This window comes from Erythrobacter sp. S57(2025), assembly GCF_057365055.1.
This window is the reverse complement of sequence record NZ_CP200299.1, coordinates 3081310-3188279: the sequence shown is the minus strand read 5'-3', so window position 1 is coordinate 3188279 and position 106970 is coordinate 3081310. Positions and strand designations below refer to the sequence as shown.

Sequence of the window (106970 nt, the reverse complement as noted above, 5' to 3'; positions counted from 1 at the left end):
CGTGAAACAGGCCAAAACCAAAAGCGACCAGCCACGGAAAACGTCGCGTTAGAGTTTGCCGGTTCGGATCACGAAGGATCAGCGCAACTTCCATCGCAAGAAAAATGATCGAAAGCGCGATCAAAGCCTCAACCGGACGACCTGGAAGGCCAGAATAGCCGAGCACAGTCGCCACCAAAGTGATCGAATGCGCAATTGTGAAAGCGGTAGCAGCCTTGATCACGGGCCAGGGCGCCCGCACCAACAGCACCAGCGCGATGACAAAAAGCAAGTGATCCCATCCAAACAAGATATGGTCTGCACCGATCACAAAATAGTCGACAAGGACGCTCAGTGCGGACGCTTCAGCCAAGATCACCGCGTTGGGTTTTTCAGATGTGAGACGAAAGCTCTGGACCGGACCATCTCGGGGGATGAACCGCGCAATGGCATCTGATTTTCCGAGCAATTCGCTGAGCCCAAAGTACTGGCCTGCCAAACTTCCATCGCATTGAAGGGTCGCGCGGCCCATCAGTGCCGCCGATTGAATGCGTTGGACGACATCGCCAGCGATTTTGCAGTTTTCGGGTATGACCGGTTCCAATGTTTCGGTTAGCAACCCAGCGCTACCAACCGAAAGTGTGACCTTGTAGTCAAGCGCGAATTCTCCAGGCTCTCCCTCGCGCAACTCGACCAGTGACGGCCGCAATTCATGCGCCACGAGTGGCGTAGCTGCGAGAAGCGCAAGCATAGACACAAGCAAGCGGAGCATATTGTTCACCGTTCGATGTTTATGCGATAGGCGCTGCGCAGCGTTTGATAGGCGCGTTCTTTGCGCTGCATAATCTGATCGCTGCGCCAATCATTCGCCAAAACGCCGCGTAACTCGGCAAAATCAGGTCGCGCAGCATCGCGCTGAGTTAAACGCAAGAGATGCCAACCAAATCCCGATTGTATCGGCCCCTGCCATTCCTCGTTCGCGTCCATTGTTTTGAGTGACTGCGCGAACTGCATGCCAAATCGTGTTTCGACATCTCGCATAGTGCTTGCTTCGACCAGCGCCGGAAGGCTCGTTGATTGGTCCGCTATGTTTCCACTTTGCAAAGCTGATCTTGCGGATGCCTCGCTTGAAAACAATGCCTGCTCAAAACTAACCTTGGCACGCGCTGATCCTTGACCAGCATATCGTTCTTCGTTCGCTTCCAAAAATGCACGTAGTACGGCGTCTGACGGCTCAGCAGTTTCGGCAGCAAGGCTGGCAGAAAGGTCCATCTTGGATACCATACGCCGCCGAACAATCGCATCACCATCATCGAGACCTAACCTCAAAGCCTCACGATAAAGCACTTCCTCACGCACAAAGGCATCTATCGCAGTGTCCAGTTCAGCATCAGTGGGAGAACGCCCCATGGTAAGCGCAAAGCTTTCAGCGATTTGCTCGGCCTCACTCGCGCCAACGTTTATGACGCGCGACGTAGGATCAGGTGGCGAACCGCCCCATGTGAGCGCGATGTATAGAACGAGGCCTAGCCCAGCAAAGTGGACTAACGGCTCGCGCGTCCAATTGGGTAGCTGCATCAGTTGCTCTGTTCAGGCGCTTTGAGCCAAATTGGCGAGGTGTATGCGCGCTCCTGTGCCACCGCATCCGCCATTGCGTCTTCGGTCAAAGTGACGCCAAAACGCACCGCATCATATAGCGTCCAGCGCGGCGTTGGGATCTCTAGAACACGCACATAGTAAAACGCGCGTTGGCCTTGGCTGTAGTCGGGATCGGTCCAAACCGTGCGCAGCTCAATTGCGCCGATTGAGTTGGTATAAGTAGCATCCTCGCGGTTCACGGTGTCGCCTACGAATGGCACTTTGCCAGCAGACCTGCGGCGCGTTTCCATGTCGCTCCACACCACATCATAGACACGCTCTTGCATGGCACCGGAAGGATCAAGCCAGCCCTTGATCACTTGCACTCGATCGAGATTAGCGCCGTCTGAATCTTTCAACGCGCTGATCATGAAGTGAGGGGCATCGCCCTGATCGGTCAGTTCACCGCCCATTGGCACACCGCGCGAATAGCCTTCGCGCACCCAATCGCCGTTCAAATCTAACTCGGTAAAGTCAAAACCACCAAAGACACGGACCGTCATGCGCGGCCCCGTTGTTGCATAGACTTCGCGACGGGCAAAAGCGTCAAAAATCTCCGCTCGCGTATTGCCCCGTGCCCAAGCCGCAGCGTAGCCGCCTGCCAGATAGTGCCAACCGAACCGACCTTCGCGTGTGCCTAGGTTCTGCCCCACGATTGCACGGTCAGTATAGCTTTGCTCGTTCCCGGTATGCTTGCCCCAGAAGTTATCTTCATCACCTGTCGCGAGCGAGGTGTGGCTATCGGTCGACCCAATCATGCCAAAGGCATACGGGTTCACTCCCATTTGCGCCTCAAGCGTAAGGCCGCGCAGCAAAGCCGAACGCGCATAGGACCCTGCATACATCGAAGGATCGGTCTCCTCGCTAAGAGAGAGGTTGCCAAAGTCCCAGCCCTGAACACCAAATCCCGCCATTTCATCATTGGGTGATAGGAACGGGTGCGTCTCGCTATCCCCTTTGATCTGCGTCGCCTCCACGACTGGTTCGGCCCATGCGCGCATTGCGGCATACTCCTCAGTCATTGGCGAGCCATCTTCCATTGTCATCTGGAACATCAACCCATTGGACAAATTGGGATTGTGAGGGATCGCAAGCACACGCCCGCCGGTCTCTTCCTCGTAACCGCGCATATACTCCCATAGCTGTGGCGGAGTTGTGGTGAGACCGGGAAAGGGGACCGTCTGCCTAGTCTTGTCACTGCCATCGCGGAACATCACAACGCGGTGCAAATTGTTGCCATTGGGCATGGCAGTCCACTCGTACCCGGCAAATGCGGTGAACACGCCCGGCTCATTATAGCGGTCGAGAATGCTCAACTGCGTATTCCAGATGTCTTTTGTGGCTTCAGCCGCGGCCTCGGGATCAGCCATGGCCTCGGGCACATTGTCTTCTGCTGCAGCAGTGATCAACTCCCCGATCGCACGGGTCGACTGCTCTGGGCTTTCATGCATCATATCGTACCAACGAAGCACGGTTTCATCGCCGATGACCCAATTCACATACCAACGCGGTGCATCATACAGCCGCCGCGTCGCGCCGAGGGCGTCCGAGTGATCAGCAATCACAAGAAAATCGAGCGGCCGAGCAAGTTTGGTTTGCGCGCCAGTTGTTGCCGTCACTTCTTCGCCGCGCGCGAAGCGCAGGGCCTCTTCCGGTCCCAGTCGCGTGCCAAATCCAAAGGCATCGACCGAATTGTCAGTATGGAGGTGCGTATCCCCCCAATAGGGACGATCAGGAAACTCAGCGAGCTCGATTGTGCCTTCGCCATCACCGGTCTGGGCAGGTTCCAGCGCAGGTTCACTGTTGCAACCAGCCAAAGCCAGCGTTGCCAAGCTCACAGCCGCCAATGCGTTACAAGTGTTGCGCATCGTCTTCCCCTTTTTTCACTATCGGTAAGAAGTGTGCGCCCATGATGCGCGCTTCGTCAAGCAGACTTACGCAAAAGCGCTGACCGTTCGCAGCGGCAAACGACTTCATCACGCTGGTTCAACAACTCGTGAATGAATGTCACGATACCCGCCTCAGGGCGTGACTTGCTCGCTCGCAGGTCTTTCACTTCACTTCGCGCCCGCATCGTGTCGCCAATAAATACAGGGTTAGGTGTGACAACCTTATCGAAGCCGAGATTCGCGACCAATGTGCCCAAAGTGGTGTCACCAACTGACAGCCCCACAAGAAGTGAGAAAGTGAAGGTTGAATTCACCAGAATTTGCCCAAATCCGCTCTCCTTCGCCGCCTCCACATCAAGATGCAGTGGCTGCGGATTATGCGTCATGGTTGAGAAAAGAAGGTTGTCAGTCTCAGTGACTGTCCGACGGATTTCATGCTCGATCGTCTCACCAATCTGCCACTCATCGAAGAATTTACCTGCCACTGATCACTATCCCTTCAGTTGGTCCGCCCACTAGGCATCGCCCCAAGACGCAACAATATCAGCGCCATCGTCAGCGCTGGACCGGACAGCGCCTGGTGTTCGGCTAAAGCGCGGTGCGGGTGCGGTGTGCCATTCGCCTTCATGTTCAATGTAAGCATCGCGCGCCTTCATATGTGGGTGCTCTCGTACCTCATCAACACCAAGGACTGGGGCAAAGCACGCATCGCTGCCTTCTAGCATCTCGACCCATTCTGCTTGGGGCTTGGTCTTGAACAATGCGGCCAGCGCTTCAGCATAGTCATCCCAGTTTGCAGGGTTCATTTGCCCATCTGCCAGCCGCACATCAGCACCCGATTTCTCCAGCAGCTCGGCGTAGAATTGTGGCTCAATCGCGCCGACCGAAACTTCTTTCCCATCAGCACACTCAAAACAGCGATAGAAATGAGCCGCGCCGCTCAACATCCCTTCGCCTCGCTCGGTGGTGAGGTAGGGCACTTTGCGCACGCCAAAGAAGAAGCTCATCAAGCTGGTCGCGCCATCGACTATTGCTGCATCAACCACCTGGCCCTTGCCCGATTGCTGGCGCTCATAGAGCGCAGCCATGATGCCAAATGCGCAATACATCGAGCCACCGCCAAAATCACCTACGAGGTTTTGTGGCGGAACCGCGGGTTGACCAGCCTTTCCAACCGCTGCCAAAGCGCCGGTGATCGCGATATAATTGATATCGTGGCCAGCGACTTGCGCCAAAGGCCCGTCCTGTCCCCAGCCCGTCATTCGGGCGAAAATCAGCCTTGGATTGAGCTTTAGCATAGGTTCTGGGCCAAAGCCCAAACGCTCCATTACGCCGGGTCGGAAGCCTTCGATTAGGACGTCAGCTTTACTAACCGCCTCTCTGCAAAACGCTTTGCCCTCGTCGCTTTTGAGGTCGACTGTTGCACGATGCCGCGCTCGCTCAACAACGGTGTTCGATACTCCTTGTCCAGGCCGGTCAATCCGAACCACTTGCGCACCCAGGTCAGCAAGCAGCATAGCGACGTGAGGCCCTGGCCCAATCCCACTGAATTCCACGACTTTCAAACCAGCCAACGGCCCTTGGAGTTGATCCATCTGTGTTATCCTCCTCTTTCACCTCCTCCTGCCGCCCTCGCCAAAGCCTTGCAAGGCTTCGATACGCATGCATCGCAAAAGAGTGCAAACACGGTCTGAGCCGTTGTGGCCAGCCATCCGCGATTGTGCGTTGCGCCATGACCATCGCGTTGCTAGGCGCGGGGTGGTTAAGCGGCGGCGTGATGGAGGCCGAAAATCTGGATTAGCGATAGGATCAAGCGAGCCTTAAGTTGGCTCATGACTTGCTGCTATTTCCTCGAGTATCAATGATGAACCAACCTGCGCATCATACTTCGCGGATCACTTTTTTTGGCACCAATGTTGATCTGCTTTCTCTTGATGAATTGATCGCGCGAGCTGAAGCATCGATGCAGAGCAAATCGCTCACCCGCCACACCGCGCTAAATGTTGCAAAGCTCATCAATATGCGAACCGATACCGAGCTCGCTAATGATGTGAACACCAGCGATTTAGTCGGGATCGACGGAAAAGGCATCGTTTACGGCCTCAGCCTTTTTGGTCTTTCATCCGCTAAACGGGTGGCAGGAATTGATCTGTTTTACGCGCTCTTGGATCATTGTGCTAAGTCTGGGCGGCGTCCCTTTTTGTTAGGGGCCAAGCAGGCGAATCTAGACCGGGCAATGGACGTCGCAAGATCACGCTACCCTGGGCTTGAATTCGCTGGTTCGCGAAATGGCTATTTTGCCTTCGAAGAGCACCAAGAGGTCGTCAGCGAAATTGCCGCATCCAAGGCTGATTGTCTCTTCGTTGCAATGCCCACCCCGCACAAAGAGCGGTTCCTAAATGCCCATGCAGCGCATCTTGGTGTCCCATTCATCATGGGCGTCGGCGGTTCGGTCGATGTATTGGCGGGCCATGTGTCGCGCGCCCCAAGATGGATGCAAGAAGCCGGACTGGAATGGTTCCATCGTATGATCAAGGAACCTCGTAAGATGATAGGCCGGTACGCTAGGACCAATTCAGCATATGCTGTGCTGCTGTTACGCACTCTGCTATCTGGCAACAATCCGATTGGACGCGCAGACTAATTCACGAACTTAAAAGTACATTGTTCTAAAGGCGGGCTTCAACCCGTTTCATTGAGGCCAAGAGTGACAGAGCAGGAAAAGATTGAAATGGGCGATGCGAAGCTGGCTGTTACAGCGGACATCGCCGTCATTGGCCTTGGGTATATCGGCCTGCCTACGGCGGCCGTCCTTGCCAGCTATGGCTGGAGCGTGTGCGGCGTCGATGTTTCGCCACATGTTGTTGAAACCGTAAATGCGGGCGGCGTTCACATTGAAGAACGCGACCTGGATGGCCTCGTCCACGCTGCGATCAAAGACAAAAAGCTGACTGCATCGCTCGAAGTGCCAGCCGCGCACTACTACATGATTGCCGTGCCGACGCCGCTTGGTGACAAGAACGAGCCTGACATAGGCTACGTCGAAGCCGCCGCGCTGTCGATTGCACCAAAATTGCTACCTGGCGCTTGTATCATCGTCGAAAGCACATCGCCGGTCGGTACAACGGAGCGCGTGGCTGAAATTATTGCAGTAGCGCGTCCTGATCTGAGAATGCCGGTATTCGGCGAAGATCAGAGCGGCGATATCGCTCTTGCCTATTGCCCTGAACGTGTGCTGCCTGGGAAGATCGTCAATGAGCTGGTGCATAATGACCGAGTGATCGGCGGAGTGACACCTTCGTGTGCGAAGGTCGCCGTCAAGCTTTACGAGAGCTTTGTTCAAGGCGCTTGTCTGATCACGAATGCGCGCGTTGCTGAAACCGTAAAACTGGTCGAAAACAGCTTCCGCGATGTGAATATCGCTTTCGCTAACGAGCTTTCGATTATCGCCGATCAGATCGGCGTTGACGTGTGGGACGTCATCAAACTTGCAAACCGCCACCCACGCGTAAACATCCTTCAGCCAGGCCCTGGTGTTGGCGGGCATTGCATTGCTGTTGACCCTTGGTTCTTGGTGGCAGGTGCTCCAGAAGCGGCCCGATTGATTCGAACCGCTCGCCAGGTGAATGATCACAAGGCCGTGCATACCGAAAAGCGCATTCGCTCTCTACTTGATGCAGCCCCTGGAGGGAAAGTTGCGTTGCTCGGCCTCGCATTCAAGCCAGATATCGACGACTTCCGTGAAAGCCCAGCGCTAGAGATTGCCGAGAACCTTGCGCGCGATATCGGCGAGCGCATGCTTATAGTTGAGCCATTTGCTGAAACTTTGCCCGACGGCCTTGAGAGCACTGGAGCTCAATTGGTGCAACTCAGCCCTGCTCTTAGCGAAGCCGAGGTTGTCGTGATCTTGGTCGACCACACTGCCTTCAAAAATCTCTTGGATAAGGATCTGTCAGGAAAAATCGTGTTCGACACACGCGGGATGCTGAAAAAATGAGTGAGAAAAGCATTCGACCGCGGATTATGGTGACGTTTGGTACACGTCCTGAAGCCATCAAAATGTTTCCCGTGGTCGCGGCGCTGCGTCAGGCGGGCCAATGCGATGTGCGAGTGGCAGTGACCGCGCAGCATCGCGAAATGCTTGATCAGGTCATGGACATAGCAGGCATCAAGCCAGACATTGACCTGGATTTGATGCAACCGGGCCAAACGCTCGACGCACTATCTGCACGCATCATTACCAAGTTTGGCGAAGCATTGGACGCAGAAAAGCCCGACCGCGTACTGGTTCACGGGGATACTCTTACGACTATGATGGCTACAATTGCGTGTTACTTTAGGCGCATACCTGTGGGACACGTCGAAGCCGGGCTTAGATCAGGTGACATATATGCTCCTTGGCCAGAGGAGGTGAACCGTAAGGTCACGGGCGCAGTCGCTGACCTGCATTTCGCTCCAACTGAAGACGCTGCCGAAGCGCTACGACGCGAGAATGTGAACGCTGATGCGATTCACGTGACTGGCAATACGGTGATCGATGCTCTCTTGACGGCGCAATCAAGGCTGGAGAGCGATCCCCATCTCGCGCCGATTGTTGCTCCGCTGACGAGGCGCTTTGATGGAAAGCGAATTATGGCTGTCACAGCCCACCGCCGCGAGAACTTTGGCGAAGGCATGCAGCAGATCGCGTCAGCATTGCAGGAGCTGGCCGCGCGCGAAGATGTGGCGATAATCTATCCGATGCACCCAAACCCCAACGTGGCCGAGGTCATGAAACCTGCCCTCGAAAGTATCGAAAACGTGGCCTTGATCGAGCCGCTAGATTACCTGAACTTCGTAGCGATGATGGCTGCATCGGACATCGTACTGACTGACTCGGGCGGAATTCAGGAAGAAGCTCCAAGCCTTGGCAAACCAGTTCTTGTTATGCGCGACACGACTGAACGTCCTGAAGGCGTCACAGCTGGTACGGCGAAGCTGCTAGGAGCGGACAAAACTCGAATCGTCAATGAAGTGACCAAACTGCTTGATGATCCATCAGCTTACGAAGCCATGTCCAAGGCGCATAACCCTTACGGTGATGGCACGGCGGCAGCGCAGATTGCGCAGATTGTTGCTGGAGCACACGCCTAGGTGTTATTCGACCTGCGAGCGCTCTCTTACCACTCTTGCAAAATACAACGCCGCGGCGAGAATTGTCAGAGTGAGGCCGATATCACCAATCCAATTGAGCTTTAGCGGCCCATATAGCAGCAAGTCGGTTACATGGAGCGAGATCAGCCGGAGGACCACGAGGGCCAACATGCAGACACCTGCAAAAAGAGCGACTATCGTTGCGCTTGCGCGTTTTCCGTTAGTGCGCCGTGTCATGCCAAACAGCCAATATGCGGCTCCACATGCAGCCAGCATGATCAATGCACCTGCGATCCATGACTGAACATCGCGCCGCCCACCATATGCGCCCTCGTCGCGCAATGCGGCTCGTAATGCCTCACGCATGATATCCTCTAGGCCAAAAAGGCGATTGGCAATGAGGATTGCAAACGCAACAGACAAGCCAAGCCAAATTCTAGCCTGCCAACGTGGTTGGCGCTCCGAGTTCGCTAAGCGGGCAGCGAAGACACAGCTTAGCAACGTGAGACCGTAGATAGCTGCAGCGCCGTATTTGAGTACGCTGGTGTCGAAAGGCATTTGGTTATCAGCTTTGGTGTCTGGCTTAGTCGTTTAAATGTGTCATGGTGGAACACGGCGGAAAATAGCAAGGCGTTTTTCCCGATCTAATTCTGGTTATGACAATCAACGGTGATTGCAATACTAAGTGATCACGTGAAAATTTCCTCCCAATCCCGGGTAGCGCACGATCTAAATGAGCAACGCCAATGCGTGGCCCTAGTGCGGGCAAGCTTGTTGCGCTGCGGTAGGCAAGCGTCTAAGCACCGTGGGATAGCCATGGAGGGGTAAGTGATTTTGACTAAATCTGCAAAGTTTCGGGCAGGAATCTGCGCAATTGCCGTCGCATCTTTGGGCGCCTGCGCGTCCACTCCAGACCCAGTGATCGGCCGTGCAGTAAGTGCTCCGCGCGCCGACCTGGGTCAGTCTGATTTCAGTGTTTCCCGTTCAACGACTTACTTGCTTAGGGCTTCAGACAGCATTTCAATCAACGTTTTTCGTGAACCCGATTTCTCGCTTGAAAGTGTGCGGGTCGGCGTCGAAGGCAATGTTTCTCTTCCCATGCTCGGTTCAGTACCCGCCGCTGGCATGACAGCTGCTCAGTTCGAACAGGATGTGACGCGCCGTTTGGCAGCAGCAGGACTTCGTACCCCGCTCGTGTCAGTGAATATCACGGAGTATGCTTCGCACCTGGTGACGGTAGAGGGCGCGGTGAAGGATCCAGGTGTTTACGCATTCCAACCTGGTGCGCGGCTCTCAGCAGCAGTCGCCATGGGTGGTGGAACTGAGCGAAGCGCCAAACGCGATCAAATCGCTGTTTTCCGCGAAAGCAGTGGCGGCGTCATGGTCGCTAAATTCGACTACAACCAGATCAGTCAGGGCACCATGCTCGACCCTATCCTTGAGCCAGGCGACCGGGTCGTTGTCGGAACCGATGGAATGTCCGTGTTTTGGCAGGACCTGCTTACCGCGCTGCCAGCGTTTGGTGTCTTTGCGTCAGTCGGCGTCAATGCGCTCGACGATAATTGATAGGCAGCAAACAGCACAATCATGAATGACCGTTCCATCATTGCGACCCCAGACCCCAACGGCCGCGAGGTTTGGGTCGATGGCTATTTGCCCTCGGGCATGGTGGAACAGCAACGCCAATCATCTTCGCAGTTTGATACTATCTGGCTAAGGGGTGCGCTTTTCCGTCAACGCTGGTTGATTGGCGCTACGCTGCTTGCCACCATCTTGCTGGGTCTAGTCATTACGCTGCTCACAACTCCGGTTTATCAGGCGAACGCGACCGTACGGATCCAACCGTGGGGGAATTTCATTGTCGAAGGCCAGGACGTTAGTTCGCCTATCAGTTCGACAAGTGAAATCTCCAACTTCATGGAAACCCTTGGTGCGGTGATCGAGAGCCGCAATCTGGCTGAAGTTGTCGCACAAGATCTCGATTTGGGTGCGCGCAATGCCTTATTGGGGCCAGATGTCGATGCTAGCCGACCGCCTCAGCGGACCGATGAGGAATGGGCACAGGACCGCACAAATATGGCCGTGTCAATTCTGAAAGGAAATGTCTCGGCCACCGTTCCTTTTGATAGTCAGATTATCACGATCAACTATCGGTCTACAGACCCTGTCCTGGCAGCTGAGATTGTGAACGCGTATGCGGATGCTTTCCAGCAATCGGATACGCGGCGTAATGTTGAGAGCAACACATATGCGCGCGAATATCTGCTTGAGCAGATCGCAGAAATTCGCTCGCGCCTGACCGAATCTGAGCGTGCAGCAAACTCCTATGCACGAAGCGCGGGGATTGTAACGCCGCAGACGACAGGTGCCGAAGGCGAAGGCGGCGGCCCAACGATTACAGGCGCCAACCTGTCCAGCATCAACCAAACAGTCGCTCAAGCTCGCGCAGAACGTATCGCGGCAGAGCAGCGCTGGCGTTCAGTATCAAATATGCCGGCGAGCCAGCTCCCTGAGGTCCAAAACAGTCCAGTAGTGCAGGGGCTCATCCAGCAAAAAGCCGAACTACAGGGAGAGCTTACAAACCTTCGCCAACGCTATAACGATCAGTTCCCTGAGATCGTCGATGTTAAGGCTCGTATCGAAGCAATTGACAACCAAGTCGCCCAAACGGGTGAAAACATCAAAGCTAGCATTCGGAGCGAATTTACCATCGCCCGCAACCAAGAGGCCGCGCTTACCAGTGAGCTGAACTCGGTAACGCGGGAGGCGCTTGTCGAGCAGGACGAGACTGTCGAATTCACTGGACTAGAGCGTGAGGCAGAGGCGCTGCGCACACAACTCACTTCGCTGCTTGATCGTTATAACCAGATCAGCACAGCAGCGAATGTAGAGAATGGGGCAATCACCGTTCTCGACCGCGCTATCGTCCCGGGCGCACCAGTTGCTCCTGATCTTGCGCGCAACATGATCTTAGCGCTTGTGATCGGCATCGCCCTTGCGGCCGGCCTTGCCTTAATCCGCGAGATATTTGTCGACCAGTTCCGTCGCTCCGAAGATATTGATGAACGTTTGAATCTGTCGGTATTGGGTGTCACTCCGTTTGTGAAATCAGAAGAGATCGATCGGCAAGAGGCGAACCAGTTCAGCTCTTTGATGGAGGCCTATGCTTCCATTAGGTCAACAATTGACTTTAGCATCCCGCGCGATGGTGCCGTTGTGCAATTGACCAGCAGCCAGGCTTCTGAAGGAAAATCGACTACAGCTCTGATTGTCGCAGAGCTGTTCGCTCGACTGGGACGTCGGACGCTTCTGATCGATGCCGATTTGCGCAAGCCATCGGTCTCCAAGCTGCTTGATATTGATCCCAAAGACGTCGGCATCACCGAAGTTCTGCTAGGGCATGCAACTATGGAAGATGCGACTATCGAAGGGGTCCACGAAAACCTTCGCATCCTTTCGGTAGCCGGTATTCCGCCTAACCCTGTCGAGCTGTTGTCGTCTGGCCGTTTCCGTGACTTCATCGAAGAGCAGAGACAAAACTATTCACTGATACTCATCGACTCACCTCCGGTTCTTGGATTGGCAGATGCTCCAGAAATTGCACAGGTGGTTGATGCTTCCATCTTCGTAATTGAAGCAAATAGGACCAGTATTTCTCAGGCCAAGACCGCACTCAAACGTATGGCCCATGTCGGTGCCAACGTAATTGGATCGATTCTGACTAAATATCGCGCGCTCGAAGCCGGTTCCGACTACGCCTACCAGTATCAATACCAGTATTATCGCTACGGCGACGATCCAAAACAGGATTAGACGGAAGCGGTCATGCAGAATGAAAGCGAGCATAGGCCGCTTGTTCTGCATGTCTCAGGCGATTTTCCAGATCCGATAGCACCGCAGAAAACGCCGGTTATCCAAAGCTTGCTAAGGATGACACAAGATAGATTTGACCACAGCGTTGTATCGATCAACCGGGTTTCACCGACCATCAGGAATGCATTTTGGGAACTCGCCCTGCCTGGTGAATTGCAGACCTCATCAACACTGTTTGAGGACGGTGTAGCGATCACCTATTGCGCACCGCCAATGGGGATAAGGCATCGATCAAAGCTTTTGCAGTTGGGCAATTGGCTTGCGGCGCATGTCTCTACACTTCCGCGCAAACCAGATCTCCTAGTCGGTCACAAACTCACGATCGAAGGTATCGCCGTTCAACACGCATCGCGCGAACTCGGCATCCCCTATGCACTTTCGATTCAAGGAAACACAGACACCAAAATCCTATCCGCTAGGCCTGATCTGCGAAAATCCGTCGCCAGCGTCTTTCACGATGCATCAGTCGTTTTCCCGTTCGCGCCATGGGCATTGCAAGCAACCGAGACCGTATTGGGACACCGTGATCGGCCCACCCATTGCTTGCCTTGCCCAACTGAACTTGATCAGGCGATCGTTCCCAAATCGAGTGCAGGTGGGTTCGTTTCAATCTTCCACTTAACGAACTTTCGGAACAAAAACCTTCACGGCATGAACAGCGCCATACAGCTCCTGCAAAATGCGGGCTCTGAAAGCCAGTTAGTGATCCATGGAGGTGGTACTGCAACTGACATCAAGCAGTGTCAGAAGATCACAGAAGACCACCCCAGTATTCACTTTGCCGGTCCACTTGACCGCGATAATGTTGCGGCTGAACTCAATAAAGCTTGCGCATTCTTGATGCCCTCTCACAGGGAGACCTTCGGGCTGGTCTTTATCGAAGCGCTCTTTGCGGGCACCCCAATCATCTATTCCAAAGGTACCGCCGTTGATGGCTACTTCGATGATATGCCCTTCGCCATTTGCGTGGATCCGCGTAATCCGGCCGACATCTCGCAGGCGATGCAGCACTGCATCGATCACGAAGAAGAATTGAAGTCTGCTCTCGCAAACTGGCAAAAGTCGCAAAATGCAGCCACATTCACGCGTGCATCAATCGCAAATACTTTTGGAAATGGATTGCTTAGCGCAATAGGTTCTGCGTGATTCAGTCAGAGCGATCTCGCTCTAATTCCGCTTGGCGCCTCTTATAGGCTTTGCTGGCCAATGCTGCCGCTTCAGGATCGACTTGTCTAAGGCGGTGCTCATTCTCGTCCGCCTCGAGCAATCTACCGAACTTCTCGACTTCGACACCCTCTTTCACAATACGCGCAGGATTGCCCGCGACTGCACAGTGCGCAGGTACATCCTTCGTCACAACGCTACCCGCGCCAACAATCGCTCCATCGCCGATTGTCACCCCAGGAAGAATGAGACTTTGTCCGCCGATAAAGCAACGCTCGCCAATCCGAGTGTGCAGATAAAGCCCTCTGGTGAAATCGTGGGTCATTATGCGCGCGCCAAAAGCGACATAGCTTTCTGCACCAATGTGAATGCCTGCGCGAAAGGTCGTATCAAGTCTAGCCGACATCGACATCCGCGCCGTGGGATCAATATCCAGGCCCAACACCGCGCGCTGATACCAGTTGCGCAATCCCAAAATGACGTTTCGGATAGTTGATTTCATTCCAGGATTGTTAGCCGGTGTACATTGCATGCGCAATTGCGCGGCAGGGCGTCATCGGCGTGACTTCAGGGCAATCCTGACTTCACTTCTAACTTTGCTAAACCAACTGGGCTTGGTCAGGATCATGTTCTCGAGATGTTTATGAGAAGTATCAGATCGCGGACTAAAGCGCGGAATTGGGTCGTTTGTAGAGATTTTGGGGGAACCATCACTCGAATAGATCGCTACGTGACCAAGCTCCTTCAAACGTTGCAAAGTCCTGCGATCATAGCGACCGAATGGTATGGCAACATCTGGAATTGGGCGATCACACAAGTTGGCGAGCAAGGATTTCGCCTCGGAGATTTCAAAGTCCAGCTCAGCCGCGTCACACTCCGGCCAAGCACGATGCATCATCCCATGCGACCCGATTGTGAACAATGGATCCGCATCGATCTTACTTACCTCTTGCGAAGTGAGGTATCCTTTCTGATCAAGTTTCCCAGCCAATACAAAGAACATTGCACAAAGGTTACGATTGCGTAGCTCTGCGAGCGCAATGTGGTAGTCACTGGAATTACCATCATCAAAGGTAATACCAATCTGATGACTGCTACGCTGAATGATATCGAGAATTGCGCAGAAGTGATCAAACGTCAGCCAGTATGGTTCTTCACCTTCTTCAAAGAGCCTATCAGCCTGGCCGATCCCGTGAAAGTTGATTATCAATCCCACCTCGTTTGCCACCGTTGTCGCCAAGAGTATGCGCGCTCCGCAAGCCTTACGAACGTTCTAATCATTGGACTAGGCGACGCCTCCAAAATTGGTGGGCCAAGATAATGCACACCATTCATTCGTTTCTTAAAACGAAATACTTCCGGATTGTCGTTTTGACTTGCACCGCCGAGATCATAGAATTGCATTCCTTGTTGCTGCGCATATTCGATAGCGGCCCATTGTAAAAGAAACGAAGCCCGCAGGTTTCGGCCTTCTTCATTCACTGCTCCAAGCAGATACACTGCTGTGTCCCCACTATAGGCTCCGATATGCCCGCCAACCAAGGTATCCTTGCGCCATGCTAGATGCACTGCAAATCGTTCAGGCCCACTCGCCTCTGCGACAACATCGGAGAAGAACTCAGCATCTTGCGGCGCCGTAAATCCTTTGGCCGCTGCAAGCTCACTCAAAAGCGGTTGGAACTTGAGAAAGTCTTCGCGGGATTGTGAGCGTTCGACCCTCAATTCGCTGCGCTCCGCCCTGCGCAGGTCACTACGCCATTTGCTGTCCAAGCCAGTCCGTAGTTCCTGCTCACTTCGGCGAATGTCTATGACGAAAGTTTCGTAGCCTGTGCCATCCATTTGCGCATACCCGGCAAGGGCATTCTCCTCTTCCGCAAGGCACAATGGAGGGTTCGTTCTCAAGACTAGAGATTCACGCATTGCCAACTGTGTCCTGAGGGCAGAAAGAACCTGAGGTTTTCTCGCTCTGTGGGCTCCCAGATACACGGGGCCATGCGCTATCATGGCAATACCCAACGGCAAAACCGGCAAGCGCTTTATCCTCACGTTTGCTATGGCCAGTGTCGTAGTATGCTCTCGCACAGCCACGTAGCGACTTTCAGCACCCGCCCTTTGCGCAGCAATTCGTGAGTACACGGGATATTGGCGCCAGCTCCCAGAAGGTTCTCCACTTAGCACCGCGAGTGCTTGCTCCTCACCCATTGGCTCGACACGAAGGTCAGTGGACTTTGCTAAGGGATCTCGCATGGTGGTCTGGATAGCTGCGCTCAAAACAGATTGAAATAGCAACCCGTCTCATTTAACCCGCAAGCGCAGACCTAGCGTAAGCGATAGCCAGAAAAGCCACAATTTATGGCATCCACTGCCCGTTCTTCAAATCAGCCTCCAACCACAATGCTGCGCCTGCAAAACAAGGTGAGTGCTGATGTTTCGGTCGTGATCGTAAGCTACAACACTCGGGAAATGACGCTGGCATGCGTCAATTCGGTGCTCAGAAATCGGGGCGAGCTCGATGTGGAAGTGATTGTGGTCGACAATCAATCGAGCGACGGAAGCAGCGATGCGATCCGCAATGCCTTTCCTGAAGCCATTGTCATTGATAGCCCCGCCAATGGCGGCTTTGCTTATGGCAATGCTATTGGGTTCGAACAGGCAAGCGGGAAATTCATCTTGCTGCTGAATCCCGACACACAGATTTTCAGTGGATGCCTTCAGCAATGCATCTCGTTCATGGAAGAGAATCCAGCGGCTGGCATTATGGGGCCACGAGTTCGGCTGGAAGATGGCACTCAACAATCGAGTATGATGCGTTTTTTAGGGATTCGTCAGTTCTTCTTCCTGATCTTTGTTCCAAGCTCTTTGATAAGAAAAACGCATTGGTTTGGCGACCCCCGCTACGCCCAATTGTCACGCGATCAGGTCAACAGCGTAGACGCTGTCTCAGGCTGCTTCATGTTTGCCCAACGCGACGTGTTGGAGCGCGAAGGTGGGCTCGATACCCGATTTTTCATGTATGGCGAAGAAGCCGAATGGTGTCACAGAATTAAACGAGGTGGGTGGGAGGTTTTCTACAATCCTGCTGTCGAAATATTGCATCATGGTGCAGCCAGCACTGCGCATATGAGCGAGTGGAAGGCTGTCGAAATGACGCGAGGGCACATACTGTATCTGCGAATAACCCGAACTCCAGCGGTGGCCTGGTTGGGCACGCTTTTGATGACGGCTCGCGACCTTCTCCGAGCACCCTATCATTGCGCAGTTGCAATCAGTCGCGGGCTAACTTTGTCGCGCAGTGGGAAGGCATGGCTGGCCAGGTTCAAATTTGAGCTTGGAGCGCTATGGTCACCGCCAACGGGACAAATCGTTACGCTTCCTGACCCAAAGCAATATCGCCAATGAAGAGGTTTGCGATATCGCTGATAAGGGCCGCCGCCCATACGGCTTTGTGGCCACTTGAGCGACTATTGCTGAAGGCTGACAAGCCCGGGCCGCCCCCTGTTTTCATCATTGGAGCGCCGCGATCAGGCACATCGCTCTTGTATGAATTGATGATAACGCGGTTTCGCTTTGCCTATATGTCAAATGCTGCACACCGGTTCTATCGCACGCCATTGGCTGCCAGTCGCGTATTCAAGAGCGCAATATCCAAGTGGCAGGGGGACTTCTCCAGCCGCTTTGGACATATTGAAGGCTGGGGCGCTCCCAACGAGGGGGGGTGGATTTGGCTGAGGTGGCTTGAGGACGGTGACTGGACCGACGGGTCGCAACTCCCCGAAAAGTCTATTCAAGAATTGCGCGATCTGACATCCGCTTTTTCGAGGTTATTCGATGCGCCTTTCCTCAACAAAAATGTGATGCACTCAAATAGGCTGCGCCTTATGCAACGCATTTGGCCAGAAGCGCTTTTTATAGAGGTCCGGCGCGATATACTGGACAATGCTCGATCAATCGTTCGCGCAGAACGAGCTGAAGGTGGACCGGAAAAGCACGGCGACGAATGGTGGTCCGTGCGTCCAAGACTGGCAGTTCAATTTCAAGCCAGCCCCGCAACTGAGCGAGCTGTTGCGCAAGTCATTGGCACTGCGCGTGACATTGCTCAGGATTTATCTTCGGCCGGTGATCCCCGCCTGCTTAGTATCGATTACGCGCGAATATGCTCAGACCCTGAAGGAACACTTCAAGAGATCGCACTGTTCCTGAATGGAAGTGCCTGCCACGTCACCGCTCGCGGAGATGTTCCGGAAAAGTTTCCAATGCGCCCTTCAAAGCCGCTAGACGACGCTGCTGAGACTGACATGAAAAGAGTGCTAGATGAATTGGCTTAAACTGGAGCGAAAAGTCCTCTGAAATGAGAACACTACCAACCAAAGACTTCCGATCAGAGTATCACGATCATGTGCGCACTGATGTTGTACCCTATGTTCCTGACACAGGGGGCAAATTGCTCGATTTTGGCGGCGGTATAGGGGCGACTGCGGCATACATTCGGTCGATTGGTAAAGTGGATTATGTCGGAGTTGCCGACTTGATCGAAAACTCAACGTCGCCAACAAATCTTGATTTTTCCTACCAGGCTAACCTCGAAGATGAAGGTTTGATTGAACAGATAGTTGCGGAGCAGGGCAAATTCAGGATGATACTGGCACTGGACATCCTTGAGCACCTAGTGGATCCTTGGAGCACTGCGAAGAGACTGGCCGATGCAATTGAGGATGGCGGCTATCTGATCGTCAGCCTGCCAAATGTGCGGAACTACAAAGCTTTGATCCCACTTTTGCTTAGGAATCGATGGGACTACCAAGAAGCGGGCATTTTGGATCGAACGCATCTGCGCTTCTTTGTCAGGAGCACGGCCATTGATTTAGTAAAACAGACTGGTCTCGATATCCGGACCATCGCTCCTTCACCATCTGGAGGGAACAAGATCGGGCTTTTCCGCAAGCTCACTTTGGGACTGCTCAATAGCTTTACGGACCGACAATACATAATCGTTGCGCAAAAGATCGCTTAGCATTCGCCTGCTTCGGCGGCGTCCAAGAACTTGGCGATGTCTTCCTGAAGCATCAAAGGAACTGCTTTGCGAACGCGTTCGTCAGACCAGTTCCACCATTGCAAGGCCAACAATCGATCGACGATGTCCGACGAGAAACGTGCCCGAATATGACTTGCGGGCTGACCACCAACGACAGAGTAGGCTGGTACGTCTTTGGTGACTAAGGACCGCGCAGCTACAACGGCGCCATCCCCAATCGTCACACCAGACATAATCATCACTTCTCGCCCAATCCAAACGTCGTTGCCGATTCTAATGTCACCTTTGGAAGAAGGGTGACCTTTGATGTTTGCGAAGGCAGGATCGATTTCGGAAAATGGGTAAGTGGTAACCCAATCCAACCGATGACCTCCGCCTAGCATCAGCTTCACGTCAGCCGCTAGTGAGCAGTACTTACCAATCGAGTAACTTGTGTCATCGCCAAAGCTGACGATTTGCAACCCACCATAACTATGGTCACCAATATTAGCCTTAGGGTAGGCGTCCTTCAAAATTCTGGGCGGAGCCTTTCCCAGCAGTTTTCCCTTGATCTTGCGGATTAGTGAATTTGACATCAGCCCGCGCAACTAGAGATATCTGAGGTTTCTGCCAATACTCATTGGCAGAAACCGGTTTGCCATAGGCTCAAGCTCTGAAGGAATACGATGCGCGAAGATCACCGTGAAAGCAGCCACGGTCGTCAGTGCCACCAGCCACCAAACTATTGAAAATATTGGAATCAGAAGGTTGGCAGCTGCTGCCGAACCAACAAGTACTGCCGAGATGACAAGAATTGGGCTAATAAGCCATGACCCAGATGAGAAACGCTGCAGAATTAGGAAGTCAATCGCTGTTCTAATCGAAAAGACTATTGCAGCCCCGACTAAGCCAATACTAGTGATCACCCAGTACATACCGCTGACGTAGAACGGTAATTGTGCAAGTAAAACAAGTGTTACCACATGTGGCCTGCCAGCCGCCTGTAATCGGCTGTAAGGTATTATACCAAAGGAATTAGCCCAGTAACCTATAAGCAGAATGATCGCGATTGGCCCAGCTTGAATTGCGATATCACCACCGATCCAAAGCGCTAAGAAGGGCTGAATAAGAAATATCGCGCCAATGATTAGCGGTGTCACAAGGACATTGACTACTTTCAGTGAACGATTTGCAAGCTCAGCTCCGCGTTGCTCATTGGCTTCTGCCATTCGCGGAAATAAAGCCATTGCTAGAGATCGTGGCAATAACGAAACACGCTGAACTATCTCAAATGGGACCGTGTAAATTGCGACCGCAGCTGCTGAGATTAGTGCTCCGATAAAGAAGCGGTCGATGACTACTAGCAGCGGACTAACTATGGATACTATCGTTACCCAGCCACCAAATTTAAGGAGCGCAATCCACTCGCTGCGATCAAAGCGCACTCCCGTGCCTCGCAGTAGTCCAACGTGAACCCGCTGCAAGAACACGCCAAGCCCAATTACACGCGCTACAATCGCGGCAATAATCAATCCTTTCAGTTCAGGTCCAATTCCATAGGCGATTGCCAAAGGAAACAACTGAAACAGACATGCACCAATGACTGTAGAGACATTAACATCGAGGAACCTTTTACGACCCTGCAACGCACCCGACGCAACTCCAGTCAGGGTCGCGATCGGTACTGCGACGGCAAGAAAAGGAACCGCGTCCAAGGCCTCGCTGATTAAGGCAGGGTCAGCCTGAAACTGGTTCGCAAAGAAGTAGTACGCGCCAGCGTAAAGTAGCGCTCCTCCAACGATGCCAATGCCGATATTGACTGCCGCTGCAGTCCAAAAGACACGTGCTCGATGTTCTCCACTGCTAGCATGCAGCTTCGCAATTCTCTGAGCCGTCGCGCGCCCTAGCCCAAGGTCGAACAAGCCAAAATAGCCTAGAATCAACCAGGCAATTGCAAGTGCACCGTAACGTTCTGTCCCGATTTGCGCGAGATAGAGCGGGATCGTAACGAGCGCGAGAACCAGCGGCGTGAGAGCCCCAGCTACGTTGTAAATACTGTCCCGACCGACACTCATGAGAATGCCAGAACTATCTGCGGCTCAAAGAAGGCCTGAGGTGCGCAGCAGCATCCTCGCCATGTGTCGCAATTGGCAAACGGACTTTGATTGCTGGCGATGCTGTAGGAGCAATCGCAATCGAAATGGCCACTGCGAAAAGCATGTAGAACCAATAAATCGCACCGCCAAAAAATGCGACTGAGAAGCCCAGCAAAATCACGCTAAAGAGGGTAATTGCCAGACCCACGCGCAATCGCCGCTCCTCTTCGCGTACCTTGGCGGCTGAAGCTGACAGCAACAACACGCCGGCAATGGCGACCACGATCGTCGTGATCGCCGGAACGAGCCCAAATCGCATCGCTAGCAGCAGCCAATGATTGTCGACGCTAGAAGTCAACATCCAAACTGGCCGTTCATACTCTGAAAAGCCGATGCCGAACCACGGGTTTCGCTCCACCGATAATGTTCCATACTCCCAGATGATGCGCCGGAATGCGGATGTCTGCGGATTCAGTGTGAAGCTTGACAGGAAAACAATTAAACCCCGCTCAGTGATGAAATGCAGCACCAGCATCGCGAGCCCCAAGAAGGGTAGGATTATCTTCCACGATAGGAACTCCACCCGGCGCTGAAACCAGTCTACTCCAATAAGCATGGCTCCAATAAGAAGGGCAAGAAATGCTGCTGAGCTTGCTGAAAATACGGCGAAAGCTGAAGCAAGGAGACCCACAAAATATGGCCAACGCCTAATCCCCGACATGAAATATAGCGGCATGAAGCAAGCCAACAGGATCCCGGCAAGAATTGGGTGCGGGAATGGGCCGGTCGCGCGCAAGATACCCAAACGCCGGTCGATAAACACCTCACGAACGCCGACAGCATTGCCGCCTTCATACGCCGATAGATTGCCAAAGATGCTAGCCGCCGCTGGACGCACCAGCGGCCTCGCAGCCAAGACTTCCATCAAAAGTGTCGAGCCGGCCGCCAGCAACCCTGGTGCCGCAAGAATGAGAAAGCGGCGTAGATCCTGAGAATTTCTGAAACAGGTGCGTCCGGCAAGAAATGGCATCAAGACATCGAACGCCAGAATACCGCCGCGTCTGATACCGACTGTCGGTCCATAATAGACCATAAACGCCAGTACCATCCAAAACACACCAAAGAGAAATACAGCATCCGACCATGTCCAGTTGACCTCTCGGCGGATGATCCGAGAGAGTAACCAAGGGCTGATGAGAAAAGCGGCCAGCCGTGTCGGATAGAGATTTTGCTCAGCCAGAACTATTCGAACCTCCGACGGCAAAAGGACCGCATAGAAGAGGATCAAAGCCGGCAAAATGTACATGATCGCGCTTGTGCCAACATCGCTTGGCATGACCCGGACATGGGGCCGCGAGAGACCTGTCGGTGACTGGAGAGACGGTGTTGCCATAGCGGCAGGTATAGGCCGCCTAACCCCGCGTGCAAGAGCAGGGTAATTGCCCATTCAAAACTGAGAGACACTCAAAACCATTTTCCTACAGCACCAAATCTCAATAAGCGAGTTCTTCTTTTGTTCTCAATAAAGGAAAGCTCAATGTTCGAAGATCCATTTGAAAACAGTGCCAACAGTCTCATTGCCCCATCAGCCGATTGTTTTGCGATTGCGCCCAACGATACTCAAGAACTGAGCAAAGCTACCAAAGCAATCTATGTGGGCTCGGGCGGCGACATCGTGGTTCGGCCCATTGGATCGGGGACCGACGTAACCTTTCGTAATGTTATCGGCGGCAGCATCCTCGATGTTCGGGTTCGTGCTGTCCGTGAAACCGGCACAACCGCCTTCGACATCGTCGGAATGGTTTAATGGGGCGCCGCGGACTGGGTCATGGGGTCGCCCGCAAGAGGCCTCAATTGCTAGGTGGCGGCTATGTTGCGCCAGCACTGGCGCAACTTTTACCAGGTGTACTCTGGGACGGAACCGAGGGCAGTGGATTCACCCATGTGCCAACCGATCCCCTGCGCACGACAGCCAAGCCCGCGCTGCGCCTTCTAGAACCACCCAATCAATCCTTTAGTGAAAGTATGGTTGTTGGCGCGCTCGCGTTGGCAAACAATGATGGCACGCTAATCGATGGTATTGAAAAAGTTCGATTCCATTTTGAAGGCAATGCAGTCGATCTATTTGGCCCGTCAATTCGTTCCCTCCAAAGATCTGATGGATCGCGTTATGACTGCCTGGGATATTGGGTTGAATTGCGCAAACCGAGCTATCAAAGCGGTGATGCCGAGCTTTATATTGAGGCGTTCCCAACAGACCTGACAATGCAGCCTCGGGTCATCGGCCCCTACCGCTTCTCACCCGTCGACCAGATGCATGACTACGAGGTGTCAGTCACGCCATCGCAACCGGTCTCGGCGACCAATTACCATACCGTAACGTCGGCGCTTGAGTATTTAAGGGGTGAAGCTGCTCAGCGACCTCGTATCGAGATTACAGAACCGCACCCCAGCGGGTATTACGGTCTGCCTCAATCAGGCATGGCCTATGACGGCGGCAAAGGTCGATGCCTGATCCAAGCCACAGTCCCCGTCATGTTTGGCAACCCAAGCTATTCCAATGATGTCGCCGCGACGATGCGCCCTCGATATGATGGGCTCCACTTCCATGGTGGCAACATCACGTTTGATATGCGCTACGTTTCTCAAATAGTGGACGAACAGCTAGGCGAACTGCCTTGGTTTGACCGTGTAAACTTCACGATCACTGGCAATGGCCGAAGCGAGTATTGGCGCAAAGGCTCTCGCCCGTTGCCATGGATTGCTCGCAACGGCGCTTGGTGGACAGAGTGTTCGTTTAGCAATGTGAAAGAACCTGGAATTTTCTCTCCTCTGGTCCGCGCTTGTGTGATGCAACAAGGTTATGGCGACGTGGCGACCGACGCATTGTGCATTGTTGGCAATCGTGTCGACGATTGGTCGAGTGCTGAGCCTTGGCAACAGGACACCCCTGCGCTCTCTATTGCGGGTCCTGCTGAGGCCACAATCTCAATTTCTGGCGGCAACGATACGAACGGAAGGACTATCACCGCCAGTGTCTCCGCCGTTCCCATCAGCACATTTAATGTTGGCTCAGGTGAAACCTATTTCACAGGTAGTGAAGGGGACGGGTATACCGTCCAAGATGTCGCTGACTGGCTCAATGGATTGACAGATTGGAGCGCAGCTGTCCTCGACAATACACGGCGCGCTTCAGCACTTTCGATAGCTGACCAGAAAGGCGCAGCGGTAACGGACATTGATGTCTCAAGCTCGACCACATTGGTCACATATTTTGACCTCCATACCGACTGGTATTCGCAGAACCAATCTGGCCCGGCCGAGAACGTCATTTCATACGGCAACACAACCACACGATTCAAAGGGCAGAGCATTTTCGTTACCGCTGATGGTGGTGCCCGCGATTTCTTCTTTGTGAATGATGCCTTCGACAACCAGCCCGACCTGAATTTGAGCCAGCTTGAGGGAGCGCATAGCCACGTCGTGATCGCTCATATTTCGTCGACAACCCAAGCAGCTACGCTGCGGGTTCAGTCGGACTATGACCCCGATAGCTATTGCCTAATCGCCAACAACGCGATCGCTGGCATACAATGGTCGAGCTCGGGTTCGCCTGATGCTGATCTGACGATAGCATCGAATATTCTTGATGCAGGTGCGATCATTCCTGCTTTTGCGGACAACACTATCGCAGCAGGGGGCATTGCAAGCAAATATGCGAATGCTATCGCCGGTGACTTTTCAGCGGCTGGGGAGCTTCTCGCCAATCCAACGGCGCCGGTCGTCCCTTTCGACGGTGCAGGAAAAGCACGCGGTGCTTTTGAACCAGTGGGGGCGATTGGTTTAGGCACGGCACGAGCGCCCAGCTATACGGCTCCAACCTTTGTTGCACCTCCAACCCAAGACGGATTGAAATTCGCTTCCGTCCGCTTCCCTCCCGAAAATGGCGAGAACTCTGCTGGGGTTAATGGGGGCTTCGCGATCCCTGGCTCCAATGATCTCTTGCGCAAACAGAGCGCGGGCGACTACCCGATGCTCGCTAATGAAGGAGCGATTGGAATCATCTGGAAGGTCCCACGTGATGTGTACAATGGGCTTCGACGCTCTCCCATAATTCTCGGCACTGATCGCAGCGCCGCGAGCACGTCAGCCGCGAACCAATTGCGACTGAGTTTTGTCACTGGCGCAGACAATTCGAATATCGCCAATATCGGAAAGTTTCGCCTTTTTCTGCAAGGCGCAGCAGAGAATGGCTCGATTGATATCTATTCAAACGCCGTTCCAGAACAGTTCTCGGATTGGCTTATCGTTGCTCCGCGAGTTACCTCCGGTGCGATTTCAGTTGATGTCATTGACCTCGCATCAGGTGCTGTCTTGGCCGGACCCAGTTCGCCACTGCCAGCTTCGTGGAGTGGTCTTGGTACTTTTGCCCGAGACCTTGGCATCGGAATTTTCAGACCGAACCAGTTTCCGCAGGACAATTCTGATCTGTTCGGAAACACTGGCTATGCTCGAGGAGAATGTGGGGGGGTGCTGTTCCTAGATACCCCAGGATCCAACGCCGAGTGGATTGATTTCGCCATCGGGTCAGATCCGTTGGCCATCTGGCCAAACTCTGTGAGAACCTGGTTCCCCTTGGTCACCAACGATGCCCTCGACCTAGCACCTCGAACAAATCTCTCTGAGCAGACAGCCTACACTGCGAACCTTTCACAATTTGGGACTCTACTACCTGGCTCCACAGCCCGCAGGCAGTCCGCGTCCAAGTTTTTGCGCGTGAAGAATGCCAAAGATCCGGCTCTGGTCCCAGTCTATCAGGCTACCATGCAAGGCGATCTTCGCGTCACCTTGTCTATGGCAGGGCAGGTTCCTGGTTCTTCGATCGAAGCGCTGATCCTTGACCAAAACGGCCTCGTGCAGACTAATTGGTCCGTGCTTGGCGTAGCCGTAGACGAAGGAGATGTTGAGGTAGCGATCAGTCTCGCGCCCGGCGTTTATCATGCCCGGTTTAGGGTAGAAGGAAGCGATGAGTGCGAATTGAACTCAGACATTGTCGTTGGACCAGGCATCTTGGTGAATGGTCAAAGCCAATGTGACTTCACGTTCGGCATCGGCCTCGATGAACTTGATGGAGCCTCGTCCGACCTTACTTTCGAACCAACGGTAGGAGAGCGAACATTTGTTGCAGCGCGCAGCCGGGTGGCCACTGCGAGCGTGCAAAAACCCGCTCTATTTCGGGCGTCAGAGAAGCCAGGCATTTTGGGCAATGGTTTCATCGCAGCAGCCAATCGTTTTGCTGAAGATTTGCCCACAAGCTGGCCGATCATTTTGATCGACACCTCCGTTTCGGGGACATCTATCGCCGACACTCTCGCCGACGAACCATCCCCACAGCCCACATCGCCAGACAATCGTGATATGTCAGATGTTTATGCGATTACCGACTTGTTGATGGGCAGAGACGATGAAGATCGAGCGGTCATCACATGTTGGGCGCAATTCTGGCATTCCAGCGGCTCCATTGTCGACTATGCGCCCGCTTTCCTTCCGCCAATGTTGGACGGAACAGCAACGGCGCAAGTGCCCGTGGTTGATGACTATCCCTATTCGGGCAACGCAATTCATCCGATTTTCCCATTCCTTCAATTGGAGCCCAACCGGATTGTCAGCAGTACAGCTACTAGCAACCCTGGAACACAGGAAGACACCCGCCAGGAGCATCTCACACGGCAAAACCTAAGAGACAATGAGGCGACGTATGCATACACGCTCGGTGCGTGTTTGGATGTGCATCGGCTCGAACAGGACGTGTTCACCCACCCCGCCCCTGCTGAGCGTTACGGGTCAGCGTTCGTTGCAGAAACTGTCATGCAATCTGTTAAGCCAATGTTGGGTCTAACTGGCGGCTATGCCGGGCCAGTTGAAGCGGTAAGCGCAGAATTCATTGATACGGATAACAACTCCATTGATGTAACGTTCGGTGGTCCAGATGGTCTGATTCTCGCTGTGCTAAATGGCGGCGCTATTTCAGGGTTCGAAATAGACGATGATCGTTCTGGCTTCACTGCCGCCATTGTGAGTGCCGATGTCGTCCGGCTAACTAAAGACGGTGGTGCCTGGCCAAGCAACGTCCAAGTCGAATTGAAGCCAGGAGGCCCAGGCAATTATGGCGCTGGCCATGACGAAGCTGCCTTTGTCGATGGTGCCTTGATCAACGCTGTGGATGGCTGCCTTGTGCGTGGTACTGGCACCAGCCTTGTAACGAGCGGAGGTGGAACGGGTGGAGTCCCGTCAAGCGGCGATCCGGAAACTGATTTGATTGCAGCGTTAAATGCGGGGGGCGGTCAAAGCTCTTACCACGAATACGCGCTTGCCGGAGGCTCCCCTTGGACATCGCTAGATCGCTCGACAAATGGCAACGATCAGTCACAGTCAATCGGTTTTCGTGCGCCCGGCACAAATGGTGAGTTTGACGGGACCACTGCTGCAGTCCAATCGATTGTTGATGGGACGTTCTGCTTGGTGCTTTCTTTCACCAAGAACGACGCAAGCACTAGAGGCTATTTCCTTGCTATCTCGAGCAATCCTGGGGTTCAGTACTTGCAAGGAAGCAACATTCCACTTGCCTATACAACGAGCGTTAATGGAACTCCGATCACCACCGAAGGAGCCCTCTACACTGCTTTACATCAAGCCGGGCAGGTCGTCGTCGAAATTTCGGGAATAGACAGAAATGGCGATACGATACTGACCGTCGGCCGCAACTCCGCTTCGGCTCAAGGGACGATCCCCAAAGTAGCCGTGCTTGATGAAATTGCCCTTGACAGCGCACTTGCGCAGGCACGACTTGATGCAGCTGCCGCGGTAGTGACTTAGACAAGACTGGCGGCTGCGGCTTGGGCATCAGGCCTTAAGCAGCGGCCGCCACCAATTCTCATTGTCGAGATACCAATGCAAGGTCTGGCGCAGCCCCTCATCAAACCCTCGCTGCGCCGAATATTCAAGCTCTGCGCGGGCTTTGGTTTCATCAATCGCATACCGGCGATCATGCCCTGCCCGATCTTGCACAAAGGTTTTGAGTGTCTCGCTCTTTTTCCCCTTTGCCGCAGGTGCATCGGGGTAGCGATCAACCAACCCATCTACTTCTTCAAACGCCCTATCAACCTCACGGCAGATTGCATCGATCACATCCATGTTGGGAAGCTCTGCGCCCCCACCGATATTATAAGTTTCGCCCGGCTCACCCCGTCCTAAGCAGGCCTCAATTCCGCAGCAGTGATCCTCAACATGCAACCAATCGCGCACATTCATACCATCACCATAAATTGGCAGTGGCTTGCCCGAAAGCGCATTAAGAAAGAACAACGGGATCAATTTTTCGGGATATTGGTAGGGCCCATAATTGTTCGAACAATTAGTAGTCGTCACATTGAGGCCATAGGTATGGTGATAGGCTCTGACGAGATGGTCCGAAGCGGCTTTTGACGCTGAATAAGGCGAATTGGGTGCGTAGGGTGTGGTTTCACTGAAAGCTGGATCAAGCCTGCCCAAAGATCCATACACCTCATCAGTTGAGATGTGATGGAAGCGGTGCTCCTGCTCTTTCTTATCGAGCCAAACTGCTCGCGCCGCCTTTAGTAAGCTGTTTGTCCCTAAGATATTTGTATCAATAAAGGCATCTGGACCGCTGATCGACCGGTCAACATGGCTTTCAGCGGCAAAATGAACAACGGTATGAATCTCGCGTTCACGCAAGAGCTTTTCCACTAAGGCTTGATCACGAATGTCACCTTCAATCAATTCGGCAGCCGGGGCGCTCGCGATAGTAGATCGATTGCCTGCATAGGTCAGAGCATCGAGGACAATGACATGATCATCAGGATGTCTAGCATTCCAGAAATGCACAAAGTTGCCGCCAATAAAACCAGCTCCGCCGGTAATAAGTAAATTAGCCAAGGGCCGCTTCCTCTTTCAGCATTAGACGCAAATTGGTGCGCCAATGAGCTGGCATGTCGCCAAGCTTCTCACGGGTTGCTGAGCAATCCAAAAGCGAGAATGCGGGGCGCTTGGCGGGGGTTGGATAATCTGCGGTTGTGATCGGTTTGATGACAGGGATTTTATCAATCAAGCCCAGTGCATGCGCCTCCTCCGCAATAGCCACGGCGAAATCATACCAGCTAGCAACCCCCGCATCGCTGTGGTGATATGTGCCGCTGGCTTCCGCTTGCACGAGACCCCAGATCACTCTGGCAAGGCCTTTCGCACAGGTCGGAGAACCGATTTGATCCGCCACAATGCCAAGCTCATCGCGTTCTTTCATCAATCGGATGATCGTGCGAACAAAGTTGGCACCACCTGCGGCATACACCCATGAAGTTCGCACCAACAAATCTGACGCGCGCAAGTGATCTTCGCCTTCGGCCTTTGTCCGACCATAGGCGCTTGTGGGAGCACGCTCATCATCAGTGCGGTAAGCACGCGGGGATGCCCCATCAAAGACAAAATCAGTCGAAATATGCACCAGTTTTCCGCCAGACTTCGCCATCGCTTCCGCCATGATTTTGACCGCAACTGAATTTATCGCCCGAGCGATTTCCTCTTCGAATTCAGCCTTGTCGACCGCAGTGTAAGCAGCCGCGTTAATGATGATCTCTGGTGCTTCAACTGCAAGGCGAGCCGTGAGCATTGCGGCGTCGGTGAGATCAACATCATCGACATCGATTGCATTGATTTCCGCAAAGGCTGGCGCGGTTTGCTGCAGTGCTGCACCCAATTGGCCGCCTGCTCCTGTGATCAAGACCCTCATCAGAATGCCAAGACCTCGTTCAAGGAAACACCTTCACCGTCCTTTTCGGAGACTATCGGGGAGGTGGAATCTAGTGGCCAATCCACCCCAATGCTCGGGTCGTCCCATGCCAGCGTTCGCTCGTTGTTGGGGGCGTAGGGCGCGGTGCATTTGTAGATGAAATCGGTATTATCTTCGAGCGTCAGAAAACCATGCGCGAAGCCTTCTGGCACCCAGAACATACGCTTATTTTGCGCAGTAAGTTCAAGACCAACCCACTTGCCAAAGCTTGGTGAGTTCTTGCGCAAATCGACCGCAACATCGAACACCGCACCTTGAGTCACGCGAACCAGCTTGCCTTGTGGTCCGGGATTCTGAAAATGCAGCCCACGCAATACGCCTTTTTGCGAGCGGCTGTGATTATCCTGAACGAAGGTGAGATCGAGTCCAGCCTCAGAAAAAGCGGCAGCGTTCCAGCTTTCCATGAAAAAACCACGGTCGTCCCCGAACACGCGCGGCTCAATAATCAATGGACCAGATATGGCAGTTTCGACCAGCTTCATGAGATCACTGAATTCTCGAGCAAGCCGATCAGATACTCACCGTATCCCGACTTGCGCAGCGGCTCCGCAATACGCGCTAGTTCCGCATCGGAGATAAATCCTTGCCGCCAAGCAATCTCCTCAGGACATGCAATCTTAAGACCCTGGCGTTCTTCAGTGATGCGCACATAGGTAGCAGCGTCTAACAATGAGGCATGTGTACCGGTGTCCAACCATGCGAAGCCTCGCCCCATTATCTCAACCGACAGGGCACCTTCTTCAAGGTAGAGCCGATTGAGGTCCGTTATCTCCAGCTCTCCGCGCGATGATGAACGAAGATCGCGCGCGCGATCCACAACCGTGTCATCGTAAAAATAAAGGCCAGTTACGGCGTAGTTGGACTTCGGCTTGGCTGGTTTCTCTTCGATCGACACCGCAGTGCCGGCTTCATCGAACTCGACAACGCCAAACACCTCAGGATCGGTAACGCGATATGCAAAGATGCTCGCTCCATGGTCTCGCTTACTTGCATTGTTCAGCAGGTCGGGCAAACCGTGACCATAAAAGATGTTGTCACCCAAAATAAGAGCACTTGGACAACCGGCAACGAAATCAGCTCCGATATGAAATGCTTGTGCCAGCCCCTCTGGCTTGGGCTGCTCAGCATAACTCAGATTGACGCCAAAGTCGGAGCCATCGCCCAAAACACGCTGGAACTGCTGCGCGTCTTCTGGCGTCGTGATGACCAAGATGTCCCGGATTCCGGCCAGCATCAAGGTGCTAAGCGGATAGTAGATCATCGGCTTATCAAAGATCGGCATCAGCTGCTTGGACACACCGCGGGTTAGCGGATAAAGCCGCGTACCGGACCCTCCGGCGAGGATGATACCCTTGCGTGGTTGCGCCAATGTCTTGCACCTTTGGTAAGCGCTCTACGGGAAGGAAAATCGCATCGCAGGCGCCATTCTAGGGGTCAACAACTATTCTGACACTCCTCGTGCCAAATTCGCGACAAGCTGGTCAAACAGGCCCAATTGCCTCATTAAGCTAGGCAGACGGTGCCAAGCCCCTTTGAAATCGAACTGCTTAAAGAAAGCGCGACCGAGCCACGGCTGATATCAATGACCGGAACATCCAACATTGACGGTTTTTTGGCTGGCGCTGTGCGTGTGCTCCGTGATGAAGGCGCGGTCGCATGGCCATTTGATAATTCGATTGCTTGGACCGACGTTTGGACCCGCATCGAGCTTCATGGGCTACCGCTAATTCTCCAAAAAGGCGTTCAGCATCTAAAGAATTGGCCCAAAGACCTGCTCAACCGCGTTGCCGAAGAGGCACGCTTGATGGTGCTGTGGGAGGCCACACACAAACAAGTCCTGAACGATCTGCTCGATGCTCTGCAAGAGACCAAAATTGAAAATGTGGTGATGAAGGGGACAGCCCTTGCCTATTCTCTACACGATGATCCAGCGACCAGACGGCGCGGCGATACGGACTTGCTGATCAGGCCGGAAGACAGAGAGCAGGCGCGCTCAATTCTTAAAGAACTCGGCTGGTACCGAAAGCCTGATCCGCATGGATTGAACTTTCAGGAAGGGTGGCTGCATGATGCCGCAGGCTATTTCGCTCACGCGGTGGACCTGCATTGGGAACCTTCAGAGCGTGCCGTATTGCAATCAGTTTTACCATTGGATGCTTTTTTCGATGACAAGCAAGCGCTGCCTGCCTTCCATTCTTCTGCTTTCCGACCAGACTGGGCGTGGATGATAGTCCATGGTGCGATCAATCAGAAATGGCACGAGGTTCACGGTTACGATGCCGAGCATGCAAGGCTTTCTGGCATGCGGCGGCTGATTTGGTCGATTGATTTCGACTTAATGACTTCAGTCATGACTAACTCTGACTGGCTGCAGCTTACCAATCACTGCGACAAAAATGGAGTTGGCCCGTTGGTGGCCGAGGCCCTAAGGGGCGCACAACGCGATCTTGGCACGTCATTGCCAGAAGCCGAAATGGCAACCTTGGAGGGCGGCAGGCTTGATCCAGACATCGTTGCCTATTTTTCTGACCTTGATGGACTTAGTCAGTTTTGGCTAGATCTACGCAAGTCAGATGGTTTCGAGGCAAAAGCCCACTTGCTTGGCTCACGCATGTTCCCGCCAAGGGGGCATCTGCTTGAAAAGTATCCGACCGCCCAAAGATGGCCGACAATTGCGCTCCAGGGACGGATGATCCTGGAGACAACAGGCCGAATCTTGCGAAGGACGGTTACGAAATGAGCTGGAGATTCTGGGCTGAATGGGCGAAGCGCTTTCGCTGGCAACTCCTACTAATTGGCGGGCTAACTGGCCTCAGCTCCTTCGCGACCCTTGCTGTCCCTTGGCTCGCCGCCCAGCTCTTGGGCGGACTAGTATCGAAAGGATCGGGTGGCGCCTTCACCCCGGAAATCGGACAAACAATTTCGCTCCTAGTGCTGGCCTTACTGCTCTTGACGATCCTCAATATCGCGGCGGCCATCCTGTCTGAGCGTGCATCACTTCGCATTTTGACCGAGTTGCGAAAACGCATCTACAATCACGTTCAATTGATGCGGTTGAGCTTTCACGATGCATCAAAGAATGGCGATATACTCGCGCTCACTTCTTACGAAGTCGGAAGTCTCAGCGACTTTCTCGCGAGCACGATCGCAAATGCACCAGCGATGATTATGACAGTGATAGGCGCGGTCATTATCCTGTTTTGGATCGACCCGGTGATGGCCATAGTCATTCCGATTGTGATCCCGTTTTTTACCATCATGGCACGGATAGCAGGCAGGCGACTGCGGCTATTGTCTGGAGAGGTTCGTGCGGCTGAAGCCAACCTAACTACGATCGCCGAGCGTGATTTGGAATTACTCCCTGCCATCAAGGCTTTTGCTGTTGAAGACTACCACCGAACCAATTTTGCCAATGCGGCAGAGACTTCTCTCAGACTGGGCGCACGACTAGCCCAGCTTAACGCGTTTGTGGGGCCCACTATGGCCTTCGTAGCGGCAATCGCGGCCATCGCAGTTCTGGTTTTTGGTAGCGAAGCTTTGAGCAGCGGGGAGCGCACCGTTGCAGAGCTTTTCGCATTCTTACTTTACGCCGCACTCCTTACTCGGCCTGTTGGAAGTCTGGCGGCGATGTATGGCTCATATCAAATGGCCCGCGGAACGGTAGCCCGCCTAGAGAACGTGCTGGCACTTGAGCCTGAGCAAGGCCACGCCACTGGAAAAGCCCTGAAAAGAGCGAAGGGGGAGATCGCGATCCAAGATCTTTGCTTTAGCTACGCCGGGCGAAATCAGATTTTCAATGGATTGAGCACGGAAATTCGCGCCGGTGAGATTGTTGCCCTTACGGGTGGAAACGGCGTTGGCAAATCAACGCTAGTTCGCCTTCTACTGCGGTTTTACGAACCACAGTCGGGCACCATCAGTTTAGACCAAACCAACATCTCGGACTTAAACATCCAAGATTTGCGCCAGCAGTTCGGTTACGTGCCCCAGCGTCCATTGTTGTTCAATGGCACTATTGCCGACAACATCGCTTTTGGGCAGCCGGCCGACGATTCGCCGGACGCCGTCAGGAATGCGGCGCGGCTGGCTCAAGCCTACGAGTTCATTGATGCGCTTCCAGAAGGCGTCGAAACGGAAATTGGCGATCATGGAATCCGCCTATCGGGGGGACAACGCCAACGCCTTGCACTTGCCCGCGCGCTTTACCGAGCCCCTCCAATTTACATATTGGATGAGGCAACCAGCATGTATGATTTGGAAAGCGAAGCGGCCTTTGTCGAAAGCTGCGTTTCAACACTGAAAGGTCACACTGTGATAATCATTACGCACCGCTCGGCGAGCATGGCTCTGGCTGATCGCGTGCTAGAACTAGACGAGAATGGGCTGACCGAAGTCAGTCGACAGGCAGGCTAGGCGACCTCTTTCTCAACCAGTTCTTGTTCCTGAAGCTGTGCTGCCAAGGCAAGCAAGTCTTGCTCGATCCGTTCGCGCGGCGCATCAAACTCAGCTTCGATACAATCGCAGATTTCAGTTAGGCTTAGTGGCTGTTCCGAAAGCAATTCCCAAACCCGTCCGCCAACCGGATCAAGTCCGAAATACTGTCCGCTTGCCAGATCGAGCAATACCACTTCCCCGCCCACTTCACGGGCGACAACATCACTGGAAACCGAATAGCGTTCGTCGAGATTCATGCTTTTCCCCGTTGTCACTTTTCAATCCGCTCGGCTACCGCAAAGTGTCTCAATCACGGCGTCGCGCACTCGCGGCAATTCCGCGTAGTCCCGCGTAAAGTCAAGCGAGTAACATTCGATGTCTTGCGACAAATCAGCAAGTCGCGCGAAGTGACTTTGAAGGCGCTCCCTGTCCTCAACATCTAAGATGAAAGCATGCGGCATAAGTGCACTCAGTGCCTCTTGAAGAGAGTGTTGCCGGATTGAGAGCGGTGCGGCGTGATCGGTCCCAAGCAAGTAGATTTGTCGCAAGGGCGCTGGCTGATCGGCGAAGGGTAAGGAGCTTGCTGCCTCCACATCTTGTTTCAAGTCTGTATCTTCGATTGAAGCATCTTGCCCGAACAAAAACTGCGCGCTGTCTGCAAACAGCCTCAACTTTGAACGTTTGGGCTGAAGCCAATATTGCCCGTCCTTTAGCTTCAGATCGATCACGTCTTCAGTCAGAAAGGGGTAACCAGCTTTTGCGAATGATCCTGCAAGTGTTGTTTTGCCACCGCGCGATAAACCTAAGAACGCGACCGCGTTTCGCGCCACCCTGTCGAATGCATCAGGGATGAGAACCGCGCTGCCGTGGAGGAAAAGTCCCCCACAATGATTGCCCAGAATTGGTTCGATAGCGTTGTGATAAAGGTTTGTGATCGTTGCTTCGTCACATTCTTCCGTTGGCCATCCACGAACCTCGAACGTATCGTCTGCACTATTGGGCGTCAGCGAGAAATCGCCTTGAGCAGGAAAACGGATGAGGAAAGCCGCGTCTGATCGATGGAATTCGGCCATGCAGATGCCTTCTGGCGAAACCCACCTATCATAAGGTTCGGTTTGTAAAGGGCGCTGGGCCCGTGCACATTCAGGTAGCCATTCCATCGTCAAAATGACTTAGCGGCAAGTAAGAGGTAGAACCAAGCGTAGACCGGACATCACCGGTTATAATTCAATATGTGGGCGCTGAGAAAGATCGAGAAAGTGTTTGTCATGACCATCATGGTAAACTTGCGTCGATCACAATGGTGGAGTTCGCGAATCATTTTTTCCTTCGATCGACTGATTCGTAGGCTAACAAACGGACCCGTTTGTTAGCCCTTGGACGATGTCAGTCGAGGCAAGAAATCACCAGGCAGAAATCTCTCAATCTCATGTGCTCAGGCCACAACGATGGGCCGACGCGTTGCGCTTCGTCCTGCGTTTGTATCCGCGAGCCACGGCCATATTGGGACCCGGCCTTAGCGGTCTACTGTTTGCGATTTTGAACGCAGATCCTGCGAATAAGGCTTTTGCCTTAAAGGCTTGGACGGAAAACGAAAAAGGCACCCAGTGGGTGCCTTTGCCGATCACACTTACCGCCCGAGCAAGAGCGAAACGCGACTAATCAGAAACGTGAGTTGTTAACCGCACCATCACGGAAACGCGTTCCGCTTCCGCCGGTAAGATTGCGTACTGAACCAAAGACAGTAAGCTTCGGAGCTTCATATTTCGCTTTTTTGTTCTCGTTGACCATCTTCATATCCTGTCCGGTTGCACCCCCAGTGGCAGGGTTAATTTCTCACGAGTGATACAAAAATGCTGCGGTTGCGTAAAGGCCCCAAATTTCCCACGCCCAATAGTCGCCTTCTGGCGTGTTAAAATCGATGTCTAAAAGCCAAGAGAGTTCGTTAACGTCGCACACGTCTCTTAACCGATCTGCACCATATCGTCTTACATAGTCGGCGAATTGCAAATCGATCTTACTGTTGGTGAAATTGGCTTTGCTAGTTCGGTTCAACACGACATCAGGGAGAATGTCTGACATCGCCAACCTGTGCACGTACTTGGTGGTCGCCCCTCTCCGCTTAATATCTGTGGGAGTGCGGAGCGAGAATTCGATGAACTTTCGTGCAAGCATTGGGTGCCGCGATTCCACCCCAATCTGGGCTCTTTGCCGCCGCATCAATGAATAAGAGAGATCACCAAACGGCGACATCGCCAGATTGTGCTTAGCCCAATCAATGGCTTTGCTCGGAAGCTGATCTTCATAAGCCTCCTCAGCCCGGGCAATGCTCTCGCGCAATTCGGGCGTTAGCCAGCGCATGGATGGATCACTTGTGCGGCTCTTAGCTCGCATCCTCGCGCGAATGCGTTTCCGGAGGGATTCCGGAGTTAGCTCCCCAATTACTTGTCGGCTGGCGTCATTGAGCGCGCGAAACCACCCGGAACTTGCGGCATCTGACCGCAATGCGCGTAAAAACCTGGCAGTATCTGCTTCGACCAAATACTCGCGGTAGTCCAGAATATTGCCGGTTAGCCACTCATCCCCACCAACACCATTGATTATGACCCTCCCGCCATCGGAAACCACGCGCTGTTCCATCCCCAACATCATTGCACCGTTTGATGGGATGGCTAGGTCATGATGAAAGACTGCATCCCTCTCATACCAATCAATATCGGGATCAAAGAGTGGCACTTCGACCAACTCGCGATCAACATGCGCGGCAGCTGCGCGCGCATATGGAAGCTCGAATGCATTCCCCCCTTCTTCCGCAGCCAGTGAATATCCCTCAAAACCTGGCGCAAGCCATCCGCCTTGCTTCTCCAACTGATCGGCAACCAGAAAAAGGGCGGAAGAATCAAGCCCGCCGCTTACAGCGACACCAACTTGACGATGCGATCTAGAAGTTCGTTTGACGCAGTCGAAGAGCAGTTCGCGATAGTGTTCAGCGTATTCGTTGTCAGAATTGTAGCGGATCGAAATTTCGGTTGGCGGCGTCCAGTACCTGTCGGTTGCTATTCGTTGACCGTCGAAGCGGAGCGTGTGCGCACGTATTATCCGCTTCACTTCTTTCCATGGCGTTTCCTCGCGCAGAAACCAGCGATTGGTCATGATTTGGGCAAGATAGTCGTGATTGGGCGTCAAAGGCGCTTTTGCAAGCGAAGCCAGAGTTCGAAAATCCGATGCAAGGACCAATCGCCTATTGTCGACGATGTAATAGAGCGGAAGAAATCCCATGTGGTCGCGCGCAGCAAAGAGCGTGCCGCCATTCAAGTCGGCTACGATAAGCGAAAACTCGCCTTCCAAACGGCTTGCGCATGAATGGCCCCATGCCTGGTAGGCGCGCATTGCAATCTCGGCATCAGATCGATTCCGCAGCGCAAAGCCTTTGGCGACCAGATCAACAGTAACTTCATCTGGGTTGAGCAGATATCCATCGAAGACAATTGCGAACTGCTCGCTTTCGCATTGCAATGGTTGCATTACTTCTGTTGATTCAGCGTTGGTGTGCTGAATAGCGGCCACCAGTCCCATAGGCCCAGACTGCCAGCCTCCTGACTGGTCGTGTGGAATGGCCGCCAGAGAACTGCGCATCGTTTCGACCTGATCAGCACGCACTCCGTCAAGGGCAAAGATGGCTCCGATCGCTGACACTTTAGAGCTCCGACCTCATTTGGACCGCCACATAGAGAAGCGCTGAATGGCTTAAATGGCACGATTGGCATAGCGCGCAAGACTATGGCATGGCTGGTCGAATAAGCGGATCATGAGTGCAGCGCAATCACGAGCGACCCCAGCGCCCGGAGAAAGACCGGCGCTCGGTGATGTCATCTGGCTAACGCGCTATTGTGCACGCGGATTGATCGAACTTGTTGCTGCACGGGTGGGTTTTGCTCAATTCGATGTCAGAGAAATTCCTGAGCGCAATGCGCAATCAAGAGCGCATGCCAACGACAGCGCTCAGATCGATGGACGGACCATTGAGCGCATCTCCTATGTGCTACCACGCCTGTCAGATAGGCTGCCCTGGCGCAGCGACTGTTTAATCCAAGCAATAGCGGCGCAAAACTGGATCAGCGCATTGGGCGCTGCCAGCGAAATCCAGATCGGTGTCGAAAACCCCCCAGATAAAGAGTTCAGCGCGCATGCCTGGTTAACCTATCAAGGGGCAATCGTTACCGGCGGTGATATCGAACAGTACGATGTGATTTTGTCCGATTCGTCGCATGATCAGGATTTTCGCTGATCGTTAACGGACCAAAACGACCATTTGTATCGATACGGGCTTGGATCCCTGAACGCAGGCCGTTTCTAAGCAGTGCATTTACCGTCCTGAGCAACCCTATGGTTGTCAAACGCGCTGCACTGCACTAGTGATGCTTACGTAAGCGATTCACAGAGGACGTATTTTCCGATGTTAAAGACAACAACACGCCTGATGGTTGCGACATCCGCAGCAAGCATGGCGTTTGCGCCTATTGCAGCACAGGCCAACACCCGCGCGGGTGACAGTGCGCCTGTATATGTGACCTCGAACGCTCAACCTGGACTCGCTCGCTCTGCTGAAGGCGAAGACCTTCGCGGGAAACCAGGCATTTTGATTGCTCTTCTGGCCGCTGCAGTTGCGATTGCAGGTATCGTCGTAATGGCAGACAACGAAGACGATGATATTTCGCCAGGCGCTTAAGCTAAGCCAAGTCCAACCTATCCAAACGGATCGGTAGAGAAATAAGCGCGCGACTTTGTCGGGCGCTTTTTCTTTGTGTAGTGCACAGCTGAGCGTTCGCCGAGGCTGAAAGAATGGCAAAATTTTTGCAAGCATCTGCCCAAATCAATTCCCAAGCGCAAACCGCATACCAGCCAGATCATAAATCGGTTTGGGGGTCACTCGCCATCGTTTTGATCGCGGCTTTCGCGCTTGGCGGCGGGGGATCCAAATACGGTCTTTCGAATTTTGCAGTTCAAGTAACAGCGCTCGCTGCTTTGTCGCTCAATGGGCCGGCGTTTTTCGGTTTCTGGAAAACAGCCCCCAGCGCCTTGAAGTTTCTCATCCTAGCCACCTTAGCGCTGCCATCCTTTTATATCATTCCATTGCCCTCGGGCATTTGGGCAGAGCTCCCTGGCCGTGAGTTAATGGTGCAGTCTTTCGATTTGATCGGAGGACAAGAATGGGCAACTGTCAGTGTTGACCCCATCCGAACTGCTCTCGCCCTCACGGCATTGATTTTGCCACTAGCCGTGCTGACGATTGGCTGGAGGGCGCCTCGTGATCGCCTTGTCCTAGTCGGCTGGCTTACCGTTGGGCTAGGCTTGTTGCATTTCCTGATCGGCATCCCACAAGTTCTATCGACCGGCCAGGATTGGCTACTCTACCCTGAAAACAGGATGCCTGGAGTCTTGTTTGGGGCTTTTGCCAATCGCAATTCGGGGGGCCTGTTCCTAGTCTCAGTATTGGCATTGGTTACCGTTCTCCCAGCACCGGCGCGCTTCGCTCACATTGCACTTCCCGCCCGCGTCACGATCTGCGCGCTACTGGTTGTCGCCATAGTTCTAACACGCTCTCGGACGGCGCTTGTATTGGCCGCTCTTCCGCTTGCATTTGGCTTTGTTCGTGCGGTTTCTTGGCAGTTTAAGCGATCGAAAAATGGTGCGATAAGCGGAGCACGTACCAAATGGCTGGCCTTCGCCCCTGCCGCCCTTTTGATCGCTTTGGTCGGAGGCACGCTTGTAATCGCGCCGGGTCGCGTCAACGACGTGCTCGAGCGGTTTAATCAAACAGAAGATGCGCGAGCCTACGTCTGGGAAGACGCCGCGTATTCGGCGCAGCGCTATTGGCCAATTGGCGCGGGCACAGGCACGTTCGACGATGTGTTCCAGATCGACGAATCGCTCGAAAACATGACTTTGCGGCGCGCGGGCCGCGCGCATAATGACTACATTGAAGTTGCTATCGAAACAGGGTTGCCGGGCCTAGTTCTGATCGCAAACTGGCTGTTGCTTGTCGTGTGGCTGTCATGGCGAGCACGGCATTCACCGCAAAGATGGATCGCTTGGAGCGGCGCGATTGTCCTTCTTATTATCGCACTACAATCAATCACCGATTATCCGCTGCGGAACCTCACGATGCTAACTGTAGGCGGCTACGCATTGCTCATCCTTGTGCGATTTGGAGCACCACCAATAGCACCGACGAAGCAAGAGGTGCTGGTATGATTAAGACGATCGCTTGGTGGACCAGCCTTGTTCTCGTCGCCTCTGTTACCTTCGGGTTGCAACTCGACCGGCAAGTGCAGCGCACACCTGCGCTGGCTGAGCGTGTGCCCGAACCCTTCCGTTCCTCCGCCCAATTGCCGGTGGCTGCTTATGCGCTTGCAGGAGACAATCCTGATTATTCCTTGCAAGAAGCTGAAAGACTGGTGCGCAGACGGCCACTTCCCGCTGAGCACTTAAGGGTTTTAGCGCAAGCTCAGGTTGCTGCGGGCTTATTCGATGAAGGAACTCTCTCTATCCAGTATGCCGCCCAACGGGGCTGGCGGGATCCATTGGCGCAAGAAGCGATGTTGCGACTGGCCATTGATGCTGGAGATTCAGCAGAGGCCGCGCGCCGATATGCCGCTTTATTTCTTCGCCGCGACACACAAGACGCCTTGCTTGAAGAACTGGGTCCACCCGTACTCTCAGAAGCTGGAGGTCTTGGCCGTCAAACGTTGGCAACCATCGTCGGTGGAGGTGAGCGCTGGCACAATCAGTTTCTCAATCGCGGGGCACGGGTGATGGCACCGGATGCCTTTGTCGAGATCATCCGTGAGACCGTTGGATCGGGTACGTTATATGATTGCGAAATCTTGGAACGAGTAAGTACGGTGGTCACGGTGCGTGATGAGGTTGCAGGTCATGAGCTGGACGTCATTGCTGCTCAGCAATGCGGACCTAACGCCCCTTAAACTGCGGCGAGCGCTTCTCAAGGATAGCGTTTACCGCCTCCTGGTGGTCTTCCATCTGCTGAAGGACGCCCTGTGCAGTCGCCGCTTTGGCAAGGCTATCTTCTAATCCCATACGCTGAGCTGAGAGCATGATTTCCTTGCCCTTGCGCAAAGTGAAGGGAGGATTTGAAACCACCTTGGCTGCTAGCGTTCGAGCTGCATCCATCAAAGCTTCGGGTTCAACAACCTGACTGACCAGCCCCCATTCTTGCGCCTTATGCGCGTCGATAGCCTCAGCGGTGTAAAGCATCTCAGCTGCCCTAGCATAACCGATGATGCGCGGCAGAAACCAAGCACCACCATCGCCGGGAATGATCCCAACTTTGAGAAAGCTCTCGGCAAAAACAGCCTTGGTCGATGCGATGCGCATGTCGCACATGGTCGCCAAGTCATTGCCAGCGCCAATGGCGGGCCCGTTGACCGCAGCGATCACGGGGACCGTCAGCCTCTCCATCATCAAGGGGATACGTTGGATGCCTGTCTTGTACCAGTCCTCGATTTGAAGCGGGCTCATGGCTTTTTCAGCGGTCATTGCACCGATGTCTCGTAGATTACCGCCAGAGGAAAAGGCTTTGCCCGCGCCGGTCAGAATGACGCAACTGATAGAACGATCTTGCTCTGCTTGCGCCATCGCATCGAGCAGCCCATCGACCACCTCGTCCGACAGAGCATTGCGCGTTTCATCGCGATTGAACGTGACAGTGGCCACGCTATCTTCACGCTCAAATAAGACGGGATCAACCATGCTCTATGTCTCCTAAATCGCTCTGCTGATATGGGGCCAAAGGCGCGGTTCGTCCTCAGATAGGACGGAGTGCCCTAACCTCGTAGCCCACTCAGCCTCGGCTCCAAATTCATCTTGCCATTGCCACAGTCGCCGGGTGTAACGGCCAAGTGCATATTCGCGCGTAAACCCCATCGCTCCATGCGCCTGATGCGCGGCAGCGGCTACGCGCGCAGCTGCTTCTCCGCAGCGAATTTTAGCAATCGCGATTTCGGAGATTGCTTGCTCCCCAATGTGATCGTCTATGCGAACGGCATCGCTAGCGAGCTCGACTGCTGCAATCGAGGCTGCCGTTTCGCAAGCAATGTCAGATAGGTGATGCTGCACCGCCTGAAACCTTGCCAGAGGACGGCCAAATTGTTCGCGTTCTTGCGTATAGTTCAGCGTTAGATTGAGCACCGATTGCATAGCACTTGCCATCTGCGCCGCACGAACCATCGCGGCTAGAGCCTGCATGGCTACAGGTGTCAGCCAATGGGGAGCCGCCGCCCGAAGTACGGGTTCTGGCCACGGTTTCGCTGGTAGCCCAGCCCCGTCCTCGGCCTTCGGCACTGGGCTTATCTCACTTTGCGACAGATCGTGGAACGACAGCCAACCATCGTTTAGCAAGATGGCTCCATCTAGTTGCAGGGCATGGGACAAAGGCGCCGAATTGTCGTTGGGATCGGCCAAGCCAATTCGCCCTTTGGGCGGCTCAAGACCGGCAGACGAAAGTAAGCCATTAGCAAGGATTGTGTCGGCAAGAGGAATTGACGCAGCACAAGAGCCAGCCAGTTGGGCGACCCCGCAAACTTCTGCGAGGTTAGCGCCGAAACCGCCATTTGCTTCTGATGCGCAGAGCAGGGGAAACCCGTTTTCCTCAACGGTCACCCACAATTCGTCAGCCTCTTCGCCTTGTCCGTTGGCAGCATCAATTTCGTCCAGTGGAGCAGCTGCAAAAATCCGCTCGAGGCTGTCCGCGATCAGGCTTAAGTCGCCTCCCTCCATCACCGCATCCCCATTTCACGCGCGATAATACCGCGCAGAACTTCCGTAGTGCCACCGCGCAAAGTGTTGGAAGGCAGGTGCAAAATCGCTTCACGTAGCAATAGCTGCAAACCTTCAGGCCAGTCACGTTTGGGGATGTCAGATAGCATCGTGCGAACACGCGCGACGATATCGTTTTCGAGCCGATTGCCCATTTCCTTTACCACTGCAGCGGCCGATGCCGGCGAATCGCCTTGGTCGAGCATCTGCGCGACACCCATCGACATCCGGCGAAGGACGCGCAAGTTGGCTAGGATTGAGCCAATTTCTAAGGCCCGGCGATTGTCCGCCTGTGCCGCAATTAGTGGAAGCGCTTTTTCAAGCACCACAAGCGTCGTCAAAAAGCGTTCAGGACCTGACCGCTCCAGCGCCAGCTCTCCCATACATTGCGCCCAGCCGTTGCCCTCAAATCCTAACAAGGCGTCTTCGGGTAGTTCAACATTCTCAAAAAGGGTTTCGTTAAAATGAGGCGTGCCACCCAGGTCTTTGATGCCCGATATCTCAATGCCGGGTAGACTCAGATCAACCAGAAATTGCGATAAGCCCACTTGCCGGTTGCGGCCTTCTGCTGGCGAAGTTCGGGCAAGGACGATCATGTAATGGGAGAAATGAGCGCCCGTGGACCAAATCTTTCGACCTGACAGCAACCATCCTGCATCCGTCCTTACCGCAGAAGTTTGAATTGCGGCTAGGTCGGAGCCTGCTTGCGGCTCACTCATTCCGATCGCGGTAAAGCATTCGCCTGCGGCAATGCGCGGCAAGATCGTTTGCTTTTGCTCTTCCGTTCCAAAGGCAAGGATATGGCTTCCTGTCTGCCGATCGGCAACCCAATGGGCGGCAACCGGCGCACCAGCAACCAGCATTTCCTCAGTCACTACAAACCTGTGATGGTTGGGGCGACCTTGCCCGCCATAGCGTTCAGGCCAAGTCATCCCAAGCCAGCCTTGCGCACCCATTTTTCGGCTGAATTCGGGGTCAGCGCGAGAAACCCAACAGTCAGCTGCCGGTGTAAACCCGCCATCGCGACATTGTGTCAGAAGAAAAGACCGAACCTCTTTGCGCAACGTGGCCGCAGCGCTGTCAAACTCAAGCCGCGGAAATTGAAACATCTGCACTTGCTTTGATCCCACGAATGACAGCTTCAATCCGTCCTTCATGCCACGCTGGCTGCAAAATACCAGCGTGTCTTAGTCTTACTAATGGACAGATGTTGAAGCCCAACGAGGTGACAGGCAATTCGCAGCCCGCCAACCGCCACCAAATAGGGGTTCACGGGCTAGCCGTTGGCGGCCAATTCAAACGAGCCAGAGACGCCGCGAGCCTTCAAGACAGCCTGAACAATCTCAGATGGCGTAGATGGTTTGGGCAGGAAGACGGCTTCTGGCACAATTTGTGAGTGCCCCAAATTGGCGTGGCCTGAGTGAATAACAACAGGCACACCCTGCTCAATCAGCCTCCCTGCAAGAGGCAAAGAGTCCCCGTCCATCAGTCGAATATCCAGAATTGCTGCATCGTATTCGCCATGATCGATCAAGGTCGTCGCATCAGCGATGGTTGCTGCCATCTCAACGCGTTTCGCCCCAGCTTCGCGCATGATGGCTTCTAGGTTTATTGCGAGAAGAAATTCGTTCTCGACCACAAGAACGCACAATCCCTCTAAGTATTGACTCATTTCCATATAGCATCACTCATTCACACTGATAGCGAACTGAATATCTGCACCATTTTCAGTAAACAAACGTTGGAACTTGCCGCGCAATTGGCGGACACCCGTTTCGATGAGCATACTCCCAAAGCCAGAATGCGAATTGGGCGGATTGAAAGCGGAGCATCGTTCAATCCAATGAAGCTCGACTTTGTTGTCATCATCAAACCGCCAACGAATTGACAACTCGCCGTTAGCGTCGCTGAATGCACCATGTTTCATGGTGTTGGTCGTTAGCTCATGGACTATCAGTGTCAGAGTATTCACCGCTTCGGGATCGACCAAAACATCTGGTCCCTGGATGCTCAGTTTTTGCGCTGATCGATGCGGCTCCAAAACCGAAAGCAGCAGCTCCTTTAGATCAATGCCAGCGGATGCTTTCTCTTTGCGTGCAAGATCATAAACGCGACTGAGCGATACGATCCTTTCAACGAGCTCGTTTGCAACTTTGCGCGTTTCCTCGTGCTCTTTGGGTACCGCCTGAACCAGTCCGCTTATAACCGCAAAAAGGTTCTTGATCCGATGGCTCATCTCATCAAGCAGCAGTCCTTGCTGTTTTTCAGCGGTTACATCTAGTGTTGGGCCTACAACCTTCCGGCGCCCATCCAGCGCCGTGTAGGGCAATCCCCGCGTTCGTACCCATCTGCAGTCGCCACCGGGCTCGTCCACCCTGAAATCGAGTTCATACTCTTCATCTTGTTCGATCGCGCGGCGCAGGCTTTCTTCGAACAATGGAGCATCTTCGGGTGCAAAGCTTTCAGACAAAGTTGCAAGCGGTATGGTACCGGCCTGATCGATAGCCAAATGCTCAGCTAGGACATGATCAACGGTCACCAGCTCGCGTTCAACATCAACCTCCGCGATGCCCATGCGCGCCGCTCGCATAGCCAATGACCTGCGAGTGGATTCAAGCTCGAGTGCGCGTTGCAGCGTCATCAGCTCTGTCACATCGATACCAAGACCGACGACCCGCCTTTTGCCATCTGCTGACAAATATGGCCTAGCATGAACTTGCACCCATCTTGGCTCCGCTCCGTCAACCGAGATGCGCGCTTGGTAAGCATAACCCGTATTGGCCTGGAGCGCTTCGTCCCGCACTTTCACAAACTCGGTTGCATCACCGGGTTGCAAGTTCTGAAAGAAAGCATCGCGATGATAGATGCCAGCATTTGGCAACCCGGCCAATTCGGCAGCTACAGTATCGACCTCCATCTGTCCGGTTTCTAGGTCTGTGTCCCAAGAACCCATTCGCGCCGCTTGCATCGCCAGCTTCAACTTCTCTCCTTGCGCAGAGAGATTGTGGCGAAGCTCAACCTCCTGAGAAATATTGATCAATGTGACTGAAACGCCTTCCACAGCGCCGTCGCTAAAGAAATAGGGTGTAATGCGTAAGAAGAACGATTGGCCGCCTTGATTGTGTTCGATGGTGGCAGAAAACGAATTGCCAGTGTCCATCACCTTGCGGGCATGCTTCATCAAATCAAGATCGCCGATGGGAAGTTTGAACTCGCCCAGGATGCGCCCCTCGTCTGAACGCATGAATGGCACCAGTCTTCTGGCAGCATCAGTTGCGTGGCGAATTCGAAGCTCGCGATCCAAGACAATCATGGAAAGATCGGAAGACTGCAGGAAATTATCGAGATCGGCATTCGCAAGTGTCAGTTCATCAATCTTGTTTTTGAGTTCCTCATTGGCGGTTGTCAGCTCTTCGTTGGCCGACTGGAGCTCCTCATTCATCGACATCATTTCTTCGTTCGAACTCTTGAGCTCCTCATTGGCCGTCTCAATCTCCTCGACCTTGACGCTGAGTTGGAGCCGCATCTTCTGAAGTTCGTCTTGTAAAATCGCTATCTGGCGATCTCGCGTAATCGGGCGCACGGCAAATTCATCGACAATGGGCCTGAGGCGATCCTTCGCCAGAAAAACCACCGCAACTGTGTCATCAGGCAGAGGATGAGCAACTATGTCGGCTTTCTGAACGCCGAACTGAGAAGTTACCTCCACATCCTTCATAGCCCGGCGTTCACCACTGGCTCTCGCGTCGTTGAGGAGTGGGGCGATCACATCGATCACACCTTCACGCGCAAGCGTGCTGATGTAATCATCGGCGCCTGGCCGTGACATCATGAAGAGGCTGAGATCGCCAGAGCCATCTAAAACTCGCCCTTCTTGGCACACTCTTACAAACGGTGGGGCATAATGCTCATAAACTGCAGCATTGCTTGAATCCAAACTTTTGCGACGCAGAAGTTCGTCTTTGCGTTCAGGCTTCACATCCCGTCTTGGAATGCTTGGGGAACCGCCCATGGCCAATGGCAGCGTAATTGGGAGGCGCTTAACCTTGTCATTCCGCTGAAAAATTCGAGAGCGCTGCGCAACTCCGATAAACAGTTCACTGCGCTTTGTTACACTTTCGGAAGGTCCCAAAAATAGGAAACCGCCTGGACGCAAACTAGAATGGATTAGAGGCAATACGCCGTCCTGCAATTCGTCTCCCAGATAGATCAGCATATTCCGACAAGAAATGAGATCGATCTTGGAGAAAGGAGGATCTTGGACCATGTTATGGATTGAAAAGCGCACCATCTCGCGCAGACCCGAAGCAATTTCGAACCGGTCGCCCTGTTCGACAGTGTATGCCTTGCGATAGGGCTCGGGTATCTCACCCATTGCTGAGAGAGGATAAGAGCCTCTGCGGCCCTGCTCAATCATAAGCTCATCAATGTCCGTCGCGAAGATCTGGATTGACGGTCGGCAAGCGAGTTCGAGACAGGCGTGATCGAGTAGCATGGCGAGCGTGTAGGCCTCTTGCCCACTCGAACAGCCCGGGACCCAAACGCGGACAACATCAGTCGATTTTCGACCTTGGATGAGTGGCACCATGACCTCCTGGCGCAAGAGCTCAAAGTGCTCTTCGTCGCGAAAGAAGGACGTGACATTTATTAGAAAATCTTGCGCAAGAGCGGCCTGCTCTTCTGCATCTTGCGCCAGCTTAATGACGTATTTTCCGACATCGCCAATCTCGTGCAATTGTAGACGTCGGCTAAGCCGCCGGAGCAAAGTCGAGCGTTTATATCCTGAGAAATCGATGCCAACGCCCGCTTTCAGAATATTCAATATATCGCGCAACACCCTTTCCGCAGCGATCTGATTTTCTGGGAAAGATGACTTGTCCGCCCCATTAAAGAAACTCTTGATCCGCGTGACAATATCAGTGGCAGGCAAGGTGAAATCGACAAGCTTGGTACTGATTGCAGAAATGGGCATGCCATCGTAGCGCGCCTCTACGGGAGACTGGACAACGCTAATACCGCCGGCTTCTTTCACTTGCCGGAGGCCCGCTGTGCCATCGCCCCCCGTCCCTGAAAGCACCACACATGCCGCCATTTCGCCTTGCACTTGAGCTAGCGATGTGAAGAAGCTGTCGATTGGCCTTCGCAACCCGCGTGGCTCACTGAACTTGTCCAGTCGGAAATGCTTTCCGTCAATCCTCAAATCAGATCCTGGTGGGATTACATGCAAGCAATCCGGCTCGATGTGGTCTCCGTCGGTGATCTGGCGGACGTTCACCTTCGTCTTATTAGACAAGAGCTCAGCCATCATGCTTTCGTGACAGGGGTCCAAATGCATCACGAGAACGTAGGCTATGCCGGTTTCGCCATCGATATTGGCAAACATCGCGGTGACTGCCTCAAGTCCGCCCGCTGACGCCCCAATTCCCACGACTGGATAGTCCAATTGCGCGCGTTGTTCAGCCACTTGAACTGAATTCTCGTTCACGAGCCACCTTCACGTAAATATGCGTCAAATAACCGATCAGTATCAGTGCGATATTATCGGAGAGGCGGTGTTGCCTCTTCTTTCTGAATACATAAGCGCGTTTGTATTCGTAGCGTTGATGGCTCCATTTTGAACGTTCTAAGATCGTCAGATCCAACATGACTTTTCAATACCATGCAACTTTCGCGCACCGGATATACGCAGCAAGTCCCTCTTGCTCAGCGGCGCGCTTTGGAGCATGGCGCTTGCAACAAAACCCCGTTTCAGTGCGCTCAAAAGGGATCTGAGCCATGCCTAATGCCTCTCCACTTTCCGATGCTTTGGTCACCGTCTTTGGCGGGGGTGGCTTTGTTGGCAATTACGTTGTGCAAAGCCTGTTGTCGCGCGGGGCTCGGGTGCGCATCGCAAGCCGCAACCCTGAAAAGGGCTACTCGCTGCAACCGCTCGCGGACCTTGGCCAATTGCAGTTCGCACGGTGTGACATCACTAAGGATGAGAGCCTTGCTGCTTCGCTTCATGGAGCGACCCATGTCGTCAATCTTGTCGGCGCGTTTGCTGGTGACTTGGCCGAACTGATGGGAGATGCGCCCGGGCGCATGGCTGCAATGGCGAAAGCGAACGGGGTTCAGGGATTCGTCCATTTCAGCGCTATTGGCGCGGATGCGAACTCCAGCACCGGTTACGCCAGTGGTAAAGCATTGGGCGAAACCCGTGTCCTTGAAGCGTTTCCCAACGCCACCATCCTGCGTCCTTCGATTGTGTTTGGCAAAGACGATGGCTTCATCAACATGTTCGCAGGGTTGATCGAGATGATGCCGGTGCTTCCCGTCTTTGGACCGGAGGCCAAGCTGCAGCTGGTCTATGTTGACGATGTGGCAGAAGCGGTTGCGGTCGCTCTCGAAGACCCTGCCGCCCATGGCGGAAAGACCTTTGAGCTTGGCGGGCCCGAGCAGCTTTCCATGATGGAGATCAATGAGCGCATTGCGGCTGCGCAAGGTCGCAAGCGCCGCTTCATCGCTATGCCCGATGGCCTGTCTGGTCTCTTCGCAGCCCTTCCCGGCACACCCATGAGCCGCGACCAGTGGGCGCTGCTTCAACCCGGCAGTCTGGTGAGCGAGGGCGCCAACACGCTTGCAGACCTTGGCATCGAAGCGCGGCCTTTGGGGCTTTACATCGACAAGTGGATGACGCGGTATCGCAAGTTTGGCCGCTTTGGCCTCTCGAACGAGCGGGCCAAGCAGCGCAATAACGCTTCCTGAAGGCTCAACTGTACGGGCAATCCTACAAAGACATGGACCGCATGTTACACGGTGCTGAGGGTAAAAACGCGTTCTCACCAAGCAGAGCACAAAGCGCTGAGTTCACAGGGATTTTCCCGACAGATTGAGCGGCAATTGAACCATCAGCACGCGGTATCAAATGCGTATCCAGTAGGAAAATGCGTTTCGCGTGTCCGGCCTAGAGGTTTTCCTCATATAGCGTGAGCAAATCGGCATAGGCCTGCTCAGCTGCCTCGCGCTCATAGGCGGGACTGTCTGACACGGTCCATCCGTGATCGCCTGCATAGACTTCGACCTTCGCCGCCCTTCCCGCTGCGTCAGCTGCATTCGCAAAGGCAACCTTGTCGTCGGGCGCGTCGGCATCGTCATCCTGTGCGACCGCGATCAAGTAAGCGGCCTCTGCCTCATCCAAGACCTTATGCGGGCTCTTGTCATAGTCTTCGCGCACTAACCCGCCGCCATGAAAGCTTGCCGCTGCCTTGATCCGAGAGGGCACCGCAGCGCTGCTCCAGACGGTGAAGGGTCCGCCCATACAGTATCCTTGCGTGCCGATCCCGCGGCTTGTGTCGACCGCGTCTTGCGCATCAAGCCATTCGACCGCAGCGCTTGCATCGCGCCCGATGGAATCAGCGTCGAGCTTTTCGCGCCACGGCGAAACGGTTGCAAAGCCTTCATTGCCAAAGAAATCAGCGAAGTCTTCAAACTGATCGCCTGCGACATCGCGATAGTATGGGTTGAGCATCAGGACCGCGAAGCCTTCCCTTGCGAGCCTGCGCGCCATCTCTCGCTTCGCCTCACGCAGGGAAGCAATGTCAGGCCAGAAGATGACAGCAGGGTGCTTTCCCGTCGCAGGGTGCACGAAGAAGGCGTCCATCGTGCCATCAGCGGTCTCGAACGTAACATTACGCTCGGCCGTCGCGCCTTCCATCAGCTCTTCGGAATATTGAGGCACCACATTATCACATGCGGCGACCAGTGCCGCGCCGCCTGCCAGCACCGCAAACTTGCGCCGATCCATCTCAGCCGCTGCCCATTGTTTCAGCTTTGCCTCATCGCACATTGTCGCGGTTCCTTCTGTGATAGCCGGTTGCCCATATAATGGCCCGCGCCCCCAAGATGGACAAGCGTGATTTTTCGCGGCAGTCTGCAAACCAAGGGAGAGAGATTCATGAATAAGGCTATCTGGGCAGCGCCCGTGCTGGCGCTCACTGCGCTGGGTGCATGGGGTTGTAGCGAGCTGCTGGGCGATGGCTCAGGTGAAGGCGGCATAACTGCAGCCTCTCTGATTGGCGCGGGAGAAGATGATGCCAATTGGATCACCCATGGTCGCACTTATTCAGAACAACGCTTTAGCCCTCTCAGCCAGATCAGCGCCGAGAATGTTGGCGATCTGGGCCTCGCATGGTTTGCCGATATGGACACAGCGCGCGGCCAGGAAGCCACGCCGCTGGTCATGGATGGCAAGCTCTACCTCACCACTGCATGGAGCAAGGTAAAAGCCTTTGATGCTGCGACCGGCGAGCCTTTGTGGGATTACGACCCAGAGGTGCCCGGCGAAACGGGTGTAAAGGCCTGCTGCGATGTCGTGAACCGCGGGGTTGCCGCATGGGGCACTTCGCTTTTCCTTGGAACGCTGGATGGGCGGCTGGTCGCGCTCGACCGCGATACGGGTGATGTAAAGTGGGAGGTGCAAACCACCGACCCTGACCAAAGCTACACTGTCACAGGCGCGCCGCGCGTGATCGATGGCAAGGTTATCATCGGCAATGGCGGCGCAGAGTTCGGCGTGCGCGGCTATGTCGCGGCCTATGATGTGACCGATGGCGAAGAGCTATGGCGGTTCTACACCGTGCCCGATGGCGAGGAAGACGGGAGCGACCCGCAATATCTGCAAGACGCAGCGGCGACTTGGAACACCGCAGTTCTAGCCAGTTCAGAAGCGATTGGCGGGGGCGGTACGGTCTGGGATTCCATGGCCTACGACCCGGATTTGAACCTGCTTTACATTGGTGTTGGCAACGGGAGCCCATGGAACCGCGCCTATCGCTCTCCGGGTGAAGACGGCACGGGCGAAGGCGACAATCTCTACCTCTCCAGCATCGTCGCGATCCGGCCTGATACCGGCGAATATGTCTGGCACTATCAGACAACGCCGGGCGAAACGTGGGACTACACGGCGACCCAGCACATCATCCTTGCCGATATGGAGATAGAGGGTGAGGAGCGCCAAGTCTTGATGCAGGCGCCCAAGAACGGGTTCTTCTATGTGCTCGACCGGGAAACGGGAGAGTTCATTTCAGCTGAGGAGTATATCCCCCAAAACTGGGCGGAAGGGATTGATGAGACCGGTCGTCCGATCTTCAACCCGCAAGCGCGGATTGATGTGACGGGCGAGCCCGCGCTCGTGATGCCAGGACCGCTAGGTGGCCATAACTGGCACCCAATGGCGTTCCATCCCGGCGAAGGGCTTGTCTATATTCCTGCGTTTGAGGCAGCGACCGTTTACGCGCCAGAGGCGGATTGGAAGCCTGACACCGCGCGCGGGTTCAATGTGGGCTTTAACTTAGGTGCAGGCGATCTGCCCCCTGATTTGGGTTTCCGGCGTGAGGTCTATGGCACGGTCAAGGGCAAGTTGCTTGCCTGGGATCCAGTCGCGCAAGAGCCGCGCTGGGAGGTTGAGTTTGCAGGCCCTTGGAATGGCGGTCTTTTGGCCACAGGTGGCGGGCTAGTATTCCAAGGCAATTCATCAAGCGAGTTTGCCGCTTACAATGCGGGCTCAGGCGAGAAGCTTTGGAGCTTTGGCGCGCAGACCGGGATTGTGGCTCCGCCGATCACTTACACGGTCGGTGGCGAGCAATATGTGGCAGTCCTTGCAGGATGGGGTGGTGCCTATGCGATCACGGCAGATGGCGAGTTGATCAATCATCAGGGCCCAGTGCGCAATGTCTCGCGCTTGCTCGTGTTCAAGATTGGCGGGGAAACGGAGCTGCCGCCTGAAATGGAGCTCGCGAGCCTGCCGCTTGATCCTCCACCTAGCCGCGCTTCGGCCGAGACCATTGCCTTGGGCGGCGAGAAGTATGCGCGCTATTGTGCGGTCTGCCATGCGCCCGCAGCCGTTGGCTCAACGGTGCTGCCTGACCTTCGGCGATCGGGCACCCTTGGCAATGCGCAAAGCTGGGCGGCGGTCGTGCATGACGGTATCCTCAAGGATAACGGCATGGTCGGGTTTGAAGGTTCGATGAGCCGCGAGGAGATCGAAGCGATCCGCGCCTTCGTTATCCACCGCGCCAATGAGGACAAAGCGATGGAGGGCAGCGGGCAAATAGCGCGGCGTTAGAGCCGACCTGACTACTCAGCAGCGCTGAAGAAGTTAAGCTCCAGCAGGACATTGTTCGGGTCTGTGGTGAAAATCTGCCGCAGATTGATCGATGGCACTTCGTTGATTTTGTACTCGGCGCCGCGCTGATCCAGGCGTGCTTTGACTGTGTCAAACTCTTGGCATCGCAGCGCGACATGATGGATCGCGCCGGTCTCCGACGCGGGATCAACTGCTCGGTCAAACACTCGCGGGAAATCGACGGAGTTCAGGTGCAGGATCGCATTGCCAGCCTGATCATACATCCAGCGCACCTGCTCAGGCTTCATCGAAGGCGGACCATCGCGCTCCTCCAGATCAAGCAGTTCGGCATAGAAACGCGCGGTTTCCCGCAGATCGTCAGTGATTATGTTTATGTGGTCCAGACGCTCTACGATCATGGCTTGCTTAACCTTTGAAAACGACCGTGCGCTTGCCGTTGAGAAGGACGCGCTCCTGCACGAACATGCGCACCGCTTCGGCGAGCACCCGGCGTTCAATATCGCGCCCCTTGCGCACTAGGTCGCTGGGCGTGTCTGCATGGCTGATACGCTCGACATCCTGATGAATGATCGGTCCCTCGTCCAAGTCAGCGGTGACGAAATGCGCGGTTGCTCCGATGATCTTGACCCCGCGTTCGTGAGCCTGGTGATAGGGCCGCGCGCCTTTGAAGCCGGGCAGGAAGCTGTGATGAATATTGATACAGCGGCCTGCAAAATGCGCGCTCTGTTCGTCGGAGAAAATTTGCATGTAACGCGCCAAAACGACCAGCTCGGCGTCTGTCTCATCGGCGATTTCGCGCAGGCGCGCTTCGGCTTCGGGTTTGGTCTCGCGCGTAACGGGCACATGGTGGAACGGAATGTCGCCAATATCGGTGCGAATAGCCGCCTCGCGCGGGTGGTTTGAGACGATTGCCACGGGGTCAATGTTCAGCTCACCCGTGCGCCAGCGATACAGCAAATCGACCAGACAATGATCGCCTTTGGAGACCATGATGATCACCCGCCGCGCCCGGTCTTGCGCACTGATCTTCCAGTCCATCTCATGTGCGCTCGCAAGCTTAGTAAAGCTCGCGCGCAAATCATCACTCGCCGTGCCAGTGGGATTGAACGCCACCCGCATAAAGAAGCGGTCAGACGTGGGATCGCGAAACTGCTGCGCGTCGAGAATGTTACAGCCGCGCTCAAACAGGAACGCCGTCACTTTCGCCGTAATACCAGGGCGATCAGGACAATCGAGGATCAGGATCAAAGGAGCGCTCATCAAGGGTCCACCGTTAGGCTGGCGAAATAGGTCACGTAGTCAGCGCGGCCATCATTCGGGGCAGGCACACCCCAAACCACGGTGTAGAGCATCGGAGTACCTTGCTGGTAAGGGATAGTGACGTCGCCGTCTTGGCCGCTGATATAGGTCGCGACATCGCCCGAACCGTCGATCGCGGCAGCGGTAAGCTTGGCCCCTGAAAGCCGCTCACCCCGGAACCAGATGCTCATGGGCAATTGCTCGCCCTCGCCCATCGAATAGGGGTTTTGCGATGGCACAATTTCAAGCGTGTGCCCGACACGCTGCGTCACATTGTCAGTGTATTGCTCTGCGACCTGCAGCACCGTCTTGGCGCGCCGCGAATACAGTTCAGTCCCACTGTTTTGTGAACGGTCAAACCGCGCGCGGTGCGCAGCAATCGCAGTGAGGCCTTCATTGGCGACGTAGCGATCAAATCGTTCTGCTTCGAGATCGGAGAAGCTCGGTGTGCTTTCAAAGGCAAGCACATAGGTGCCCGGAGCATCGAGCGTGACCGCTGCACCGCCGGTTACACCGCGACGTGTGATACGAACGGCCTTTTGCTGGTCAGAAACGCCATCCGGCCCATAGAGCCGCAATGAGGCAATCCGTTCCCAATAGACTGGCCAATCTGCCGCTTCGTCTCCGGTATCACCGACCCTGAAATCGACGGTCACATCACCGCTTTCCTCAAGGTGATGCGTCTCCGGCTCAAGCCAGAAATTATGCGCATTGGCCGCCGCAGGCAGCGCCAAAGCGAGGGCAGCAAAGCTAAGTCGCCACATATTTAGCGGCCCGAAAGCGCGGTTTCGCATTGGCCCATCAGCTCAGCGATAATGTCGGCAACGGGCTCTTCCTTGGTCACCATGCCGACCGATTGACCCGCCATTAGCGAGCCGTTTTCGACGTCGCCATCAATCACCGCGCGGCGCAATGCGCCGGCCCAGAAATGTTCGATCTGCAATTGCGCCTCGCCCATATCGACCTCTTCGCGGTCGAGCATGCCGGCAACTTCGATCTGCTTGGCAGTAAATTCTTCGGTGCCCTTGTTCTTGAGCGCGCGCACCGGGATCACCGGCAGGCGCGGATCGACCTGAACGCTGGCATCCGCATCGCGGGCCTTTGCGCGGAAGAACGCTTTCTTGAAATCAGGATGCGCGATGCTTTCTGTCGCACAAGCAAAGCGAGTGCCCAATTGCACACCGCAAGCGCCCATCTCAAGATAGCTTGCAATCGCTTCGCCCCGGCCAATGCCGCCTGCGACAAACACAACGTGATCCTCAGCCAGAGCGGGCAGAAATTCCTGAGCGAGAACGCTGGTCGCAACAGGACCAATATGGCCGCCCGCCTCCATCCCCTCGATTACCAAAGCATCACCGCCAGATCGCAGCAGCTTTTTCGCCAGCGCGAGAGTAGGGGCAAAGACGATCACCTTGGCGCCAAATTCCTTGATCGCCTCAACGCTACCCTTGGGCGGAATGCCGCCTGCAAGCACAACATGGCTGACCGCGTATTTCTTGCAGACCGCGATCAGGTCAAACAATTGCGGGTGCATGGTGATCAGGTTCACGCCAAACGGCTTATCCGTGCGCGCCTTTGTCTCTGCGATTTCGGTGTCGAGCAATTCGGGCGTCATGGCCCCGCAAGCGATCACGCCAAAGCCGCCCGCGTTTGAGATAGCGGACACAAGATTTCGCTCCGACACCCAGCTCATCGCGCCGCAAAGGATCGCGTGTTCGCAGCCAAGGAAATCAGTGCCGCGCTGCATCATGGCAGCCGATTTTGTGTAAGTTGTCATAGCACCCGCGATTAGTCGTATCAGTCGCGATAGACAATGCGGACTTTGCGCGCTGCCTCATTTGCATATTCAAGGGCATCGTCCAGATCGAGACCCCAAGCAAGAGCAACACCCATCCGGCGATAGGGCCGCGTCACGGGCTTCCCAAATATGCGAATGTCCACTTCTGGTGATACATTCAGAGCATCATCCAGACCTGCATATTCAAAATCTTCGCTGTCGCGGTCCGCCAATATCACAACCGATGCCCCGCATCCCGCCGGCTGATCACCCCAGATCGGAAGTCCCATTATGGCGCGTGCATGCAAATCAAATTCGGATTGATCCTGCGAGATCAATGTCACCATGCCCGTATCATGCGGACGCGGTGACAATTCTGAAAATATGACCTCATCGCCTTTGACAAAAAACTCGACCCCATAAATGCCCCAGCCGCGCCCATTGCCTTTGAGTGCGTCAACGACTTTCCAAGCCATCTGACGCGCTTTTTCGAGCGCATCATCCGACATTGCAGCAGGCTGCCAGCTTTCGCGATAATCGCCGCGTTCTTGCCGATGGCCGATGGGCGGGCAAAACGTGATCCCACCTCTATGGTGGATTGTGAGCAGCGTAATCTCATAGTCAAAGTCGATGAACTGTTCGACGATCACGCGCGCTCTGTCGCCGCGCATATTGGCGCAGGCATAATCCCATGCTTCTTGTAAGTCGGACGCGCTCTCGACCTTGCTTTGGCCTTTGCCAGAGGAGGACATGACCGGCTTGATCACGCAAGGGAAACCGGTGTGCTCAGCGCCCGCGCGCACTTCTTCGATCGTGGTGGCGTAGCGATAGCGCGAAGTGGTGAGGCCCAGATCGTCCGCTGCCAAATCGCGGATCGCATCGCGGTTCATTGTGAGCTGCGCGGCTTTGGCTGAAGGGATGATATTGAACCCCTCGCCTTCCAGATCAGCGAGCACTTCGGTCCGGATTGCCTCGATCTCAGGCACGATATGGTCAGGCTGATGTTTCTCGACTGCTGCGCGAAGAGCTTCGCCATCAAGCATTGAGAACACTTCGGCTTCGTCGGCGACCTGCATGGCGGGCGCATTTGCATATGCATCGCAGGCAATTACACAGGCGCCCAAACGCTTGGCAGAGATGGTGAATTCGCGGCCCAGTTCGCCCGAACCCAGCAGCATGATTTTTGCAGTGAATGGCATGGCAGCACGTCTAGCGAGCTAAACGCGGATCGCCAAGCAAGCCCAGAACCTGTTCGCGGCTCGTCACCCGTGGCGCTGCTCTGCTCGCTTAACCGCTTGCTCCATGGCGTGCTCCACCTTCGCGCCGCTCGCGACAGAACGCGGGGCCTGCCCGCAAATGCCAATCTGCATCCCGCCGCCCGCGCGCGCCATAACCAGGCCAAGCTCTGCCTGTCGCATCGTCCAGTCGACGGTCACTTCGACCCGTGCAAGCCCTGCACTAGCGGTCAATTCAGGGGCACTCTTGGAAGAGGCAACCGCAAGCCCAGCAAAGGTCTCAAGCACTTCTTCTGCCCATTGGCGCGCTTCGCGGATGGACATGCCGGGAAGCAGAACCGCAAAACGTTCGCCATCCAATTGCGCCAATTCCTGACCCGGCGCTGCCATGGTCTCAAGGAATTTGGCAAAGCCCCATTGAATCTCATCTGCTGTGCGCTGGCCATATTGCATGAAGATCGCGCGCAGACGGTCAACCGCAAGCACCGCCATGGTCTGTTCTTCCGCCGCAGTAATCGATCGGCGCAGCTGGCCAAAGAATGCGTGGCGATTAGCAAGGCCGGTGAGAGGATCGGTGAGCGCGCGGGCGTCAATCTCACCCTGCAGCGCGTGACGTTCTTTCACACATCGCAACAGGCCAAGCGCCCCTTTTTCCGCGCCCGCCTGATCGTCAACAAGGCGCATACTGAACGCATACCATGCCGGATTCTCGGGCTGTTCGTCTTCGCTGCCAGAGCCGTTCAAAGGAAATTCGATCCAGCCGGGTTTCGCCTCGCCTGCGAGGACTTGTGCGGCATGGCGAGCGACTGACGGGCCGTGGCCTGCGCCCGCAAGATCGGCGATATGCGGCATTAGCAGGAAGGACGAAAGGTCCATTCCCAAATCACGCGCATTGTCGGATGCATGGACGATGAACCCAGACGCATCCAATCGGATAACGATGTCACCCGACGCATCTTCAATAAGCCCATGCAGAACACGACCCTCTGCATGGTTAAATTCCATTTTCATGCCGATTGCCCCCGGCGTTAGAATGATCACACCGTCAAGCCAAAAGTTTAGTCGCTCACCAAGTTAACTAAATTTTCCAATTAAACTAACTACAGAAGCCCCTTTTCCGTAGCACTTGACTAATTCTTGTCAGCTTTGTTATATTATTCAACTAAATTTCGAATCAACGTTGTAATTCATTTACCATGACTAGCAGTTTTATTTCGGCGTGATACGTAATTTTACCAATTCACGGCATCAAACCTCAATCATGATACGTACACGATTTGGGTCTGTTCCAAACTCGGTGGCAATGCGTAGTCTACACTCATCGACCAAAAGTGCGCCCTGACTGCCCGCTCCAGCACCGCTCAATTCCTCTGGCTCAACGCCCAAAATTCCCGCAATCGCGCCGATCCGTTCAGGCAAAGGCCGCGCCTTGCCCTTTTCCCACGCCCAGACGGTCGGCTTACTGACGCCAAGCGCGGAGGCGACTTGTGCCAGTGTCATCCCGCGCTCACGGCGCAGTTTGTTCAGGCGAACGCCTAATGTGTCGATTGCAGCTCCGGCGATGGGCGAAGGGGCTTTGGCAAGTGGTGCCTGCCGGCCTGGAGCCATGCCGCGCAGTTCGGCCGCTGCAAGCGCAACCTCACCCAGAGCTTGCTCAAAAGCGCAGCCAAACAGCCGGTCGCTTTGCCAAACGACTTCTGCGCCCACCGGGCCAACTTGCGGCAAGTCGAGTGCCAGAGCTTCGCCCACATCCAGCATCAGATCAGTTTCAATCAGCAGACCAGCGGCTGAGATGTTATGGACGGTAACATTGGCAGTGCGACCGCCCGCGATCGAGCCAGAGGTTTCAAGGCGAAGAGAACGGCGCGCAAGGCCCCTTCCTTCGATGGATTGAGGGGTATTTTCCAAATGGGCTTTGAGGGCCATGACCATACGACTCCGTTGCGAAGTCGCAGAATTCCGCCCTCAAGCCCTAAGGAAATCTTGCCAAAAATGGTTAACATCGACCAAATGAGTGCCCTGCGGCATCAGCCGAGTTAGCCCATTAGCCAACGCAGGCTTTTAGTCCTCTGCATCCAATCCATAGGCCGTGTGCAGCACGCGAACGGCCAGCTCAGTCTCGTCCTCATCGATAAGAACGCTGACTTTGATCTCAGACGTAGAAATCGCCTGAATATTGATGCCGCGATCCGACAAGGCGCGGAACATCGTGCTGGCGACCCCCGCATGGCTCTTCATCCCGACGCCCACAACGCTGATCTTGGTCACATGGTCATCAGTGATGATCCGGTTAAAGCCAATCGCCTCACGCCGATCTTCCAATAGAGCCTGCGCGCGGGCAAGATCAGCCTGCGGCACGGTGAAGGTCACGTCGGTCTCACCCTTATCGCGGCCCACGTTCTGAATGATCATGTCTACATTGATCGACGCATCGGCGAGCGGTGCAAAGATATCGGCCACCGCGCCCGGCTTATCCGGCACGCGGGTCAGGATGATTTTCGCCTCATTCTTGTCATGCGCGATACCGGTTACAAGCTGACGTTCCATAAGGCCCTTCTCTACAAGCTCGTCCATTTCTTCATCCGACACAATCAAAGTGCCGGGCAGTTCATCCGCTGAAACCGCGTCATCGCCAACGAAACTGGAGAGCACTTGGATGCGCACCCCTTCTTTCATTGCGAGACCCACGGAGCGGGTCTGGAGCACTTTGGCCCCGACGCTCGCCAGTTCCAGCATCTCTTCGTATGTCACAGCCTTCAGCTTGCGCGCTTTGGCAACTATGCGCGGGTCTGTGGTGTAGACCCCATCAACATCGGTGTAGATATCGCAGCGATCCGCTTTGACTGCCGCAGCAACGGCCACAGCAGAAGTATCAGAGCCGCCCCGGCCTAATGTGGTGATACGGCCTGCGTCAGAAATGCCTTGAAAACCGGGTACGACAGCGATCTCGCCATCTTGCATACTGGCGAGCATTTCGGGCGCATCAATCGTTTCAACGCGGGCCTTGGAATGGGCTTCCACCGTCTTCACCGGGATCTGCCAGCCGAGCCAACTGCGCGCCTTGGCTCCCAAAGATTGCAGTGTCAGTGCGAGCAAGCCGCTTGTGACCTGTTCACCGCTGGCAACGACCACATCATATTCCGCCGGATCATAAAGCGCGTTGGCCTCGCGGCAGAAATTGATCAGGCGATCGGTTTCACCTGCCATCGCGCTGACCACCACGGCGACTTCATTGTCGCCCTTCGCCTGCGCGCGCACAATATTGGCGACGCGGCGAATGCGTTCGGTTCCGGCCATCGATGTGCCGCCAAATTTCATCACGATACGCGACAAAGTGCGAATACTCCCGCTGGTGAGGTTTCTCTAGTGAGGGCTCTTGCGCGCTGCTAACGAGGGCGCATGGGAAACGCAAACGTAACTGACATGCCAAACGTAACAATCCGTCCAGAAGAAGCAGATTTCTTCGCTGATCTTGCCAAAGATTGGTGGAACCCCAAGGGCAAGATGGCGTCTCTGCATGAAGTGAACCCGGTGCGGCTGGAGTTTATTCGCAGCGCGATTGATGCACATTTTGGCGGTGACAGCCGCTCGATCCGCCCGCTGGCTGGCAAGACCGCCCTCGATATTGGCTGCGGCGCGGGGTTGGTGTGCGAACCGCTATGCCGCTTGGGCGCCGAAGTAACGGGCGTCGATGCAGCGGGTGAGAATGTTTCCGCCGCCGCTGCTCACGCTGAAGCTGGCGGGCTCGACATCCGCTATATGGCGGGCGAAGTGGCAAGTTTGGATATTGGCAAGTTTGACCTCGTCACCAGTCTAGAGGTGATTGAACATGTCGCGGACAAACCCGCCTTCCTTGCCGATGTTGCCGCGCGGCTATCGCCTGATGGATTGCTGGTCATGTCCACTCCCAATCGCACTGCCGCATCGCGGCTGCTGCTCGTGGGAGCTGCAGAGGCGGTAGGCTATGTGCCCAAGGGCACGCATCATTGGGAAGACTTTGTCACACCCGAAGAGCTTGAAGAATTGCTCAACGCCGCCGGCCTTCAAGTAACCGAACGACGCGGCATCGCATGGCGACCAGGCAATGGATTACACCTGTCAGGGGACGAAGCGCTCAATTACATATTGAGCGCGAAGCGAGCCTAATTACTCGCCAACCAGCTCCACAAATTCGCGGACATTGTCGACGAAGAAGCCGTCGGACCCGGCCGCAATCGCCGCGGACCAGAATTTACGATATTGCCCTTCGTCGGCTGGGCCACCTTCACCTTGGAGCGAGGCGGGCAGGAAGCCATTTTCCTTGCGCAATGTCCATGGATGCACCTGCAGGCCTGCTTCATGCGCGTCTGTCACCAGCGAGGTTGGCTCTAGCGTTTGCATGTCGATCGTATAGCCGACCCACGGCCCAATCCCGTCCGCATATTCGGCAACTTCGGCCAGACCACTAGGCGTGATCACATCGGTCCAGCGCATGTCTGGCTCGTCGTAAGGACCGCCTTCTGGATGGACGAGCAGGATCAGCGGCGTATCAACCCGTTGATTGAGCCTTTGCAGAGGGCTGATTTCGAACACTTGCACGAACACGCGCGCATCGGCCCCGTCGAAGCCATGCTGGCGCAATTCGCGAACCATCAGATCGACCATATCAATCCCCTCATTTTCGAGGATCGCGGTCGGATGCTTTAGCTCAGGATAGAGGCCAATTGTGCGCCCGGTCTCGGCTTCCTTCGCCCGCACCAGTTGAACGATCTCAGCAAAGGTCGGCACTTGATACAGGTCATTATAGGCCACGTTGGCAGGCCGGATATTGCCCACCCGCTCGCGCGCGCGCAAAGTGCGCAATTCGGCGAGCGTGAAGTCCTCTGCAAACCATCCGGCGACCTGGCGGCCATCTATATTCTTGGTCCGGCGGCGAACTTCGAACTCCTCGCGGTTCGCCACATCCGTGGTGCCCGACAGCTCGTTTTCGTGCCGGGCGACGAGGTGCATATCTTTGGTGACAACGAGATCGGGCTCAACAAAATCGGCACCCAAATCAATCGCAAGCTCATAGGCGGCAAGGGTGTGCTCAGGCCGTTCACCCGAAGCGCCGCGATGAGCAATGATGAGCGGGCGATCTGGCATATGCGTTCCTTCCGAATGCCCATCAGCCAAAGCCGGCTGGCTGAAAAGTGCAGCGCCCAAAAGAAGCGCTAGAGTAGCGTAGCGGACCATGTATCTTCCTTGAAACCGACCAGAAGGCCGCCTGAATGTTCGACCACTGGCCGCTTGATCATTGAAGGGTTCTGAACGAGCAATGCGACCGCGCCGTGACTGTCCTCAGCTGCGGCTTTTTCCGCATCAGACAATTTGCGGAAGGTAGTACCGCGCTTGTTGAGGATCACCTCGACGCCCGCATCCGCGATCCAGCTCTCGACTTTGGCGGCATCTGCGCCTTCTTTCTTATAGTCGTGAAAGACGTATTCGAGACCGTTTGCCTCAAGCCATTTGCGGGCCTTTTTGACCGTGTCGCAATTGGGAATGCCATAGAAATGGATCGTCATGTGCTTCTCTTCAAATGTCCACATCCGGCAACTTGCGCAGGCTGCGTTTCAGCGCCACACCTATGCGCAGTGAGAGGGGGACACAATGGCGTTTTGGAATATCGATCTGGAAACCCGCATGGGCGCTGAAAGCGCTGCCGATCAAGGCGCGCTGGCGTGCTTTATCTATGCTGGCTTCCTCGTGCTTGGCGGTGTCTTTATGTTGGGTTTTTCAGCAGACATAATCGTCGAAGACGATCCCGCATCTGGCGTCATTTTGCTTACGCCTCTTGCAGTGAACTTGGTCATTGCTCTCATTGCCGGGTTCAGATTGCGAGCCGGAAAAGGCGCATTCTGGGGATCGGCTGTCGCGTTGATCATGGCTTTGGGACTGTTGGTTCAACTGGCTAGCCTGTCGATCGGGGTGGGTCTGGTCATCACAACCCTACTACTAATCTATATGGTCCAAGGCGTGCGCGGAGCCTTCGCGCTGCGCCGTTCGAACTTCGGCGAAGATGAAATCGCGGCTTTCGAATAGTCAGCCCTAGCGGCGCACCAGATGCGCATCCGCTATGGCCACGGCCAATGCATCGGCTGCATCAGCGCCTGCAATCGTTGTGCCCGGCAACAACACTTTGACCATCGCGGCGACCTGTTTCTTGTCTGCACCGCCTGTGCCCACAACCGCCTTTTTCACCAGCCGCGCGGCGTGTTCATTCACGCTCAATTCCGCTGAACCGCAAGCCGCCAGCACACTCCCGCGCGCCTGAGCCAGTTTGAGCGTTGATTGCGGGTTCTCGTTGACGAACACCTCTTCGCACGCTGCCCGGTCTGGCTTGTGCGCAGCGATTACAGCAGCGATTTCGGCATGAAGCTTTGCCAAACGCTCCACCATCGGAGCCTTGGCATTGGTCGGGATTTGGCCATTGGCGAGATGCGACAGCCGCGTGCCGTGCGCCCGGATTACACCCCAGCCGGTGCAGGAAAGTGAGGGGTCGAGGCCAAGAATAATCAAAGGTCAGAACCAGCCGTTGAACGGGCCGTTATCTGGTTCGCTTTGCGGGGTCAGCGCGCCACTGGATCTGGCATGTGCATCAACATTTTCGAGAAGGCTCGAATTGAGCGGCGTGCTGGCGCAGTCCGCTATTCGCAATTCTCGCTCAAAATCGCCTTCGACCAAAGTAACCCCAGCATAGGTGCGACCGGGTTGCTGTGTCGCCGAACCATCAAGACCGTGAAGCAGAATATAGTGCGAGCCATCCACGGTGATCCTCAGGTGGTTTTGATAGCCGCCCATCTGGCCGACCACGTTGCCGGCCCGCACAGTTTCATCGCCAAGCGCGACAGTGTGTTCCAAGCGGCCATGGCCAACATCACCAATGATCAGTGTGACCGTGCCCTCCTCATCGCCCAACAAACGGACCGAATGCGTTTCGTCAGCGCACTCGAAAAGCGCTGGTCGCTGAGGGCTCGGTTCCGAGGCGCCTGTTGCGCAAGAGGCCGTGGCCAAGCACGCAGCGAATAGGAGCTGTTTGGAAGAGGCGAAAATGAAGGTCATTGGTCGTGCACCTTTAAAGTCAAAGCCCGACCAAAAACCCCAACCGCCAAAGAATGGCGAGCACAAAGGCTGAGCCCAGCGCTATGGCAAAAAGCCATTCGCGCGCCCTCAGTCGAGCTTCTCCATCACTTCATCGCTGATTTCGTAATTGCCCCAGACGGTTTGCACATCGTCATCATCGTCGAGCACGTCGATCAGTTTGAGGAGAGTGCCAGCGCCTTTCTCATCCATCTCAACGGTGATGTTGGGCTTCCAAGCGAGCTTCACGTTGGACGCCTCGCCCAAGGCTTTCTCCAGATCCCCTGCAACCTGGTGCAGATCGTCAGCAGCGGTCCAGATTGTGTGGCCGTCTTCCGAGCTTTCAATGTCCTCTGCGCCCGCTTCCATCGCCGCTTCGAGCACGGTGTCTTCATCGCCAGCATCAGCCGGGTATTCGATCAGGCCAAGCCGCTCAAAGCCGTGCTGAACCGATCCTTCGGTGCCCAGATTGCCGCCATGTTTGCTGAATGCGGTGCGCACTGCTGTGGCGGTGCGGTTGCGGTTGTCGGTCAGCGTTTCGACAATGATCGCGCTGCCGCCGGGGCCATAACCTTCATAGCGGACCTCTTCGTAATTCTCATCATCGCCTGCCGACGCTTTATCAATCGCGCGCTGAATGTTGTCCTTGGGCATAGACTGCGCTTTGGCCGTGTTGACCGCCAGCCGCAGGCGTGGGTTCATATCCGGGTCTGGCGTACCCATTTTGGCCGCCACGGTGATCTCACGCGAAAGCTTAGAAAACAGGTTCGAACGTTTTTTGTCCTGAGCACCCTTACGGTGCATGATGTTCTTAAATTTGGAATGGCCTGCCATGTGAACTCTTTTTGCTGCTGTTCTTGAGCTGAAATTAATGCCAAGCGCTTTAGCCCCATGAGCGATATGCCGACAAGCCCTCTCACTACACCAAACATGCCCAATTCAGGGGCAATCGCCGCGCCAGCAACGCTGACCGGTGAATGGCGCAGGCTTGCCGTTTTCCTCAAACGCCCGCGATTGGAGAGCGATGGACCAGAAAGCGGCGCGCTGACACTGATAGCGCGCATCTATCTGCTCGACATGATCGCTATGTTCGTGCTGGTGGTCGCAGCGAGTATTGCGATTGCGGCGGGATTGTATTTGCCCAAGACCGCATTGGCCGATGTCGAATTCACGCTCACTATTGTGCTGGCGGTGACTATCGGCGCGCCGGTGATGGAGGAGCTGGCCTTTCGAGGATGGCTATCGGGCAAACCTGCACATCTTGCCGCATTGGTCGCACTAGCAATTGGGTTGGTGGGCGCAGGCGTTTTGCACGCAGCCGCGCCGCTTGCTGGTTTTGCGTTGTTCGCGCTGGGTCTAGCCGCTGCGGCAGGAGCACTGTTCGCATGGAGCACGCGGCCTGCCATTGGCTGGTTCGCGCGCGGTTTCCCGTTGTTTTTCTGGTTCTCCGCCGCCGCCTTTGCGCTGATCCATATTTTCAACTTCAACGAAGGCGCATGGTGGATGCTGCTCCCGCTCGTCCTGCCGCAATTCGTTCTGGGCAGTCTGGCGGGCTATGTCCGCGTGCGAGTGGGATTATGGGGCGCGATATTGCTGCACGCCCTGCACAATGCCAGCGCCCTAGGCATTGCCGCGCTTGCCAGTTTAAGCGGCTAAGCGCAGCTAGATTTAGCCCATTCCCAGTGCCGCTTTGTAAGTGTCGAGGATGATTTCCTGCTCGCTGCGTTCATCGGGTTTCATTTTGCGCAGTTTGATAATTTGGCGCATGATTTTGGTGTCGTAACCCACCGCCTTTGCCTCGGCATAAACATCGCGGACATCGTCAGCGATGCCTTTTTTCTCTTCTTCAAGGCGTTCGATGCGCTCAATCAAAAGGCGCAGGCGATCATCGGTGGCTTCAGCCATTTTTATTCATACTCCGGGAGAATCAGTTTTGTGTGTTGGCAGAACGCTTACCAGTGTGAGCCAATGTGCAAAGTGAATTTGCGTAGATTCTCCACCGGCTTGCGCACATGATGCCATTCTGTAGGATCGCGCTGTTGCAACATAGCTATGCAATGCGGCTTTGATTGGGGGCTCTACGCGAATGGCGAAGAATATCGACTTGCCGGGGCCAGAAGACCTTGTTGTTGGAAAGCTGGCTGAGCAAGAGCCTTCAAATGAACCCGCCGGGGGCAATGTCGCAGTCTTTTGCGGCCACATGTTTAATGCAGGCAGCGATGCTGAAACCGTGCTCGCTGCACGGATTAGCGATGAACTGGCAGCGCATGATATCTCGGTCGGCTTTGGCCCGCTGGCATGTGGCGCGGATATTCTGATCGCTGAGGCCTTGCTGGATCGCGGTGCAGAGCTGAACCTTGTGCTCCCCTTTGCGGAAAACGACTTTATCGAAGAAAGCGTGCGGTGCGGCGGCGATGATTGGCTGCCGCGCTATGATGCGTGCCGAAAGGCGGCAAAGTCGGTGAGCTTTGCAACGCCTGCTGATTATGTCGGCGACGACAACCAGTTTGCTTACAACACGCTATACGCCATGGGGCTTGCGGTATTGCGTGCGCAAAAACGCGGTTGTGAGGCGGTGCAATTGGCCGTGGTATCGGACTCGTTTGCCAGCTTTTCCAACACCGGGATCGCCGGGACCAAAGCTGATATGAAGCTGTGGCAGGATTTGGGGAAAGAGACGATCACCATCGCAGCCGGTCCCGTACCGCGCGATCTAAAATTTCCTGAGCGAGCACCGATTGGGCAGGGAACGCGGCGCGAAATCCGCTCTATCATCTTTGCCGATTACAAAGGGTTCTCGCGCATCGGGGAGCGCGCCCTGCCTGATTTTATGGACGTGGTGATGGGCCGGATCGCACAGGTGCTCCACGAATTTGGCGACCATGTGGAGTTTCGCAACACATGGGGTGATGCGATCTATGCGGTTATTGATGAACCGCGCACTGCCGCTGCGATTGCATTGCGGCTGCAAGATGAATTGCGCGATGTACCCGAAGGCCTCATCCCGGAAGGTGCGGCGGCTGGCATGCGAACCGGCGTGCACTACGGGCCAATCTGGGTCGGCACGGACCGCATCACCGGCAACCGGCTGTGGTATGGCGGCGAGGTCAACCGCACCGCGCGGATCGAGCCTGTCACTCCCGTTGGCGGCGTCTATTGCACCGAAAGCTTTGCCGCAGCCCTGCTGATGGATGATTGCAATGAGTGCAAATTTACCTCCGTTGGACGCGTGATTCTGCCCAAGAATTATGGCGAGGTGGAGCTGTTCCGGCTCGAGCGCGGATCAATCTGAGGGCGTCTGGTTGCGCTTCAGACTTTCCTCCATTGCCGCCAATTGCTCTGCTGTAGCGGGCGTCTGGCGCGTTGCCTTCCATTCGTCCTGAGGCATGCCGTGGATCAATTCGCGCGCAACGGCCTTGTCTCCATCAAAGCCACTATCGCGAATCCAGTCCGCCAGACAATTGCGGCAAAATCCCGCGAGCCCCATCAGTTCAATGTTTTGGGCGTCATGGCGATGTCGCAAATGTCTTACAAGACGCCGGAAAGCCGTAGCGGCAATGGCATCATCAAGTGTATCAAGCGGATCATTTTCAACGGACATGAGCTTTTCCTTGAGTTGCAAATTTGCTGTGCCATAGCGGCGAAAACGGGATCTGAAACGGCATGACAACCAGCAAGCATAAACGACGCGACCAGACACGGATCGACCCGCGCGGTCGCAAGGTCAAGATTTTGGCGACAATCGGCCCTGCCAGCCGCACGCCGGAAATGCTGCGCAAGCTTTTCAAAGCGGGCGCTGACGCTTTCCGCGTGAATATGAGCCATGGCAGTCATGATGACCATGCCAAGGCGATCGCCGCGATCCGCGAGCTGGAAAAAGAGTTTGCACGTCCGATTGCGATCCTTGCCGATTTGCAAGGGCCAAAGCTGCGCGTGGGCGAGTTTGCTGGTGGGCAAGCGGTGATCCGCCATTCGGGGCACTTCACGCTCGACCGTGATCCAGCGCCGGGCGATGACAGCCGTGTATGCCTGCCTCACCCTGAATTATTCGGTATTATGGAGCGCGGCCAGCGCTTGCTGATCAATGATGGCAAGATCAAACTGGTCGTGAAGGAAGCGGACGAGAACCGCATCTTCTGCACGGCCGAAGTGGGCGGCGTAATCTCTGATCGCAAAGGCGTGAACGTGCCCGATGCCGAGGTTCCTATCCCCGCTCTTACCGAGAAAGATCGCAAGGATCTCGCTTTTGCGGTGGCGCAAGGCGCTGATTGGATCGCACTCTCTTTTGTCCAGCGCCCCGAAGACATGGCTGAGGCACGCAAACTGATTGCCTCACATGTGGGAAGCGGCCCTGGACCTGCGCTTTGCGCCAAGATCGAAAAACCCAAAGCGGTTGGCAGACTCGATGAGATTATCGACCTTTCAGACAGCATCATGGTCGCTCGCGGCGATCTGGGCGTTGAGCTAGAGCCTTACGAAGTGCCGCCACTGCAAAAGAAAATCGTCAACGCCGCGCGCCGCGCTGGCAAGCCGGTGATCGTGGCGACGCAAATGCTCGAAAGCATGATCGAAAGCCCGATGCCAACCCGCGCCGAAGTCTCCGACGTTGCAAATGCGGTCTATGATGGGGCTGATGCTGTCATGCTCTCAGCCGAAAGTGCAGCAGGCGATTGGCCTGAAGAATCGGTCGCCATGATGCACTCAATCGCGCGTCAGGTTGAAGGCGATGAGCTTTACAAGAACCGCGTGCGCATGCTCGAAATTCCGGCAGATTCGACCACGTCAGACGCGCTTGCGCATAGCTGCATGACCATTGCTGAGACAGTGCCAATCACCGCCATCACAGTCTTCACCATGAGCGGATCGACCGCGCGACGCGTCTCACGTGAGCGGCCTGATACGCCGATCCTCGTCCTGACACCTTTGTTCAAAACAGCGCGGCGCGTCGCTTTGCTGTGGGGCGCGCATGCCGTGGTGACAAAGGATATTGGCAGTTTTGAAGAGATGATCGCAAAAGGCAAACGCATGGCTCTGCGCCATGGTTTTGGCAACGCGGGATCGAAGCAAATCGTGCTGGCGGGTGTACCGTTTGGAACGCCGGGCTCAACGAACCTGCTGCATGTCGTGACGCTGACCGGGGATGAATTGGAAAAGCATGGCGGGTGACGCCTTGGCGTCATCACGTATGCGGATCAGGCCAGAATGTGGCTGAGCACGATATCGTTTAGAGGCTCTTCAAAGGCGAGGCCGCATTTTTGATCTTCGATCCAGATGACGGTCGCGCCAATCTCGCCCAATCCTGAAAACTTGACCAGCACGCGCTCGTCTGGCCGGACCGACCAGCCACGTGCATCGAGCATGCAGCCGCCTTCGGCCACATCCAGCACGTCCATCTCCATTTTGGAGCGCACGCGGTACCGCACGATCGCTTTGATCCCACAAAGCGTTCCGTCTTGTTTCTGAGTCTTTGCAGCAACTGCCATCAATACCCCCCGATGATTGCACCCAATCGAAAGTCGCGGGGATGATGGCGCAGGTTGGTTAACAAACAGCTACTTACGCAGCAGCCTGCTCCAACCGCGCGCGCGCCTCGGCCTCACCGATCAGCGGGAGCAATTCGCCCATATCCGGGCCGTGGTTCATGCCCGTCAGCGCTTGACGAAGAGGCAAGAACAGCTGTTTGCCTTTTCGCCCCGTTGCATCTTTCAGCGCCGATGTCAGCGCCCCCCATGGATCATCGCCCCATGCAAGCGTTTCGAGCGCCTGTGCCAGATATGCGCGATCTTCATCAGAAAATTCGGGTTGTTCAATCGGGCCTGTGACCAGCCGCCACCATTCTGCGACTTCGCCAACGGTTGCAATATTGGGCTGCACAGCGTGCCAACCCGCTTCATCCATCCCATCGGGCAAGCGGTTCTTCACCGCCTCATAAGGCATCGCGTGAACAATCGCCGTGTTGACCCGCTCCAACTCAGCATCGTCAAATTTTGCAGGCGCGCGGCCAAAGGTGGACAGGTCGAATGTCTCAAGCAGCTTGGCACGATCCGCAATCGGCTCAACCGGTTGCGAAGTACCAAGGCGCGACAGCAAAGCGATAATCGCTTCGGGTTCGATCCCGCGCTCACGGAAGGTATCGCAGCCAAGCGAGCCTAGCCGTTTGGATAGCTTGCCCTCTTTGCCCACCAACAAAGCCTCATGCGCAAAGGTCGGTGGAGTTGCCCCCATAGCGGTAAACATTTGGATTTGGACCGCAGTGTTCGACACGTGATCCTCGCCGCGCAGCACCTGTGTGATGCCCATATCGATATCGTCGACCGTGCTGGGCAGCATATAAAGCCACGAGCCATCAGCGCGCCGGATCACTGGATCGGAAAGCAGCGCGGGATCAAATTTGGCATTGCCGCGAACGCCATCTTCCCAACTGATCGCTTCGTCATGATCCAGCTTGAAACGCCAATGAGGCTGAATGCCTTCAGCTTCCTTGGCCACGCGCTCATCATCGCTCAATTCCAAAGCGCCGCGATCATAAATCGGTGGGAGACCGCGGCCCAAAAGGACCTTGCGCTTAAGCTCCAGCTCCTGCTGCGTTTCATAGGCGGGGTAGATCCGGCCGCTTGCCTTCAATTGCTCAAAAGCGGCCTCATAGGCATCAAGCCTGTCAGACTGGCGCTCTTCGCGCGCCGCTTCAATCCCAAGCCAAGCGAGGTCAGCGCGGATCGCATCGACATATTCCTCTTTGCTGCGCGCTGCATCTGTATCGTCGATCCGCAGCACGAATTCTCCGCCAGACTGGGCGGCGAGCATCCAATTGTGGAGCGCGGTTCGGATGTTGCCGACATGCAAGCGGCCAGTGGGCGAAGGGGCAAAACGGGTAATTGTCATGCCCGACCCGGTAAAGCCCTGCGCCCCTCCCCGCAAGCCCAGCAAGTATGTCTGTCTTGGTCGAGCAACGCGGTTACGCGGACCAGAGAGATTGGCTCAGTTCTTGAACTCGGCATCGATCAAGTCGAGCACTGCATCCCAGAGGCGCAGCGATCGGTCATGGCGGATAAAGCCGTCCGTAACCCGCTCAAATTCCAGAGGATCGCGGTTGGCCGCGCTGTTGATGAGTGCGCCCACTGTGATTTCGTCATGGGTCAGGAATTCGCAACAAAAGCGCGAGACACGGATATTCTCCGGCCAACAAGCAGAAATAGCCTGTGCGAAAGCGAGTGACTTTGCGGCCAATTCCATATTGCCCAGCCGCATGGCGAGCTCTGGCACCGGATCGCGTTTCGCCCTTTCGTGTAGGGCGATCAGGCGCAGCGCATAGATAAAGCGTCCAGCTATCGGGTGGAGAGATCGAATTTCAGACGGCCGGGCCAACCGCTTTACCCATCCAGAGGCGGTTGTGCTGGGCGGTTGCTTGTTCATTGGCGCGATTCTCCGATACTGTGAGAACCACCATTACTGCTAATGCGAGTGCGTCGCAATAGTATAAATCGATTTGCGGCTTCTTTCCCGTAGCCATTGGCTGTTCAGACTCAATGGGCTAGAACATATACCAAATTGGTATAACACAATTGGTAGGACAGGATGGTTTCTATGGCATTGGGCTTTTCACGCCTCACTAAATTGGTCAGCGGATTAACCGCTAGCGCCGCGCTTTTAGGCGCTGCCAATATCGCCGTTGCGCAAGACACGCAGAGCGTTTTGCCAGCAGAGACGTTTGACCTTAGCCATTGGAAGATCACTCTGCCGCTAGACGACAATGGCGATAACCGCGCCGATGAAGTGGATGTGCGCGCGATCCAATCCTACTCGCATCCCGACTTCTTCTATGTGAATGATGATGGTCACCTCGTCTTCGCATCACCCAACAAAGCGACGACCACCGCGAACACTTCCAACACGCGCAGCGAATTGCGGCAAATGATCCGCGGGACCAACACGCGCATTGGCACGCACGATCCTGGAAACAATTTCTCCGTCGCTGCACGGCGCGATTCCGATCATTTTGGCGCGATTGGCGGAAGGCTTGAGGCCACATTGAAAGTGGATCACGTCGCAGTGAATGCTGGCGACCCCACGACCCGCGCCGCCTATTCCGTCGTGGTTGGACAGATCCACGCAGTCAAACTCGACAGCACACGCAGCGGCTTTGGCTATGGCAATGAACCGATCAAAATCTACTACAAGAAATACCCCGGCCATGACTACGGCGTCGTCTTCTGGAATTACGAGCGCAATCTCGCCCGCGACGACGAAAATCGTAACGACTTGTCTGTGCCGGTGTTTGGCGGAAACTGGGACTATAACGAAGACCCCGGCGAAGCTGGCATCGCGCTGGGTGAAGAATTTAGCTATTCAATCAACGTCCACGAAAACACGATGTACCTGACGTTCCACAACGAGCGTTTGGGCACAGTCGTGCAGTCTCGCAGCCTTGTGCGCGGGGCGGATCGGCTCGACAATCCATACGCCTATGGTGGGGACTCGCTGTATTTCAAAGCCGGCGTTTACAACCAATGCTCAACCCGAACTGGCGGAGGCAATTGGTATGCGGGATGCGCTGGCACCGGTGACTGGGAAGTCGACCGGGCCAACGGTGATTACGCGCAAGCCACGTTCTCGCGCATCGTGTTGGGCGATTCCGTGGCACCAACCTTGGAATAGGGCCGCTTAGCGCTAGCTCGCCTGAATAACGAAGCTGTGCTCAATATAGAGGAACACCTCGGTCTCGCTAGCTTGCTGCCAGTATAGGTCGCCATCGAGGCCTTCGATCCGCACGCCATATCCGCTGCCGAACATGTCCGCATAGTCCGTCGACTCCTTGGCGATATGGCGCACGACATCGCGGCGATATTGTTCGGGATTATCGATCGCTAGTGAGGTCCCGCCAACATCGATGAAGGACCGTCCATTGGCGGGCACGCGTTTGACAAAGGCCGCGATGCGTTCTGCTGTGCTGCTTACCTTGGGGTCTTCGCCTCGCAATGGGATACGCGCATAGATCTGGACACGGTTGGTGTCTGGACGATTGCCACCCAAAAGCGGCAATTCCCGCATATTCGCGAGCGTCACAGGTTCAAGCGTGTAGGTCCCCGCCACTAACGTGATGCCCTCGCGTTCAGCCAATTGGAGCGTTTCGCCCAGCATCGTGAACAGCTCCTCCGTGCGCACCTCACGGTCGCGCGAATCGGAACTCACAAAGAGCGGTGTCACAAAGTAATCCGCCTGGCGCGTAACTCCGATGGCCGATGGGCCGCCGCCGCCGCGTGGGCGCAAATAGGCATTGAGCGCTGAGCGGTCCTGTCGTGCGCCTGTCACGACCACTGTATCCTGCGCGAACACTGGTGCTGAAGTGAGCAACACCGCAAGAGCGCCGCTAAGAACTGCGAATTTCTTCATGTGATTTCCTCCCCTTGTCCTTGGTGGAAATTACATGCGCTTGCAAAGCAGTACCCGTGATGAATGCTCTGTTGGCCAAACGAAAAACCCCGCCGCAACCATAGTTGCAGCGGGGCTGTTTATTGGCGTTTGAGGCGCGGTTTATTCAGCTGCCGGAGCATCCGAAGAACCACCTCCCATAGCTGCCTTCATGGCCTCTTCGCTTGAGACCGGATCAGCAGCTGGCTCAGATTCGACAGCGCCAGCCGCGGCAAGCGCGTCCTGCTGCTTCTTCCACTGAGCTTTCAGCGCAGCGTCACGGCTGGAGGCGGTCACACGCATGCGGTTCATGCCTGCACCCGTACCTGCCGGGATCAGACGACCCACGATCACGTTCTCTTTGAGACCGATCAACGTGTCCTTCTTACCCTCAACCGAAGCCTGCGTCAGAACGCGGGTGGTTTCCTGGAACGAGGCGGCAGAGATGAAGCTGCGCGTCTGCAAGCTCGCCTTAGTAATGCCGAGCAGGATCGGGTTGCCTTCAGCAGGCTCCTTACCCTTACCCAATTTGGCATTCACTTCGAGCATTTCAGCCAGATCGACCTGCTCACCTGGAAGCAACGTGGTGTCGCCGCCCTTGGTGATCTCAACCTTCTGCAGCATCTGGCGAACGATCACCTCGATGTGCTTGTCGTTGATCTTCACGCCCTGCAGTCGGTACACTTCCTGAATCTCATTGACGAGATATTCAGCCAGCGCCTCAACACCCAGAACTTCGAGGATGTCGTGCGGGTTAGGCGATCCGGAAATCAGGGTATCACCCTTCTTCACGAAGTCGCCCTCTTGCACGTCGATCACCTTGGTTTTGGGGATCAGGTATTCGACTGCATCACCTTCCTCAGGCACAATCGCGATCTTGCGCTTCGCTTTGTATTCGCGAACGAACTCGATCTTGCCCGAGATTTTGGCGATGACCGACATGTCCTTTGGCAGACGCGCCTCGAACAGTTCGGCCACACGTGGCAGACCACCGGTAATGTCACGGGTCTTGGCAGCTTCACGCGATGCACGCGCAAGGATGTCACCCGCTTCAACCGTCTGGCCATCTTCAACCGAAAGGGTTGTGCCCGGTGCGAGCATATAACGCTGCGCATCGGTTTCATCCTCAATGGTCTGGCCTTCGCCCTGAAGGATCATGCGCGGACGCAGTTCCTCTTTCTTCTTGCGGCCAGTTGCTCGGTTTTCAGTCACAACACGCTGAGCGATACCTGTGGCATCATCGGTCTGCTCTTCCAGCGTCGTGCCTTCGACCAGATCCTGATACTTCACCACACCTGATTGCTCGGTGATGATCGGCAGAGTGAACGGATCCCACTCAGCCAGACGATCGCCTTCCTTCACCTTCGCGCCGTCCTTGAACATGATGACAGTACCGTAAGGCACTTTGTGCATTTCACGTTCCCGGCCCTCGGCATCGATCACAGCGATTTCACCATTGCGAGCGAGCGAGAGGATGCGGCCCTTTTTGTCGACGATGGTCGGCATGTCGCGCAATTCGACTTTACCGTCCGAGATCGATTCAAGGTGCGAGGTTTCGTTCAGCTGCGCTGCACCACCAATGTGGAAGGTACGCATGGTCAGCTGCGTGCCCGGCTCACCGATTGACTGAGCAGCGATAACGCCGACAGCTTCACCGATATTGACGGGAGTACCGCGTGCAAGGTCACGGCCATAGCAGGTGCCGCAAACGCCTTGGTCAGCTTCACACACCAGCGGTGAACGGATCTTGGCAGACTGAACTTCAGCCGCTTCGATTTCTTTCACCATTGGCTCATCAACCAAAGTGCCAGCTTTCACGATCACTTCATCGGTTGCCGCATTGACGATGTCTTCGGCAACGGTCCGACCCAGAATACGCTCACCAAGCGAGGCGATAACGCTACCGCCTTGCACGATGGCACGCATTTCAAGCGCGTTTTCGGTCTTACAATCTTCTTCAACGATCACGCAGTCTTGCGAAACGTCAACCAGACGACGGGTCAGGTAACCCGAGTTCGCCGTCTTCAGAGCGGTATCGGCCAAACCTTTACGCGCGCCGTGGGTTGAGTTGAAGTATTCGAGAACCGACAGACCTTCTTTAAAGTTCGAGATGATCGGGTTTTCGATGATCTCGCCTGAAGGTTTAGCCATCAGACCGCGCATACCGGCAAGCTGCTTCATCTGCGCTGGCGAACCACGCGCACCGGAGTGGCTCATCATATAGATCGAGTTGATCTCTTTCTCGCGGCCATCAGCGTCGATTGGCGTCGCCTTAATCTCAGCCATCATGGCGTCAGCAACCTGGTCACCACATTTGGACCAGGCGTCGATCACCTTGTTGTACTTCTCCTGCTGCGTGATGAGACCGTCTTGGTACTGCTGCTCATAATCAGCAACCAGCGCCTTGGTTTCTTCAACCAGCGGTTCCTTGGCGTCAGGAATGATCATGTCATCCTTACCAAAGGAGATGCCGGCCTTAAATGCGTTGCGGAAGCCCAGCACCATGATCGCGTCAGCGAACAGCACCGTGTCTTTTTGACCGGTGTGACGATACACCTCGTCAATCACGTCACCGATGTCCTTCTTGGTCAAAAGGCGGTTGATGATGTCGTAAGGAACCTTGCTGTTCTTTGGCAGACACTCACCGATCAGCATGCGGCCCGGAGTGGTTTCAAACCGGCGCATAACGATGTTGCCATCTTCATCGGCCTGCGGAACGCGGGCGAGGATTTTGGTGTGAAGTGTCACAGCCTTGGTTTCGAGAGCGTGATGCACTTCGGCCATATCGGCGAAGCGCGGCAGTTTCTCGACCTTGGAGCCATCATCATTGTCGAGGAATTCAGGCGTCTTTTCCTGCCGCTCCATAGAGAGGTAGTAGAGACCCAGAACCATATCCTGCGAAGGAACGATGATCGGCTTACCATTGGCAGGCGAAAGGATGTTGTTGGTCGACATCATCAAAACGCGTGCTTCTAGCTGCGCTTCGAGACTGAGCGGCACGTGGACCGCCATTTGGTCACCATCAAAGTCAGCGTTAAAGGCCGAGCAGACCAGCGGATGAAGCTGGATCGCTTTACCTTCGATCAGAACGGGCTCAAACGCCTGAATGCCGAGACGGTGAAGCGTAGGCGCACGGTTCAGCAGAACCGGATGCTCACGGATCACTTCGTCAAGGATGTCCCAGACTTCCTTGCGTTCTTTCTCGACCCACTTCTTCGCTTGCTTGAGGGTCATCGACAGACCCTTCGCATCCAGACGTGCGTAGATGAACGGTTTGAACAGCTCGAGAGCCATCTTCTTTGGAAGACCACACTGGTGCAGTTTAAGCTCAGGACCGGTCACAATGACCGAACGACCTGAATAGTCGACGCGCTTACCCAGAAGGTTCTGACGGAAGCGGCCCTGCTTGCCCTTGAGCATGTCAGACAGCGACTTCAGCGGACGCTTGTTGGCACCGGTGATGACACGGCCACGGCGACCGTTGTCGAACAGTGCGTCAACCGCTTCTTGAAGCATACGCTTCTCGTTGCGGACGATGATGTCAGGCGCGCGAAGTTCAATCAGACGCTTCAAACGGTTGTTACGGTTGATCACGCGGCGATACAGATCGTTGAGATCGGACGTCGCGAAACGACCACCATCCAGCGGCACCAGCGGGCGCAGCTCAGGCGGGATCACAGGGATCACTTCGAGGATCATCCACTCAGGACGGTTGCCTGAATCGATGAAGCTCTCAACGACCTTAAGACGCTTGATAATCTTCTTAGGCTTGAGCGTCGACTTGGTCGTCGCCAGCTCTTCCATCAGATCGTCGCGCTCTTGTTCGAGATCGAGATCCATCAGCATGACCTTGACCGCTTCTGCACCGATGTCAGCGGAGAACGCGTCTTCGCCATATTCGTCTTGCGCTTCGAGCAGCTCATCTTCGGTCAGCAGTTGGAATTTCTCAAGCGGGGTCAGGCCCGGCTCGATCACCACATAGCTTTCGAAGTAAAGGATGCGCTCAAGCTGCTTAAGCTGAATGTCGAGCAGCAAGCCGATGCGCGAAGGCAGCGACTTCAGATACCAGATGTGAGCAACAGGAGCAGCAAGCTCAATGTGGCCCATACGCTCACGGCGCACTTTGGTAACGGTGACTTCAACGCCGCACTTTTCGCACACGACGCCTTTGTACTTCATGCGCTTGTACTTACCGCACAGGCATTCGTAGTCCTTCACAGGGCCAAAAATGCGCGCACAGAAAAGGCCGTCACGCTCAGGCTTGAACGTACGATAGTTGATCGTTTCCGGCTTTTTGATTTCGCCGAATGACCACGAACGGATACGCTCTGGTGAGGCGATACCAATCTGGATCTGGTCGAATGTTTCCGGCTTAGCCAGCTGGTTGGTGAATTTGGTCAGTTCATTCATTTTTCAAATTCCCTTGCGGGTGAATCTCAGGAGCGAAGTGGGATGGGCTATTGCGAAGCCCGCTCCCTTTATTCCGCTGCCTCCGGCCACTCGTCGTCGCCCTCTTCGCCGTCAGACAACGACTTGAGTTCGACATTCATGCCAAGCGAACGCATTTCCTTGACGAGAACGTTGAAGCTCTCCGGAATGCCCGCTTCGAAGGTGTCGTCGCCCTTGACGATGGCTTCGTAGACCTTGGTCCGGCCAACAACATCGTCCGACTTGACGGTGAGCATTTCCTGAAGCGTGTAGGCGGCGCCATATGCTTGCAGTGCCCAGACCTCCATCTCACCGAAGCGCTGACCACCAAACTGCGCCTTACCACCCAGCGGCTGCTGCGTGACGAGCGAGTATGGGCCGATCGAACGGGCGTGGATCTTGTCATCGACCAAGTGGTGCAGTTTGAGCATGTAGATGATGCCAACCGTAACCTTACGGTCAAACGCTTCACCGGTGCGGCCGTCAAACAGGGTCGATTGGCCTGAGCTATCGACACCGGCTTTCACCAGCATTTCCGACACATCAGGCTCACGCGCGCCATCAAATACTGGCGTACCCATCGGGACACCTGCGGAAAGATTGCTTGCGAGTTCGACAATGCTTTCGGTTGAGCGGCTTTCGAGGTCTTCGAAATATTGCTCACCGTAAACGTCTTTCAGACGCTCAACGACAGCCTCAGGAGGCTTCACATCGGCATAGTCTTCAGCTGCATTCGGGTTCGCCGCTTTCCACTCTTCGAGCTTCTCAGCGATGTCCATGCCGAGGCCACGAGCTGCGAAACCAAGGTGGGTTTCGAAGATCTGACCGACATTCATACGCGAAGGCACGCCCAATGGGTTCAGCACGAGATCAACAGCAGTTCCGTCTTCGAGGAACGGCATGTCCTCAACCGGAAGGATGCGTGAAATCACACCCTTGTTTCCGTGACGGCCCGCCATCTTATCGCCCGGCTGTAGCTTACGCTTCACCGCGACGAAGACTTTGACCATCTTCAGAACACCCGGAGCCAGTTCATCACCACGCTCAAGCTTTTCCTTGCGGTCTTCAAACTTGGCGTCGATCAGGCCAGCGGCCTCATCATATTGTGACTTGATCGCCTCGATCTGTGCCTGACGATTGTCATCGGCGACTGCGAATTTGAACCATTCGTGACGCTCCACATCAGCCAGCACTTGCTCGCCAATTTCGATGCCCTTCTTCACGCCCTTTGGAGCTGCTGATGCGGTTTGGCCCATCAGCATGTCGCGAAGACGATTGTAGGTCGCACGGTTGAGGATGTTGCGTTCGTCCGCCGCATCCTTGCGAAGGCGTTCGATTTCCTCGTTCTGGATCGCACGCGTACGGTCATCGATCTCGATACCGTGACGGTTGAACACGCGAACCTCAACGATCGTACCCGCAACACCGGGCGGCAGACGCAGCGAGGTGTCACGAACATCCGAAGCTTTCTCACCAAAGATAGCGCGCAGAAGCTTTTCTTCCGGCGTCATCGGGCTTTCACCCTTTGGCGTGATCTTTCCGACGAGGATGTCACCAGGGTGCACTTCCGCGCCGATATAGACGATGCCGGCTTCGTCGAGGTTGCGAAGCGCTTCCTCACCGACATTCGGAATATCGCGGGTGATGTCTTCTGGCCCAAGCTTCGTGTCACGAGCCATGACTTCGAATTCTTCGATATGGATCGAGGTGAACACGTCGTCTTTCACGATGCGCTCTGAGATCAGGATCGAATCTTCGTAGTTGTAGCCATTCCACGGCATAAACGCGACGAGGCTGTTTTTGCCCAGTGCCAGCTCACCAATATCGGTCGACGGACCGTCAGCGATAATATCGCCAGGTTCGATCACTTCACCCACTTTCACCAGCGGACGCTGATTGATGCAGGTATTCTGGTTCGAGCGCTGGAATTTTTGCAGCGTGTAGATGTCAACGCCGGACTGGCCAGCCTCAACATCGCCAATCGCACGGATCACGATACGGGTCGCGTCGACCTGATCGACGATACCGCCGCGTTTCGCCGCAATAGCCGCGCCAGAATCGCGCGCCACGGTCTCTTCCATGCCCGTGCCAACCCATGGCGCTTCGGCTTTCACCAAAGGCACAGCCTGACGTTGCATGTTCGAGCCCATCAGAGCGCGGTTGGCGTCATCGTTTTCCAGGAACGGAATGAGCGATGCCGCAACAGACACAAGCTGCTTTGGCGACACATCCATCAGCGTCACTTGCTCGCTAGGAGCCATCAGGTTGTCGCCAGCCTGACGTGCAGAGATCAGCTCTTCAACGAAAGTGCCATCGTCGTTCAGCTCAGCCGAGGCCTGCGCCACGGTGTGCTTCTGCTCTTCCATGGCGGAGAGATACTTGACCTCGCCCGACACTTTATTGTCGACCACCTGACGATATGGCGTTTCGATAAAGCCATATTTGTTCACGCGGCTGAACGATGCCAGTGAGTTGATCAGACCAATGTTTGGACCTTCAGGGGTCTCAATCGGGCAGATACGACCATAGTGGGTTGGGTGAACGTCGCGGACTTCAAAGCCAGCGCGCTCACGCGTCAAACCACCTGGGCCAAGCGCTGAGACGCGGCGTTTGTGCGTCACTTCTGACAGCGGGTTGGTTTGGTCCATGAACTGCGAGAGCTGTGAAGAGCCGAAGAATTCACGCACCGCGGCCACAGCAGGCTTTGCGTTGATCAGGTCATTAGGCATGACGGTCGATACATCGACGCTCGACATGCGCTCTTTGACAGCACGCTCCATACGTAGGAGGCCAACGCGGTACTGGTTTTCCAGCAGCTCACCCACAGAGCGAACCCGGCGGTTGCCGAGGTTATCGATATCATCGACTTCGCCCTTGCCGTCTTTCAGGCCAACAAGTTCCTTGACCACAGCAAGGATGTCTTCCTTGCGAAGAGTCGTCACATCATCTTCAGCATCAAGCTCAAGACGCATGTTCAGTTTCACACGGCCAACGGCAGAAAGGTCGTAACGCTCACCATCGAAGAACAGGCCTTCGAACAATGCGTCTGCGGTTTCCTTGGTTGGTGGTTCACCTGGACGCATCACCTTGTAGATGGCTTCCAGACCCTCGTCACGGTTTTCAGCCTTGTCGACTTTCAGCGTGTTGCGGATCCAGGGACCGGTGTTGATCTCGTCGATGTCGAGCAGTTCGAGTTTGTCGATGCCAGCTGCATCAAACGCCTCAACATGCTCAAGCGTGATCTCATCACCGGCTTCAATGTGGATACGGCCAGTGCTTTCATCGATCATGTCATAGGCAGCGTAGCGGCTGACGACTTCCTCGGTTGGGAGGAGCAGATCGGTAAGGCCATCCTTGGCAGCTTTGTTGGCTGCACGCGGACTGATCTTTTGGTTAGCGGCGAAAATCTCCTCGCCGGTCTTGGCATCAACCAGAGCAAAGGTCGGCTTCTGGCCGCGCCATGCTTCGGCAACAAACGGGATCTTCCAACCGTCTTTCGCGCGCTCCCACGTCACCGTATCATAGAAGTGGTGCAGGATACCTTCGCTATCGAGACCAAGCGCATAAAGCAGCGCCGTCACCGGCAGCTTACGCTTACGGTCGATACGAACATTGACGATGTCTTTGGCGTCGAATTCAAAATCGAGCCACGAACCGCGGTAAGGAATGACGCGGGCTGCAAACAGCAGCTTGCCCGATGAGTGCGTCTTGCCGCGATCATGGTCAAACAGCACACCAGGCGAACGGTGCATCTGCGAAACGATCACACGCTCTGTGCCATTGATGATGAAAGTGCCGTTCTCGGTCATGAGCGGCATATCACCCATGTAAACGTCCTGCTCTTTGATATCGAGAACCGAGCGGGTTTCAGTTTCCTGATCGACTTCGAACACGATCAGGCGAAGCGTGACCTTCATAGGAGCGGCATAAGTGATGCCGCGCTGACGACACTCGGTTGTGTCGTATTTTGGCTCTTCCAATTCGTAGTGAACGAAATCGAGTTCAGCAGTGCCAGCAAAGTCGCGGATCGGGAAAACGCTGCGCAGCGTCTTTTCAAGGCCGGAAACATAACCGGTCTCTTTGTCCGAGCGCAGGAATTGCTCGTAGCTTTCGCGCTGAACCTCAATCAGGTTCGGCATCTGGACGACTTCGTGGATGTCGCCGAAAATCTTACGGATACGCTTCTTCGCGGTTCCCTCAGCCTTGCGGCTGCGGACTGCGCGTTTTGCGGGTGCTTTGGTCGCCATGGAAGAGATATGCCTCTTTTGCCTGTGCAAACGGGAAAGCCGCTTGCGGATTGGTTCTCACTCGTCACGCGAGACTTGCCACCATATTCGACGCAAAAGCGCCGCAGGCCTAACCACACCCTATCGGGCTGACTAAGCTGCAGCGTGTCAATCGTCGCGAATATAGCAAAGCGCCGCTTCCATTCTTGGACCAATCCGTCGCGTATGAATCGGTCCGGCTCGAAGCTGACGTGTGGCCAGGCATGTAGGAATTCAGACAGTCCGTGTCAAACGTCAAAATCCCTAGCAAATTGACGCCGCAAATTGGGCGGGTTACGCGAACGGCTCTTATACCTGTCTGGCAATGCGGAACTCACCTCAATGGCGATCAATTCGATGTTCGACGATCCGCAAGAATTGTTCGCTTTTTGCTCAGTCCTGCGAGACAACGGCAATGCCCAGCAGGCCATCGCTCTGGTCAAGCAGGCACTTCAAGAGCACGGCGACAATCCGGAGATGGTTGCTGCGGTCCGCATGTTCCTTGCCTACCGCGTGCATTATTATCACCGCCAGATGCTAGCCGATGGCCCGCGCAATGAAGTGTACGATGCCATGCTGCGCAGACACGCACCGGGCCGGCGCATTCTCGACATTGGAACTGGCACCGGGCTGCTTGCCATGATGGCAGTGCGCGCGGGCGCAGAGCATGTCTATGCCTGCGAAATCAATGAGAACAAGGCCGACTTAGCCAGCGACATTATCGCGAAGAACGGCATGTCGGATAAGATCACCCTGCTGCGCGCCAATTCGATGGACCTAGATCGGGAACGCGATCTGGGCGGCGGTGTCGATGCGGTCTTGTCTGAACTCTACACCGCCAATGTGATCGGTGAATTGCTCATACAAACGCATGTGCACGCACAAGAAGAGCTGACTGTGCCCGGCGCGATCTTCCTGCCGCCCAAAGTCTCCATCCTTGGCGCATTGGCGCATTATGATCTGGGCTCACCGATCGGCGATGTGGCTGGATTTGATCTGTCGCTGCTCGAAGACCAGCTCAATTACCACGCCATGATCAACCCGGCTGACGCCCTGCAATATCAGCGCGGACCTGCAGCCAATCTGTGCGATCTGGAATTTCTGCCCGACACACCGATCAAGGCGCGCGACAAAAGCATCACTGAGCTGACTTCTGAAGGTGGGCGAGTGACAGGGGTTCTATATTGGATGCGGATCGAGTGTGATACCGATCGCGTCTACGAGAACGTCCCCGGCGGTGACCGCCAGCTGCATTGGTCGGTCCGCTATGAACCCTTTGCGGACCCGATTGAGACACAAGCAGGCGAGACAGTGCGCGTGGGGTGCGCGCACAATTCCAACGAAGTGCTGATCTGGAACGCTAGCGCAGCATAAGCTCAAGCAGGCATTCACCCACACAATTTCCCATAAATCTGAATGACTTGATGCCGAAAGGCAAACGGCATCGCCTGCGCGCGCTCCACGCAAAACGATAAGCGACATATTGTTTTTCAATATTATTGATTGACAATAAATCGAATCACGCCTAGTTCGTGATTATCGAAATTCAATAAAACACTTCAAGGAGAACGATATGTCACAGTCTTTCACTCAGTCACTCGCTGCCGTTGCCGCCGTGATCCTCACCGTCACTTCAATCGCCTCAATCGTCGCGGTCCCACCCGCACAAGCGCAAGGCACGCCCGCATCAGTTTTGATGACCGAGCTGGCCTGAGGCGAAACTGCAAAAGGGGCACACCATGCCAATGACTGACAAACCCAATGACCTGCTATTGGTCGCCGCAAAAATCCTGACGATCATTATACAAATCGCGCTTGGCATAGGCTTCGTCGCACTGACGCTCGCCATACCAGTGATGCTGATCTTTCAGGGTCAAATTAACACTGAGCTCGCCAATGAGTTTGGCAATGCGGTTGGTGCATTCCCTGCGCTGACCACTGCAGGACTGCTTGCGCTGTTGCTGGGAGTGATCGCTCTCACATTTGTGTTCTTCAGCAAACTCCGCGCGATCATTTCAACGGTCGGCGAAGGAGACCCCTTTGCGCCTGACAACGCAACCCGGCTAAGCCAAATGGGATGGTTGATGCTTGCCTCACAGGTCATACTGATCCCGGTCGGTGGACTGATGCTGGTAATCGCCAAATGGGCAGAGCCAATGGAGAATGCCGACATCACTATTGATGCAGGTTTGGACATTGAAGGCATCCTGCTGGTCATCATTCTCTTCATCCTTGCCCGGGTGTTCAAACATGGCGCTGCGATGCGCGAAGACCTGGAAGGGACCGTGTAATGCCTGCTGATGACGAAGGAGCCCTGATCATGGTCAAACTTGATGATCTGCTGCACGAGCGCCGCATGACCCTAACCGAGCTGGCAGAGCGTGTGGGCCTCACCCTTGCCAACCTCTCAATCCTCAAGACGGGCAAAGCCAAAGCGATCCGCTTTACCACTCTGGCCGCGATCTGCCGCGAGCTGGATTGCCAGCCGGGCGATCTGCTGGAATATCAATCCAGCTAAGCCAATCGCCAATTCGCTTGACTTTCGAGGCGTGCATAGTAATTGCGCGCCTCGATTGCGTTGGCCTTCTGGCCATGCAGTCATCCGTCCAAGACAGTTGCTGAACGGGATTTGTTCGTTCTTAATTTGCAGCCTAGGCGGGGAAAAGAGATTTTGGGTTCGCTCCCATGCGGCCCGCCTCGCGCCCTTGTGCGCACCTCCTTCCCCATCGTTGGACTTTTCTCGTGTCGATGATCGGCATGAGTGAATGTGAGCCGGTCGTTTGAGAGCCATCTTAAGCGGCCATAATGAAGGAGTATGGCATGGATCGTTCGCAAAAAGCCGATGCGGTTGCCCAGCTCAATGCAGCTTTCCAAGATGTTGGTGTGGTGGTCGTCACCCGCAACCTCGGCTTGACGGTGGATCAGTCCACTGAATTGCGTGGCAAGATGCGTGAAGCCGGTGCTTCCTATAAGGTTGCGAAGAACCGTCTCGCCAAGCTCGCCCTGAAAGACACCGATTATGTCGGCATCGAAGAGTTTCTCTCCGGTCCGACTGCACTGGCATGGTCTGAAGACCCTGTCGCAGCTGCTAAAGCTGCTGTCGAATTCGCAAAGTCGAATGACAAGCTGGAAATCGTCGGTGGCTCAATGGGCACGCAGGTGCTCGATGAAGCTGGTGTCCGGGCTCTTGCCTCGATGCCATCGCTTGATGAGCTGCGTGGCAAACTCGTTGGTCTGGTCAACGCCCCTGCAACCAAGGTTGCACAGGTCGTCAATGCCCCGGCGAACAAGCTGGCCCGCGTATTTGGTGCCTATGGCGCCAAGGATGCCGCTTAAAGAGACGCGATTTCGCGAAAATAACGAAACATCATGGGGCCAGAGGAATAGACCTCTGAGATACCCCGCCAATATTTGGAGTGAACATCATGGCTGATATTGCCAAGCTTGTTGAAGAACTTTCGAAGCTGACCGTCCTTGAGGCAGCTGAACTGGCCACGGCTCTTGAAGAAGAGTGGGGCGTATCTGCTGCAGCTGCTGTTGCAGTTGCTGGCCCAGCTGCTGGTGGCGGCGAAGCTGCTGCTGAAGAGAAAGACGAATTCGACGTCATCCTCACCGGCGACGGCGGCAAGAAAATCCAGGTCATCAAAGAAGTCCGTGCCATCACCGGCCTGGGCCTCACCGAAGCCAAAGGTCTTGTCGAAGGCGCACCAAAGCCTCTCAAAGAAGGCGTTGCGAAAGCAGAAGCCGAAGAGATCAAAGGCAAAATCGAAGCAGCTGGCGGTACCGTCGAGCTCAAGTAAGTCTTTCACTTACGCTTCGATTGGTTTCGACCGATCAGACAAAGGGCAGCGCCAGCAATGGCGCTGCCCTTTTTCGTATCCGTGGTCAGCGCGGAATTTGATCGATCAATGCGCGATCATTGCCCAATGTTGGCGAACCGATTTGCTCCATCTGCACTTTGCCTGCGTTGGGCGCATCATCATAATCAATGCCAAATTTCACTTCGTCATAGACCGGATCATAATCGATCGGGATGCCCGCAGATTGAAGCGACGCCAGAGTGACGAAAGAATCGAGCGCCCCTGCGCCTGCGATCCGATCCAGTTCTGATGCGTTGAACCGATCATGCAACAGATCGACAACTGAGCCGAGCCTGATCGCAATTGTTCCGTCGAGCTGCTGAAAATCGACACTGCCTGTCAGCACACCGTTGATCCGCGCGCCCAAACTTGTCTTGGCAGGAAGCCCTGCTTGATCAGACTGTCCAATGCCGGGCCCAGTGCCAGGGGGCGTTTGAACTTGAGGCGCCGGGATTGGCACAGCGACTTGCGCATCTTCATTTTGCGGCTCGCTTGGCCGATCAATTGGTGCGCCCGAAATCGCCCCGCGCACAGCGCCAGACACGTCAAGCTCTCCAGCGAAGGCCGCGGCAACAGCCTCTTCAGCTCTGGCCAGATTAACAGGTAGCTCAGAAGTGGTCGTCAATGCATCGGGGCGCTCTGGCATTGGCGCCGATCTGGCTGGTTCGTATGCGCGAATATTCGTGATCTGAGGTATTTCGATCAGGCGCGACAGCACCGCGTCTGACACGGGCGCAGGACCGGGCGCAGGATTGTCAGGCAGAGCAGGAAACCGAACGGACGCAGGCGACGGCATTGTGATGCCAGCAAAGGCCAGATCGAAACGCTGGCTGCTTTCTTGAACGAAGCTGAGCGCTAACGGACCTCTTACCGCCTCAGCCTGTGGCCTTGCCGAAAAACTGAGCGCGGCTGGATCAAGCTTTTCTGAGATACGGGCCGGTACGAATACGGGCGGAGCCTGAAGGGCAGGCACGCTGCTCGCCGCTTGTTCTTGCGCCGCGTTCTGATCGCTAACGCCCAGATTGAAATAGGGCCCATCCATCGCATCGACCGACAAATCCGGAATAGTCGCAGCACCTGCGATAATGACGGCCGCTGCAAACATGCGGGCGCCGGTCACGGTTGATCGATTGGTCGCTACGTGAAGAGAGGCATCAAGCTTCGCCGCATAGTCGGCAGGATAGGGCGCGGGAAGCCAGCGCGCATCATGCTGCGCGTTCGCTTCTTCCACTACGAATGTCTCACCCTGACGCATGGCGTGGTGCTGGTGCACCGAATCCCCCCTGAATTGCATTGCGAGACAATATTGAATGGATTTCGCCACGAATTCAACGGAAATTGCCCCTTCCCAGCTTGAGCCAGCGCATCGCAGTCAGAATATCGCTTTGAAGATTTCGCGCTTGCGACTATTCGGGCCGGCTTGCCCGTTGCGACAATGTGCTGGTGAGCAATTGAACCAATGCGCAAAGCAACCACTCTTGACACGCCCAAAATCACCAGTCTGACTTGGGGGCAGGAATTCCGGGCAACACTGTTGCTAGCCGGACCCCTCGCCGCAGCAAATCTGCTTCAGATGGCCACCTACACGGTCGATGTGATCTTTATCACGAGACTGGGCGAAGCCTCGCTTGCTGCGTCGCAATTGGTGCTTGGCGTTTTCGGCCTGCTGGTCTGGTCGCTCAATTCGCTGACCGCAGCAGTGGCTCCTGTGATCGCCGCAGAGCTTGGAGAGAACCCCAATGCGGTGCGCCCGATCCGGCGTTCTATGCGGATGGCGCTATGGCTCGCCATCATCAGCGGGCTGGCTGGCATGGGGCTCTCGCTTCTCACAATTCCCATCATGCGCATCACAGGGCAAGACGAAGCGCTGATTGTGCTCGGCTTCCCATACCTGATCGCGATCATGTTTTCGCTGATCCCGATGGTGGTCGGCAATGTGCTGCGAACGTATGTCTCCGCGCTTGGACGGCCAATTTTCGCAACGGCGCTGACACTGGTCGGGATCGTGGTGAACACGATTGGCAATTACGCGCTGATCTTCGGCAATTTGGGTGCACCGCGATTGGAGCTAGTGGGCGCTGGTATCGCAACCGTCATCACGACCACCAGCGTGATGCTGTGCTACATCATTGTCATTCGCACCGATCCCAAGCTTCATAAATATCGCATCTTTCACCGTTGGTGGGTGCCCGATTGGGATCGTATGAGAGAGATCGTCCGCATTGGCGTGCCGATTGCGCTCACCGTTATTGCCGAAGCAGGCATTTTCAGCGCGGCTGCCTTTTTGATGGGCCGGATCGGATCAGCGCAATTGGCAGGCCATGCGCTTGCCCTGCAATTGGCAGCATTGGCCTTCCAGATACCCTTTGGCGTCGGGCAAGCGGTGACCATCCGCGTCGGCTATTTCTACGGCGCAAAAGACCTCACCGGTATTGGTCGAGCGGGGTGGGTGGCAATGGCTATGGGGGCAGGCTTTATGGCGTTCACGGCGGTGCTGATGATCGTCATGCCTGGCCTATTGCTCTCGATCTTTGCCGATATTTCCGCGCCAAAGAACGCCGCCATGATTGGCTTTGCCCTTCAATATCTGGTGCTAGCGGCAGCGTTCCAATTGGTGGACGGGGTTCAAGCTGTCGCCTTGGGTGCTTTGCGCGGACTGCAGGACACACGCGTGCCGATGTGGATTGCAGCATTCAGCTATTGGGTGCCGGGATTTGGCCTTGCCGTTGGCCTTGGCTTTTTCACTCCATTGGAGGGGATCGGCGTCTGGATCGGGCTGGCAGCGGGCCTTGCTTTTGCCGCCGTGCTGCTGCTGTGGCGCTGGGTCTGGCGCGAGCGTTTGGGATTAACTAATCGCAATTCTCTCGCCGTTTGAAACTTTTTCAATTCAGCGCGCTTGACTCCTGCACGAGCCGCAACCACATGCGCCTCGCTGGCACTCTTAAGAGGAGAGTGCCAAACCTACTGTTCAACCCAACAAGAAAGGTCATAAAAAATGGCATTTCGTCCTTTGCATGACCGCGTAGTGGTCCGTCGCATCGAAGCTGACACCAAAACCGCTGGCGGCATCATCATTCCAGACTCAGCCCAAGAAAAGCCAAGCGAAGGCGAGATCGTCGCTGTTGGCGAAGGCGCGCGCGACGATGCTGGCAACCGCATCACGCTCGACGTGAAAGCGGGCGATCGTGTTCTGTTCGGCAAATGGTCCGGCACCGAAGTCAAGATCGACGGTGAAGATCTGTTAATCATGAAGGAAAGCGACATCATGGGAATTATCGGCTGATCGCCGCCCACGCATGTACTTTCCGAACTAACTCAATTTTTCAGGAGAAACACCAATGGCTGCTAAGGACGTAAAGTTCGGCCGTGATGCCCGCGAAGGCATCCTTAAAGGCGTCGACACGCTTGCAAACGCTGTCAAAGTCACACTCGGCCCTAAGGGTCGCAATGTTGTCATCGACAAAAGCTTTGGCGCACCGCGCATCACCAAGGACGGCGTAACAGTCGCCAAGGAAATCGAACTGACTGACAAGTTCGAAAACATGGGCGCACAGATGCTGCGCGAAGTCGCGTCAAAGACGAACGACCTCGCTGGCGACGGCACCACTACCGCTACCGTGCTCGGCCAAGCGATTGCTCGCGAAGGCATGACCGCTGTTGCTGCTGGCATGAACCCAATGGACCTGAAGCGCGGCATTGATCTTGCTGTTGAGAAGGTCACTGAGAACCTCAAAGGCCGCTCGAAAGAAGTCGCTGGTTCTTCAGAAGTTGCTCAGGTCGGCGTGATCTCTGCCAATGGCGACCGTGAAGTCGGCGAGAAGATCGCTGAAGCCATGGAGAAAGTCGGCAAAGAAGGCGTCATCACTGTTGAAGAAGCCAAAGGCCTCGAGTTTGAACTCGACGTTGTTGAAGGCATGCAGTTCGACCGTGGCTACCTCTCGCCATACTTCATCACCAACCCGGACAAGATGACTGTCGAGCTCGACAACCCATACATCTTGATCCACGAGAAGAAGCTTTCAAACCTGCAAGCCATGCTGCCGATCCTTGAGGCAGCTGTTCAGTCAGGCCGTCCGCTTCTGATCATCGCGGAAGACATCGAAGGCGAAGCGCTCGCGACCCTCGTGGTCAACAAGCTGCGCGGTGGTCTCAAAGTTGCTGCGGTCAAGGCCCCAGGCTTTGGCGATCGTCGCAAGGCGATGCTGCAAGACATCTCGATCCTGACCAAGGGCGAAATGATCAGCGAAGACCTCGGCATCAAGCTCGAGAATGTCACACTCGGCATGCTCGGCGAAGCCAAGCGCGTCACCATCGACAAGGACAACACCACCATCGTTGATGGCACGGGTTCTGCCGAAGACATCCAAGCACGTGTTGCTGAGATCAAAACGCAAATGGAAAACACCACCAGCGACTATGATCGTGAGAAGCTGCAAGAGCGCCTTGCGAAACTCGCAGGCGGCGTTGCTGTGATCAAGGTCGGCGGTGCTTCAGAAGTCGAAGTGAAAGAACGCAAGGACCGCGTTGATGACGCGCTTCACGCAACCCGTGCAGCAGTCGAAGAAGGCATCGTCCCAGGCGGCGGCACTGCGCTCCTCTACGCGACCAAGTCACTTGATGGCCTCAAAGGCGAGAATGATGACCAAACTCGCGGCATCGACATCGTTCGCAAGGCTCTGATGGCACCTGTACGTCAGATCGCACAGAACGCTGGCCATGATGGCGCTGTTGTTTCTGGCAACCTGCTTCGTGAAGATGACGAAACACAAGGCTTCAACGCTGCGACCGACGTCTACGAAAACCTGGTGGAAGCCGGTGTGATCGATCCAACCAAGGTTGTTCGCACCGCTCTGCAGGACGCAGCATCTGTCGCTGGCCTGTTGATCACTACGGAAGCGGCGATCACTGACGCGCCTGAGAAAGAAGGTGCAGGCGCTCCTGCAATGCCTGATATGGGCGGCATGGGCGGCATGGGTGGCGGCATGGGCTTCTAAGCCCTCCCCACTAAACGCTACGCATAAATCTAAAGGCCCCGGCAGAATAATCTGTCGGGGTCTTTTATTTGTTTAATATTGTATCTTCCCATTCTTTGCCGAGTGGCGCATGGAATAAGTAGTTTTACGGAAACTCGAAGGACCCTCCACCGTGAAGACGAAATTTGCTGCCCTCTTGCTTGCATCTGTTGCGCTCACCGGATGTGACGCGCTCACTTCCAATGTCACGGCTGTCGAATGTGGAGAGACCTCGCAGACCGATTGCCTCAATACCTGGTTCGATGAAAAGTTTGAGGAGCAACTCGCTTTCTCGCCCATCACGCAAACCGCGCTTGGCCGAAAAAGTGACTACGACAAGATCGATGATTTCACGGAAGAAGCTCAGCTTGAACAACTTGAGTGGATGCGCTCGGCAACGGCTCAAATGGAAGCAAGTTTCGATTATGATGAGCTGACCGATGACGCGAAATTGTCTTACGATATGTGGAAGTTCCGTTTGGCTCAGGCGGAACGTGGCTGGGAGTTCCGAGAGCAAGCCTACATTTTGCACCAAATGGGCTCCGCACAATCCGGACTACCGACCTTTTTGCTTACCCAGCACGCCGTGGCAGACGAAAGCGATATGGAAGCCTTTATCTCGCGTATCGGCGCAATCGGTACAGCGATGGACCAATTGCTCACCCGCGCTCAGGCCAATGCGGAAGCAGGTACGCGTCCACCACGTTTCTCTTACGACGCTGTGATTGAAGAATCGCAGAACCTAACCACTGGCGCGCCGTTTGATGACGGTGAGCCATCCGCCCTTTGGACCTCGGTCGAAGGACATCTAGCGAAGCTGACACAAGACGGCAGCATCACTCAGGAGCGCGCGGATGAGCTCCGCGAAGAAGCCCGCTCTGCGCTTACGGATCAATTCGCGCCCGCCTATGGCCGCGTGATTGAATGGTTCAAAAGCGATCTTGAGAACACCAGCGAGGAAGCACAGGGCGCTTCAACTCTGTCAAATGGTGAAGCTTTTTACGCTGCAAGCCTTGCTGAAATGACCACCACTGATTTGACCGCAGATCAAATTCACCAGATTGGCATCGATGAAGTGGCGCGTATTCAAACCGAAATGCGCGCAATTATGGAGCAAGTGGGGTTCGAGGGCAGCTTGCAGGAATTCTTTGAATTTACACGCACCGACCCACAATTCTTCTACCAAAACAACGATGCCGGTGCCGACGAGTATATCGCGCAGGCAAAGGAGCACATCGACTTTATCAATGCGCGGCTTCCAGATTATTTCGGCACGCTGCCCAAAGCTGATTTGGAAGTGCGGCGGGTAGAGCCTTTCCGCGAACAGGACGGGGCAGCTCAGCATTACAGCCCAGGCACGCCAGATGGCTCACGCCCTGGAATCTACTATGCGCATCTCAGCGACATGACTTCAATGCCGATCCCAGAACTGGAATCGATCGCCTACCATGAAGCAAATCCGGGCCACCACATGCAGGTCTCGATCGCGCAAGAGCTGGAAGGCGTGCCCAAGTTCCGGTCGCAGGGCGGCTTTATTTCCGCATTTGGCGAAGGCTGGGCTCTTTATTCAGAATTGCTTGCGAAAGAAATGGGCGGTTACGAAGACCCCTATTCAGACTTTGGCCGGCTATCGAGTGAGATCTGGCGCGCAATTCGCTTGGTGGTAGACACTGGCATTCACGCCAAAGGCTGGAGCGAAGAAGAAGCGGTACAATACGCGCTCGAAAACTCACCCAATCCTGAAACGGCCGTGCGCAGCGAAGTACAGCGCTACTATGTTCTGCCGGGACAAGCGACCTCCTACAAAATTGGTATGATCCGCATTCAAGAACTGCGCGCCAAGGCCAAAGGCGAGTTGGGCGACAAGTTCGATATTCGCGGCTTTCACGATACGGTTTTAGGGGGAGGCGCTGTACCCCTTTCGATCCTTGAGAAAATGGTCGACCAGTGGATCGCATCTGAAAAGGCCAAGTAGCCAAGAGCTAAATCGCACAAAAAAGAGCGGCGGAATGGTCATCACCATCCCGCCGCTTTTCATTTGAGTTCTTCAAGTCAGGCTTAGCCGCCAGAGCGGCTCGCTTCAGCTGCCTCCAAGACGCCTTCTTCCCATGTGACCTGCATCTGTGTCTGCGGATTAAAGCGGGTGTTGGCGTAAGACGCCGCTTCGGCTGCCGCGATCTCTTCGGCGGTTAGAAACTCACTTGGCTCAAGCGCGAAGACGTCGATCCCACGCGTGATCTCGGTCCCATAAATCCGGCCATTGTACCAATAGGAAGACCAAAAGCCGCCAACGACCAATTGTTCTTCGCTGATGGGGCCACGGTCAAAAAACGCGATTTCTGTTGGATTACCGCTATCGGTGAAGTCCATGATGCTGATGCCACCTTGATACCAACTTTGGACAAACAGATCGCGGCCTGGGACGGGAACGATAGAGCCATTATGCGCGACACAGTTTTCGTTTTCTGACTGAGGGCCAGGCATCTTATAATGGCTGCGGAACTCAAGCTTCCCATCGACAATGTCGTAGATTGCATTGGCGCCCCAATTCATTGGGTCAGATGCCTTACAACGTGGGCGTCCACCACCGCCCCATTCGTCTGTGAAGATCACTTTCGTGCCGTCATTGTTGAATGTGGCAGAATGCCAATAGGCAAAGCCTTTATCAAAGACCGCATCGATCCGAACGGGGTTCATCGGGTCAGAGATATCCATAAGGATACCATTTCCCGAACAAGCGCCCGCCGCGAGGTTGAGCGCGGGGAAGACGGTGATGTCGTGGCACTGGTCAGTCCGAGCGGTGCGCTGCGCGCCCTCTTCACTTTCACCGCCCTGCCACAGCCCAGCAATATCGCCCGATTCCGCGTCAGCGAAGACGCGTGGGCTGCTGATAATGCGAGACTGTGAAGGATCAGCGAGTGGAATTTCGATCACGTCGATGCTGAACAACGCAGTGCGAGAATCGTATGGGTTGTCGACGCAGCGCTCGAGCTCTTCCTGTTCGCGGATTCGCGATGTGCCCGAATTGTAGACGATGATACGTTCATCATTCGCGCTTACGATCGAGTGCGTATGGCTACCACGACATGTCTGCACTTGCCCAACCTGACGCGGAGCGCTGAGGTCGGAAATGTCGAACACACGAAGACCACGGAAACGCTCTTCGCTAACGTCACCTTCAACACCCTGGAGACCGCAATCAACACGGCCGCGGGTTTGCTCGACGCTCATGACCAAAATGTCACCCACAACCGAGACATCGCCTTGACCACCTGGGCACACCACCGAGCTTAATAAGCTCGGCGCGCCATCATCACCGAGGCGATATATGTTAAAGCCATGATAGTTACCGGCGACCATGATATCATCGAAGAACGCCATATCGGTGTTCGCAAAATCGAGCAGCGGTGAACGTTCAGCGAATTGGGTTAGGCTTTCTTCTTCCTCTCCATCGCGGTCTGGCGTCTCTTCTGCCTCAGTCGCCTCTGCGACCTCAGTTGCTTCTTCAGTGCTTTCTTCTCCGGCGTCTTCTTCCTCTTCGCGCGGCGGAACCACGGCGCGCAGGTCAGCTGGATTTTCAGGATCGAAGAAGCCCGCCGGCTTGCGCAGGCTTGCGACGTGGCGAAGATTCATGATCGCCTCGCCAGCATCTGCAAAGCCAGAACTCAGGTTGGCTCGTGGATCGGCAGAAAGGCCAGCTAGGATCACATCCATTCGCTCAATCTCGGAGCTCTGATCACTCTCAATATCGCTGATAAAACGAAACAGGACGGGGTCCGCCGCGCTTCCGGGTTGGCGCAGCAGCTCCTCAACCATCTCAATCGCGCCCTCATGATGTGCGATCATCAGACTTAGAAAATGCCGGTCAAATTCGGCACCTTCAGCAGCGGCCAATTCAGCCATTTGCTCTGGCGAAGCCATACCAGCCATCTGCGAGTGATCGACCATCGCATGATTGGAGTGGTCCATCATATCATGACCTTCACGCCCGGACATGCCTGCCATCACAGTCTTTTCGCCACGAGTGGAGAGCCACTCATTCATGAACTCAATCTCGTCCGCTTGGCTGGCCAAGATTTTGCTAGCGATTGTCACGACATCTTCGTTGTTGGTACGCGCCTCGACCAGTTCAGACATATCAACGGCCTGCTGGTGGTGAACAATCATACCTTGCATAAAATTGACATCGGCGTCGGTGTAGGTCGATTTGGCGAGGTCCGTCGCTTCTTGAGCGGTGAGCGTCCGCCCATCTTGACCTGGCGCGCCTGGTTGAACGATTGGAGCCGTCTGAGCCATCGCGATGCTCGATCCACCGATCAATAGGGCGGTTGCTATTGTGCGTGAGCCCAATGCCGCAAGGCGGGCAGATGTCCGTGTAAATGTCATGTCAGTCCCTAAGCAGAAAATTGCTCTGCCTGTCTGCCCGACTTGGATGCCCAGTCAAGGTCAGAAATGCTGTATTTCAGGAGCGTTCGACAAAGAACATCCGGGAACGTTCGATCGGTTGTTTTGTTGAGTACGAGAGTAAATTTAACTCCACGCCAAGAATCCGATCCCGAGAACAACACACTTCGTCGCAGTCGCTGAATGGAGTGCTTGAAGCGGCGAATCGCAAGCGCCACGAATCCGCATTAAGCTGTGGCTAACCGTATTTGGAGTATCTCGACGGAATGACATTCAACATATCTATGCCGTTCCTTCGACATTTCTTCGTTGCTGCCGCTTCTGTTGCCGCGGTCCTTTCGACCCCAGTTTCTGCACAAACGACAGAGTTAGAGGCGAGCTTCGATAGCGCCTTTGGGACCGACACGCGGGCTCCACAGTCATTTGAAGCGATCTATTCGAACGGATTTGAGCAACGCATTGCGGAGCTCGCCAATGGCGACGACGGCAGAATTGGCGTCGCCGCGATCGACATGATGACGGGCGAGCAAATCATGGTTTTGGGCGACCAGCTTTTCCCAATGGCCTCGACCAGCAAAATTGCCGTTGCCGCAACCTACCTAGAAATGGTGGAACAAGGGCGCTACTCGCTAACTTCCGAGTTTCCCCTCCTCATTCCAGTGCGCTCTGCCAAGTTTTCATCGCCTGCCGCGCCCGTCCGCGAGGGCAATTATATGGCCGCGATTGATCTAATTGAGATCATGATCACACGCTCCAGTAATCCAGCGACCGACGCGTTGCTCGCAGCAGTAGGTGGGCCCGAAAAGGTCAATGACTGGATGCAGCGGCAAGGAATTGATGAGTTCTCAATCGACCGCGACATTGCGACCCTAGTGCGAGACGATGGTGAGTATGATCCGGTGAGCTGGATCGACCCCCGCGATGCGGCAACGCCGCGCGCTATGACCCAGCTTTTGTCAGGATTATATCGCGGTGATTTCCTGTCCGACCAAAGCCGCCAGGTTTTGTTGGGCGCTATGAGCCGCACGACAACCGGTCGGCGCCGGATCGTTGCCAACATGCCAGGTGATGCGCGGGTTAGCCACAAGACCGGCTCACTCAACAACACATCGAGTGATGTGGGCATTATTGAATCGCCAGATGGTCGCGCCATCGCAGTCGCAATCTACGTGACCGGTCAAGGGTCACGCCGAGCGCGCGAACGCCGGATCGCTTCAATTGCGCGAGCATTGTATGATGGCTTCTATTCGCGCTCACGCGTGAACGATCCCCGCACTTGGACAAGCGCCCCGCGTACGGGCGGCTAGTCTTCGCTTTATTGAACAAAGAAAAAGGCGGCACCCGCAAAGGTACCGCCTTTTCTTTTCAATGCTTAGCTAAGCACTGGTTCGAGCGAATTACTCGCCGTCGACCATAGCTTCAGCTTCTGCAGCAGCAGCTTCGGCAGCGTCTGCAACGTCAGCAGCAGCGTCGCCAGCCGCGTCAGCAGCTTCGCCAGCAGCTTCGGTAGCGCCGTCGGCAGCATCACCAGCAGCAGCAGCAGCGCCGTCGGCAGCTTCACCAGCCGAATCAGCAGCGCCTTCAACAGCAGCGGTAGCATCATCAGCAATTGATTCTGCGTCGGCAGCCATTGCGTCACCGGTTTCTGAAACGGCGTCAGCGGTTTCACCGCAAGCAGCAAGGCCAAGAGCCGAAGTTGCAACAGCAGCGGCAAGAACGATCTTACGCATAATAATAATCCTTATTCAGCGAATGGATAGCGCGACAGCTCTGTTCTTAGTGCGATCGCGAAAGCCGGCTTCTGACCCCCGACTTCACGGTCTCAAATAGTGGCCGAAATGTGGCCTTGCAAGTAAAAACGAGTGTCTCGCCACATTTTTGCCTTATTTTCGCCGTGTTCTCGCCCCGCTTCGTCGCCGCGAATTTGCCTCCGGATTAGTGCCGCACAGCGGCTTACACATGCCGCCGCGCAGTGCTAGCACGATGCCATGTCTAGTCAGCAACAGCACCTCTATCTCGTCGATGGTTCATCGTATATTTTTCGCGCCTACCATCGTCTTCCGCCCCTGACCAATCCTGAAGGAACTCCCGTAGGAGCGGTGTATGGCTACACAACCATGCTATGGAAATTGGCGGACGATCTCGACGTTGCCGAAGGCCCGACGCATTTGGCGGTTATCCTCGACAAGGATTCGAAGAGTTTCCGCAACGACATCTATCCTGAATACAAGGCCAATCGCCCAGAACCGCCAGAAGATCTGCGGCCGCAATTCCCTCTGATCCGAGACGCCACCAGGGCATTTAGCCTGCCTTGCATTGAAGAACAGGGGCTGGAGGCAGACGATCTGATTGCTTCTTATGCGCGGGCAGCACAGCGCGAAGGTTGGAACGTCACGATAGTCTCTTCCGACAAGGATTTGATGCAGCTTATCGGTGAAGAGGACGGAGCGCGCATCGACATGCTCGATACGATGAAGAGCGCGCGTATCTATATTGAAGAAGTCCAGGAAAAATTTGGCGTAAAACCTGAATTGGTAGGTGATGTCCTTGCTCTGATGGGAGACAGCGTCGACAATATACCAGGCATCTATGGCGTGGGACCTAAAACCGCGAGCAAGTTGATCGCAGAACACGGATCGCTCACAGCCGCGCTTGATCAAGCGCCGGACATGAAGAAATCAAAGCTCAAGGAACGCTTGCTAGAAGGTCGCGAAGATGCCGAGATGTCGCGCGTGCTTGTGACGCTTAAAGAAGATTGCGACCTTCCAGTCGCGCTGGATGAGATGCGGATCGAAGGTATACCAGAGCAGCCACTCGCGGCGTTTCTTGAAGAACACGGCTTCACATCCCTTCTGAAAAGGTTGGGCGCTGGCTCAGGCAGTCCAGAGCGCCCCAATAATCTCAATCCCGCAAAGGCTCAAAAGGCGGGTGAAAGCGGCGGCTCCGATGGGAATCGGCAAGCAGTTTCGGCGATGCCCAAGGTGGATCGAAGCACCTATGAAACGGTGCAGAACTTAGGTCGTCTCGAAGAATGGGTCCGCAGGGCAAGGCGCGCAAGGCTTGTCGCAGTGGATACTGAGACCTCGTCACTTGACGCCATGCAAGCTGACCTTGTTGGGGTCAGCCTCGCTCTAGGGCCGAATGATGCTTGCTATATACCCTTGGCGCATGGCGGCACCGATCTGCTGAGCGAGAAACCTGAGCAAATCGCGATGGCAGATGCGCTCGCGGCGCTCAAACCCATGCTTGAAGACGACAGTGTCCTTAAAGTGTTCCAGAACGGCAAATACGATCTCAACGTGCTCGCGCGGGTCGGAATTGATGTGTCGCCAATCGAGGACACGATGGTGATGAGCTTCGATCTTGATGCGGGGCGCGGCGAAGGTATGGGCGGTGGCCATGGCATGGATGAGCTGTCGGAGCGGCATCTTGGGCATACTCCACTATCATTCAAAGAAGTCTGCGGCACGGGCAAAAAAGCCATTCCTTTCGGCGAAGTCCCTCTCGATAGGGCAACCGAATACGCCGCCGAAGATGCAGATGTGACCTGGCGCCTCTACACTTTGCTCAAACCAAGGCTAGCTGAAGAAGGTGGCACCAAAATCTATGAGCGGGTTGACCGGCCTTTAATCCCTGTAGTTGCCGGAATGGAGCGAGAAGGGATCAAAGTCGACCGCGCGCAATTGGCAAAACTCTCAAAAGAATTTGCGAGCACGACCGCCTCTCTCGAAAGCGAAATCCATGAAATTGCCGGCGAGGAATTCAGCGTTGGCAGCCCGAAACAACTGGGCGAGGTGCTGTTTGACAAAATGGGGTTCAAAGGCGGCAAAAAGGGCAAAAGCGGACAATATTCGACCGACCAATCCACTTTGGAAAAATTGAGCAGCGATCCAAAGGCTGCTGGCCTAACCAAGAAAGTGCTTGAGTGGCGACACCTGTCGAAACTTAAATCGACATATACTGACGCGCTTCAAGCTCAGATCAATCCCAATACAGGCCGAGTGCACACTAGCTACTCCCTAGTCGGCGCTCAAACGGGCAGGCTGTCCTCGACTGATCCGAACCTGCAGAACATTCCGATCCGTACCGCAATCGGTCGAACAATCCGCGAGGCATTTGTGCCAGAGGATGGCAATGTGTTGCTGGCTGCGGACTATTCGCAAATCGAACTGCGATTGGCCGCGCATATGGCGAACGTCGATACTCTTAAAGAAGCATTCGCAAATGGCGAAGACATCCACTCGCGCACCGCGACGGAGATGTTTGGTGAAGTGACGCGCGACACCCGAGCGCGTGCCAAGACGATCAACTTTGCTATTCTTTACGGCATTTCGCGATGGGGGCTTGCTGGTCGCCTTGAGGTAGAGCCTGATGAGGCTCAGGACATGATTGACACTTATTTCCAGCGCTTCCCAGGCATTCAACGCTACATCATGGAGACGCTCGAAACTGTAGGCGAGCGCGGATATTCAGAAACGCTTTTTGGGCGCAAAACCTGGTTTCTGCGGATCAAGTCAAAGAACCAGGCCGAACGCCAAGGGTCAGAGCGCGCAGCAATCAACGCCCCAATTCAGGGGACAAGCGCGGACATCATCAAACGCGCAATGTCGCGAATGCTTCCCGCTTTGCGCGATGCTGGTCTAGTGAATGTTCGCATGCTCTTGCAGGTGCATGATGAATTGGTTTTCGAACTTCCCGAGACAGACGTCGCCACTGCGTCACCGATTATCGAACGCGTAATGGCAGAGGCAGCTCTGCCAGCTGTTACACTTGATGTGCCGCTTGTGGTCGATATCGGCACCGGCCCTAGCTGGGACGCGGCGCACTAAGTCATTCATGCTTCTTAGCGCGCGTCGGCTCCAGCGCATCGGGTGCAAAGAAACCGATAGGGTTCACTTCAGCAGCGCGCTTCTTAAGCTCGCCTCGCATTTTGCGGTATTCGGCTTCCATCTTGGATGTAACTGTTGCTCGGCTATCCTCGAGCGCATCCTCGAAATCCTGCATTTCGACAACGGCAACGTCGCTGCCCATACGCCGGAGTGCGGCAAGGCCCGCGCGTCGGACCACGTCTTCAAGATCGGCGCCGGTAAAGCGATCAGTTTTCGCGGCAATCTCCCCAAGGTCAACATTGCTTGAAAGCGGCATGTTGTCGGTATGAATGGAAAGGATGTGCTCGCGCCCCGCTTTGTCAGGAGTGCCAACATATACGAGCTCATCAAACCGACCAGGGCGTAGCAGTGCAGGGTCCATCAGCGTTGGCCTATTGGTTGCGCCAACAACCACGATCGATTGCAGCTCTTCAAGCCCATCCATCTCTGCCAAAATGGTGTTCACCACACGACCAGTGACTTGCGGTTCACCCTGTCCCGACCCACGCGCAGGCACAAGGCTGTCGATCTCGTCAATAAATAGGACGCATGGTGCCACTGCACGCGCCCGCGCAAAGAGACGCGCGATTTGCTGTTCGCTTTCGCCGTACCATTTGCTGAGCAAGTCGGAGCTTTTCATCGAGATGAAGTTCGCCTCAGCTTCTTTGGCAACCGCCTTGGCGAGCAGCGTCTTGCCGGTGCCTGGGGGACCGTAGAGCAGAAAACCTTTTGCAGGCCGGATGCCCAAGCGCCGGAATGCCTCAGAATTCTTGAGCGGCAGTTCGATACCTTCTTTCAGCTTGTCGATCGCATCACCGACGCCGCCAATATCGTCCCAGCCCACGTCAGGGACCTGCACCATAACTTCGCGCATGGCTGATGGCTGGATGCGTTTAAGCGCGCTCAAAAAGTCTGCGCGTGTCACGCACAGCTCTTCGAGTACATCTTGCGGAATGGTCCGCTCATCAAGATCAAGCCTCGGCATGATGCGGCGTACGGAGTCAATCGCAGCCTCTCTAGCAAGTGCAGCGATGTCGGCTCCTACAAATCCGTGCGTGACGCGGGCAAGTTCGTCGAGATTGACTTTTTCTTCAAGCGGCATGCCGCGCGTGTGAATGGCTAGAATTTCTCTTCTGCCACCCTGGTCGGGCACACCAATCACAATCTCACGGTCAAAACGACCGGGGCGTCTTAGTGCTTCGTCAATTGCGTCGGGCCGGTTTGTGGCTGCGATCACGACGAGGTTAGCGCGAGCCTCCAGTCCATCCATCAGCGTTAAGAGCTGGGCGACCAATCGTTTCTCAGCCTCACCTGGAACCTGAGTTCGTTTGGGTGCAATTGAGTCGATTTCGTCGATGAAGACGATTGCGGGAGCGACTCGTGTGGCTTCTTCAAACACCTCTCTCAGGCGCTTCTCACTCTCACCATATCCTGACCCCATGATCTCAGGACCGTTGATGGTGAAAAACTCAGCATCGCTTTCGTTGGCAACCGCTTGCGCCAAGCGCGTCTTTCCCGTTCCCGGAGGACCATGGAGCAGAACGCCTTTGGGTGGATCGACACCAAGCCGCGTGAACAGTTCAGGATACCGAAGTGGCAGCTCAACCATTTCGCGCAGCTGCTGAATGGTGTCTTCCATGCCGCCGACATCGTCATAGTTTACGACGGCGCGGCCATCAGGCGCCTCTTCGAATTCAGTGCGCAGTTCGACTTCGGTGTTCTCGTCAATATGAACAATCCCTTTGGGACTGGTCGAGTGCACAGACAGCCGGATTTGTGTAAGCGCGTAAGCTGGCGCGCGGAGCAATTGCCGCACATCTGATGGCATATTCTGAACAGGCTGTTGGCCGGTTGTTGCGACCAGATCGCCTGCGACTAAAGGTTTTCTGAAAAAGTTGCGCTTAAGTGCCTGTGTTGGACCCTGCAGGCGCATTTCTCGTTGCGCAGGTGCAAACACAACGCGCGTAGCCGGACGCGATTCTGCGGCGATAACATCAACATGCTCCCCCGAGCCAACTTCGGCATTGCCCCTTTGGAGACCATCAAGGCGCACAACATCGAGGGTATCGTCTTCTTGATAAGCCGCCATCGCGATCGCGGCAGTTGTGCGTTTACCCTGGATTTCGACAACGTCACCCTCAGTGATGCCAAGTTGCTGGAATGCGGTCCTCGGCATCCTCGCAATACCTTGTCCCGATTCCTCTTGCCGAGCGGGGGCAACTTGCAAACGCGTTGTCCGTTCAGCAGTGGGAGCATCAGCGTTGGCCATCAACAATTCCTTGTGGTCTTCGAGGGTTAGAAAGCTGCGACATCGTAGCTAGGGGGCCAACCCATGGAATGCAAATATGAGCATCGCCGCTCGCAAGACCTACGGGTTCTTGGCCAAAAAAAAGCCCGGCACGTAGCCGGGCTTAAAAAGTTTGGGAGAGGATGCCTAAAAGGCACCTTCCGTATGAGTGGCGGCCATTTTTTGTGCAAGTGCGAAAGGTGCATATTTTATTGCAAATAGTGCAACAGCAATGACCAAGCCTTCACAAATTCGTCATTTTCTCAGATTTTGAAGAGCAATATTTGGGCATTTGCACAAATTATGTGCACACTGTGCCGCTTTCGGCAAATTTCACGCTCTGGAAATCATTTGTGTGGGCATAGGCAAGCAGTGACACGCGGGGTGCAACAGACTAATCGACTCACAATCGCAGTAGTTTGGTGAGAAGGGGTCTAAGAGAGTTATGTCGAAAATTTACCCAAACGCTGAAGCTGCATTGGAAGATGTGCTCAAAGATGGCTTGCTAATTGCGGCAGGTGGTTTTGGTCTTTGCGGGATCCCAGAGCGACTCCTCGACGCGATCCGCGACAACGGCGCCAAAGAGCTAACTTTCGCAAGCAACAATGCCGGTATTGACAATGAAGGTATCGGCAAGCTGCTGCGGACACGGCAGGTCAAGAAGATGATCAGTTCATATGTTGGTGAAAACAAGGAATTTGAACGGCAATTCCTCGCTGGCGAGCTGGAGGTCGAGTTCTGCCCCCAGGGCACTTTGGCAGAAAGAATGCGAGCAGGCGGCGCAGGAATACCGGGCTTCTACACAAAAACCGGCGTCGGAACGCAGGTTGCCGAAGGTAAAGAGCACAAGGAGTTCACTGACCAGGACGGGATTGTCTCCACATACATTCTTGAACGCGGAATCTTCGCGGACATATCAATCGTGAAGGCATGGAAAGCAGACGAGACAGGCAATCTCATCTTTCGCAAAACAGCCCGCAATTTTAACCAACCGGCTGCGACTTGCGGCAAGATCTGCATCGCGGAGGTCGAAGGGATCGTCCCAGCGGGTGCTCTAGGAGCCGATGAGATCCATCTGCCCGGTGTCTTCGTCAATCGCATGATCTTGGGCGCACCCTATGACAAGAAAATTGAATTTCGAACGGTGCGCGATCGGGAGGATGCATGAGCAGAGGCCCAGAACGACAAACAGCCCTAAAAATTGTCGCAGTCACCTGCGCAGCATTCACGCTTCAAGGCTGTGTAGCTGCCGCATTTCCACTCGTTGCAAGCGGCGTAATGGCAGGTGGAGCACGCACCGCTGAAAGTGGCCCTGTCGAACCAGCTAATCCCGCCCCCCAAAACGGGACAACAACTCCAATGGATACTGTTCTACAAGCTCAAGCTACGGACACCTTAACCAATGAAGTTGCAAATGCGCAATCAGAAGAAGACATTTCCCGTCCGCCAAGCCGCACGGCCGAAAGCCAAAACGGAAGTTCATCGACATTCGCTGATTCTCCGAGAGAAACCGCAGCAGCATCCAATATCAGTCAGAAAACGAGCGTGGTTTCGGCGGCAGGGCCTGAACCGTCAGAGGAGGCTGTTGCTGCGCCCAGAATTGACGCAAGCGAAGCAGATCGAGCGCCGGCTCATTCTTCCGCTCAGACCAATGCCGGGTTTACTCTATTTGATCCTCTGCTGAATTACGCCGCACCCTCTAACCTAAAATCGGGTAGTGGGCGCGATTCAGCAATGCTGGCCAACGCGACGGCGTTGAGCGCTGATCGGGTCAAATGCGACGATGGCGCGCCTACGGTGCTGATTGATCTTGATCCAAAGGAAAGTGCGCTCTTTCCAATCGATGCAGGCACTGCCTCTTCCGCGTTCGCAGACAGACTTGCGCAGCTTAGAAGCGAAGGCGTCGCAATCGCCTGGATCACACAAAGCGCAACAGACAAGGAAAGCTTAATTCGTGTCGCTCTAGTCCGCTCTGGCCTCGATCAGTTGGGCGCAGACCGAATTTTGATGATAGCAGGACCGAACCAGCGCAAACAGCTGCTGAGAGAGCAACTTGCTGAAACGTCGTGCTTAGTCGCGATCGCTGGAGACGAACGGTCAGATTTTCATGAGCTGTTTGACTACCTCCTAAATCCTTCAGATGCGGCCGCGCTTGAACCTTTGATTGGTGATGGCTGGTTCCTGATCCCCACCCCACTTCTGCCAATAGGATCTGAATAGAATGACCCAAATCAGCAAAGGTTGGAGCCGTGACCAGATGGCAGCGCGTGCCGCGCAAGAGCTTGAGGATGGCTACTATGTGAATCTTGGCATTGGCATCCCCACTCTGGTCGCAAACCATATTCCCGATGGAATGCTGGTCACCCTTCAAAGCGAGAACGGGATGCTCGGCATTGGCCCCTTCCCCCTTGATGATGAAGTCGATCCAGACCTAATCAACGCAGGCAAGCAGACGATCAGCGAGCTTCCTCACAGCGCCTATTTTGATAGCTCCACCAGCTTCTCCATGATCCGAGGCGGGCACATTGACCTGACTGTGCTCGGCGCAATGGAAGTTGCCCAAAATGGCGACATTGCGAACTGGATGATCCCGGGAAAGATGATCAAGGGTATGGGCGGCGCGATGGATCTTGTCGCAGGCGTGAAGAAAATCATCGTGGTGATGGATCACACCGCAAAAGACGGCTCACCAAAACTTATCCCTGAATGCACGTTGCCACTGACGGGCGCAGGTGTGGTCGACATGGTCATCACAAATCTGGGAGTGTTTCATCGGGCGGACCAGAAAGGTCCATTCCGATTGATTGAGCTGGCCCCGGGCGTGAGCGAGGCAGACGTCGCCGAAGCAACGACCGCGGCTTACGAAGTGGCATTGGAGCCTGCATAAATCATGTGGCTTGATCAACCGCGCAACCCGCAGGCACCGCTTGCAGGGCTAAAGGTTCTGGAACTAGCACGCGTCCTAGCGGGCCCTTGGGCAGGACAGTTGCTTGCGGATCTTGGCGCAGATGTTGTGAAGGTTGAAAGCCCAGAGGGAGACGGTACGCGGCGATGGGGGCCGCCGTGGGTAGAACGCGCCTCTCCCAATGGCGAAGTTCAACGGGAAGCCGCATACTACCACGCTTGTAATCGTGGGAAACGGAGCACGATTGCCGATTTCAACGTAGCCGCAGACGTCAGAAAAATATTCGAGCTATGCGGTCAGGCTGATGTCGTGATCGAAAACTTCAAGCCTGGCACAGTATCGCGCTGGGGCTTGGATTACGAAAGCGTGCGCTCTTCCAACCCCAAGGTGATCTATTGCTCTATCAGCGGTTTTGGACAGGATGGCCCTCGCCGCAATGAACCTGGTTATGATTTTGTGATTCAAGGCATGAGCGGTTTCATGTCGCTCACCGGTGAACCAGAGGGTGAACCGATTAAACATGGCGTCTCAATCTCTGATCTTACTTGCGGGCTCTATTCAGCAAACGCTATCCAATCTGCGCTCTTAATGCGCGAGCGGACGGGCAATGGGCAGTGGATCGACATGAGCCTGTTGGATTGCTCAGTTGCTTTGCTTGCCAATCAGGCCGCGAGCTTTTTCGCGACTGGCAAGGCACCTCCCCGAATGGGCAACGCCCATGCTCAAGTTAGCGCCTACGGTGTCTTTCCCACACAAGATGGCCCTGTGGTACTGGCACCAGCAAATGACGGCCTGTTCCGCAAACTCCTTAGGGTTTTGGAGCGCGATGACTTGCTCGAGGAAGCTCAATTCGCGACCAATGAAGCACGTGTGGCAAACCGCGCAGATGTTGATGCCATGATTGCCATTGAAACGGCGAAATGGACCCGCGAAGAGTTGCTTGCAGCCTGTGCGCGAGCAGGTGTGCCAGCAGGTCCAATCAATTCTTTGGACAGTGTTTTTGCCGACCCGCAAGTGGTCGCCAGAGAGCTCAAAATAGAGCTCGATGGTATGACGGGAGTCCGGAGCCCCATTTCGTTCTCA

At 55.1% G+C, this 106970-nt stretch carries 92 protein-coding genes (1 of these 92 running past the window's edge); 41 read left to right on the top strand and 51 right to left on the bottom strand.

Annotated features, from left to right (window positions below):
- The 5 genes from AC0V6N_RS15270 to AC0V6N_RS15250 form a co-directional block, all read right to left on the bottom strand.
- A partial coding sequence (locus tag AC0V6N_RS15270) for a HupE/UreJ family protein (protein WP_486172394.1) occupies positions 1-751 on the bottom strand: 751 nt, incomplete at its 3' end.
- A gap of 5 nt (positions 752-756) precedes the next feature.
- The gene (locus tag AC0V6N_RS15265) at positions 757-1557 is read right to left on the bottom strand and encodes a peptidyl-prolyl cis-trans isomerase (protein WP_486172393.1); all 801 of its coding nucleotides are present in this window, start codon (positions 1555-1557) and stop codon (positions 757-759) included.
- The gene (locus AC0V6N_RS15260; RefSeq protein WP_486172392.1) at positions 1557-3485 is read right to left on the bottom strand and encodes a DUF3604 domain-containing protein; all 1929 of its coding nucleotides are present in this window, start codon (positions 3483-3485) and stop codon (positions 1557-1559) included. The genes AC0V6N_RS15265 and AC0V6N_RS15260 overlap by 1 nt, the downstream gene beginning before the upstream one ends.
- Before the next feature lie 56 nt (positions 3486-3541).
- Complete coding sequence (locus AC0V6N_RS15255) at positions 3542-3991, bottom strand: MaoC family dehydratase (protein WP_486172391.1); 450 nt, start codon at positions 3989-3991, stop codon at positions 3542-3544.
- Between the two features lie 30 nt (positions 3992-4021).
- Positions 4022-5101, bottom strand: coding sequence for a CaiB/BaiF CoA transferase family protein (locus tag AC0V6N_RS15250; protein WP_486172390.1), 1080 nt, complete (start codon positions 5099-5101; stop codon positions 4022-4024).
- Between the two features lie 266 nt (positions 5102-5367).
- Between AC0V6N_RS15250 and AC0V6N_RS15245 the strand changes: the two genes are divergently transcribed.
- The 3 genes from AC0V6N_RS15245 to wecB all read left to right on the top strand — a co-directional run bounded on the left by AC0V6N_RS15245 (position 5368) and on the right by wecB (position 8639).
- Complete coding sequence (locus AC0V6N_RS15245) at positions 5368-6150, top strand: WecB/TagA/CpsF family glycosyltransferase (protein WP_486172389.1); 783 nt, start codon at positions 5368-5370, stop codon at positions 6148-6150.
- An 87-nt stretch (positions 6151-6237) separates the two neighbouring features.
- On the top strand, positions 6238-7503 hold the full coding sequence (gene wecC, locus AC0V6N_RS15240) for a UDP-N-acetyl-D-mannosamine dehydrogenase (protein WP_486172513.1): 1266 nt from the start codon (positions 6238-6240) through the stop codon (positions 7501-7503).
- A complete protein-coding gene (wecB, locus tag AC0V6N_RS15235; protein ID WP_486172388.1) occupies positions 7500-8639 on the top strand; it encodes a non-hydrolyzing UDP-N-acetylglucosamine 2-epimerase in 1140 nt (379 codons plus the stop codon). Before wecC ends, wecB begins: the two co-directional genes overlap by 4 nt.
- Positions 8640-8642: 3 nt before the next feature.
- On the opposite strand, the gene AC0V6N_RS15230 is transcribed toward wecB, so the two are convergent.
- Entirely contained in the window at positions 8643-9005 is a 363-nt protein-coding gene (locus tag AC0V6N_RS15230) for a hypothetical protein (RefSeq protein ID WP_486172387.1), read from the bottom strand.
- Between the two features lie 468 nt (positions 9006-9473).
- On the opposite strand from AC0V6N_RS15230, the gene AC0V6N_RS15225 reads away from it, so the two are divergent.
- From AC0V6N_RS15225 to AC0V6N_RS15215, 3 genes are all read left to right on the top strand, one after another.
- Positions 9474-10205: a polysaccharide biosynthesis/export family protein gene (locus AC0V6N_RS15225; protein ID WP_486172386.1), complete on the top strand. Its 732-nt coding sequence runs from the start codon at positions 9474-9476 to the stop codon at positions 10203-10205.
- Positions 10206-10226: 21 nt separating this feature from the next.
- The gene (locus tag AC0V6N_RS15220; protein ID WP_486172385.1) at positions 10227-12452 is read left to right on the top strand and encodes a GumC family protein; all 2226 of its coding nucleotides are present in this window, start codon (positions 10227-10229) and stop codon (positions 12450-12452) included.
- A 117-nt stretch (positions 12453-12569) separates the two neighbouring features.
- On the top strand, positions 12570-13658 hold the full coding sequence (locus AC0V6N_RS15215; protein ID WP_486172384.1) for a glycosyltransferase family 4 protein: 1089 nt from the start codon (positions 12570-12572) through the stop codon (positions 13656-13658).
- A gap of 1 nt (position 13659) precedes the next feature.
- Here AC0V6N_RS15215 and AC0V6N_RS15210 read toward each other — a convergent pair whose 3' ends face one another.
- The 3 genes from AC0V6N_RS15210 to AC0V6N_RS15200 are packed head-to-tail and all read right to left on the bottom strand — an operon-like array spanning position 13660 to position 15596.
- Positions 13660-14178, bottom strand: a complete 519-nt coding sequence (locus AC0V6N_RS15210; protein ID WP_486172383.1) for an acyltransferase — start codon at positions 14176-14178, stop codon at positions 13660-13662.
- 51 nt (positions 14179-14229) lie between these two features.
- Complete coding sequence (locus tag AC0V6N_RS15205; protein WP_486172382.1) at positions 14230-14904, bottom strand: polysaccharide deacetylase family protein; 675 nt, start codon at positions 14902-14904, stop codon at positions 14230-14232.
- Positions 14883-15596 carry a lipid II:glycine glycyltransferase FemX gene (locus AC0V6N_RS15200; RefSeq protein WP_486172381.1) on the bottom strand — a complete coding sequence of 238 codons (714 nt, stop codon included), beginning with the start codon at positions 15594-15596 and terminating at the stop codon, positions 14883-14885. The genes AC0V6N_RS15205 and AC0V6N_RS15200 overlap by 22 nt, the downstream gene beginning before the upstream one ends.
- Positions 15597-16028: 432 nt before the next feature.
- Between AC0V6N_RS15200 and AC0V6N_RS15195 the strand changes: the two genes are divergently transcribed.
- From AC0V6N_RS15195 to AC0V6N_RS15185, 3 genes are read left to right on the top strand one after another with little or no spacing between them, the layout of a single operon-like run.
- Positions 16029-17075 (top strand): glycosyltransferase family 2 protein, encoded by a 1047-nt coding sequence (locus AC0V6N_RS15195; RefSeq protein WP_486172380.1) that lies wholly within the window; start codon positions 16029-16031, stop codon positions 17073-17075.
- A complete protein-coding gene (locus tag AC0V6N_RS15190; protein ID WP_486172379.1) occupies positions 17072-18001 on the top strand; it encodes a sulfotransferase in 930 nt (309 codons plus the stop codon). The genes AC0V6N_RS15195 and AC0V6N_RS15190 overlap by 4 nt, the downstream gene beginning before the upstream one ends.
- A 23-nt stretch (positions 18002-18024) precedes the next feature.
- The gene (locus AC0V6N_RS15185; RefSeq protein ID WP_486172378.1) at positions 18025-18687 is read left to right on the top strand and encodes a class I SAM-dependent methyltransferase; all 663 of its coding nucleotides are present in this window, start codon (positions 18025-18027) and stop codon (positions 18685-18687) included.
- Here AC0V6N_RS15185 and AC0V6N_RS15180 read toward each other — a convergent pair.
- Genes AC0V6N_RS15180 through AC0V6N_RS15170 form a run of 3 tightly spaced genes read right to left on the bottom strand, consistent with a single transcriptional unit; the run spans position 18684 to position 22080 of the window.
- Positions 18684-19283, bottom strand: coding sequence for a CatB-related O-acetyltransferase (locus AC0V6N_RS15180; RefSeq protein ID WP_486172377.1), 600 nt, complete (start codon positions 19281-19283; stop codon positions 18684-18686). The two genes, AC0V6N_RS15185 and AC0V6N_RS15180, sit on opposite strands and share 4 nt — an antisense overlap.
- Before the next feature lie 12 nt (positions 19284-19295).
- Positions 19296-20762 carry a flippase gene (locus AC0V6N_RS15175; RefSeq protein WP_486172376.1) on the bottom strand — a complete coding sequence of 489 codons (1467 nt, stop codon included), beginning with the start codon at positions 20760-20762 and terminating at the stop codon, positions 19296-19298.
- Positions 20763-20775: 13 nt separating this feature from the next.
- The gene (locus AC0V6N_RS15170; RefSeq protein WP_486172375.1) at positions 20776-22080 is read right to left on the bottom strand and encodes an O-antigen ligase family protein; all 1305 of its coding nucleotides are present in this window, start codon (positions 22078-22080) and stop codon (positions 20776-20778) included.
- A gap of 240 nt (positions 22081-22320) precedes the next feature.
- Between AC0V6N_RS15170 and AC0V6N_RS15165 the strand changes: the two genes are divergently transcribed.
- Together AC0V6N_RS15165 and AC0V6N_RS15160 are read left to right on the top strand one after the other, a co-directional pair.
- Positions 22321-22590 (top strand): spike base protein, RCAP_Rcc01079 family, encoded by a 270-nt coding sequence (locus AC0V6N_RS15165; protein WP_486172374.1) that lies wholly within the window; start codon positions 22321-22323, stop codon positions 22588-22590.
- Positions 22590-27659 carry a hypothetical protein gene (locus AC0V6N_RS15160; protein WP_486172373.1) on the top strand — a complete coding sequence of 1690 codons (5070 nt, stop codon included), beginning with the start codon at positions 22590-22592 and terminating at the stop codon, positions 27657-27659. Before AC0V6N_RS15165 ends, AC0V6N_RS15160 begins: the two co-directional genes overlap by 1 nt.
- Positions 27660-27686: 27 nt before the next feature.
- On the opposite strand, the gene rfbB is transcribed toward AC0V6N_RS15160, so the two are convergent.
- The 4 genes from rfbB to rfbA are packed head-to-tail and all read right to left on the bottom strand — an operon-like array spanning position 27687 to position 31018.
- Positions 27687-28739: a dTDP-glucose 4,6-dehydratase gene (rfbB, locus tag AC0V6N_RS15155; protein WP_486172372.1), complete on the bottom strand. Its 1053-nt coding sequence runs from the start codon at positions 28737-28739 to the stop codon at positions 27687-27689.
- The gene (rfbD, locus tag AC0V6N_RS15150) at positions 28732-29589 is read right to left on the bottom strand and encodes a dTDP-4-dehydrorhamnose reductase (protein WP_486172371.1); all 858 of its coding nucleotides are present in this window, start codon (positions 29587-29589) and stop codon (positions 28732-28734) included. The genes rfbB and rfbD overlap by 8 nt, the downstream gene beginning before the upstream one ends.
- The gene (gene rfbC / locus AC0V6N_RS15145) at positions 29589-30131 is read right to left on the bottom strand and encodes a dTDP-4-dehydrorhamnose 3,5-epimerase (protein ID WP_486172370.1); all 543 of its coding nucleotides are present in this window, start codon (positions 30129-30131) and stop codon (positions 29589-29591) included. The genes rfbD and rfbC overlap by 1 nt, the downstream gene beginning before the upstream one ends.
- Positions 30128-31018 carry a glucose-1-phosphate thymidylyltransferase RfbA gene (rfbA, locus tag AC0V6N_RS15140; RefSeq protein ID WP_486172369.1) on the bottom strand — a complete coding sequence of 297 codons (891 nt, stop codon included), beginning with the start codon at positions 31016-31018 and terminating at the stop codon, positions 30128-30130. The genes rfbC and rfbA overlap by 4 nt, the downstream gene beginning before the upstream one ends.
- A 213-nt stretch (positions 31019-31231) precedes the next feature.
- Here rfbA and AC0V6N_RS15135 point away from each other — a divergent pair, with 213 nt between their 5' ends.
- Positions 31232-32389 carry a nucleotidyltransferase family protein gene (locus AC0V6N_RS15135; protein WP_486172368.1) on the top strand — a complete coding sequence of 386 codons (1158 nt, stop codon included), beginning with the start codon at positions 31232-31234 and terminating at the stop codon, positions 32387-32389.
- Positions 32386-34062 carry an ABC transporter ATP-binding protein gene (locus AC0V6N_RS15130; RefSeq protein WP_486172367.1) on the top strand — a complete coding sequence of 559 codons (1677 nt, stop codon included), beginning with the start codon at positions 32386-32388 and terminating at the stop codon, positions 34060-34062. Before AC0V6N_RS15135 ends, AC0V6N_RS15130 begins: the two co-directional genes overlap by 4 nt.
- On the opposite strand, the gene AC0V6N_RS15125 is transcribed toward AC0V6N_RS15130, so the two are convergent.
- From AC0V6N_RS15125 to AC0V6N_RS15110, 4 genes are all read right to left on the bottom strand, one after another.
- Entirely contained in the window at positions 34059-34340 is a 282-nt protein-coding gene (locus tag AC0V6N_RS15125) for a PqqD family protein (RefSeq protein ID WP_486172366.1), read from the bottom strand. The genes AC0V6N_RS15130 and AC0V6N_RS15125 overlap by 4 nt on opposite strands.
- A gap of 21 nt (positions 34341-34361) precedes the next feature.
- On the bottom strand, positions 34362-35156 hold the full coding sequence (locus AC0V6N_RS15120) for a hypothetical protein (protein ID WP_486172365.1): 795 nt from the start codon (positions 35154-35156) through the stop codon (positions 34362-34364).
- A 589-nt stretch (positions 35157-35745) separates the two neighbouring features.
- Positions 35746-35874, bottom strand: coding sequence for a lasso RiPP family leader peptide-containing protein (locus AC0V6N_RS15115; RefSeq protein ID WP_486172512.1), 129 nt, complete (start codon positions 35872-35874; stop codon positions 35746-35748).
- 45 nt (positions 35875-35919) lie between these two features.
- The gene (locus tag AC0V6N_RS15110; RefSeq protein ID WP_486172364.1) at positions 35920-37779 is read right to left on the bottom strand and encodes an asparagine synthetase B family protein; all 1860 of its coding nucleotides are present in this window, start codon (positions 37777-37779) and stop codon (positions 35920-35922) included.
- A gap of 112 nt (positions 37780-37891) precedes the next feature.
- On the opposite strand from AC0V6N_RS15110, the gene AC0V6N_RS15105 reads away from it, so the two are divergent.
- From AC0V6N_RS15105 to AC0V6N_RS15090, 4 genes are all read left to right on the top strand, one after another.
- Positions 37892-38371 carry a lasso peptide biosynthesis B2 protein gene (locus tag AC0V6N_RS15105; RefSeq protein WP_486172363.1) on the top strand — a complete coding sequence of 160 codons (480 nt, stop codon included), beginning with the start codon at positions 37892-37894 and terminating at the stop codon, positions 38369-38371.
- A 168-nt stretch (positions 38372-38539) separates the two neighbouring features.
- Positions 38540-38812, top strand: coding sequence for a hypothetical protein (locus AC0V6N_RS15100; protein ID WP_486172362.1), 273 nt, complete (start codon positions 38540-38542; stop codon positions 38810-38812).
- A gap of 113 nt (positions 38813-38925) precedes the next feature.
- On the top strand, positions 38926-40338 hold the full coding sequence (locus tag AC0V6N_RS15095) for an O-antigen ligase family protein (protein WP_486172361.1): 1413 nt from the start codon (positions 38926-38928) through the stop codon (positions 40336-40338).
- Complete coding sequence (locus tag AC0V6N_RS15090; protein WP_486172360.1) at positions 40335-41069, top strand: hypothetical protein; 735 nt, start codon at positions 40335-40337, stop codon at positions 41067-41069. Before AC0V6N_RS15095 ends, AC0V6N_RS15090 begins: the two co-directional genes overlap by 4 nt.
- Here the strand turns inward: AC0V6N_RS15090 and AC0V6N_RS15085 are convergent.
- From AC0V6N_RS15085 to AC0V6N_RS15065, 5 genes are all read right to left on the bottom strand, one after another.
- Positions 41056-41853, bottom strand: coding sequence for an enoyl-CoA hydratase-related protein (locus AC0V6N_RS15085; protein WP_486172359.1), 798 nt, complete (start codon positions 41851-41853; stop codon positions 41056-41058). The two genes, AC0V6N_RS15090 and AC0V6N_RS15085, sit on opposite strands and share 14 nt — an antisense overlap.
- A 12-nt stretch (positions 41854-41865) precedes the next feature.
- On the bottom strand, positions 41866-42879 hold the full coding sequence (locus tag AC0V6N_RS15080) for an acyl-CoA dehydrogenase family protein (RefSeq protein WP_486172358.1): 1014 nt from the start codon (positions 42877-42879) through the stop codon (positions 41866-41868).
- The gene (locus AC0V6N_RS15075; protein WP_486172357.1) at positions 42879-44027 is read right to left on the bottom strand and encodes an acyl-CoA dehydrogenase family protein; all 1149 of its coding nucleotides are present in this window, start codon (positions 44025-44027) and stop codon (positions 42879-42881) included. Before AC0V6N_RS15075 ends, AC0V6N_RS15080 begins: the two co-directional genes overlap by 1 nt.
- Before the next feature lie 167 nt (positions 44028-44194).
- A complete protein-coding gene (locus AC0V6N_RS15070; RefSeq protein ID WP_486172356.1) occupies positions 44195-44596 on the bottom strand; it encodes a response regulator in 402 nt (133 codons plus the stop codon).
- 6 nt (positions 44597-44602) lie between these two features.
- The gene (locus AC0V6N_RS15065; RefSeq protein WP_486172355.1) at positions 44603-48403 is read right to left on the bottom strand and encodes a CheR family methyltransferase; all 3801 of its coding nucleotides are present in this window, start codon (positions 48401-48403) and stop codon (positions 44603-44605) included.
- 290 nt (positions 48404-48693) lie between these two features.
- Between AC0V6N_RS15065 and AC0V6N_RS15060 the strand changes: the two genes are divergently transcribed.
- Positions 48694-49662: a complex I NDUFA9 subunit family protein gene (locus tag AC0V6N_RS15060; RefSeq protein WP_486172354.1), complete on the top strand. Its 969-nt coding sequence runs from the start codon at positions 48694-48696 to the stop codon at positions 49660-49662.
- A 199-nt stretch (positions 49663-49861) separates the two neighbouring features.
- Here AC0V6N_RS15060 and AC0V6N_RS15055 read toward each other — a convergent pair whose 3' ends face one another.
- Positions 49862-50743, bottom strand: coding sequence for a dienelactone hydrolase family protein (locus tag AC0V6N_RS15055; protein WP_486172353.1), 882 nt, complete (start codon positions 50741-50743; stop codon positions 49862-49864).
- Between the two features lie 108 nt (positions 50744-50851).
- Between AC0V6N_RS15055 and AC0V6N_RS15050 the strand changes: the two genes are divergently transcribed.
- A complete protein-coding gene (locus tag AC0V6N_RS15050) occupies positions 50852-53020 on the top strand; it encodes a PQQ-dependent dehydrogenase, methanol/ethanol family (protein WP_486172352.1) in 2169 nt (722 codons plus the stop codon).
- Between the two features lie 11 nt (positions 53021-53031).
- Here the strand turns inward: AC0V6N_RS15050 and AC0V6N_RS15045 are convergent, their stop codons facing one another.
- The 8 genes from AC0V6N_RS15045 to AC0V6N_RS15010 all read right to left on the bottom strand — a co-directional run bounded on the left by AC0V6N_RS15045 (position 53032) and on the right by AC0V6N_RS15010 (position 60685).
- On the bottom strand, positions 53032-53439 hold the full coding sequence (locus tag AC0V6N_RS15045) for a VOC family protein (protein WP_486172351.1): 408 nt from the start codon (positions 53437-53439) through the stop codon (positions 53032-53034).
- A gap of 7 nt (positions 53440-53446) precedes the next feature.
- Positions 53447-54301, bottom strand: coding sequence for a formyltetrahydrofolate deformylase (gene purU, locus AC0V6N_RS15040; protein ID WP_486172350.1), 855 nt, complete (start codon positions 54299-54301; stop codon positions 53447-53449).
- On the bottom strand, positions 54301-55104 hold the full coding sequence (locus AC0V6N_RS15035; RefSeq protein WP_486172349.1) for a DUF4198 domain-containing protein: 804 nt from the start codon (positions 55102-55104) through the stop codon (positions 54301-54303). Before AC0V6N_RS15035 ends, purU begins: the two co-directional genes overlap by 1 nt.
- A 2-nt stretch (positions 55105-55106) precedes the next feature.
- Positions 55107-56117, bottom strand: coding sequence for an NAD(P)H-dependent flavin oxidoreductase (locus AC0V6N_RS15030; RefSeq protein ID WP_486172348.1), 1011 nt, complete (start codon positions 56115-56117; stop codon positions 55107-55109).
- Between the two features lie 20 nt (positions 56118-56137).
- Positions 56138-57316, bottom strand: a complete 1179-nt coding sequence (gene purT, locus AC0V6N_RS15025; protein ID WP_486172347.1) for a formate-dependent phosphoribosylglycinamide formyltransferase — start codon at positions 57314-57316, stop codon at positions 56138-56140.
- A gap of 63 nt (positions 57317-57379) precedes the next feature.
- Positions 57380-58363, bottom strand: a complete 984-nt coding sequence (locus AC0V6N_RS15020; RefSeq protein ID WP_486172346.1) for a sensor domain-containing diguanylate cyclase — start codon at positions 58361-58363, stop codon at positions 57380-57382.
- Between the two features lie 237 nt (positions 58364-58600).
- Positions 58601-59278, bottom strand: coding sequence for a helix-turn-helix domain-containing protein (locus AC0V6N_RS15015; RefSeq protein ID WP_486172345.1), 678 nt, complete (start codon positions 59276-59278; stop codon positions 58601-58603).
- 135 nt (positions 59279-59413) lie between these two features.
- Positions 59414-60685: an aspartate kinase gene (locus tag AC0V6N_RS15010; protein ID WP_486172344.1), complete on the bottom strand. Its 1272-nt coding sequence runs from the start codon at positions 60683-60685 to the stop codon at positions 59414-59416.
- Positions 60686-60751: 66 nt separating this feature from the next.
- Between AC0V6N_RS15010 and ubiG the strand changes: the two genes are divergently transcribed.
- A complete protein-coding gene (gene ubiG, locus AC0V6N_RS15005; protein WP_486172343.1) occupies positions 60752-61498 on the top strand; it encodes a bifunctional 2-polyprenyl-6-hydroxyphenol methylase/3-demethylubiquinol 3-O-methyltransferase UbiG in 747 nt (248 codons plus the stop codon).
- Here ubiG and AC0V6N_RS15000 read toward each other — a convergent pair whose 3' ends face one another.
- Positions 61499-62566 (bottom strand): glycerophosphodiester phosphodiesterase, encoded by a 1068-nt coding sequence (locus AC0V6N_RS15000; RefSeq protein WP_486172342.1) that lies wholly within the window; start codon positions 62564-62566, stop codon positions 61499-61501.
- On the bottom strand, positions 62545-62895 hold the full coding sequence (locus AC0V6N_RS14995; protein ID WP_486172341.1) for an ArsC family reductase: 351 nt from the start codon (positions 62893-62895) through the stop codon (positions 62545-62547). The genes AC0V6N_RS15000 and AC0V6N_RS14995 overlap by 22 nt, the downstream gene beginning before the upstream one ends.
- 85 nt (positions 62896-62980) lie before the next feature.
- Here AC0V6N_RS14995 and AC0V6N_RS14990 point away from each other — a divergent pair, with 85 nt between their 5' ends.
- Complete coding sequence (locus AC0V6N_RS14990) at positions 62981-63412, top strand: hypothetical protein (RefSeq protein WP_486172340.1); 432 nt, start codon at positions 62981-62983, stop codon at positions 63410-63412.
- 6 nt (positions 63413-63418) lie between these two features.
- Here AC0V6N_RS14990 and ruvC read toward each other — a convergent pair whose 3' ends face one another.
- The 3 genes from ruvC to AC0V6N_RS14975 all read right to left on the bottom strand — a co-directional run bounded on the left by ruvC (position 63419) and on the right by AC0V6N_RS14975 (position 65284).
- Positions 63419-63889, bottom strand: coding sequence for a crossover junction endodeoxyribonuclease RuvC (ruvC, locus tag AC0V6N_RS14985; RefSeq protein WP_486172339.1), 471 nt, complete (start codon positions 63887-63889; stop codon positions 63419-63421).
- A 3-nt stretch (positions 63890-63892) separates the two neighbouring features.
- Positions 63893-64432: a hypothetical protein gene (locus AC0V6N_RS14980; RefSeq protein WP_486172338.1), complete on the bottom strand. Its 540-nt coding sequence runs from the start codon at positions 64430-64432 to the stop codon at positions 63893-63895.
- A 108-nt stretch (positions 64433-64540) separates the two neighbouring features.
- The gene (locus AC0V6N_RS14975) at positions 64541-65284 is read right to left on the bottom strand and encodes a YebC/PmpR family DNA-binding transcriptional regulator (protein WP_486172337.1); all 744 of its coding nucleotides are present in this window, start codon (positions 65282-65284) and stop codon (positions 64541-64543) included.
- Between the two features lie 57 nt (positions 65285-65341).
- Here AC0V6N_RS14975 and AC0V6N_RS14970 point away from each other — a divergent pair, with 57 nt between their 5' ends.
- Positions 65342-66106 (top strand): CPBP family glutamic-type intramembrane protease, encoded by a 765-nt coding sequence (locus AC0V6N_RS14970; RefSeq protein WP_486172336.1) that lies wholly within the window; start codon positions 65342-65344, stop codon positions 66104-66106.
- A gap of 12 nt (positions 66107-66118) precedes the next feature.
- Here the strand turns inward: AC0V6N_RS14970 and AC0V6N_RS14965 are convergent, their stop codons facing one another.
- Positions 66119-66355, bottom strand: a complete 237-nt coding sequence (locus AC0V6N_RS14965; protein WP_486172335.1) for a DUF2312 domain-containing protein — start codon at positions 66353-66355, stop codon at positions 66119-66121.
- Between the two features lie 181 nt (positions 66356-66536).
- Between AC0V6N_RS14965 and AC0V6N_RS14960 the strand changes: the two genes are divergently transcribed.
- Complete coding sequence (locus tag AC0V6N_RS14960; protein WP_486172334.1) at positions 66537-67742, top strand: adenylate/guanylate cyclase domain-containing protein; 1206 nt, start codon at positions 66537-66539, stop codon at positions 67740-67742.
- On the opposite strand, the gene AC0V6N_RS14955 is transcribed toward AC0V6N_RS14960, so the two are convergent.
- The gene (locus AC0V6N_RS14955) at positions 67734-68051 is read right to left on the bottom strand and encodes a DUF1244 domain-containing protein (protein ID WP_486172333.1); all 318 of its coding nucleotides are present in this window, start codon (positions 68049-68051) and stop codon (positions 67734-67736) included. The genes AC0V6N_RS14960 and AC0V6N_RS14955 overlap by 9 nt on opposite strands.
- A gap of 62 nt (positions 68052-68113) precedes the next feature.
- Here AC0V6N_RS14955 and pyk point away from each other — a divergent pair, with 62 nt between their 5' ends.
- Complete coding sequence (pyk, locus tag AC0V6N_RS14950; protein ID WP_486172332.1) at positions 68114-69616, top strand: pyruvate kinase; 1503 nt, start codon at positions 68114-68116, stop codon at positions 69614-69616.
- A gap of 26 nt (positions 69617-69642) precedes the next feature.
- Here pyk and AC0V6N_RS14945 read toward each other — a convergent pair whose 3' ends face one another.
- The 3 genes from AC0V6N_RS14945 to AC0V6N_RS14935 form a co-directional block, all read right to left on the bottom strand.
- A complete protein-coding gene (locus AC0V6N_RS14945; protein ID WP_486172331.1) occupies positions 69643-69933 on the bottom strand; it encodes a PilZ domain-containing protein in 291 nt (96 codons plus the stop codon).
- A 73-nt stretch (positions 69934-70006) separates the two neighbouring features.
- Entirely contained in the window at positions 70007-71332 is a 1326-nt protein-coding gene (gene gltX / locus AC0V6N_RS14940; protein ID WP_486172330.1) for a glutamate--tRNA ligase, read from the bottom strand.
- 96 nt (positions 71333-71428) lie between these two features.
- The gene (locus AC0V6N_RS14935) at positions 71429-71863 is read right to left on the bottom strand and encodes a DNA-directed RNA polymerase subunit beta' (RefSeq protein WP_486172329.1); all 435 of its coding nucleotides are present in this window, start codon (positions 71861-71863) and stop codon (positions 71429-71431) included.
- A gap of 171 nt (positions 71864-72034) precedes the next feature.
- On the opposite strand from AC0V6N_RS14935, the gene AC0V6N_RS14930 reads away from it, so the two are divergent.
- Positions 72035-73105 carry a polysaccharide lyase family 7 protein gene (locus AC0V6N_RS14930; protein WP_486172328.1) on the top strand — a complete coding sequence of 357 codons (1071 nt, stop codon included), beginning with the start codon at positions 72035-72037 and terminating at the stop codon, positions 73103-73105.
- A 12-nt stretch (positions 73106-73117) separates the two neighbouring features.
- Here AC0V6N_RS14930 and AC0V6N_RS14925 read toward each other — a convergent pair whose 3' ends face one another.
- The 3 genes from AC0V6N_RS14925 to rpoB all read right to left on the bottom strand — a co-directional run bounded on the left by AC0V6N_RS14925 (position 73118) and on the right by rpoB (position 82533).
- Positions 73118-73840 carry a hypothetical protein gene (locus tag AC0V6N_RS14925; RefSeq protein ID WP_486172327.1) on the bottom strand — a complete coding sequence of 241 codons (723 nt, stop codon included), beginning with the start codon at positions 73838-73840 and terminating at the stop codon, positions 73118-73120.
- A 141-nt stretch (positions 73841-73981) separates the two neighbouring features.
- On the bottom strand, positions 73982-78268 hold the full coding sequence (rpoC, locus tag AC0V6N_RS14920; protein WP_486172326.1) for a DNA-directed RNA polymerase subunit beta': 4287 nt from the start codon (positions 78266-78268) through the stop codon (positions 73982-73984).
- Between the two features lie 68 nt (positions 78269-78336).
- Positions 78337-82533 carry a DNA-directed RNA polymerase subunit beta gene (gene rpoB, locus AC0V6N_RS14915; RefSeq protein WP_486172325.1) on the bottom strand — a complete coding sequence of 1399 codons (4197 nt, stop codon included), beginning with the start codon at positions 82531-82533 and terminating at the stop codon, positions 78337-78339.
- Positions 82534-82893: 360 nt separating this feature from the next.
- Here rpoB and AC0V6N_RS14910 point away from each other — a divergent pair, with 360 nt between their 5' ends.
- The 6 genes from AC0V6N_RS14910 to rplL all read left to right on the top strand — a co-directional run bounded on the left by AC0V6N_RS14910 (position 82894) and on the right by rplL (position 86351).
- A complete protein-coding gene (locus AC0V6N_RS14910) occupies positions 82894-83925 on the top strand; it encodes a 50S ribosomal protein L11 methyltransferase (RefSeq protein ID WP_486172324.1) in 1032 nt (343 codons plus the stop codon).
- A gap of 199 nt (positions 83926-84124) precedes the next feature.
- Entirely contained in the window at positions 84125-84265 is a 141-nt protein-coding gene (locus AC0V6N_RS14905; protein WP_486172323.1) for a hypothetical protein, read from the top strand.
- Positions 84266-84296: 31 nt separating this feature from the next.
- Positions 84297-84842, top strand: a complete 546-nt coding sequence (locus tag AC0V6N_RS14900) for a DUF2975 domain-containing protein (protein ID WP_486172322.1) — start codon at positions 84297-84299, stop codon at positions 84840-84842.
- Positions 84842-85069, top strand: a complete 228-nt coding sequence (locus tag AC0V6N_RS14895; protein WP_486172321.1) for a helix-turn-helix domain-containing protein — start codon at positions 84842-84844, stop codon at positions 85067-85069. The genes AC0V6N_RS14900 and AC0V6N_RS14895 overlap by 1 nt, the downstream gene beginning before the upstream one ends.
- A gap of 302 nt (positions 85070-85371) precedes the next feature.
- The gene (gene rplJ, locus AC0V6N_RS14890; RefSeq protein ID WP_486172511.1) at positions 85372-85887 is read left to right on the top strand and encodes a 50S ribosomal protein L10; all 516 of its coding nucleotides are present in this window, start codon (positions 85372-85374) and stop codon (positions 85885-85887) included.
- A gap of 89 nt (positions 85888-85976) precedes the next feature.
- Positions 85977-86351, top strand: coding sequence for a 50S ribosomal protein L7/L12 (gene rplL, locus AC0V6N_RS14885; RefSeq protein ID WP_486172320.1), 375 nt, complete (start codon positions 85977-85979; stop codon positions 86349-86351).
- Between the two features lie 85 nt (positions 86352-86436).
- Here rplL and AC0V6N_RS14880 read toward each other — a convergent pair whose 3' ends face one another.
- Positions 86437-87684, bottom strand: coding sequence for a hypothetical protein (locus AC0V6N_RS14880; RefSeq protein ID WP_486172319.1), 1248 nt, complete (start codon positions 87682-87684; stop codon positions 86437-86439).
- A gap of 186 nt (positions 87685-87870) precedes the next feature.
- Between AC0V6N_RS14880 and AC0V6N_RS14875 the strand changes: the two genes are divergently transcribed.
- From AC0V6N_RS14875 to AC0V6N_RS14860, 4 genes are all read left to right on the top strand, one after another.
- Positions 87871-89286 (top strand): MATE family efflux transporter, encoded by a 1416-nt coding sequence (locus AC0V6N_RS14875; RefSeq protein ID WP_486172318.1) that lies wholly within the window; start codon positions 87871-87873, stop codon positions 89284-89286.
- A 120-nt stretch (positions 89287-89406) separates the two neighbouring features.
- Positions 89407-89694 (top strand): co-chaperone GroES, encoded by a 288-nt coding sequence (gene groES, locus AC0V6N_RS14870; protein ID WP_486172317.1) that lies wholly within the window; start codon positions 89407-89409, stop codon positions 89692-89694.
- A 55-nt stretch (positions 89695-89749) separates the two neighbouring features.
- Positions 89750-91405 (top strand): chaperonin GroEL, encoded by a 1656-nt coding sequence (groL, locus tag AC0V6N_RS14865; RefSeq protein ID WP_486172316.1) that lies wholly within the window; start codon positions 89750-89752, stop codon positions 91403-91405.
- A gap of 151 nt (positions 91406-91556) precedes the next feature.
- On the top strand, positions 91557-93398 hold the full coding sequence (locus AC0V6N_RS14860) for a DUF885 domain-containing protein (protein WP_486172315.1): 1842 nt from the start codon (positions 91557-91559) through the stop codon (positions 93396-93398).
- An 83-nt stretch (positions 93399-93481) separates the two neighbouring features.
- On the opposite strand, the gene AC0V6N_RS14855 is transcribed toward AC0V6N_RS14860, so the two are convergent.
- A complete protein-coding gene (locus tag AC0V6N_RS14855) occupies positions 93482-95809 on the bottom strand; it encodes a DUF305 domain-containing protein (RefSeq protein WP_486172314.1) in 2328 nt (775 codons plus the stop codon).
- 284 nt (positions 95810-96093) lie between these two features.
- Here AC0V6N_RS14855 and AC0V6N_RS14850 point away from each other — a divergent pair, with 284 nt between their 5' ends.
- Positions 96094-97134: a serine hydrolase gene (locus tag AC0V6N_RS14850; protein WP_486172313.1), complete on the top strand. Its 1041-nt coding sequence runs from the start codon at positions 96094-96096 to the stop codon at positions 97132-97134.
- Positions 97135-97199: 65 nt separating this feature from the next.
- Here the strand turns inward: AC0V6N_RS14850 and AC0V6N_RS14845 are convergent, their stop codons facing one another.
- The gene (locus AC0V6N_RS14845) at positions 97200-97541 is read right to left on the bottom strand and encodes a hypothetical protein (RefSeq protein WP_486172312.1); all 342 of its coding nucleotides are present in this window, start codon (positions 97539-97541) and stop codon (positions 97200-97202) included.
- Positions 97542-97815: 274 nt separating this feature from the next.
- Here AC0V6N_RS14845 and polA point away from each other — a divergent pair, with 274 nt between their 5' ends.
- On the top strand, positions 97816-100656 hold the full coding sequence (polA, locus tag AC0V6N_RS14840) for a DNA polymerase I (RefSeq protein ID WP_486172311.1): 2841 nt from the start codon (positions 97816-97818) through the stop codon (positions 100654-100656).
- A gap of 1 nt (position 100657) precedes the next feature.
- Here polA and AC0V6N_RS14835 read toward each other — a convergent pair whose 3' ends face one another.
- On the bottom strand, positions 100658-102964 hold the full coding sequence (locus tag AC0V6N_RS14835; RefSeq protein ID WP_486172310.1) for a CDC48 family AAA ATPase: 2307 nt from the start codon (positions 102962-102964) through the stop codon (positions 100658-100660).
- A 463-nt stretch (positions 102965-103427) separates the two neighbouring features.
- Here AC0V6N_RS14835 and AC0V6N_RS14830 point away from each other — a divergent pair, with 463 nt between their 5' ends.
- From AC0V6N_RS14830 to AC0V6N_RS14815, 4 genes are all read left to right on the top strand, one after another.
- Positions 103428-104150: a CoA transferase subunit A gene (locus AC0V6N_RS14830; RefSeq protein WP_486172309.1), complete on the top strand. Its 723-nt coding sequence runs from the start codon at positions 103428-103430 to the stop codon at positions 104148-104150.
- Positions 104151-104341: 191 nt separating this feature from the next.
- The gene (locus tag AC0V6N_RS14825) at positions 104342-105202 is read left to right on the top strand and encodes a hypothetical protein (protein WP_486172308.1); all 861 of its coding nucleotides are present in this window, start codon (positions 104342-104344) and stop codon (positions 105200-105202) included.
- Between the two features lies 1 nt (position 105203).
- Positions 105204-105869 carry a 3-oxoacid CoA-transferase subunit B gene (locus AC0V6N_RS14820; protein ID WP_486172307.1) on the top strand — a complete coding sequence of 222 codons (666 nt, stop codon included), beginning with the start codon at positions 105204-105206 and terminating at the stop codon, positions 105867-105869.
- Between the two features lie 3 nt (positions 105870-105872).
- On the top strand, positions 105873-106970 hold the 5' portion of the coding sequence (locus AC0V6N_RS14815; protein ID WP_486172306.1) for a CaiB/BaiF CoA transferase family protein. 66 nt of this gene lie beyond the right edge of the window; only the first 1098 of its 1164 coding nucleotides appear in the window; it begins with the start codon at positions 105873-105875; the stop codon falls past the right edge of the window.

What these genes read in the sequence shown, in the direction of transcription:
- gltX (WP_486172330.1), bottom strand. Translation starts at nt 71,332, where the DNA reads ATGACAATTACCCGTTTTGCCCCTTCGCCCACTGGCCGCTTGCATGTC.
- AC0V6N_RS15015 (WP_486172345.1), bottom strand. Translation starts at nt 59,278, where the DNA reads ATGGCCCTCAAAGCCCATTTGGAAAATACCCCTCAATCCATCGAAGGA.
- AC0V6N_RS15085 (WP_486172359.1), bottom strand. Translation starts at nt 41,853, where the DNA reads ATGGTTGATCCCGTCTTATTTGAGCGTGAAGATAGCGTGGCCACTGTC.
- AC0V6N_RS15105 (WP_486172363.1), top strand. Translation starts at nt 37,892, where the DNA reads ATGAGTGCAGCGCAATCACGAGCGACCCCAGCGCCCGGAGAAAGACCG.
- AC0V6N_RS15080 (WP_486172358.1), bottom strand. Translation starts at nt 42,879, where the DNA reads ATGGAGGGAGGCGACTTAAGCCTGATCGCGGACAGCCTCGAGCGGATT.
- AC0V6N_RS15130 (WP_486172367.1), top strand. Translation starts at nt 32,386, where the DNA reads ATGAGCTGGAGATTCTGGGCTGAATGGGCGAAGCGCTTTCGCTGGCAA.
- AC0V6N_RS15055 (WP_486172353.1), bottom strand. Translation starts at nt 50,743, where the DNA reads ATGTGCGATGAGGCAAAGCTGAAACAATGGGCAGCGGCTGAGATGGAT.
- rpoC (WP_486172326.1), bottom strand. Translation starts at nt 78,268, where the DNA reads ATGAATGAACTGACCAAATTCACCAACCAGCTGGCTAAGCCGGAAACA.
- AC0V6N_RS14905 (WP_486172323.1), top strand. Translation starts at nt 84,125, where the DNA reads ATGTCACAGTCTTTCACTCAGTCACTCGCTGCCGTTGCCGCCGTGATC.
- AC0V6N_RS15200 (WP_486172381.1), bottom strand. Translation starts at nt 15,596, where the DNA reads ATGCGTGAATCTCTAGTCTTGAGAACGAACCCTCCATTGTGCCTTGCG.
- AC0V6N_RS15230 (WP_486172387.1), bottom strand. Translation starts at nt 9,005, where the DNA reads ATGCGTGAGGCATTACGAGCCGCATTGCGCGACGAGGGCGCATATGGT.
- AC0V6N_RS15050 (WP_486172352.1), top strand. Translation starts at nt 50,852, where the DNA reads ATGAATAAGGCTATCTGGGCAGCGCCCGTGCTGGCGCTCACTGCGCTG.
- rpoB (WP_486172325.1), bottom strand. Translation starts at nt 82,533, where the DNA reads ATGGCGACCAAAGCACCCGCAAAACGCGCAGTCCGCAGCCGCAAGGCT.
- ubiG (WP_486172343.1), top strand. Translation starts at nt 60,752, where the DNA reads ATGGGAAACGCAAACGTAACTGACATGCCAAACGTAACAATCCGTCCA.
- AC0V6N_RS14930 (WP_486172328.1), top strand. Translation starts at nt 72,035, where the DNA reads ATGGCATTGGGCTTTTCACGCCTCACTAAATTGGTCAGCGGATTAACC.
- purU (WP_486172350.1), bottom strand. Translation starts at nt 54,301, where the DNA reads ATGAGCGCTCCTTTGATCCTGATCCTCGATTGTCCTGATCGCCCTGGT.
- AC0V6N_RS15210 (WP_486172383.1), bottom strand. Translation starts at nt 14,178, where the DNA reads ATGAAATCAACTATCCGAAACGTCATTTTGGGATTGCGCAACTGGTAT.
- AC0V6N_RS14955 (WP_486172333.1), bottom strand. Translation starts at nt 68,051, where the DNA reads ATGTCCGTTGAAAATGATCCGCTTGATACACTTGATGATGCCATTGCC.
- AC0V6N_RS15115 (WP_486172512.1), bottom strand. Translation starts at nt 35,874, where the DNA reads ATGGTCAACGAGAACAAAAAAGCGAAATATGAAGCTCCGAAGCTTACT.
- AC0V6N_RS15100 (WP_486172362.1), top strand. Translation starts at nt 38,540, where the DNA reads ATGTTAAAGACAACAACACGCCTGATGGTTGCGACATCCGCAGCAAGC.
- AC0V6N_RS15120 (WP_486172365.1), bottom strand. Translation starts at nt 35,156, where the DNA reads ATGGCCGAATTCCATCGATCAGACGCGGCTTTCCTCATCCGTTTTCCT.
- AC0V6N_RS15190 (WP_486172379.1), top strand. Translation starts at nt 17,072, where the DNA reads ATGAAGAGGTTTGCGATATCGCTGATAAGGGCCGCCGCCCATACGGCT.
- groL (WP_486172316.1), top strand. Translation starts at nt 89,750, where the DNA reads ATGGCTGCTAAGGACGTAAAGTTCGGCCGTGATGCCCGCGAAGGCATC.
- AC0V6N_RS14875 (WP_486172318.1), top strand. Translation starts at nt 87,871, where the DNA reads ATGCGCAAAGCAACCACTCTTGACACGCCCAAAATCACCAGTCTGACT.
- AC0V6N_RS15160 (WP_486172373.1), top strand. Translation starts at nt 22,590, where the DNA reads ATGGGGCGCCGCGGACTGGGTCATGGGGTCGCCCGCAAGAGGCCTCAA.
- AC0V6N_RS15250 (WP_486172390.1), bottom strand. Translation starts at nt 5,101, where the DNA reads ATGGATCAACTCCAAGGGCCGTTGGCTGGTTTGAAAGTCGTGGAATTC.
- AC0V6N_RS14855 (WP_486172314.1), bottom strand. Translation starts at nt 95,809, where the DNA reads ATGACATTTACACGGACATCTGCCCGCCTTGCGGCATTGGGCTCACGC.
- AC0V6N_RS14925 (WP_486172327.1), bottom strand. Translation starts at nt 73,840, where the DNA reads ATGAAGAAATTCGCAGTTCTTAGCGGCGCTCTTGCGGTGTTGCTCACT.
- rplJ (WP_486172511.1), top strand. Translation starts at nt 85,372, where the DNA reads ATGGATCGTTCGCAAAAAGCCGATGCGGTTGCCCAGCTCAATGCAGCT.
- AC0V6N_RS14850 (WP_486172313.1), top strand. Translation starts at nt 96,094, where the DNA reads ATGACATTCAACATATCTATGCCGTTCCTTCGACATTTCTTCGTTGCT.
- AC0V6N_RS14965 (WP_486172335.1), bottom strand. Translation starts at nt 66,355, where the DNA reads ATGGCTGAAGCCACCGATGATCGCCTGCGCCTTTTGATTGAGCGCATC.
- AC0V6N_RS15180 (WP_486172377.1), bottom strand. Translation starts at nt 19,283, where the DNA reads ATGTCAAATTCACTAATCCGCAAGATCAAGGGAAAACTGCTGGGAAAG.
- rfbD (WP_486172371.1), bottom strand. Translation starts at nt 29,589, where the DNA reads ATGAGGGTCTTGATCACAGGAGCAGGCGGCCAATTGGGTGCAGCACTG.
- AC0V6N_RS15035 (WP_486172349.1), bottom strand. Translation starts at nt 55,104, where the DNA reads ATGTGGCGACTTAGCTTTGCTGCCCTCGCTTTGGCGCTGCCTGCGGCG.
- rfbC (WP_486172370.1), bottom strand. Translation starts at nt 30,131, where the DNA reads ATGAAGCTGGTCGAAACTGCCATATCTGGTCCATTGATTATTGAGCCG.
- AC0V6N_RS15165 (WP_486172374.1), top strand. Translation starts at nt 22,321, where the DNA reads ATGTTCGAAGATCCATTTGAAAACAGTGCCAACAGTCTCATTGCCCCA.
- AC0V6N_RS14830 (WP_486172309.1), top strand. Translation starts at nt 103,428, where the DNA reads ATGTCGAAAATTTACCCAAACGCTGAAGCTGCATTGGAAGATGTGCTC.
- AC0V6N_RS14900 (WP_486172322.1), top strand. Translation starts at nt 84,297, where the DNA reads ATGACTGACAAACCCAATGACCTGCTATTGGTCGCCGCAAAAATCCTG.
- AC0V6N_RS15060 (WP_486172354.1), top strand. Translation starts at nt 48,694, where the DNA reads ATGCCTAATGCCTCTCCACTTTCCGATGCTTTGGTCACCGTCTTTGGC.
- AC0V6N_RS15075 (WP_486172357.1), bottom strand. Translation starts at nt 44,027, where the DNA reads ATGTTTCAATTTCCGCGGCTTGAGTTTGACAGCGCTGCGGCCACGTTG.
- AC0V6N_RS15195 (WP_486172380.1), top strand. Translation starts at nt 16,029, where the DNA reads ATGGCATCCACTGCCCGTTCTTCAAATCAGCCTCCAACCACAATGCTG.
- AC0V6N_RS15245 (WP_486172389.1), top strand. Translation starts at nt 5,368, where the DNA reads ATGATGAACCAACCTGCGCATCATACTTCGCGGATCACTTTTTTTGGC.
- AC0V6N_RS15135 (WP_486172368.1), top strand. Translation starts at nt 31,232, where the DNA reads ATGACCGGAACATCCAACATTGACGGTTTTTTGGCTGGCGCTGTGCGT.
- AC0V6N_RS14935 (WP_486172329.1), bottom strand. Translation starts at nt 71,863, where the DNA reads ATGAACAAGCAACCGCCCAGCACAACCGCCTCTGGATGGGTAAAGCGG.
- wecC (WP_486172513.1), top strand. Translation starts at nt 6,238, where the DNA reads ATGGGCGATGCGAAGCTGGCTGTTACAGCGGACATCGCCGTCATTGGC.
- AC0V6N_RS14895 (WP_486172321.1), top strand. Translation starts at nt 84,842, where the DNA reads ATGCCTGCTGATGACGAAGGAGCCCTGATCATGGTCAAACTTGATGAT.
- groES (WP_486172317.1), top strand. Translation starts at nt 89,407, where the DNA reads ATGGCATTTCGTCCTTTGCATGACCGCGTAGTGGTCCGTCGCATCGAA.
- AC0V6N_RS14835 (WP_486172310.1), bottom strand. Translation starts at nt 102,964, where the DNA reads ATGGCCAACGCTGATGCTCCCACTGCTGAACGGACAACGCGTTTGCAA.
- AC0V6N_RS14975 (WP_486172337.1), bottom strand. Translation starts at nt 65,284, where the DNA reads ATGGCAGGCCATTCCAAATTTAAGAACATCATGCACCGTAAGGGTGCT.
- polA (WP_486172311.1), top strand. Translation starts at nt 97,816, where the DNA reads ATGTCTAGTCAGCAACAGCACCTCTATCTCGTCGATGGTTCATCGTAT.
- wecB (WP_486172388.1), top strand. Translation starts at nt 7,500, where the DNA reads ATGAGTGAGAAAAGCATTCGACCGCGGATTATGGTGACGTTTGGTACA.
- AC0V6N_RS15220 (WP_486172385.1), top strand. Translation starts at nt 10,227, where the DNA reads ATGAATGACCGTTCCATCATTGCGACCCCAGACCCCAACGGCCGCGAG.
- AC0V6N_RS14990 (WP_486172340.1), top strand. Translation starts at nt 62,981, where the DNA reads ATGGCGTTTTGGAATATCGATCTGGAAACCCGCATGGGCGCTGAAAGC.
- AC0V6N_RS15185 (WP_486172378.1), top strand. Translation starts at nt 18,025, where the DNA reads ATGAGAACACTACCAACCAAAGACTTCCGATCAGAGTATCACGATCAT.
- rplL (WP_486172320.1), top strand. Translation starts at nt 85,977, where the DNA reads ATGGCTGATATTGCCAAGCTTGTTGAAGAACTTTCGAAGCTGACCGTC.
- AC0V6N_RS14825 (WP_486172308.1), top strand. Translation starts at nt 104,342, where the DNA reads ATGGATACTGTTCTACAAGCTCAAGCTACGGACACCTTAACCAATGAA.
- AC0V6N_RS15215 (WP_486172384.1), top strand. Translation starts at nt 12,570, where the DNA reads ATGACACAAGATAGATTTGACCACAGCGTTGTATCGATCAACCGGGTT.
- AC0V6N_RS14910 (WP_486172324.1), top strand. Translation starts at nt 82,894, where the DNA reads ATGGCGATCAATTCGATGTTCGACGATCCGCAAGAATTGTTCGCTTTT.
- pyk (WP_486172332.1), top strand. Translation starts at nt 68,114, where the DNA reads ATGACAACCAGCAAGCATAAACGACGCGACCAGACACGGATCGACCCG.
- AC0V6N_RS15000 (WP_486172342.1), bottom strand. Translation starts at nt 62,566, where the DNA reads ATGGTCCGCTACGCTACTCTAGCGCTTCTTTTGGGCGCTGCACTTTTC.
- AC0V6N_RS15090 (WP_486172360.1), top strand. Translation starts at nt 40,335, where the DNA reads ATGATTAAGACGATCGCTTGGTGGACCAGCCTTGTTCTCGTCGCCTCT.
- AC0V6N_RS15030 (WP_486172348.1), bottom strand. Translation starts at nt 56,117, where the DNA reads ATGACAACTTACACAAAATCGGCTGCCATGATGCAGCGCGGCACTGAT.
- AC0V6N_RS15260 (WP_486172392.1), bottom strand. Translation starts at nt 3,485, where the DNA reads ATGCGCAACACTTGTAACGCATTGGCGGCTGTGAGCTTGGCAACGCTG.
- AC0V6N_RS15045 (WP_486172351.1), bottom strand. Translation starts at nt 53,439, where the DNA reads ATGATCGTAGAGCGTCTGGACCACATAAACATAATCACTGACGATCTG.
- AC0V6N_RS15070 (WP_486172356.1), bottom strand. Translation starts at nt 44,596, where the DNA reads ATGGAAATGAGTCAATACTTAGAGGGATTGTGCGTTCTTGTGGTCGAG.
- AC0V6N_RS15265 (WP_486172393.1), bottom strand. Translation starts at nt 1,557, where the DNA reads ATGCAGCTACCCAATTGGACGCGCGAGCCGTTAGTCCACTTTGCTGGG.
- AC0V6N_RS14945 (WP_486172331.1), bottom strand. Translation starts at nt 69,933, where the DNA reads ATGGCAGTTGCTGCAAAGACTCAGAAACAAGACGGAACGCTTTGTGGG.
- AC0V6N_RS14980 (WP_486172338.1), bottom strand. Translation starts at nt 64,432, where the DNA reads ATGACCTTCATTTTCGCCTCTTCCAAACAGCTCCTATTCGCTGCGTGC.
- AC0V6N_RS14960 (WP_486172334.1), top strand. Translation starts at nt 66,537, where the DNA reads ATGGCGAAGAATATCGACTTGCCGGGGCCAGAAGACCTTGTTGTTGGA.
- AC0V6N_RS14820 (WP_486172307.1), top strand. Translation starts at nt 105,204, where the DNA reads ATGACCCAAATCAGCAAAGGTTGGAGCCGTGACCAGATGGCAGCGCGT.
- AC0V6N_RS15020 (WP_486172346.1), bottom strand. Translation starts at nt 58,363, where the DNA reads ATGAAAATGGAATTTAACCATGCAGAGGGTCGTGTTCTGCATGGGCTT.
- AC0V6N_RS14970 (WP_486172336.1), top strand. Translation starts at nt 65,342, where the DNA reads ATGAGCGATATGCCGACAAGCCCTCTCACTACACCAAACATGCCCAAT.
- purT (WP_486172347.1), bottom strand. Translation starts at nt 57,316, where the DNA reads ATGCCATTCACTGCAAAAATCATGCTGCTGGGTTCGGGCGAACTGGGC.
- AC0V6N_RS15095 (WP_486172361.1), top strand. Translation starts at nt 38,926, where the DNA reads ATGGCAAAATTTTTGCAAGCATCTGCCCAAATCAATTCCCAAGCGCAA.
- AC0V6N_RS15125 (WP_486172366.1), bottom strand. Translation starts at nt 34,340, where the DNA reads ATGAATCTCGACGAACGCTATTCGGTTTCCAGTGATGTTGTCGCCCGT.
- AC0V6N_RS15175 (WP_486172376.1), bottom strand. Translation starts at nt 20,762, where the DNA reads ATGAGTGTCGGTCGGGACAGTATTTACAACGTAGCTGGGGCTCTCACG.
- AC0V6N_RS14995 (WP_486172341.1), bottom strand. Translation starts at nt 62,895, where the DNA reads ATGACGATCCATTTCTATGGCATTCCCAATTGCGACACGGTCAAAAAG.